The following is a 115,343-nucleotide window of genomic DNA, read 5'->3' as shown; positions in this document are numbered from 1 at the left end:
TACAACTTGACCTGGAGCGTTATAGTTAACCGGAGCAACAAATTGATCTTCTGCAGCTGTCTCACAGGCCTTCATTACCGACTCATCATCAAGCCCTATAACAGCTGCCATAGCGCCAACACCCGCAGGTACGGCTTCTTGCATGTATTTGCCACGCAGCCTTACTAAATTAACTGCGTCTTCAAAACTAACCACACCAGCGCAAACTAGAGCCGACCACTCACCCAGACTGTGTCCAGATAAAAACGCCGGACGCGCCTCAGTGATGCTTGACCATACTCGCCAAGCGGCAACACTGGCCGTTAACAATAACGGCTGAGTAATTTCGGTCATGTTGATTTGCCCGGTCTCGTCATTTTGGGAAAGAGACCATAGATCGTAACCTAATACCGCCGACGCCTGCGCGAAGGTTTCTTTAACGATGGGATACTCACTGGCAAGCTCAGCCATCATACCCACAGATTGAGCACCTTGGCCGGGGAAAATAAATGCCAAGTTCGGCATAGTCATAAAAATTCTCTTTTATAATTAAATAGATACTTATCTATTTTCAGCTCAGCCAAATTAATGAAATACACAAAGAACTAACTGTCCTGAAAATAACGTTGACTGTCCTGAAAATAACGTTGAAGCCTGCTAGTGGTTTGCTTCTTGGCAAAATCCGAAGCCATTTCAATAGCAAACCGAAAACTCTGCGCGTCTGCGGACCCATGACTTTTTATCACCGCACCATTGAGGCCCAGAAAACAGGCGCCATTATAGCGAGCAGGGTCGAATTGTGTACGCCATTTTCGCAATAATGGCCGGGCAAATTGGCCAAGTGCACGACCATAAAAGCTAGATTTAAACGACGATTTCAATTGAGACAAAGCCAGCTTGGCAACACCTTCACTCACCTTAAGGGCAACGTTGCCGACAAATCCGTCGCAAACAATAACGTCAACCGTTCCGCTGTATATGGAATCGCCTTCAATATAACCAACATAGTTAATGTCCGGACACTCAGAGAGCAGCTCATTCGCTTGATGAATTAACTGATTCCCTTTTTGCTCTTCAGTACCAATATTCAGCAGCGCAACCTTAGGTGAAGCATTGTCATCGAGCAGTTTTGCCAAACCGCTGCCAAGACGAGCAAACTCTAGTAACTGATGAGGATCGGCTCGCACATTGGCGCCCAAATCGAGCATGTAACTGTGTTTATTTAAGGTTGGAATCGGCTTACATATCGCTGGCCTACGAAGACCTTCGTAAGTACCCAGAATATGATACCCAAGCGCCATTAATGCGGCAGTATTACCGGAACTGAGACAAATTTGGGCTCGTCCCTCAGCAACAGCGTTTAAGGCCCCGGCCATCGTTGAATCAGATCGATGTCTCAAAGCATATGCGGCACTTTCTGTCATCAATACAGAGCTGTTAGCTTTGATAACCTGGATATTGCTGGGAAGATTTTGATGATTAATATTCTCGGACGAGAAAATCAATAATGTATCGGAAGGATGTTCACTTGCATAATCTATACAAGCTGGAATTGTTGAGTGGAGACCTTGATCTCCACCCATCGCATCAATAGCGATAGTAATTGACGATATCAACTACTCTTCGTTACCCGTGCTAATTACTTTCTTGCCGCGGTAGAAACCGTCTACGCTCACATGGTGACGCAAGTGTTTTTCACCAGAAGTGCCGTCGATTGAAAGAGTTGGACCAGTTAAAGCATCATGAGAGCGACGCATGCCACGACGTGAACGGGTTTTTTTGTTTTGTTGAACTGCCATTTTTTAAGCTCCTAAAATTTTCGATTGAAGCTGGGGCGCCTTTAAAACAGACATTAGTCTGACTTACTCGACGAGCCCTTTAATTGCTCCAAAACGCTAAATGGATTAGTTTTTGGGATTTCTTTCGGTTTTTCACCAGAAGAAAACAAATTTTCTGGAATGCACTGATGTTCATGAAAAGGCGCTATTGGTACCTCAAGAAGAATTTCTTCTTCAATCAGTTCATATAGATCAGCACTTTCACTTTCAACAATCCAAGGATCTAGTGATTTCGGTAATTGTTTAGCGGCTTCTTGATCGCGAACTACCGCAATATTTACCGATGTATCTATCGGAAATATCATTGGCTCTAAACAACGTTGACAAGTCAGAGCAATTTCTGACTTGATCTCACCCTGAATCACAATATAACCGTGATCATCAATATCAAAAGCAAATGTTACTGTAATAACATCTGACTGATTATGTGCCAGCTCAGATAAGCGATCTAGGCTGTTGATAATAACATTACCTTCAATAAGAGCATCTTTTTGAGCCAGCTTTCTAGCATCAATAAAGCGTGGTATTGAATTTCGGATGGTGCGCTCATTCATAGGCGCGCAATTCTATGTATACTGCTGTTGACTGTCAAAAGAAATTCTTGCTTTTTAGGCACAAATCCATATTTAAAGAACATATAAAGACCTATTCCCCGTGAAAGTCCAATCAAAACCTACACTCGTTCTTGCCTCTACCTCAAAATATCGAGCTGAAATCTTGGCAAAACTCGGATTAGATTTTATCCAAGCAGCATCGAACATCGATGAACGTCTTATCGAACTGGAAGCACCAAGCTCACGAGCTTTGCGCTTGAGCGCCGAGAAAGCCACCTCGGTAAATTTACTGCTGTCGGGAGATCAGAGACCTGCACTTATTATAGGATCTGATCAAGTTGCACACATTGATGGAACAATTTTGCGAAAACCGGGAAGCTTTGATATTGCCTTTCAACAACTCAAGGCATCCAGCGGAAAATCTGTCAAATTTGAAACTGCCGTGTCGATTTTTTCAACCGAGAACCAGCAAACACATTCTATTCTCGAAGTCTGCACGGTCAATTTTAAAAACCTTTCCGATTCACAGATAGAGAATTATCTAACCAAAGAACAGCCATTCGATTGCTGTGGGAGCTTTAAGTCGGAAGGATTAGGAATAGCCCTTTTCGAATCCATCGAAATTGCCGACCCAAACACACTAGTAGGCTTGCCTTTGATCGCCCTATGCAAGCTGTTGAGCCAATACGGAATCGAGGTAATCTAGGTACAACACCTAACAACCCCCTACACACCTTAAAAAATCACAGTAACAAGTGAACATGCTACAAAGCCATTCAAACGATGACTCTGTAGCGCATGTCAAGATTAGTAGTTCAATTGAAAGTGCGATTCACTAGATACTTTAGAAGAAATGCCCTCTCCCACAGAAATGCCAAATTTCTCGACAAACTGTTCCAATGGGTTTTTCTGGACACTGTAATCAACAATATTCTCAACACCAACAACATCTCGAGCCACGGCTCCAGCGCTACCTAAACCATCCACCAGCCCTAGATCTTTAGCTTGCTCACCATTCCAAATTAAACCGGAAAACAAATCTGGGTTATTAGTATCAATTTTGTCACCGCGGCCTTTTTTAACCACAGAAATAAACTGATCGTGTGTATCCTTTAACACGCTGGTCCAAAAGTTAACCTCTGATTCATTCTCTGGTGAGAAAGGATCTAAAAAAGCCTTATGTTCACCGGCTGTGTATTGGCGCCGCTCAACACCTAATTTTTCCATTAGATCGACAAAACCAAAACCTGAAGCAACTACACCAATGGAACCGACCAAACTCGCTTTATCGGCATAGATCTCATCGGCGGCTGCGGCGATGTAATATGCACCTGAAGCACCGAGATCAGAAATCACGGCGTAAACTTTCTTATCAGGATAAAGACCTTTTAATCGGTATATTTCATCATTTATATAACCCGCCTGAACCGGACTACCTCCCGGACTGTTGATCGCCAAAATAATTGCCTTTGACTTATCAGATTCAAAGGCCTTTCTTAGCCCGGTAACAACCGTGTTGGCATTGGCGTCTGAGTCAGCAGCAATTACGCCATTTACACTCACCAAACCAACATGCTCCGACTGCCCCTCAATGGCACCCGAAAATTGGCCACCAGCACGCAATAGAAAAAGCACTGCAAAAATATAAACAAATACGAGTACTTTAAAAAAAATACCCCAGCGACGTGTACGTTTCTGCTCTTTATGAGTCTCCAGCAAAATCTTTTCGATGATCTGCCATTCTTTTGAGCTCATGTTATTCGAAGGATGATCTGACACTGTATCTCCTAAATAAAGACCGAGTTAATGCGTGAATTTATACGTGGTAAGTTGAGCTGAACCCGATAGACACTCAAAACAGGTGATTGGTTGCGATTTTGAAATAATTGGGTCAGCGTGCTATTTACCAAGCTCAACCCGCTGAATTGCGTGTAGTTTTAGGAGTATTGCCAATATAACAAATCAGGCAACGAGTCTGCGACGTAACTCAAATCGAATCTGTGCAAATTTTGCACGCAATGAGAACCATAAGACACAGCAATGCGATGCATATTGGCCGATTGCGCCATTTCCATATCAAAAGAGGTGTCTCCGACCATAACAGCATCTTTTGGTGTGAATCGAAGTTCATCCAACAATTCAAAAAGCATTTTAGGGTGTGGCTTTGATTCGGTTTCATCAGCACATCGAGAAGCGCTGAAAAAATGCTCAATACCACTCTCGGAAAGCGCACGATCAAGACCTTTGCGACTTTTTCCGGTTGCGATCGCAAGTGTGTGCCCTCGATCTACCAAAGTAGAAAGGGTTTCTTCAGCACCACAATATAACGTAAGTGGCGAATCATCAGTTAAAAACGCCGCCGAATACGCCGCCGCCATGCGCTCAACTAAATCGTCATCAGCACTTGGATACAGGGTAGAAATTGCATTGGTTAACGACAAACCAATGATGGATTTTACATCTTCATCACTGCACAAAGATTCGCCCACTTGGTGGGCCGCAAGGTGGACACAACGAACAATCTTGTCGAGGGAATCACACAGAGTCCCATCCCAATCAAATACAAACAACATAGAAGAAGCACTAAATTCATCAAGTAGAGAGAAATCCGATCAGCTTATTAGATCGAGTGTTTTGCGCAAATCTTCGGGAATAGGCGCTTCAACTGATATGAATTTACGACTTTCTGAAGAAGGGTCAGGGTTGGGTATTTCCAGTTTTTGGGCATGCAAAAACAGCCTTTTAAGACCTAATTTACGAAAACAGGCGTTAATTTCATCATTACCATACTTATCATCGCCTACCAACGCGTGTCCCAGATACTGGGCATGAACACGAATCTGATGAGTTCTGCCAGTAATTGGAACAGCCTCAATGAGCGAAAACTGCCCAACTCCAGATAAAACAAATTGCTGTAAGACCTGAATATTGGTTTGAGAACTTTTACCTTCTTCAGAAATTCGCACAAACTGTCCGTTCGATTTGTTTCCGACGCGCTCCAGAGGCGCATCACAAAATACGGATTTTTCTTTCCAGACACCCATGGTCAAAGCAAGATAACTTTTCTTAAATTCGGTTTTTGTTTTTAGATGTTCTTGCAAAAACTTAAGAGCACTTCGCTTTTTAGCAACCATTAGGCAACCGGAAGTCTCTTTATCGATACGATGAACCAACTCTAAGAAGCGACAATCTTTTCGTACCTCCCGCAACGCTTCAATTAATCCAGGTGATCCGGCGTCATCACCATGCACTGCTATACCGGCTGGTTTATTGATAACCAAAAAGTAAGCATCTTCATACAGTACTGCCTGTTCAAGATACTGAAACAAAGCCTGACTGATCGCCGTCTTTGGTTTCTCGGCCGCCACTCTGATAGGAGGAACGCGGACAACATCGCCTAATTCGAGCTTATACTCTGGTTTAACTCGCGATTTATTAACTCTTACCTCACCTTTCCTAAGAATTCTGTACAAACGCGACTTGGGAACACCTTTCAGTTTGGAGATTAAGAAATTATCAATTCGTTGACCATTATTTCCATCATCGATGGTAATCAGCTGGACTTTTTCATACTGAGTTTGCAACGCGAGTAGACTCCGTTATTGGGCGTTAGATTTTACGAAGTGTAATGGATTGACCAGAAACCCCCAAACGTAGCGCAGCTGCACAACATGAACAGCTCAATGTTTGGCCACAATAGTGGATTTTTTTGGACTTTATAATCGAATAACTTAAATGTTAAGTTGCCAACAGAGAGAATGCTTGATAAATTAATTTGTGGGTTTTTCAAAGAGTTCTGGGCAATTTAGGTTACATCAAACGCCAAGTCCTTCAACTTTGCAAAGCAATATAGCTGACAGAGACTCTAAACGACAGCAAGCTCTTCAAATGCACAAAATTTTGAATGCTTCTGATCTTTAGTGAAACTATTTCTCTGTGCGCTTTTTTGAATCAAAAAAGTAACAGTTATCTACCTTACCAAAGTGATTGCGTGCGCAAACTAATCTAACCCCACTCCAGAGATTCAACAAAATGGACTGCTATACTCAGTACCATTTAAGACTAATTTCTGGTAGCTCTTTATAAAAAGGAAAAAACCCATAAAAATCAGCGAATTAATGCCAAAAGCTAACGTTGATTACAAGGATTTAAACCGTAAAAAATCGTACAGAAAAAACCCAGTGGTCAATTATCGCTGGACTATTATTAATGTGTTGCACAGCTAATATTAAAAACTGTTAATAGTTTAATTGGTGAGCAACATTTTTGAGCGTGGCAACATGATTTAATTGAGGAAACTCAGGATTGTAAGAGTTTTGTCTGGGTAGCATTCATTTGCAAAGCCTATTAAAACTAAACTCTTAGGTAATGTTTTCATCAAAATGTAAACACGGCACTGACATAGAAATCATATTTAGAACAGATTAAGAAGTACGAAAAGACTAGAACAATTATTTAATAAATAGGCGTGGCAATAACAAAGTAATTCAGTGATATTTCGATAGAATTACGCTGAATTAATGAACACAGTGATTAGGTAGTTTTTTTAATTAGCTCCAAAACTAGTAGTTTTGGGAGCGCAGTTGCTAACAAAGTAGATATTGACGGCCTTCGGGTCAAAGATGGCTTACATATATTCTCAACATTAACAAAATTTAGCGCTTCAATTACCAGCGTCAATTAGTCCCAAAACCGCAAGGTTTGTGCTAAAGATTTAACAGACAGGCTGTTAAAAATTTTCAGGACTCTGATTAAAATGAGAATTTATTTACCATCGCCCTTGCATTACTGATTAAATATTAAGCAAAAATGCAACTGCACATAATTTATACCCTTATACATCAGCTAAAAATCATTGTGTAACTACTAAACTGCAAGCTCACCTCAAATTAAAAATTTGTGGACGGAAAGCACACAACGCAACAAGTAGAACAAGCCATATGACGCTTAAAATTAAACATGTACCGAATTCCAACTTGTTAAAGTCTCTTTTCAACCCGAGATAATCTCTTCGAAAACAAAAACTTATGATATTTATGTTTAGGCTGCATTAGCAGAGCTTTTGAAAACCTGAACTATGAGTCACCGAATTCGTCTTTTTTGCACAAGTACATAATGGCGGAAATGCTTGGTAACCCAAGCGAAACAACGGCAACTCTTACAGTCTTGAACCTTTATAAATCTTGTATCGAGCTTTTTTGATACGCGCCACGCCTAGTAACTTGAATTAGCTAGGTGAATTATGAAAAGAATGTTAATCAATGCCACTCAGCCCGAAGAGCTGCGTGTTGCACTTGTTGACGGTCAATGGCTTTACGATTTAGATATCGAAAATCGCACCCGCGAACAAAAGAAAGCCAATATCTACAAAGGCAAAATTACCCGCATCGAACCAAGCTTAGAAGCTGCGTTCGTTGACTATGGCGCAGAGCGCCATGGTTTCCTACCTCTTAAAGAAATTTCTCGCGAATACTTCATAAAACAACCTAAAGATATTGAAGGTCGTCTACGTATCAAAGACGTAGTTAAAGAAGGCATGGAGTTAATTGTTCAGGTTGATAAAGAAGAGCGCGGTAATAAAGGTGCTGCACTTACAACCTTCGTCAGTCTTGCAGGCCGTTATTTGGTTTTAATGCCAAACAACCCGCGTGCTGGCGGCATATCAAGACGCATAGACGGCGATGATCGCAGTGAATTAAAAGAAGCTTTAAGCGGTATCGATTTACCTCAGGGTATGGGCATTATCGTGCGTACCGCTGGTGTTGGCCGCAACGCCGAAGAGTTACAGTGGGATCTAGATGCTCTAGTACACCTTTGGACCAAAATTAAAGAAGCTTTTGAAACCGCTCAATCCCCTCTTCTGTTTAGAGAAAGCGATGTAGTTATTCGTGCGATTCGTGACTACCTACGCCCTGACATCAAAGAAGTTATCATTGATAACGAAGAAGCTTTCGAAAAGGCCTGCGGATTTGTTGATCAAATCATGCCCAATTATCGAAACAAGATTAAGCTCTATAATGAGCGTACCGCGTTATTCAGCCGCTTCCAAATCGAGAGCCAAATCCAAACTGCCTTCCAACGTGAAGTTAAACTACCTTCTGGTGGATCAATTGTAATTGACGTTACCGAAGCTCTAGTTTCTATCGACATCAACTCGGCGCGCGCGACTAAAGGCGGCGATATTGAAGAAACCGCTCTTCAAACCAACTTAGAAGCAGCTGATGAAATTGCTCGCCAATTGCGATTAAGGGACATTGGCGGCCTTCAAGTAATTGACTTTATCGACATGCAATCGTCGAAAAACCAGCGTGAAGTAGAAAACCGACTTCGCGATGCTCTATCGATGGATCGTGCACGTGTACAAACCTCACGAATCTCGCGCTTTGGTCTTCTAGAGATGTCTCGCCAGCGTTTGCGTCCGTCATTAGGTGAAACAACATCTAAAGTATGTCCGCGTTGCAGCGGTCAAGGAACCATTCTAAGTACCAAGCCATTGTCATTGTCTATCCTTCGCTTGATCGAAGAAGAAGCACAGAAAGACTTTAGCGCCGAAATTAGAGCTATCACTCCGGTAAGCGTCGGTACCTACCTATTAAACGAAAAGCGTAAATCCATTTCTGATATCGAAAAGCGCCATAACACTCGCATAGTGATTGTGCCAAATGAAGAAATGTTTACTCCGCATTTTGAAGTTCAACGATTAAGAGAAAATGACGAAGGCACTCTCGAAACGAGCTACAAAATTACCGTCACTCATGAAGAGCAGCCATCAGAATCGCAGTCTATTCTGCGCGAGGTAACTCCGGAGGTTCAAAAAGCCGCCGTCGAGCGTGTTGCTCCTCAAACTCCGGCGCCAGCACCAACGAAAGAACCCGGCCTGATTAGCAAACTATTAAAACTCATCAAACAGTTCTTTAGTGAAGACGAGAAACCTGAGACTCACAAAAAGTCAGTGGGCAAACATAATCGCCGTCGCCGCGAAGATGGTCAGTCACGTCCGCGAAGAAATAATCGTAATCGCGACGACAACAAAACTCCAAGCGATACCCGCACTGACAGTACTCGACGCCCGAAAAAAGCGGATCGTAATAACGAAGAAGTTTCTTCCAATCGCCAAACATCAATAGCGGAAGAAACAAAGAATCGAAGTAACGATACAGTACAAGATGATCGTCCCAATAAGCGCCCTGCCAACAAGCGTCCACGCCCTCAACAAAGACGCCGCGGCCGCCGTGAGCAAAATATTGGCGATGATCAAGTTCAAACAGCGATAGAAAGTAGCAACAACGCGACTGAAGAGTCTTTGAATCAACAGGTTTCCAACGCGATTGATTCTCAAGAAGTGATGATGAAACAGGTTCCAAGCGAAACGACTCCTGCGGCTGAAGCTCCTCGATCAGAGATCGATAAGCCAACAACCAAAGCTGATAGTCAGGTTGAAGTTGGCAGTGCTCCAGAAGCGAAAGAGCCTGAAGTCACCGAAACAACAGCAGAGATTGAGAAGATAGAGGCTCAAGAGTCAGAAGCAGTAGTTGAAGAAGCGAACAACCCAGAACCTTCTGCAAAAGCGGAGACCGCGGAAACACAAATCACTGAACCAGAAGAAGTGATGGCCTCTGAACAGGACAGTGCTAGCGCAGAAGACAGTGCTAGCGCAGAAAAAGTTGTTGACGCTCCAGACGAAGTCTCTGCGGTAACTACTGATGCTATCTCTACAGAAATACCTTCTGAAGAAATGGCTACAGATACATTAGAAGCTACTGACAAGAAAGCCGACGAAAAAGTACGTGAATACACTCGTGCCAGTAACGACCCTAGAGTTAATCCAAGAGTGGTAAGTACAGACAGTATTCAGTCATTAACCTGCGAAGTGCAATTATCTCAACCACTAGATACTGCTCAGCCTGCGCAGATCATCAGTAATCCGCGGGCACTTGCAAGACCACTTAATGATCCTAGAAGACAAAGAGAAGCGTAATTTGTCTTAGGTAGAACCTTTATAAGGCCTCCCATCTCACGATCGGAGGCCTTTTTTATACTCCGAGCGTGTCAAAAATTCACCACAGAATTCACTATTTCAGCAACTTGGATAAATAATTTACAAGATTACAATTTCTATAAAAAATAAAGGCTTAGGCTATTGCGTTAGTAGATACGCTATGTATAATGGCGCCTCTTCCGGTGGGGTGGCTGAGTGGTCGAAAGCGGCGGTCTTGAAAACCGTTGACTGTAACAGGTCCTAGGGTTCGAATCCCTACCCCACCGCCATTTTCCCCTTCTCTTTTAAAAGTTTTTATCACTTCGTTAAACTTCTAATAGGCTTTCAAATCTTTTAAGAAAACTCTCGAATAATCTAAGTTCAAATTAGTCTTTTCAAACAATAAGCTTTTAAACAACAAGTCCTTATATTTCGTTTTGAATGAAATCATTTTTGATGCATTAGAATTTATGAATCTAATAGCTTGTAATGAACTCACAGCAAGTTCATAACTCCAATTATCCGACAAGAAGAATTCAAAATACTTTCATTTAGCATTGATCTTCAAATGCACCAAATATATATTATAGTATTCAAACGAAACTTTAATTTAACGTATGAATCTTATAAACTTAAGTACGACAGCACCTCACTTTCTACTTCAATAAATTTATAACGAACGTTTTTGGGTGTGCAAAGTACTTGATTTTGACTAGAGCACCCTTATTATTAACCAACAAAATTACTTGGATTAATTGGAGAAACTCAATGCGAGATATATCAGCAACTCAATCTGCTGTTTTGCAAGCAGAACAGGTCAGCAAGGTATTGCGCAATACCTATACGTTGCTGGCTATGACTCTTCTTTTCAGCGCAGTAACCGCAGGTATTTCCATGGCTTTAGGCTTTGGTCGCGGTATTGGCTTAATCTGCTCTTTGGGCGCAATTGCATTAGTTTGGTTTGTACTACCGCGCACAGCAAATTCTAGCGCAGGTATTTGGACAGTGTTTGCGTTTACCGGTTTATTAGGTTTAGGTCTCGGACCAACCCTAAACGGTTATCTTGCTCTGTCTAATGGTGGCTCAATCATCATGCAAGCCTTAGGCGGAACCGCGATTGTATTCTTTGGTTTATCTGCCTACGTTTTAACTACTCGTAAAGACTTCAGCTTTATGGGCGGCTTCTTGATGATTGGCTTGATTGTCGCCATCGTTGGTAGCTTAGGTGTATTGGTAGCAAGCTTGTTCGGTGTTGACGTATCAATGGCTAGCCTTGCAATCAGCGGAATGGTGGTACTATTGATGTCAGGTTTCATTTTGTTCGATACCAGCCGCATCATTCACGGCGGTGAGACTAACTACATCATGGCAACCGTTGCCTTGTACCTAGACATCTACAACCTATTTACATCTCTACTTCACTTACTCGGCGCGTTAAACGACGACTAAGTAAAACGAAGCTAGATAATAAAAAATGCCCCAACTTTGGGGCATTTTTTTTGCGATCTCAACATTACATCAAACTCAAAACACTATAGACTTTGTCATCGATTGCATATTAATTCAGTACAAATTCACATGATTTTTTCTCTGGCCGTTTATAGCTCACCTTCCTCAACCATTTCCTACAGTGCTTGGCAGTTTGCAAAATCAATCCAGAACAGCGAGCATCAGTTGTATCGCGTCTTTTTTTACTTAGATGGCGTTTACAACGCAAACCAGTTAATGACTCCGCCCACGGATGAGTTGAATATGGCAAAACTTTGGAAAGAGCTAAACGCCGAGAAATCCAGCGATCTGTGCGTTTGTGTCGCCGCAGGAATTCGTCGAGGCGTGGTAGACAAAGCTGAAGCAGCAAGACACAACCTAAACGCTTTCAATTTAGCGGAAGGTTTTGAGATTGTCGGTCTTGGCCAACTGCTGGACGCATCTGTAAAATCGGATCGATTAGTAACCTTCGGCTAAATCATGCAACCTAAAAATCTCCTCTTTGTTATTCGTCACTCCTCTTATGGATTATTTCCCGGGCGCGAAATACTGGATGCCATTCTGGCCGCTTCTGCTTATGGTCAAAATATCCAAGTGCTGTTTATGGACGAAGGCATCTGGCAATTAAAGTCAGATCAACAAGCCAATCTTATTGCTCAAAAATCGGTAGAAAAAAATCTGGCCGCCTTTGAAATTTACGAAATCGAAGACTTATTTGTCTGCGAAAGATCTGCATTAGAACGAGGAATCAGTGTTGATGATATTTCCGTCGATGCACAATGGTTAAACACTGCAAGCATTCAAGCGCTTTTATCCAAACAAGATCAAATCCTGAGTTTTTAAAATGATCTTACACATAATCAATCGCTCGCCGTTTACAACCAACCATTTAAAAAACTGCCTAGAGGTCATATCGCCTGAAGACGCGCTATTATTTATGGACGATGGAGTCTACGCATTACAAGGTGGCCTTTTAAAAAATCTACCATTAAAAATTCACGCAATAGAAATGGATCTACAAGCACGTGGTTTAAATGGCTCAAATTCCAGTGCAACACTGATAAACTACGCACAAATGGTAGAATTAGTTGCTCAATACCCACTGTCTAAAACTTGGTTTTAAAACGCTCGGATACGCAGCTCAGCATGGCAGATTATTTAATTGTTAATGACCAGAAAATATCTCTCGACGAAATAGGCTTTTTGGCTAACGTAAATGAGTGGAATCACGACATTGCCAAAGCTTTCGCAGAATTAGAAGGTATAGAACTGACGGATGAACACTGGGAAGTGCTTAAAGTCTTACGTGACTTTTATGAAGCCTACGAAATTTCTCCCGCGATGCGGATACTAGTAAAAGAAGTGAAAAAGCAGTTAGGCAATGACAAAGGCAACAGCATTTATTTACTGAAATTGTTTCCAGAAAGTCCGGCCCGCAGGGCAAGCCGTATCGCTGGCTTACCAAAACCAACCAACTGCTTGTAATTAAGATTTATTTTTCCCAAACTTCTCCGTGAATCGTTACAACCAAATTACGAACCCCACCCAGATTACGGTGTTCGCATAAATAAATTCCCTGCCAGGTTCCCAAATTTAACTCCCCATTTGTGATTGCAACCGACACCGCATTGCCCAAAATACTGCTTTTAAAATGAGCAGGCAAATCGTCGCTGCCTTCTAAAGTATGTTCGTAGTATGCCTGATCTTCAGGAACTAAATGGTTAAAAAAATTTTCGAAATCCGATCGCACCGTTGGATCGGCGTTTTCGTTGATCGTCAGTGATGCGGATGTGTGCTTGATAAAAACATGCATTAAGCCGATTCTAAAAGAATGAACTTCTGGTACTTGTTTAAGTATTTCCCGGGTAACTAAATGAAAACCCCTAGGCCTAGGAGCAATAGTCACTTCTTTTTGAGTCCACATTTAGTTTCCCAGAATTAATAAATACATTTTTATTTAGCAGATTCGTGGTAATTGCTCGCCATTCAACCAGTCAACCATTCTACGACCACCGAACTGAGTAACCATTTGCACAAAATGGTGCTCATCGGCTAATACCTCACCAATAATAGCAGCATCTTGTCCTTTAGAATGAGATCTCATTACCTCTAACAGTAGATCAGCTTGCTCTGGGGGGCAAATGGCTAATAATTTACCTTCGTTAGCAACATATAATGGATCAAGTCCCAAAAACTCACAGGCCGCAGCCACTTGTGATTTAATGGCTATGTTTTTCTCATAAAGACAAATCCCAACCTCAGATTGTTGCGCAATTTCATTCAAGGTATTGGCAACACCGCCGCGAGTTGGATCACGTAAACAGCGAACATTCGGTACAGCTTCAATCATCACCCCAACCAAATCATGAAGGCTTTGAGTGTCACTGACGATTTCAGATTCGAACCCTAGGCTCTCTCGCTGAGATAAAATGGCAACTCCGTGATCACCAATACTGCCGGACAATAAAATCTTATCGCCGGGCTTAACAGAGCTGCCAGAGCACTCGACGCCATCAAAAACAACACCAACACCAGTTGTCGAAATAAACACACCGTCGCCTTTGCCTTTTTCAACAACCTTGGTATCACCAGTAACAATAGGAACGCCAGCTTCTTTTGCGGCGTTTGCCATGGAACGCACAATGCGCTGTAAATCAGCGAGAGGAAAGCCCTCCTCTAATATAAACCCGGCAGACAAATAAAGAGGCTTTGCGCCATTCATAGCAACGTCGTTGATTGTGCCGTGAACACTTAACGAACCTATATCGCCACCGGGAAAAAATAGTGGCGAAACAACATGGCTGTCGGTCGCCATAACCAAACGCCCTTTAACAGAAGGCAAAATTGCGCCGTCGTTACCTTGATTTAAAAAATCGTTTGAAAATTCCGCTGCAAATAACTCGGAAATTAACTGAGCCATGGCTCGACCACCACCACCGTGAACCATTTCCACCGTGCCGGATTTAAAATCTAAACGTTTCACCCATTCACCTCTACGGCATCAATAACATTTGCCGATGAATTTAAAAATCGACCATATTGATAATACGCGGCACAGGCGCCTTCAGAAGAAACCATGCAAGAACCGAGAGGATTATCCGGCGTACAAGGATTATCAAACAATTTACAATCATTGGGCTTTTTAACGCCACGCAAAATAGACGGACATTCACACGCTTTATTATCTTTGGGTACAGATTTCATACTTTCTGTATAAGCAGTAAATATTTCCTGGAATTTATTTTCAGCGTCGAACACTGCGTATTTTTCGCAAATTTTTAACGCACTTTTTTCAACAAAACCTAAGCCACGCCACTCAAAAGTATCTCGCAGCTCAAAAACATCATCGGTTATCGATTTAGCTTTTTGATTACCTTCCACCGTTACCGCACGCGTAAATTCGTTTTCAATCTCAGATTTACCGGCATTAAGCTGTTTAATTAGCATTAAAATCGCCTGTAATACATCCAAGGGTTCGAAACCAGCAATAACAACAGGTGTTCCATATTGTTTAGGAAAAATCTCGTAGGGTTTAGAGCCAATCAACGTACTTACGTGCGCAGGGCCAATAAAGCCATCCAGCTTTAGAGGCTCTTCTGCGTCACGAGTTGCTAAAATTGCGTGCATTGCAGCGGGTGTTAATACATGGTTACAAAAAACCGAGAAATTCTTTAAACCTAATTTTTGGGCTTGCTGAATCACCACCGCAGTTGGCGGCGTGGTGGTTTCAAAACCAATAGCAAAGAAAACGACTTCCTTATCGGGATTTTGTTGCGCAATTAATAGCGCATCTGCCGGTGAATACAGCATACGTACATCACAACCTTGTGCTTTTATCTTCAGCAAACTAGTACGGCCGCTTCCGGGCACGCGCAACATATCACCGTAGGTACATAAAATAACATTTTCAGACTTAGCCAACGCCATCGCCATGTCTAGGCGCGCCATAGGCAAGACACAAACCGGGCAACCGGGGCCGTGAATTAGTTCGACATTGCTCGGTAGTAAACCGGGTAAGCCGTAACGAAATATTGCGTGAGTATGACCTCCGCAAAATTCCATTAAATGATAATGTCTATTCGGGTTCGCCGCATTTTTTATGTCTTGCGCTAATTTTTTTGCAAGCTCGCCATCTCGGAATTCATCAACATATTTCATGGGTTTAGACCTACCAATCTCAAGAAGAAATTTCAGCGAACATAGCTAAGGTTTTTTCTGCTTCATCTTTATCCAGCTTTTTTAAAGCAAAACCAACATGCATAATCACAAAATCACCGACGGCCAAGTCTTCTACCAAAGAAACATTAATTTCTTTTTTTATGCCGTCGATACTGGCAACGGCCGTAGACTCATCTTTAATTGCTTCAATTTGTACTGGAATAGCTAAACACATAATCGCTGACCCACGATAGACTTACTGATTATTCATCACCTGCTCAGAACTCGATAACGATAGAACATAGTGTAACTGCCCTACCGAAATACCAGCGTCATTTACAGGTATACGATTCGATAAAACCAATTCGACATCAATAGTATTTAATTGCTGTTTTAACGCCGAATACAACAGTTGATTTTGAGCACAACCACCGCTAAAAATAACTCGCTTACTTATGTTTGAGTAGGTTTTACTCAAACGACTTAATGTATTTTCAATCGATTCAAACAATCGCGTCGATAATTGAATGTGAAAATCGAGCGCAATTTTCCCGATGATATCGCGATAACTTTCAAGATTATTAGATTTTTGAAGTGACAAAAGATCGTCTAAATAATTACTTAGAACACCACTCAAAGAAATTACGTGACTAGAGTTGATCTTAGTATTTTTATCTCTTAGCGATTTAATCGCATTTAAAGCAATCTCATTAAATGAATTGTTCTCGCAAGATAGATTTGCATTACCAGAAAAATTCCTGCGTAAATAATCCAAAGCTCGGGCTTCTAACAGCATAGCAGCCTCGCCTTCGTAAGATTGGGCGCTACACAAACCTAATAATCCGGCAACAGCGTCAAACCAACGCCCGGCACTGGTAGTAGGTGCACAATTAATATTAGCCGAAAGCATTTTCCACACTAAATCAACGGCACTAACACTTGGTCGCGGGCACTGACCAACATCGTAACTATGAAGCAGCGAATGAGCCTTATCGATACTTAAACCAGATTGATAACACCATGCTAACGTCATTCGCCAAGGTTCCTTAGAAGCCTTGTCGCCGCCGGGTTGTGCAATACGCTCAAGTTCGGCTTGCGGATAAAAATGATTGCCATCAATCAGTAATAATTCACCACCGCGTGAAGTTTCGTCCCAGCCAAACCCGTAACCATCCAAAGCAAAACCCAACACCGGATTACTTTTAGAAAACTCTGAAAACACGGAGTGAACATGGGATACATGATGCGGCACCTCGACAACAGGCACTTGATATTTTTCGGCTAATTCTAAGGCGTAAGCGCGACCAAAACCTTCGGGATGCAAATCACAAGCAATAACCGAAGGTGTAATTTGCATAATGTCCAATAAACGATCGCAGGCCGTTACCAATGCTTTGCAATTATCGGGATGATCAAGATCGCCCACGTGTTGTGATACACAAATTTCGTTACCGCGATTAATAGCTACCGTATTTTTTAGATAACTGCCAAGAGCAAGTACTGTCTGAGTATTTTTTGTTTTATTTGAAGATAAATGAGTGTTTTTTACATCGAGCTTAAGCGGCGAAAAACCTCTTGCGAGACGAATGGGAATATATTGATTGTCCCTTTTGACGAATACCGAATCGTCGCAACGCGTATGAATATCGCGATTGTGCAACACAAAAATATCGGCAATAGCACCTAATTTTTGAATCGCTTCAAGATTATCCGTAATTAAAGGCTCACCGCTTAAGTTTGCGCTGGTCATGACCAAACTTAAAGAACAGACTGTTTCTTGAAGTTTTTCAACGGAATAATAATCGTCGGTATTTTTATCGACCTCAGCCAAGCCCTGAAAATAACGCAAATAGGTCGCGAACAACAACCAGTGTAACGGTGATTGCGGCAACATTATGCCCAAGTGATTTAAGCCCGGAGCCAATAAACATGCCGTTTTACAGTCGGTATTATTGAACGGCAAAATCAATATCGGTGCAGATTTATCCGCTAAAAACTGCTCATCCGAAGCGTCAACATCTACCCAATAACGTGCTGATACAGAGTTCAAACACATAATCGCCAAGGGTTTAGATGGACGATTTTTTCGTAAACGCAGAGTCTCAATGGCTTTTGGATTATTAGCGTCACAGATTAAATGAAAGCCACCAACAGATTTAACGGCCAGAACTTCTCCCGCCAAAATACTTTTCACAATCGTTTTTAGCTGAGATAAATCGTCGGCGTTATTTGAGGAATTAAAAGCTCGGGTAATGGATTCTTGAGTTTTAAAACGTTCAAAATCATCTGTTTTTTTAATCGTTACTAATTTGGGTCCACACTGTGAACATGCATTCGGTTGTGCATGAAAACGTCGAGAATTAGGATCGACATATTCCTGATGACAAAGCTCGCACAACTGAAAACTCGCCATCGTGGTATTAGGTCGATCATAGGGTAATTTTTTAATGATCGTAAAACGTGGCCCACACTGAGTGCAGTTAATAAACGGATATAAATACCGGCGGTTGTTAGTATCTAATAATTCTTTTAAACACTCAGAACACGGTGCTGCATCGGCGACTATATTTAACGATAAATTCTCACAAGACTCGCTAACCGCTATCTCAAAACTCTTCAATTCGGTTATAGCAAGAGCATCGCTGCCGGCAAGATTTTCAGTAATAGAAATCGAATCTATTCTGGAAAGACTGGGCGCCCTATTTTTAAGCTGATCAATAAAACTAGAAAGCACGTTACTTTCGCAAGCAATCTCAATAATAACATCAGCGCCGCGATTAAAAACACGTCCACGAATATTAAACTGCTGTGCCAAACCATAAACGAATGGCCGAAAACCAACACCCTGAACCTGACCACAGACGATAATACGCGCGTATTTTTCTACACGTTGAGAGGTGACAAGTTCAGAGCGCATAACTTATGCCTTTGGCTCAAGACCGTAACGATCCAGTTTTGCTCTAAGGCCAACGCGCGATAAACCCAATTCATCTGCCGCACGGCTTTTATTCCATTTGTGGCGAATCATGGTTTCACGCAAGAGTTGTTTCTCTAGCATTTCTGTTTTGTCTTTAAGCGTACAACCTTCACTCCAACCTTGTTGACGACGAAGTAACGCTTCCAACAACGGTTCTGGTTCGTTATTGTCAGGTAGAACTCGCAACAAACGAGCACTCATTAATTCTGCCCCTAACACGTCAGAATCGGCCAAAACCAACATTCTACGAACTTCGTTTTGAAGTTCACGTACGTTACCGGGCCAATGATAAGCCGATAATGCTTCTAAAGCTTCTTCACTAAAACGTGTTGCCGATTTAGAAAAATTCTTGCTAGATTGAATTAAAAAATGCTCGGCCAACACAGGAACATCGACTTTTCGCTGCGCCAATGGCGGTAAGGTTAAGGTCATTTCAGCTAAACGAAAATACAAGTCTTCGCGAAAACGGCCTTCGGCAACTTCGGACTCAAGGTCACGGTTTGTCGCAGCGATTACGCGAACATTAACGGGACGACGCTTGTCATCTCCTACTCGGCGAACTTCTTTTTCTTGTAAAACCCGCAATAACATAACCTGAAAACTTGGTGAAATATCGCCAATTTCATCCAAAAATAAGGTACCGCCATTCGCTTGTTCAAACAGTCCTGCGTGATCATTCATGGCGCCGGTGAATGCACCTTTGCGGTGACCAAATAATTCCGACGCTAATAAGTCATCCGGCATTGCACCGCAGTTTTCAACAATAAAAGGTTGCTCTGCTCGAAGACTGTTGTAGTGCAGTGCTCGTGCAAATAATTCTTTACCGGTTCCAGATGGGCCGGTAACTAAAACAGAAACATCGTAAGGTGCTATTCTTTGTACCTGCTCGCACACTTTATTTAACGGGCTAAATTCGTTACGTACAATTTCGCTTAAAGCAAATTTCTTTTTGAGCTTTTCTTTTTTCTCTTTAATGCGAGATTCGGCTTGCTCGGCGGTTAAACGAATTTCGGTTGATAACAATTCATTTTCGTTTTCTAACTCAACCAAACGGCAGGAATTACGTAGCGCTAAAATTAAATGGTCGGGGTGCCAGGGCTTGGTAATGTATTGATAAATTCCGGCATCGTTTAAGCCGCGAATAATATCTTCAGAATCGGTATAACCGGATAAAATAAGACGTGCAGTTTGCGGCCATTGTTTGCGTACTTGAATTAAAAGTTCAACACCACTCATACCCGGCATACGTTGATCACAAACAACGGCTGAAATAGGTTGATGCTCTAAAATTTCGAGCGCTTCGTAGGCGCTGCTTGCACAAATTACATCAAACTCTTCGTCCAGTGTTCGCTCAAGTGCTTCTAATGAACGCTGCTCGTCGTCCACACATAATATGGTTGGTCGGCGATTGAGTGTATTCGCAGAAATTCGCTCTAGCTGAGTCATTTTAATTTACCTTTAATTATTAATATGTTGACTCGCAGCCAAAAGGTTAACCGCTTTAGATCTACCTTTTGCGAGGAACGAAATGGAATAAGAACAATTTATCAAAAGCATAACCATGAAATACTAATTTAAAGCAGCGACTCTAAAGCGTTTACTTGCGCCTTTAAGGCATCAATTCTAGACTGAATTGCAGCGCTACGCTTAGATTCTAGCCAATTCAACCACGCTGCCATACCTTCTTTTGACTTGGCCGAACATTCAATAATTTCAATATTTGGATTAACTCGTCGAGCATATTCAATGCAAGCAGCAACATCAAAATCTAAATATGGTAGTAAATCAATTTTATTTAAAATCATTAAATCAGAGGCATAAAACATATCGGGATATTTTAGCGGTTTATCTTCGCCTTCTGTAACCGAGAGAATAGCAACTTTGTGCGCTTCGCCTAAATCAAACGCTGCCGGGCAAACCAAATTACCAACGTTTTCAATAAATAAAATACCGCCTTCAAGATTACCTAAATGATCCAGAGCATGGCCAACCATGTGTGCATCTAAATGACAGCCTTTCCCGGTATTAACTTGAATAGCTTTGGCACCGGTTTCACGAATTCTGTCAGCGTCGTTAGTGGTTTGTTGGTCACCTTCAATAACAGCCACATTGTTTGAATCCAATAGCTTTATGGTCTCGGTTAATAATGTGGTTTTACCAGAACCTGGGCTTGAAACTAAATTCAGCGCTAAGAGATTTTGTCGAGCAAAACGCTCACGATTGACATGGGCGTAGCGATCATTTTTGCCCAAAATATCTTGCTCAATTTGAACCATACGTGCTTGCGATAAACCCGGTGCATGTGCGTGCGCAGGCCCTTTACCATAATGCAGATCACCCGTTGCAGTTCCGCTTGGCGAAAATGCGTGCTCAGCATCGTGCTTATGATGGTGATGATCGTGGCTGTAGTTATGACTATGGTCATGATTGTATCCGTGATCATGATGATGACTGTGCGCGTGATGATGGTCGTGATCGTGAGAATGAGCTGTATTTTCTACAGGATTTTCAATGGTAACTTCACCTTCACTGCATCCGCAAACTGTACACATATTACTCGACCTCAAGTTCTTTTATTCGTAGTTCGTCACCACCGGTGACTTGAATTTGATAGCTGCCGCAATTTGGGCAAGCATCAAATCGTTCTTTAATCGTTACGGTTTGATTGCACCCAAGGCACCAGCCCTGCCCTTGGGTTTCGATAATTTCTAAGCGTGCACCTTCGGCTAAAGTGGATTTGCATACGGCATCAAAACAAAATCGTAAGGATTCGCTCTCTATCATTGCCAGCGGGCCAATCTCTAACCAAAGCGCTTTTACCTTGGTAAATGCCTGCGTTTTAGCTTGCTCTTCTAAAACTTGGATAACACCTTCGGCTACCGACATTTCATGCATACATCACCTGAACTTCATAATCTAAACAGGGATCAATGGCTTTAATTAACCACGATGCTACCTCTTTAATTTTCTGATAACGACGTTCGTCATCCATATCTTGCTCGTTTTGTGTTGTATTTAAAGATACCTTTTTTAGCAAGGTATTTAATAAACCAACGCTACCGTTTGGGAAATTAAAATCTGTTGGGGCGCATATTTTCCAATTTAAAGGATTGCTGTTTTCTTCAAATTCAATTTGATGTAACAACCACCCGCGAGAGGTATATACCCAAGCCTGACGAACAGCCGTTACAAACGTTTTATCAGATTCGTCGTTGTGCGGGTGGCTAACTCTGCTAATAACTAAATTTTCCAACTCGCGAGAAGCGTAGTTTTCAGTTGATTTTGAGGCTTCGTTATTAATGAGCCGCTCGAATAAATCGCTTGCGATTGCAGTACTTTTTTCTAATAAACCCACCGCAATATTAACCAAAACCTGCGCACCCAAGGGTTCTAGTGTATTTAATAAAGCAGCTGCGCCGCCGGTAACCACCGCGCCTGATTCTAAAGTCGATTTAGATAATATGTCATCTTCTGGTAAAGTGGACATTAAATAATCCAACGACGAAAACCGAGTTTTTAAGCATTCATCAAGTTTAAAGCTTACTGCGCCAAAGGTTTGTTCTAGCGTTTGTTTTAAGTTAGTTTGCCATACAAAAAAATTGCAGCTGCATGCCAAGCTCGTTTCGCTATTTATTTCTGTTTGACCATTTACTTCTGTTTGACCGTCATCATTGACCCCGTGCAAATCGGGATGCATTAAGATTTTTGTCAACCACAACTGCTCTAATTTTTTTGCCGAAAGAATTATTTTTTCACTAAGATTGTGTAAATTGCCGGTTGAATTTTCACTTTCAGACAGCAATTTTTTTTCTGACTTTTCTAGCAACAGCAATAATTCGGTAATATTTTTTAAAAAACTCTGCAAATGGGTTTGTTTAATAGGAAACAACCAAATTTGATGCAACCTTAAAACGTATTCTCGAAGGTTCTCCAATCCAATTCGCGCGCTAAATACCTGTTTTTGTGTTGGTGAAAATTCGTCATTGTCTAGATTTGACGCGTACATTCCGGCCACGCTATGCGCATTGCCGCAAATCGAAAATAACATGGGCAAAACGGAGCAAGCTTCTTTAGGATTTTGCTTAATTAATTGCGCGGTAAGCTTCTCGACAGGCCGAGACAAAGACGTTACAACATCCGTAACTCGGTTTGATTCTAAGTAAACGCTTACGTTTAGCTTACCAATGTCCAATTAAAATATCCTAAGGTTTATAAATACAGTCTTTAAATTAATGCATAATCGCATCTATTTAACAGCCGGAATAAATTTTCTAAAAAACTGCCGTCTAGACAGTTGATCCGATTGTCGAGTATCTGCTTGCTTCACCTGCTCATTCGTGGTGATCGCGCCGTCCTTATCACTGGATACAACTGCGTCCGTGTCATTTGTTTGCTCGGAGGTGTTTTTTACCTCTGGCGTTAACAGCAATTCCAAACTTTGCTTGGCAAAGTCTTGGGCATGAGCCATGGTTTCAAACTGATGCATCATAGAAATTAGCGAGGCACTTGCAAAAGCGCCAAAGCCAATATCTGGCGCAACCGTAAATTCAAACTCGCTGCCTGCGATATCTATCAACCAAGTACTACCAACGGCCGGTAAAAAATTCGACACATTTTCTGCTACAGGAATAACAACGACATTCATACACCAAGGTGTAATTAACACCGCCATAAATAACGGCACGCTTTGAAGCTCCGCTTTTAAATGACGACTATCAATTTGCTGTAAGGCTACTACATCAACCGATAATTGATCGTTGTATAACGGCATATCAGATATTCTTTCTGCAACCGATGCGTAGCAATTACGAATATTATTGTCTAAAACACACACGTGATCCAAAACCGTTACAGAAGAATTTGTCATTGTTAATACCATTAGGGAGAAACAATCATAAATTGATCTTTATCACCTTCGCATTGAGGACAGCACCAATGTGCAGGCAATTTTGAAAATGGTGTTCCGGCAGCAACCTGAGCAACTTCGTCACCTAATTCTGGATCGTATTGATACCAACATATTTTGCATTCCAAAATGGTGGCATCACTTAACTGGCTGGCATCGCCCAAATAACTGCCTTCAAAACCTTTACTCGGATTTGCGGCGTCATCTGCTGGTGGTAAATTTTCAGAGTCGCTATTCATAACCATTACTTTAATTGTGGCCCTAATTAATAAAAGGAAACCCTGATTAACCTAGAGTTTCTTGCGACACAAGGATGTGTCGCCAATTTCAAGAACAGTAAGTAATTGAAATTGTGAAGACGCTGGAAATCGCATTGTCAATTTCTATCCTCTGGTTAAATCATGGATGAGTTAGTCAGAGGCTCCAAAAAGCTGCCTACGCGTTAAATCAATGCTTCGTGAATTTCTCGCAAACGTTCTGCGGAATCTTCAATATCTTCGATTGCCGCGCAGGCAACTTGCGGCACACCAATCACTTCTAAGGTATCCAAAATCAGTTGATCGGTAGAGTTAAAATATTGTACTCGCCACACACCTGCCACTAGCGTGCTGGTAATACGGCAGTTGCCGTAACCGCGCGATAAAATACTGACCTTACCGTGGCCCAAGCGCTCGTATAAAAATAAATGATCTTCTGGCGAAAATGGCAATAACGACAAGTTCACAACATGTGGCTGCGAACGTGGATTTTGTTGATGCTCACCGGCTTTATCGAGCAATTCAAAAATAACCGGGCCAGCATTTAAGGTATCTTTAGGTAATTCGTCGGAATTAAAATGTAAGTCACCAAGATCTTTTTCTGCACGTATCTGTACATCAGAAGGAATAGCGCCAACCTCCAACCACTGGCTGACGATTTCGTTGTTGGCGTTAACTTTTTGCAACCACCAAACACCCGCTAAAATGGTTTCTTGAATGCGAATTTTTTCGTGATCTTTATCCGCAGCAAGCATCGCAGCTACTTCACCATCACCAAGAGTTTGGTACAACAGAGATAATTCTTTTGAATTTAATTCTTCTAAAGAAATATAAGAAGACTCATCCAATAATTTAAGTTGCGACTTTAAATCCAACGCTTTTTGCAGATTTTCTAAAACCGCCAGCACCGCCGGATGATCAGACATCTCTTCCGGCTCAGGCAGTACTGGCATATCAAAAGAGTCCATCTCTTTTGGCATGGTTAGATAATTTAAAACCTGCTCTTCAACTCTAGAGCCCGGCCCAATAATTCCGCCGCCAACATTAATACCTAAGGATTCGGCTTCACTTTGTGGGTTGGATAAATCAACCAGTGGAATATCACCTTTCATTTATTTTCTCCTGTTCATTCACACGGCTGATTTATTTACGCAAGTACTTTGGGTGTTCTGGATAAAATTTCCGGTACCGAAACCATGTAATCGTCCCAGTCGCGAATACGGGCGATGCTGCCTAAAAAGCCAGTGCCTTTACAAAATACCAAGGCAGGCCACTGTAAAAAATTAAAACGCTCTTGCAGCTCTTTTTCGCTATCACGGCTAATTACGGCGGCTTTTAACATTGGAAAGGTTGCAACTAGCTCGGGTAACACTACGGCAACGTCTGGGGTTTCTTTTTGCTTGGTGGCATCTTCGGTGAAAAATAGCACCGAGTATTCATTGGCAGCCAAAAATGCCTCTAACGTGTCGGTGGTAAGCATTGGATAAGAAAACTCGTTGGTGAGTCTTTCTATTAATGGATGAGTCATTTATTTTCCTTGAAGTTTCTCTACCGACTTTTAATGCACAGTCAGCTGCCTTGTTATTTATGATATTTAAAATGCTGTTATTTTTTTAAGAGCGCCTGTAAATGCGCAGGTAATTGGGGCTCGCGGTTTAAGTCTTCAAAAAGATGATCAAATGCCGAGCTATCGCCACGATCAACCATCATTAACGCCGATAACGCTTTACCCACTTGATCTGCTCGCTCGGGAGAAATAATTTCGCGCGCAGCGTTTAAAAATACCAACAACCACTGTCCCGGTTGCAGAGACTCAACCAACGAAGCATCCACCAACTGTTCTTTACTGGAATCGTCGGTTTCGCCGTAGCGTAAGCACATCACTCGATTGCCATCGACCGAAACCACCTGCATAGGAATGCCGATACACATACTCAGGCGTCCTTGTTATCAACCGGAATAAAGCGCGCATCACCGTAGCGATAGGCTTGTGACTCGGCTGGCCGACCAGACTCGTAAATCTCCATAGACAATTGATCTGGAGACAAACTTTCAACCGTTAAATCCGCCGATTTTGGCTCTAGGAAAACATCACGCTCGGCAAGGTAGGTTTTAGCAATTTCAACACAGGGTTCGATTTGTGCGCGTACCACATCGCGTAAGCTGCCACCAAAATCTTCAAGGGCCTCTGGCTGGCAGCCAATCAAAATCAACTCTGCCGGATAACTTCCGGTGAACGCCGCCGTAGACAACACCTCTTGGAACCCGGTTTGATGCAGGCTCATTTTCTTCGCCCCCATAAATTTAGGAACATCATCATCGCGAATAACCTTCACGGTTCCGGGTTCTAGGCCGTAATCGATGGCATCAAAAACCACTAACACATCGCACTCTTGAACAAACTGAACCAAGTACAAACCTTGGGTGCCGCCGTCTAAAACGGTAACGTTTTCAGGCCACGAATAGCGTTGATTAATATGCTCCACACAACGCACGCCAAACCCCTCGTCCGCCCAAAGCAAATTGCCAATCCCTAAAATTAAAACTTTCTTTTGCATTGTCTGTTTTCCGTGGTCTGCCACTGAACGTGCGTTCTTGTTCCTTAATGCTTTGGTGATTCGAAACCTAAAAAACCAAGCCAAGCACCTGTCAGGAGTATTTGACACTGATCAAAACAAGAGATATGCCAATTCGTGATTAGGTACCAAAAGCTCGTAACACCAAGGGTTACATCAATGTCGCGATAAACTACAACCGAAAAACAATAAAGCTCTGATACAAAAACCGAAAAAATAGGAAAGAAACTTTCCACCATTAAATTTAAGCAAATTAGCGTAAAAATAACAGCGCTCATTACCTATCGATGACCAAGGATAAAAGCATCAAATCAGCAGATAGATAGGCTGGCCTCCCGTTAAGGAAACTCACCTGAAAGATTTACTTTGAATTAACTTCTTGAGGATTAGTGGAAAGTTTCTTTTCACTTTTAAGCGCATGATACAGCTCCCACAAAAGCTGCTTTTCCAGCCAAAACATTGGCGTGGTATCGAACTGCTCGGCAAGCTTAATGGAAGTATCGGGACTGATTGCGCGAGAGCCATTGACGATTTCGTTGACGCGACGCCGAGAAATTCCCATGCGTCGAGCCAAATCGCTTTGGCTAATTTTAAGCGGAGCCAGATAACACCGCTGGAGAAACTCCCCAGGGTGTTCTGGCTTTTTAAGATAAAATCGAGCCCCACCTCTACAGCAGGCGTGGTGGGCAGGAAGCATGCTAGAAGTAGAGCTCGAAACTGGTACTGCGGAGTGTTCTGTATCACTCATAGGTATAAACGGTCTATTTAGTCGGGCTTGTCATCCTTGAACATTCGCCAGCCACCAACCATTGTTGAGATCAACGATTGACGCGACATAATGTCTTCGCGAACAGCCACATATACATGGGTCATTACAAATACAATAATCAACCACATGCCTAAATGATGCCAAGTGTGAACATCTTGGCTTTGACCAAAGAGCGGAATCACCCAACCAAATACGGTATCGGCCCAACTGCCAGCGCCCGTCCCTTCTCCATACAATGCAAATCCGGTGATGATCATAAAGATCATTCCCAGCACAAACATGAAGAACATGGCAGCCTGACCCAACGGGTTATGGCCGATGTATTTTTTCGGCGTTTTCTCTAAGAAAAAATACCAACGCAATTCATGGATCACACCCGCCCACCAAGATGCGCGGAAAATCGGAACCAAGAACAGCTCGCGAGAGTGATGATTACCCACAATAGCCCAGTAAATTCGGCCTAAAAACGCAATACCCACAATGTAACCTGCGGCGAAATGCGCAAAGCGAATGTAGCCCATCAAATAATTATCGATGGCCTCACCCGGCTGCGTTGGTAATGGCGCACCAATAAAATAACCGGTGACGCTCAACACAATAATGCAAAGCACCGTTACCCAGTGCCAAAGTCGCAACGGCGCCTCATAGACATAAACCGCCGTTTGACGTCGAACCTTCTCAGGACCATGTTCAGTAGATGCAGACACATCACTGGCAGGAACGTGATCAGCGCTCGTTTCGATAGTTTGATCTGACATGATTTTCTCCATCCGAGCAAACAGAGGCGGCAAGCACCACCTCTATTTGGGTAATCAACGGATTTTCACTCGTGACATTTCTTGACCATCTTCTGACATCACGTGAGTTGAGCACGCAAGACATGGGTCAAAGCTGTGGAGTGTACGCAAGATTTCGACAGGCTCTTCTGGGCGCTCCATTGGCGTGTTCAACAACGACGCTTCAAACGCTCCGATATTACCGTCGCTATCGCGTGGAGAACCGTTCCAAGTGGTAGGCACAACTGCTTGGTAGTTTTCAATCTTACCGTCTTTGATCTTAATCCAATGACCCAAAGCACCACGTGGCGCTTCGTTGGTACCCACACCTTTGGCCTCTTTCGGCCAAGTGCTTGGGTCCCATTTCTCTACGTTAGCGGTAGAGCTGTCACCGTTTTTGATGTTGTTAATCAAGGCATTCCAGTCATCCACCATCGAATCAACACAAAGCTCACAATCCAGCGCACGAGCCAAGGTTCGACCAATGGTAGAAGTTAAGAACGGTTTAACGCCTAAATCTAAGCCAGTTGCTTGATTAAATGCCGACAAAGAGCGATCAACCTGCTCAATGACATACTCACGACCAGAGTTGTACGCAATGATATAGCGAGCCAATGGGCCTACTTCCATCGCATGACCTTTCCAGCGCGGTGCTTTAATCCAGCTGTATTTATGCGCTTCGTCGAGCTCTTTGATGTTGGTCTTGGTACCCTTAGTTTTAGGGCCTAACTCAAATTTAGGACTGGTATCGCCATCCCAAGGATGAAGACCTTTTTTGCCTTCTGCGTATTCGTACCAAGAGTGATCAACAAACTCTTGAACCTCGTTAGGATCACGAACATCAACCGGAAGAATTTCGTTCCAGTTACCATTGATAATGGCCCCAGCAGGAAGAAGATCGGTCGATTTATCACCCGGAATTACCGTGTGAGTACCGTAAGATAATACGTTTGACGCCGACAAACCGCCGCCGTACAACCAATCTTTATAGATACCACCAATGGCGAGTACGTCTGGAATGTAGACATTTTTGGTAAACTCTTGCGCTTCGCGGATACGCGCCAACACAAAGTTTAGGCTGGTCATGTTAACCGGAGCACCTGCAGCACCCACGTCGTCCAAGTTAATGGCGCAGGCAACACCGCCCACCAAGTAATTTGGATGCGGGTTTTTACCACCAAAGATTGTGTGAATCTTCACCACTTCTTTTTGCAAATCCAACGCTTCTAGGTAATGCGCTACCGCCATCAAATCCGCTTCTGGCGGCAATTTGTACGCTGGGTTATCCCAGTAACCGTTGGCAAAAATACCCAACTGACCGCTTTCTACAAACTTTTTCAAGCGGTTTTGCACATCGCGAAAGTAACCCGGGCTAGACTTTGGATGCGCAGGCGATACCGCCTGTTGCAGCTCAGAGGTTGCCTTTGGATCGGCCTTCAATGCATTAACTGGGTTTACCCAATCAAGCGCGTGCAAATGATAGAAATGCACGATGTGATCGTGAATATTGAGCGTTTTGTCCATCAAATGACGGATCAAATGCGCGTTGTAAGGAATTTCGATACCCAACGCGTCTTCTACGGCGCGCACAGAGGTCAACGCGTGACAGCCTGTACAAACACCACAAATACGCTCTACGAAGGCCCAAGCATCGCGAGGATCGCGACCCTTTAAAATAACTTCCAAACCGCGCCACATGGTTCCGGTAGAAACCGCATTGCGGATAATGTTGTTTGAGTCTACGTTAACTTCGCAGCGCATATGTCCTTCAATGCGCGTCACCGGATCAACTACGATACGACGGCCGCTGTTATCTAAACCACTTGCATTTAGCGGGACGGTCATTACGAGTGCTCCTCTTGTTTCGCTTCTGTCTTGTCATCAGAAGTTGTCATACGCTTAATCGCACTTACCGCAGCATGAGCCGCAATTGCAGCGCCCACACCACCGGCAACTGCCGTACCGATTTCATCGGCGTTTTTCTCGATACCAAATTGTGGAATATTGGTTAGGCGATCGTAGAACGAGCCTTTATCCCAGAAGCCGTCTTCCGAACAACCGATACAACCGTGACCGGCTTGAATTGGGAAAGAAACGCCTTCGTTCCAACGAACGGTTGAACAGGCGTTGTATGAAGTTGGACCTTTACAACCCACTTTGTACAAGCAGTAACCTTTGCGAGCACCCTCGTCATCCCATTGCTCAACAAATTGACCAGCGTCAAAGTGCGGGCGGCGATAACATTTATCGTGAATGCGCTGTCCGTAGAACATCTTTGGTCGACCTTGGCGGTCTAATTCAGGCACTTTTCCAAAGGTAAGCATGTAGGTAATAACACCGGTCATAACCTCGGCAATTGGCGGACAACCAGGCACCTTAATAATTGGCTTATCTTTAATAACCTTGTGAATTGGCACCGCTTGAGTTGGGTTTGGACGTGCCGCTTGCACACAACCCCAGCTCGCACAAGAACCCCAAGCAATAATCGCTTTAGCGTCTTTGGCAGCGTGCTTTAATTGATCCAAGAACGGCTTACCGCCAATGATACAGAACATACCATCTTCGTTTAGCGGGGGATTCCCCTCTACCGCAAGAATGTACTCACCCTTGTACTTCTGAATAGTCTCTTCAAGAATAGCTTCGGCTTGATGTCCGGCTGACGCCATAAGGGTATCGTCGTAATCCAAAGAGATCATCGACAAAACAACATCTTTAACCAGTGGATGCGCTGAGCGGATAAATGATTCTGAGCAGCAGGTACACTCCAACCCGTGTAACCAAAGAACTGGCGTACGCGGTTTCGTCTCCATGGCGTTGGCAATTTGCGGAACAAAAGTTGGGCCTAAACCCAAAGCTGCGGCGGTTAGGCTGCAATACTTGAGGAAGCTACGGCGGGTAATCCCCTGTCGCCGCATCACCTCATAAAAGGTTTCTATTTGTGACATGCTTGGTCAATCCTCTGGCTGTCTGTCCGCACCAGCGCGAGATTCCTACTCTGGGCGGTAGTTATGGGTCCTCATCAGGCATAAGCCGTTCAGCAAAAACCAAACCAGATTAAAAATTCCAAAGACATCAATAGCTTAGAACGATTTTTTTGATTAAAACCAACACCAATTAGCCACTAATCTCAAAAAGCGAAAACTTGATTACCATCAACCGGTGAGCATGTCTTCACACCAATGGGTTTATTGAACGGTCAAATTGGAAAGACAACTTCCACCCTGTCGCCTCGATTCACATTTCTGTAAAGAAAGCTTCCTAAATATTCAACCACGTATACAAATATCGAAAAATGATCATATTTCAATCAAAAAAGATTAACCGAATAAACCCGCATTATTTATCGACATAATGGTAGAGATTTACTCAAAGAAGAAACCCAGTCTTAATGGACTGATTTTCAATCAGAAAGATTAAGCCAAGAACACACCTAACGACAAAAACAACGGCCAAAACAAAGCGCACAAAATGACCGACAAACATAAGTAAGGCTCTGGGTTTAAAAAGATTAGCTATTGAAAGCCATTGAGAATCGAACCTATTACTCGCGCAACAATCGCCCGAACAAAAGTTACCCAAATAACAGTCTGTTATCTGCAACGAGCAATAGGTTGAGTTTGAAATAACGGCTAGTGCACCGTACACACCATGCAGGGATCAAAACTGCGAACGATATGCTGCACAGAAACCGGATCGGTTTCGCCCTCTATCACCGGTGCGCCTTCCAGTGCTTTTTCGAGGGCGCCGGGTTGATCACGAACGTCTCGTGGTGAGAAATTCCAGGTTGTGGGTGCGATAATTTGGTAGCGCTGAATGCGACGGTTTTTAATCTCAATCCAGTGTCCCAGAGAACCTCTGGCGGCCTCCATTAAGCCAACGCCGGTACCGTTTTTGGTGATTTCGTCGTTGTGGCAATAGGGCTCAGAATCGAGATCAGTTACCCAACGCTGCATGTGAGGAATGGTTCGCGCCAGCTCCAACATGCGAGCAATCACCCGAGTTGCCACATTAGCACCCGATTGTGTTACCAACGCTTGAATCAATGGAACCCGTGAAATCACACCACGAGCAATGGCGCCGGTTTCAAAAACCTGCCCATTTAAACGCGGCGCCTTACACCAACTGTAGGCACCCGGTTTTTCGCTGGATTGTAAAGACACATCGGTAGAACCTTGCGAGGGATGCAATGCTTGCTCGGCGATACCGTCCATCCAAGAATGGCTAATGTCTTCGGCAATGGCATCAAGCGGTAACTCCTGTAATCCGCCCTCGATCGTCCACATACCTTGCTTAACAAGAAGCTCACCAGCCTCAGAAAAATTACCAAAGCTTAAAAAACGATTGTCGTTTTGGCCGAGTGAATAAAAATCTAAATCTTCGGCAAGATGCAAAAAGGCACGAAAGTCACCGTCGTTAAAAGGCTGCTCTTTAGCCCAAGTGGTTAAATCTGATACCGAAGCCAAGGAATTAACCACATCCAAATTATCGCCAAACACGGTGGTTTCTAAAAATCGCCGAAAATCCGCCAAAATGGCCAACAAGCGTAACCGTTCTGGGCGCGTTACGGGTTTACTTGTACCGCCGGGTTGAATCGATAAAGTGTGTGGCCAGTGGCCTGCCATAACACCCATAACGTGCAAAAACTTAGCTCGTGCCGGTAATATTTCTTTGGCGGCCGTACCTTCAACCGCCTTAAAACGATCGCGCATGGGCTTAAACCAAGATTTATCGGCGTAACTATCTCGCGCAAAATCCGGCATAAAAAACAGATAAAAATGAGTTAACAAATCGGTTAAAGATTCGTTGGCCAGCAATAAATTTTGCGAACGCTCACCGTTTGGCGTCATGCTCAGCCCGCTGGCATTGGCAATCGCCCTAGCGCAAGCAATCGATTGACTTACCGAACAAATGCCGCAAATACGCGGTGTGTAGACCAAGGCATCTAAGGTGGGTTTACCCACTAAAATCTGCTCAAAACCACGATACAACGTGGAGTTAACGCGGGCAGAGACTACTTTGTGTGCTTCAATTTCAAGGGCAATGTCCAAGTCGCCTTCGACTCGGTTAAAAGGCCCAACTAACAAACGACTCATGACTTGTTCTTCTTGTGCAACGTCGGCGGATAAATTAACTGCTCCGAGCGCGCATTATGCTTTAAACGCTCCGGCGTTGCTGCTTTCGATAACGACGCCAAAGCCACAAACCAAGCTTTGGGCATATCCGTGGGCAGGCCCACGGGTATTCCGGCGATTTTTGGCGTTTCGGTAAACGAGTGACGCGGCTCTTCAAACTCAGGCGCCGTACAATTAATACAGGCATAACCGCCACGCGTACAACTGCCCTGCCCGTTCCACAGTCGCGTATTGCAATCGGCATGAGCTTGGGTACCCAAGCAACCCATGTGTTCCATCATACAACCCTGCTCACCGGGCAGTTCGGCGCTGGCTTTGTATTCGTAGTATTCGTTACGAGTGCAACCATGATGTACCAGCTGATCGGTGTACAAACGCGGCCGAGCAAAATCGTCAAAATCTTCTTTGATCGGTTTATCAATCACCAAAGAGAGCAACGTCTCCGTCACCCAACCGGGATGAACAGGACAACCGGAAACATTAATAACCGGCAGCTTTTCTTGCGAAACATAATCGCTGCCGAGCAAACCACCGCGCAACTCACCTTCAAATTGCAAACCGGTGGCATCGGTAATGTTATCTCCAGCGGTAGAAACACCACCGAAGGCTGCACAGGTACCAATCGCCAAGGTGTATTTGGCTTTTGCTGCGAGCTTCTCTGCCCATTCAATCATGGCGATACCGGTGCCGCCCAACATGTGGTAACGACCAGTACCGTGAGGGCCGCGCAATAAAGCGCCTTCAATGCAAAAAATATCGAGCGTAACCTCATCATTTAAAATTTGATTCAATAGAGCTTTGACTTCTGTTCCCGTCTGCTCGCTTAACGACGGATGCCACAAAACATTGATTCCTGCGTTTTCTAAGGTAGAAACCAGATCAGGACTTTCGGCATTTAACAACGACATAGTACAGCCACCGCAGCCTCCAGATTGAAGCCACAATAAATTTGCCATTAACGCCTCTTCTTAATTGAAAATTTATTGAAAATATACAGTGTGTTAACACCGTTGCGCGATTATCAAACCGTTTTAGCTTCGCCTCGATTTAATCGTCATTTTTTGGCGATACAGGCAACATGAGCCTCGCTAAAGCTCCGCCTTTTTCTAAATTAACCACCGATAACTCACCACCGTGTTCAGAAACAATGCCGTAACTGATCGACAAACCCAAACCCGTACCCTTGCCCGGCGGTTTGGTGGTAAAAAACGGATCGAATAATCTCGGAAGGTCATCCACAGCAATGCCCGGGCCGTTATCTTGAACTTCCAACCAAAGCATAGCATTCGCACCCACTCCATCTTGACCTGCACGAATAATAAGCTTGGGAAGTGGTAACTCTTTTATCGCATCGACCGCATTTTGGATAAGATTTACCACCACCTGATGAATTTGCCCGGAATGACCACGGCCGCCCAGCTTCTCGGGTAAATCCTTCTCAACGATGACCTCGGGGTTTTCTTTTAAAATCCAGTGCAAGGCAGATTGCGCAACATGAACCAAATCGAAGGGCAGTTTTTCGCTGCGTTGGGTTGAAGAAAACTGCCGCAAATCATTCACGATTTCGCGCACCCGATCAGCACCTTCAAGGGTACCTTCTACTAACGAATCCAAATCCGAAATCGCGCGATCTAACCGCAGTTGGGCACGCAAGTTTTTAAGCTCATCGCGCGAAGCACCGGCCTGTACAGCATCAAAATATTCAACCAAACGCGTGGTATAGCGTTTAAGCGCGTGCATATTGCCGTACACAAAACTGATGGGGTTATTCAGCTCGTGCGCAACACCGGCCACTAAACGGCCCAACGACGCCATTTTTTCGGATTGCACCAACCGCTCTTGCGCCAGCTTAAGCTCGGCATGGGTTCGATTGAGTTCTTTAAATGCTTTTTGCAAATCACCCAATGGACGGCCCGCAACCACAATACCAATCAACCGGCCTCTGGGATTAAAACGCGGCGAGCAATTAAGCGCTAAAGGTACTTCACCACGTGCCCCGTTAATGACAATCTCAAGATCGCGAACTGGCGTATGCCTTACTTTACGCAAGCATTCTTTCATTACCGAAAAGTGTTCACCGGGGCACAATTCCGGCAACCACGTGCCCATTAACCCCTTAGAATCACGGCCACAAAATTCTTCAAAGGCGCGATTAACCTGCTGAATTTTTCCTTCGTGATCACACACTACCAGCACATCACTCATGGCCGATAAAACGCTATCAAAAAAATTCTGTGCCTCGGCAAGCTTAGTGTTTTGCTCTTCTACCTGAACTTGGTAATCCACCAAATCCGCGTAGGCTTCATCCATTTTGCGGATAACACTCAGCCACGCCTCTTCATCGGCAAGCATTTGTCCACCCAGCAAATTAACGGACTCGTTATCCATCATGAATGAATTCTCAGTCAATTCAAAATTGTCGAAGGTTTAAACTAATTGAAAACACTCGGCGTAATCAAGCTTTAAACCTGCAATCAGCAAGTAATGAGCACAACCCAGCCAGCAAAAATAACAGGTGAAAACTTAGTTATCAGTTTGACTCACCTCAAACGGCAAATTTTCGAAACTGCATTTCACCTAAAAAGAAAAAAATATAACGCACATCCCGTGCCTTGGCGGGTAAAAATAAAGCCCTTAAAAACCTCTGTGTGTAACCCTTTGCGTGGCACTTTAATTGCTGAATCAACATCACTAATACACATGGACTTCTTACTTAAGCTCACTCAAATTAATAACAGGAACCTTTCAGTGATGTCTCGTAAAACCCTACTCTCTCTGGCCGCAGGCGTACTCTTCACTCCTTTTGCATTTGCTCATCCCGACCATGCACACACGCTAACCGGTGGCTTTGCGCACGTATTTACCGGATTCGATCACATGCTTTCTATGTTGGTTTTAGGCGTTTGGGCTGCGTGTTTAACAAAACCCCTGCAACGCACGATTAGCCTTTTGGTTCCAGCCATTTTATTAGTTGGATTTATCGTTGGCACAGCGTTTGAATATTCAGTGGTATCACTGGCCGATATGGGGATTATGGCCTCATTAATATTGGCCGGTGTTTTAATTGCGAGTCGCTTAAGATTCCAAGGTAAAAATCTAATTCAGATGAGTCTGGCAATTATATTTGCCGTTAGCTTTTTGTTATTCCACGGTATTGCCCACACCGAAGTAACAACAGGATTTTCGGCCAACTTTGTCATCGGACTTATCTCTGCGAGCGTAGTGCTGCAACAATTAGGTTTAAGCGTTGGAAAATTTTTATTTGTGCGCCTACCTGCAGCCCACAAATACCTTGGGACAATCGTCTCTTTGGCAGGTCTTGGTATCGTTGGAGCTAGTATAATTACAGGTTGATATTCTTTGTGGGCAAGCCTTCTGGCCCGAAGGCTTGCCCTTTTTTTTTGTGTTTTTCCCGCCTTAAACTGCTTTTATTTATTTTCAAAAAACCTCAAATAAACATCACAAAACCCGCCGATAAAACTAACTCTAGTTTGACAATCTATTTGTTAACATCAGAATTGAAAACTGTTGGAACCAGCAATTAACTCTTCCGCAATAAAATCGAAGAGTGAAATTGAAAATACACCATCCAACTGAGTCACGATCTCAATGACTTTCAATAACCTTCAATGCTTAAGGCTGAAGACAAATTCGTGTGACGCAGGAACTTTAAGCTAATCACAGCCATCTGTTATAGAATCGCTGCGTCTATATCGGTACAAACGCAATTAAACCTAACTCATTGGCTAAAAACGTGACTGTTCAAGAAAATGGATTTGCAATTGTAAAGGGCTTAATAACGCCGGAGCAAACCCAAACAATTATTGAAGAAATTGACCGCGCCAAAATAAAAGACAAACACGGTATTAGAAATGCCGACAAAAAATTCAACGCCATAAAACAACTCATCGAAAGCAAAGCTGTGCAAGAGTTAGTCGCGAGCATTTTAGGCACAAGAACCTCAAGTACAAGCGCGCAACTAGTAAGAGCGATATTTTTTGATAAAACGCCGAATAAAAATTGGTTAGTAACCTGGCATCAAGACAAAACCGTAGCACTTAACACCAAAGCCGATATTACCAACTGGGGGCCATGGTCGTTTAAAGATGGCGTTCACCACGTGCAGCCTGACATCTCTGTGCTTAACCAGATGATCACCTTGCGAATTCATTTGGACGATTCCGACAACAATAATGGCTGTTTAAAAGTGATTCCTAAAAGCCATATGCATGGCATATTAACACAAGAGCAAATCGCCCAAATAACCGCTTCACACACTGCGCATTATTGTGAAGTAAACACGGGCGATACACTGCTTATGCGGCCGCTCCTGTTGCATTCTTCAAGTAAATCAACCACGCCCAAACACCGCCGAGTTATTCACCTAGAATTTAGCAATTACAACCTACCCCATAATTTACATTGGGCTTGATCACCAAATTAAATACAAAAACTCAGCAAATACTTAGGCTAAAAAACAACATAAAAAATGAAAACAATCATTAAACCCATTTTAAGATTAACGTTTTTATTGCTGGTGGTTACGCCAATATTGGCTTGGTTTATTGTCAAACCCGTGAGAATAATCGCACCCGAACTTGTCGGCCTAACCTGCTACGACAACCAAATTTGCATAGATATAGAAAGCGAAGACTTTAACCTAGAACTCGCCCAACAATTACGTGCAGACGCACAACAGTTTTTATCAGAAAAAGTAAGCAGCTTTACAAAAACACCTAAAATTATTTATTGCTCAACGTGGCAATGCGCCAAAAAATTCGGACTTGGCGACCGCTCTGCCATCACACTCGGTACCTTTGGCAGCGCCATAAGCCCAAGAGCTTGGCAAGACTACTACATACGCCATGAGCTTATTCACCAACTACAAGCCCAGAACATGGGAATAATTAAATGCTTGTTATCACCCACATGGCTAATAGAAGGCATGGCCTACGAACTTAGCGAAGACCCAAGACAGCCCCTAAAACAACCGTGGGAAAATCATCGGTTAAAATTTAGAGAGTGGTTAAGCAGTAAAAACCTAAAAAACCTCTGGACGGAAATTTAAATAAGTAAGTAACTATCTCTCCGTTGATATAATCTCTAAAAGCTTATTTAATAATCCAAGAGTCAGCGAGAACGCTGACTCATAAAATCATTAATTAGGTTTAGGGAATTGGCATTAAATCTAAAAGCTCACTACTGTTACTTTATTTTAACTACATCAACCTAAGAATCCTTATAACTTCCTACAAACCTTTTAACTTTCACTTTTAATTATCGGCCAATATTCAACCGTTACACCGTTGTAGCAATCATCATCACCGGTCGCTTTGTATAAATTTATTGGATTCGAATTTAACACATCTGAAATTTTATAATAGGCAACGTAACCGCACATTCCGGTTGCAGCAGACAGGTTGATAACTTCTAGCACCTCACCATCTGGGTCTTTGTATACTGCACCCCAAACTAATTTATTCGGGGTAAAACGCCACTCATCTGTGTATTCAGGCACTTCAAAAACAAGTTCTTTAACTGTTTGTTGGTCAGAATTAACTAAATAAACGAATTGAGCATCTTGATAGGCACCTAACTCACAAGTTAGCAACAGTAAAAAGCTATCTTGATCAATAGGTATTGTATTTTTTAAACGCTGCTCGTCTTCTTGATCAAGGTTACGGCATTGAGAAGATAGCCCAAGATTACCTCTCCAATCAGCAGAACTAAAATTTATCCAATTTTTTTGTAATGGTTGAAAAGTAGAATTTGTATTCGGAGCGATAGGTTCATATTTTATCTTCTCAGCTGAACATGAAGATATAAAAATCATAATTAGTGATAGAGACAGACTGTATAACTTAATCATTATCTGAACGCCTACATTTATTATCAGAGTTTAAATAACTTACAACATAAAGACGAATATTAACCATTGGATGAATTTATTTCTAAGACAACGTCCTCTTCACTGTCTCCATACGTTGTCAATAAGCCTACATGTTCTGATCAAGGTGGCAACCGTTTACAACAAATGTATAAAAATTTTGGCGTTCAAACCTCCTTTAATGGAGATTATGGAAAAAAGTCACTGACTTTGAGTTATAACAGAATGAGTAAACTAGAGGAATATAAAAGAAAGGGTGTTTTGCGATAGACGAGCGCTCTAGCAGAACGCTCGGCACGTTGTAATTACGACAAGCTTAGAAACGCGATCAACCACCAGGAAGTTCGTACAATAAATAAAGGGTTACCCAGTTTCCGTATTCATCTTTATCTTCAATTGAAGCGGGACACTCTGGGTAACCGTTAGGATCTGTTAATCTAAGTTGTTTTATTTCGCGGGTTTGACGGCCATTAATAACGCTATAACCACAAACAGTAGTATATTCTTCCTCACTGCGTATATTGGCAGACCGGACTAAAATTAATGCAAGCTGTGATATTCCAACTTCCATTAATTACTCTTTAAAATTATTAACTAAACTACAAAATATCTATTACCTCAAGATAAAATCAATACTCTTGAAATAATTCATAAACGTTATTAATAAAATATAGGAAACTCTGATTAACCCAGAGTTTCTCGCGACACAAGGATGTGTCGCCAATTTCATGAACGATAAGTGATTGAAATTGTAAAGAAATTGGAAATCACATTTTCAACTTCTGCCCTCTGATTAAATCATGGATGAGTTAATCAGAGGTTCCTATAACATTAGCAATTTTGAACCTTATGTAAGCAATAAGATTCTCAGTTAACTAATAAAAACATTAATTATAAATTTTTGGGATTTGATACAGAAAGCAGATTCAATCACCCAACCGATAACATCTTTCAGGTCTGCCAATGGTGCCGTAGGTGTGGTCTACGCAGAGTTCTTGGGTTTCTAGTAGGTATTCTAGGTATCGGCGTGCGGTTGATCGACTGACGCCGACGAGGTCGCCAACTTTTTGGGCGGTATAGCTTTGGGTGGCGTCGGCTTCGAATACGGCGCGAATTTTTTGTAGGGTGAGCGGATCAACGCCTTTGGGGAGTCGTGCGGAGGTTTTTGCGGTACCGCTGGTGTTTTTTGCTTTTAAAAAGGTATCTACTACCGATTGGGTTAATTCAGAAACGCCGGATAATTGTTGTTGCCGGGCTTCAAAGTCTGCCAACGCTTGTTCGAGGCGCGGTATTAAAATGGGTTTGACTAAAAAGTCACAAATCCCCAATTGCATGGCGCGTTCTAATACGTGTACTTCGCGAGCTGCGGTTAATAGCATAATTTCGCTTCTGATACTTTGTGTGCGCAGTTCTGCCAATAAGTCTAAGCCATTGCCGTTGGGAAAATACACATCCAATAAAATTAAATCGGGTTGTACATTCGCAAGTAGCGCCCTACCCGTTTGCATGTCGTGAGCCATTCCCATAATGCTGTAGCGACCACTGGATATTAAATAATGCGCTAAAAATTGCGCTACTTCGGGTTGGTCTTCAATAATTATGCAAGAGTAGTTCATGATAGTTCCGGTAATGCCTGTGACGCTTTGGGAATATACAAGGTAAATCGTGCGCCGCCTAAATCTGAGTCGGCGATTTCTAGATTTCCGTTACAGGCATTTAAATAGGTTTTGACTAAATACATACCAACGCCGTGCTGGGCGCCACTTTTTGAGCTAAAGGTAGGTACAAATATTTTTTCGATTTGATCGTTTTTAATTCCGTCACCGCTGTCTTCTACCTCAAACACTAGATTCGAGCCAACTTCTTCTAAACTTAGTCTTACAGTACCTTCTGGATTTTCAGATCGTTGTACCGCTTCTATGGCGTTATCAATTAAATTACCCAACATGGATACCAAGCGTTCAAGTTTGTGTTTGTCGTCAATATTACTCAGTTCGCTTTCTGGGTTGATGTCTAAATTAATATTTAATTCGCGAGCTTTTAAATATTTACCAAACACTAAGGCCGCCAATACTGGTGGCTCAATATTTTGCAATAACGCGTGAATTTTATCTTGAAAACCACGGCTTTCGTTGCCAATTAATTCCAACGCCTTGTCGTACTTTTCCATTTGAATCAGTGCGCCTAGGGTATTGAGCTTATTCGAATAGTCGTGAGTTTGTACGCGTAGCAATTCGGCAAAGGCTTGTACTTTGGCTAATTGCTGACTTAGATGCTCAATTTCATCCGCGGGTCGCATACTAATTAAAATGCCATCGGTTTGGCCTTGTACCTGCAAAGGCAAGCGCGAAAGTACAATCCATTGATTGTTGGCGAACAATTCAAAACCAATAATTAATCGACTGGTATCGGTCAATAAAAATTCAGCATGTTGCGGCAATAAATCTTTTAAATGTGTAAATTCTAGATTAGGTGAGCCGCATAATATCTCTCGTCCACGCTGGTTTATTTTACGTACCGTGCCGTCAATGTCTAAGGCTAGTATGCCAGTGCGAACCGTGTTTAACATGGCTTCTTGTTCGGCGTATAAGCGGCCTATTTCGTCGGGTTGCAAACCAAATAATTTGCGCCGCACACGCATGGCGATCCATTGCGCGGCAAAAACCGCCAACAATAAAATAAAGAAACCGGTAGCAAAAATGAGTATTTTTTCGCGACCGGCAGCGAGCTCGACGGATTCTTGTAATACACCAACGGAGACTAAGCCAATAACCTCGTTGTTGGCACTGTAGATAGGCACCTTGCCGCGAATCGAAGGCCCTAAAGAACCAACAGCTTTAGAAATATAAGATTCACCCTGCAAGGCACGCAAACTATCGCCACCTTGCATTTGCAAACCGATACGAGTTCGGTCGGGATGATAAATTCGAATGCGGTTGGTATCGCCAATAACAATAAAGCTTAAATCGGCATCGGTTTGTAGTTTATCCAAACGTTCAATTAATTGTGGTGAGAACTCGCCAACTTCCATGGCAGAAACGACGCTAGGCTCAGAAGCAACCGCTTGAGCAATGGCTAATGCTTGGCGACCAGTACGCTGTTCTATTACAGTCGAAACCAAATGCTGGCTGGTGTAGGCGAACATAATCAACTGAAATAAACAAATGGTTGAAATACAAATCAACAACCAAATTTCTAAGCGTTTGAATAATTTCATAATAGGAATATAAATTCTAAAAAAAGGGGCTAAAAATAACCCCACAATAGGCATGTACCATAGGCCTAGACAATTGTTGGAGACAAAAAATAAATGAAAACGATCATTAAAATTGAATTATTAAAAACTTAGAAACTTTTGATGAGTTTTTACTGATTTATTATTGTTTTATTGTTAAGAACTTCTAATGAATCTATAAATAATTTAATCACAAGTTCTTTTGACCAGACTTTTGGCTAACAGACTTTTAAATAACCACCGTTAAAACAGCAATTAATTAACCAAAGTCAGCGAGAGTAACCATAATTATTAGACGATTATACAACAGATGCAGCTGATAATTCTGTGAATTCCATTTCTATAAAAATAAAATACTTGAGGAACCTCTGGGTTAATCAGAGTTCCCTTAATTATTTGTTAGAGTCAGTTGATTTTCAAATTCGGTTGAAATTGATTATTCAACTGACTTTTACCTTTAAGTAATTTTAGTATGCGTTATTTTAATACAGCTACGTGTGCTTCCATTTCTACGCTGATTTTTTTACGCATGTCCATTAATGAAATTGCCGAATCGCGTAAGAAAATATCGTCTTCCGTTTGTGGAATCCACTCGGGTACCGGTGTTGGATCGCCATTTTTATCAACGGCTACCATAATCACAATACAATGCGTGGTTAGGCTTTTCTTGTCGGTAGTTGGATCACCCGCGCTTACCGCTAATGCAATGTGCATAGAGGTTCTACCGGTGTAAATCACTTTTGCGTCTACCTCCACAAGGCTGCCCACCATAATAGGACGCACAAAGCGAATACCACCAGCGTATACGGTAATGCAATAACGACCGCTCCAACCAGCAGCACAAGCATAGGCCGCAAGGTCGATCCATTTCATCACTGCACCACCGTGCACTTTTCCGCCAAAATTCACATCCGTCGGTTCGGCCAAAAAACGTAGGGTGACTTGTCTTTCTTTTCCTGCCATAGCTACTTCTCCAATTGAACACGCAGTCATGAAAACTTATACGACAAATCCTACAATCGTTGTACCAAAATTGAATAGCCAAACGAATATTTTCAGAATTTTGTTAAAAACCTGTCTAAACATACTACTTAAAAGCACTCTAGCTTTCGGTAATTTGTACTTTTTCCGCTTCTTTTGTCATTTTGCGACGTAGAATTGGCCCAAGAATATAAGGCGTAATTAAACCAACCACGGCCAGTGTCCAAATTCCAACCGCAAGACTGCTCGACCAAAGCACACTCCAATCACCGTTAGACAGTGTTAGCGCATGGCGAAGGCTTTTTTCCATTTCGGGTCCCAGAAGCATTCCTAGAATAATGGGTACTAATGGGATCTCTAGCTTGCGCAAAATGTAACCTAAAACACCAAATCCAATCATAAAGAATAGATCTACAGCGCTGTTACTGATTGCGTAAATCCCTACCGATGCAATAAGAGTCACAATCGGCATTAAATATTTTGGTGGTACGCTCAACAACTTAACAAACACACCCACCATTGGAATGTTCATTAATAATAAAATTAAGTTACCAACGAATAATGCAGCGATAACACCCCACACCAGATCGGCATTTTGGGTAAACAACATTGGGCCGGGTTGTATGTTCAATGAAACTAACATGGCTAACAAAACCGCAGTGGTACCACTACCCGGAACACCCAAGGTCAACATTGGCACCAAGGCACCGTTGGCGGCTGCGTTATTACCCGCTTCTGGTGCAGCAATGCCGCGGGGGTCGCCTTCACCAAAATGACCTTTGTCACCAATAATTCGCTTTTCTAGAGTGTAGCTGATAAAGCTGCCCAAAGACGCACCAGCACCCGGCAATACACCAGCAATAAATCCCAGTACCGAACCACGAATACTGGTGGGCAATATGCCAATAATATCGGCAGCGGTTAATTTAAGCTTATTAAGAACAACTCGTTTTAAACCTTCACTGGAGTGTTTCTCGATAAACACCAGCAGTTCGCTAATGGCGAATAAACCAACAATGGCGATAATAAAATCGATTCCTTCGTACAATTCTAAAATATCGTAAGTATAACGTTGGTTACCGGTGCTTAAATCGATACCGACGGTTGCGATCATTAAACCAATGCACGCTGCAATAACGGTTTTGAATTGGTTTTTACCGGTAATACCGCCCAAGGTTGCAAAGGCAAGAGTAAATAATGCGAAATATTCTGCTGGCCCAAATTTAAGTGCAAAGCGTGCTAACCACGGTGCTAAAATTACCAAACCTATGGTGGCCAAAAAACTGCCTATAAAAGAAGCAATGGCTGAAATTGCTAGAGATTCTGCTGCCTTACCTTTAAGCGCTAAAGGATGCCCATCTAAGCAGGTCATCATGGCCGGTTCGTCACCGGGAATATTCAACAAAATGCTGGAGATGCGACCACCGTACATTGCACCCGCATAAACAGACGTTAATAAAATTAACGAAGCCTCTGCCGAAAGCCCCATACCAAAGGCCAAGGGAATTAATATCGCTACACCGTTAGCAGGGCCAAGGCCCGGTAGTGCACCTACCAACGTACCCAGCAATGCACCAAGTGCGGCAAACATGAGGTTTTCAAACGTTAAGGCAACGGCAAAACCTTGAAGTAAAAAATCGAGTGTTTCCATAATCAGCCAAACTCCAAAATTCCCGCAGGCAGATGTAAGTCCAGCACAAAGTTAAACAGTAAAAAAACCGATAACGCGCAACAAACACCGGTTGTTAAAGCAGGCACAGGTTTAGAACCCATTCGCCAGCACAAAAAACTCACCACAAATATTGTTGCTGGAATAAAACCAACCGGTTCAAGCAACGCGGTAAATATTGCTAAGGCAATAATTACGAACAGCAATTGCAATAACATCGCAACACCCGGCCAGTCGCTATCGGCATCGGGTTTTATTAATAAATAAATACTGCTAATGCCGAGAATAATCGATAACATAATTGGAAAGGTTTCCGGGCCAACGGTTTCGGCACCGCCAAAAGGCTCGGGAAAATGTACGGCTTCCCAGCCGTACACAAATGCAATAATCAGTAAGGCAACTCCAAGAATACGATCGCCCTTCATCGAATTAATCCTACTTCGGTTGAAAGCGCGCGAATTTCTTGTACTTGTTCATCAACAAAAGTTTTAAATTCTTCGCCGGTTTTATGAAACGGCATTAATCCGCTTTTGCGCATAACTTCTCGCCATTGTTCACTGGCGTATACCTGATCAAGACTGTCTACCCACCATTGATAAGCCTCATCAGAAATATCTTTAGGTACATAAAAACCACGCCAATTAGGTGCAACCGCAGCAATATTTTGTTCTTTTGCCGTTGGTAGATTATCTAAGGGCGCTGGCAGACGTTCGTCCGATAACACGGCTAACACTTTTAAATCACCGGATTCCAAAAAGCCGATTACTTCGGAAACATCACCGGTAAACGCTGAGATATGACCGCCAACCACTTGCGTTAACGCCTCAGCACCGCCGGCAAATGCCAAATAAGAAATGTGTTTTAAATCGGTAACGCCGCCAGATTTTGCTGCCATCAAGACTTTTAAATGATCCCAACCGCCAGCAGCACTACCGCCCGCAAATTTTACAGAATTTGCATCTGCCTTCATGGCAGCAATTAAATCTTCAAGCGTATTAAACGGCGAATTTTTACCCACCGCAATGACACCAAAATCGGCACCAACGGCACCGGCCCAACGCACACGTTCTGGGTCCATACCGGCAAATTGACGTTGCGCTAAACGTGTAACCGTTGCCGTACTGGATGCCACCATTAAGGCATCGTCTTTTTTACGCTTACCAACCACATGGGCAAAAGCAACACCGCCCCCAGCACCTGGCATATTGTTAGTTTGTACGGCACCGTCAATTAATTTTAAATCGGTAATTACTTTGCCAATGGTGCGACAGGTAAAATCCCAACCACCACCGGGCGCCGCCGGTGCAATACAATCCACCGAACGACTTTGCTCAAAAGCAAAAACTGATTGCGAACACAAACCGGAAATAACCGCCGCAAGTAATGTGCGTTTAAGAGTGAATTTCTTCATCATTTATTATCCTTATATTTCTTATTAGCCAGCATTAATGGCTAATAACTGCGATAAACCTATGCAGTTCAAAAACTGCAATCAGCGGGACGATGCCTGATTTAATTAAAGGATGTAAAAACGATTAACAGGCACCCAGGACTCTTTAAAAGAAAGCATTGGAAATTGTATTTTCAATTTCTGTTTTCTGACTAACTCAAATTTGAGTTAATCAGAAGTCGCCAAGGTTTAAAATTCGTAATGAATGCGAGCGGTAATTGCATCGCCTTCGTCTTCGTTACCGACTAACGCCAAAGCCCCGGGCCCAGAGACTTCGCTGTGAACGTAGTTCAGCATGAATCGGACATCAGAATTAAGATAATAAGAAGCACCTAGACTAAAGGTATCTAGCTCGGTACCTTGGGTATCGCTGCTGGCATCAAACGAGGTAAAACGAGCGGCAACTTCCCAAGCTTTGCTTACACCCTTGGGTGAACCCCATTTAGCACTGCCTTTTGAAAACCTACGGGATTCGCCCGTTAAAAAATAGCTGGCTTGAACGTAATAACCTTCGTAGGTTTCACCATCTAAGGGTGAACTAGAATCTAAGGTTTCGATTTCACGCTCGCCGTATTCGGCTTGAATTAATAATGCGTCACGTTGCCAACCAAATTCAACGCCGTATTGATTAATTTGATCTACAGCGACCGTTTCACCACCGGCGGAGTAATTTAATAAACGCACTTCGGTTTCACGAACTTCACCACGGGCAAAGGACGAACCTAAGATATCGCCATCCATTTGTCGAAGAGAGTGCCAGCCACCCAAATGCAAAACGCGGCCGTCGCCGTATACATTCGACCACGTCAAACGTGAGCTAATTGCTAAGCTTAAATCGCTGGTTTCATCTTTACCGTCTGAGCCGAAGGCGTCGTTTTTATAAACACCTACCGCGTAACGCAGGCCAGAATCAAAATTTTGATAGGCAGAAACGCCGTAACGGAAATACGGAGACAGGGTATTTGCGTAGGCGGAACGTTCGATTAATGCGAGGTCTTTACTACTGGTTAATGCGTCTAAAGAAATGTCTTCACGGATTCGACCAAATTTAATTTTTGGCCCATTTTCAAATCCGTTGTAGCGAAAACGCATCAATAGAATTTCGGCGTCACCCTCAGAAAAATCCATGATCAAGGTGAAATCTAAATCGTCGCGCTCGCCTTCGGCAGACAAACGCACACGACGAGGAAAAATATCCGAACCGTATTCACCGTCGTTAATAGCATTGTAAGCGCCATCAAAACGGTTGTAATCGAGCTGTAATCGACCACCAATGGTGAGCAGTTCTTGTTCTTTTTTCTTAGTTTCTTTTTGTGCAGACAACTCTTTTTCGAGCTGCTCGATTCTTGCCTCTAAATTTGAAAGATCAACTTGCGCAAAAGAAGTCATAGAAGCGGAAGATGCTAGCAACATCCCCAAACAGGTATGAAATGTTTTCATCGGATAACTCTCGGTTTTATGTTTATTCTTATCGTGAGAGCAAGAGTACAAATGATCGAAATTGAATACTATTTTGTGGCTCTAATGTGCATTTAAGCCCTTTTGGTAATTTTGTCTATACTGTTCATGAACAATATGAGCAAAACTCCAAGTCTGGCGCTAAAACCTTGGGATCAATAGCAACAAAAAAAGTTTCTCAATTATCAAACCAACCTCGGTATTGTTCTTAGCAAAGGAAAGATAAGGTATGGCAAATAAACCTTCGGCTATCCATCGCCGATTATTTTTACAAGGCGGCCTTTGTTTTTATTGCAACAAACCCTTAAAAATTGAAGATGCCACTCAAGATCACGTAATCCCCAAATCAAAAGGCGGTGAAGACGGCGATGGAAATATCGTCATTTGTTGCCGAATCATTAATCAATACTTTGGCGATAAATCACCAAAAGAAAAGTTGGCACTAATAATCAGAAATCGAAACAATTTTAAGTGCCCGCGAGAATAACAGAGCAACAAGCCTTGAGGCTTAGCAATGCAATGAAAGCACTTTCAATCTGGCTCAAACTGCCAAAACGATTAAACGTCTCAATGATGTAAATCGTTGAATTCTTAATCGCCCTCTTATGTGATCCCAAAACACGCCGCTTCTGTTAAAATGGCTGATTTGGACAAGCAGACCTCGGCCAGACATGACAACAGAATTCGTTTTCCCTGATCAATATGAGTCATTACTCAATACCAAAATTCAAACAACTCAAGCGTTGTTTACCGATTTTGACATGCCCGAGCCGCAGATATTTGAGTCTGAAAAAAGTCATTACCGCATGCGTTGTGAGTTCAAAATTTGGCACGAAAGCGACCAAAGTTATTACGCCATGCACAAGCCCGGCGAAAAGAATTCTGCCTTCACGATAGACAGTTTTCCGGTTGCGAGCGCTTTGATCAACAAAGCAATGCCGCTTTTATTAGCCGAAATTAATGATAACGATATGCTGCGCAGAAGGCTCTTTCAGGTGGAGTTTTTATCAACGCAAATCGATGAGTTGTTGATTACGTTAATTTACCACAAGCGTTTAGAGAGCGACTGGCAGCAAGAGGCACTTGCTCTGCGCGAACGCTTACGTGGGCTTGTCACCGAAAAACTGGATTTTATTGGTCGCAGCCGTGGCCAAAAATTAAATTTAGATCGCGATTTTGTCTACGAACAATTAATCGTCAACGATAAATCCTATCGCTATCAACAACTAGAAGGTGGTTTTACGCAACCCAACGCCAAAATTTGCGAAAAAATGCTCGCCTGGGCGGTAAAAACCAGTGCGAATTTTGCTGGTAATAGCGATTTATTAGAGCTTTATTGCGGTAACGGTAATTTTACCCTGCCCTTGGCGCAAAACTTTAACAAGGTTTTGGCTACCGAAATTGCCAAAACTTCCGTTGCCGCGGCCCACCACAATATTGACATCAATAAAGTTAACAACATTACCATTGCCAGATTATCGGCGGAAGAATTAGTGCAAGCGTTATCGGGCGAGAGAGAATTTAGACGCTTAAGAGAAATTGATTTAAACGAGTATAATTTTGGCTGTATTTTTGTTGATCCACCGCGTGCAGGATTGGATTCAGCCACCGAGCAATTTTGCAGTCAGTTCGATCATATTTTATATATTTCTTGTAACCCAGAAACACTGAGCGAAAATTTAAAATCGCTCACGCAAACACACACCATTGAAAAATTTGCGCTCTTTGATCAATTCCCTTACACCGATCATATTGAGTCGGGCGTTTATCTAAAACGGAAAGAAAATTCTAATTAATCAGAATGAACAAAAAAACCTTTGATTAACCTAGAGGAAACTCTGATTAACCTAAAGTTTCTCGCGACACAAGGATGTGTCGCCAATTTCAAGAGCGGTAAGCGATTGAAATTGTGAAGAAATTGGAAATCGTATTTTCAATTTCTGTCCTCTGATTAAATCATGGATGAGTTAATCAGAGGTTCCTAGAAGTTTTTACCCATAATTTTTTCGGCGGCGTCGCGCACAAAATCGCCAAATTCTTTTTCGTGGGCCAGACGTTGTTTTTCGTATTCACGCTTTTTGGTTTTTTCGAGTTCTTTCCATTCTTCTAAAATGGGGATGTGTTCGGTTTTTTCTGCCAATAAAAAGAAGGCTTTAAACTCGGTTTTGTCTTCTTCCGAAACACCCAGGCCATTCATCATGGCCCGAATTCTAAGAGCAGCCTCGGTTAGAGTGAGTTGATCGGCGAGCAAACCTTGAGCAATGCGCTGAATAGAATTGTTCATGCGTTTACGCTGATCTTCGTAGGTTTTTTGCTGTTCGGCCTCAACCTGCGCGAGATATTCTTTTTGTTTCTTTAGCTGCCACAAGTAATAACCGGCAACACCCGCCAAAACCGTGATAATGACAATGCCCAAAATCAGCAAATACAACATAAACAACTAACCTTATTACTCAAATATTCAACGAAAAACCAAAAGCCGCTGTGTTTGGCGAGATTTTCGTCACAGTGAATAGACCCACAAAGCATAACACAGCGCATGGATGAATAGCTCAGTTGCAAGGCTTTTGTTAAGATTCCCAAGCGTTGTAACAGCGTGAAAAACTGGTGCTTTAAGCATCGAATTGGTCAACGCACAATCTTCAGCATCTGACAGGATTATCCCATGAGTGGCGAGTTCCACAGCAATGATGAAATTTCCGACAAGGTCAAAGTACTTTGTGGCCACGGTTACGAATATTTCGACCAAGGCGATTTCGACAATGCGTTACGTCTGTTCTATCAGGCGTGGATCACTCTGCCGAGCCCACAAACCGATCGCGTCGAATCCGGTTGGGTGCTAACGGCAATTGGTGATGCCTACTTTAAATCTGGCAAGCATGAACAAGCCATCAACGCCCTAGAATCGGCATTACATTGCCGCGGCATTGACGACAATCCGTTTATCTACCTGCGCTTGGGCCAATCGTTATTGGATACCGAACAACTAAGCAAAGCCCGTAAACTGCTGCTTAAAGCCTATCAACACGGCGGTGCCAAGCTGTTTGAGAAGGAGCCCAGCAGATACCTCGCATCGATTCGGGATTTGATTGGATAGCCAAGTAGCGAACGTCTATGGAAACTCCGTTTGAATTTGATGCCTCTTGCAAAAAGCTATCCCCTGAGGGAAAAGCTCCAGCACCGGCGCGCTCTCCCACGGTGTTGGTATTTGACTCCGGCGTAGGTGGTTTAAGCATCGCACAGGCTTTGGTGGAGCATTTACCCTACGTTGATATTGTCTACGCCGCAGATAATCAGGAATTCCCCTACGGAACCAAAACCGAAAGCGAATTAGTACAGCGCATTGACTATATTTTGCACGCCTTTCAAAAAGCTTGTTCGGCGGATCTGATTGTGGTTGCTTGCAATACCGCCAGCACCATTGCGCTGCCGAGCGTGCGTCAACGTTTTCATCAACCCATTGTTGGTGTTGTTCCCGCCATCAAACCGGCAGCGAGCTTAAGTCACAGCAAAACCATTGGCCTTTTAGCAACACCGGGCACCATCAGCCGCGACTATACCGACGCATTGATTCAGGAATTCGCCCACGACTGCACGGTAATCAAGTGCGGCAGCCGAGGTTTGGTAGAGTTCGCCGAGCAAAAAATACAGGGGCTTTTGGCCTCTACCAATGACGACGGCTCAACAACGATGAGCCAATTGCCAACGTATCTGATTGACGAGTTGCAACCCTTAATTACCGCGCAAAGTGCAGGTATGGATACCGTGGTTCTGGCGTGTACGCACTTCCCACTGGTGAAAGCCGAACTGCAAAGATTAATGCCCGAGGTTAAACACTGGGTAGATTCATCCAAGGCCATTGCAAGACGTGTTGAGTATTTACTGCATCACGAATTTAACCTGCAAGCGCCTACAGAATTACAAACCAAACCCAATTATCGAAGCCTATTTAGTGCTCAACCGCAGAATTTACCCAGCTTATTGAATTACCTTAGCGATTGGTTTGGCGAGAGCTGGTCTGTTGTTAATCAATAAACGTTGCAGAAATACGGTGGTCAGAACTAATCTGCAATATTATTGGTTGTAAATTTCAGTTAATACGTAAACTGAAAGTTTTTGTTCTTGTGGCTTTTAAATAAAATGTTAAATATGAACAATTATAAAAATCGCAACAGTCAATTTTTAGTAAAAGATGGGCTTGCGTTGAGTAGCTCAAATGTTCGGTAATGTTCCTTTAGCATCTAGCATCACATATTAGTTATTTTCGCGATTGTTTTAACAAGTTTTTCTTATTCGCTCTAACCACAAAAAACATAACCATCATCGGACGTGTTAACGAGCGCCGCAAAGCGTTGGCCTCCAGATAGGTTGGATGCTAAGAAAACGCTACGCGTTATGAATGTAATGTGTAGCGATTATAAAATACATGTTCGAGACAAAATGATGTTGATTAGAATTTAGGAACTTCCCATGAGTAGCAGTAGAGAAGCGAGGAAATTAATCCATACAGAACGAGGAAAAGATTGGCTCAATCAATTTGAACCATTGGATCAGGAAATCGCTTCTGCTCTAGCTAACAACCTTACATTGGTCTCTCATAATGAATTTGAAAGGAGTCTAGTATCTGGGATGGCGGAAGTTGATAAAACTATTCCCGGCCCAATTGCGTTTTTTGCAATCCGTGAAATGATTCCACGAAAGTGGGTGTTAAAAGGAAACAAGAATCAAACAGAAGTTTATGTATCAACTCCTTATTACCAGCAAGCACAAGTGGCCAAGGATGGAGTTTCAGTTATACCACTCGGGAATACAGCAGATATTGGAAGTGAAGGAAGAGTTGCTTCCATAATTCGTCAATTCTGCAAAAGAGACACAAAACGGTATTTGAATCACCCGACTCTCGAAAGTTTACGGTCTACGAAATGCAAATCCATAGTTTGCGTGGATGACTTTATAGGGTCTGGTAATAGAGGTTTCGAATTTCTTGACGCCTTTTGGATGGAGAAATCAATTGTATCTTGGCATTCATACAGACTTTTAGACTTCCATGTTATCGCTTACTCAGGCATCGAAACGGGAATAGATTACCTTAGATCTCATAAGTCATCCCCTACTGTACATATTTATAGAGATGCTCCCACATTCAACTCCCTTCCATGGAGTAACGAAAAAAAAGAAGAAATATTTAATTTGTGTGAAAAATATGGAAAGAAAGCCAATAAAAAGCGAAAGCATATGTGGTGGGGCTACAAGAAAACAATGTGTGCTCTTGTATTTGAACACGGATGTCCAAATAATGTTCCAGCAATTCTAGTCGAAGAGGGTAATGAGTGGATTGGGCTTTTTCCAGATAGAACGATAGCAGATACAACATTATCCGTTTTTCCTGGGGAAATTCCTCAGCAAGCGAATATTAAAAGCCTGGATGATATAGGACAAAAGAAGCTCGCAAAGTCACCTAAACTGATTAGACGTGGCGAAGTCGGGAAATTGATACTTGTAATATTGGCACTAATCGCCAAAGGAAAACGCAAAAGATCAACGCTTTGTTATGCTACTGGATTGAGTAATTATAATTGTGACAAGTACCTTTCAAAGTGTATTGAATGGAAATTTGTTAGTCCACAAAAGAGAATTACGCCAACGGGATTAGCCGAATTAAAGGCGGCGAAAAGAATTGGGAAGGTTAAATCTGAACAGCTTGACAAAGGATCAGACTATTATTTCCCTCAACAGTTGAGAAAGGCCACATAGTGACTAGTGTACGCAAACAACTGCCAAGTTGTTGTAACCATTCTTTCAGTGGTTATTGGGGTAAGGATTACCTGATCCCTTTGGATAAGCCTGCGCTGAGCGAGAGCCAAAGCACTCTGGCATTTTCCCTTCGCAGGCTCAGGATGCCAGAGCGCTTTAGCGCTCTGAGTTCATCGGAGTAGTTGCTATGTGGTCTTCTCATTTATATAAACAGGAAGGGATAAAGGCTGGTCGGTCTAGTTTATTGCTCGATGATAGTATTGAACAGATAGAATCTGTATTGGAAATTAGCGACCGGCTACCTTCGATTTTAACTCTTAATCATTTGTCCGAAAGGACGGGGGTTAGTCTTGAACAGTTGAGATCATACGTATCTCGCAAAAACGAGGATGCATACACTAAATTTTCTATTGCAAAAAGGTCAGGAGGCAGGAGATTTATCAAGGTTCCAGCGGTCCAGCTTAATCGCGTACAAAAATGGATACATCAACATATTCTAAGTTCAGCAGTATTCAACAGAGCCAGTTTTGCCTTTGTAAAAGGTAAGTCAATTAAAGACTGCGCGGCGCAGCATTGTGGAGCCACATGGCTTATCAAGCTCGATATTGTGAATTTTTTCGAGTCGATATCGGAAATACAGGTATTTCACATTTTCAACTCTCTAGGCTATCAGCCTCTAATCTCATTTGAGTTGGCAAGATTGTGTACGATTGCAACTCCGAACCACAGCCCACGAAATCGCAATAAGAATTGGCGAGTTATCAAAAAATATAAGGCGATAACTGAATACGACCAGCTATTGTTAGGATATTTGCCGCAAGGCGCCCCCTCAAGTCCTCTACTATCGAATTTAGTAATGAGGAGCTGTGACAACCAGTTAACGAAAATCGCGAAAGAATATGGCTTAAAATATACTCGTTATAGTGATGACATTACTTTTTCTTCACATTCCTCTGAGTTTTCTAGGATCACAGCAAAGGATGTTATTAATAAGGCTAATAAGGTTCTTTCAAAGCAAGGATATTTGCCGCATTATAAAAAAGCGAAAATTGTACCGGTGGGTTCTAAAAAAATTGTGCTCGGCTTAAATATTGATGGAACAACCCCTAGATTACAAAAGGAGTTTAAAGATAGGATCCGGCAGCACCTATATTACTTAAATAAGGTCGGGCCCGTTGCTCATGTTTTAGCAAGAGGGTTTGATTCAGTTTGGGGATTTAAATCTCACCTGAGAGGAATGATTGACTACGCGAAAATGATAGAACCACAGTATGCAGATAGGGTGTTAAAAGAGTTCAATAGCATCGAATGGCCTTTCTGACGAGCTGGTACGGTGTGAATTCCAAGTCAAAAAACGAATTTAGAAGCTTCATATAAACATTTTTTCTTCATTCCGTAGCGCAGAAAATTGCTAAAGAAACTCACCAATCATTCTATATGATCGCTTGGCCACCAAAAATTAGGACAATATCGAGGCTCCGCTTCGCTAAATTTTTTTTGAAACTTTATGCTTGGCGCAAATAAAATACTCTAAACTCATTGATGAGTTTTCCATTATTCAAACATTTTAACGGAATATTTCACTCATTTTTAACCTGCGACGGAATCCATTTTGGCGAATCTTTTTAAGATACAACCTTATTTAAAAGCAATTGCAAACGCAGAAGTATTTATTACCGTAAACGCTCGTATCAGCGAAGCTATGCGCCAAGCCTATGCAGATGAACTTCGCCAAAACGGCCAAAAAGTTGCCATCAGCGCGACTATTTTTAGCTTGCCGCAGTGGATCAATCGTACTCATTCACAATTGCAAATGCTGGACGACAATTTCTCCACAAAGATTGTGATCTCAAAACTGCAACGCGAACTCTTGTGGCGAAAAATTATTGCTAAGCACATTGATACCATGCCAATGGCAAAGCCGGAACACTTAAGTTCTCAGGCAGATTCTGCCTACCGCAGCCTTAAATTGTGGGAAATTGACGACGAAAAATTACCAGAGTTTAATCGCAACGCTCAGCAGTTTCCGTTTTGGACTTGGTTTAACGAGTTTGAAAAAACGCTTGAAGAAAACAATTGGTTAAGCGCCGAAAACCTGCAAGAGCACATTCGTCGCGCCTTTAAAGACGGTTTAATTAAATCATCGGCAAAAATACATTTAATTGGTTTTGATGATATCGCACCCTTAACGCTAAGCATGTTGCAATCCGCCTGTGCAGAGCTTATTGATCATCAACCCACCAACAATACTGCCGCGATAATTAATCGCCTCGAATTTAACAGCCGCGAAGACGAAATTATTGCTGCGGCGCTTTGGGCAAAAAACCTTCTAGAAAATAATCTTGATACTAAAATTGGCATAATTTCACCAAAGCTTGGGCAAACCAAAACTCAGGTAGAACGTATTTTTACCGAGGTATTTGAAAGCCACGCATTTAACATTACCGAACCCCGCTACGCTCTACCCTTTAACTTTTCAGCGGGAACACCACTAGGCTCAACTCCGGTAATTTACGACGCCCTGCGATTGCTGCGTTTGAATATCGGCAAGCAACCCGCCGCCGATATGTTAAATCTTTTAAATTCACCTTTTTGGCAAATAAACAAATTTTCCGGGCTCGCTTTAGTAACTCAAGAAAAAATTCACAAAGCCTGTGTAACGGAATTATCGGCCAACGATGTACGTTATTATTTTTCAGACGATACGCACGCAATTACGCAATTACTAATCGATGCCGATCAACTATATAGACGCGCCGATAATAAACTTTCCGCCAAACGTTGGGTTGAGTTTATTGTTGAACAACTGAGCTTATTAGGCTGGCCGGGGGAACGCCGTTTAGATTCCATGGAATATCAACAGGTCGATCAATTTCAGGAAGTTCTGCAATCGTGTCGTCAGTGGGATTTGCTCGAAGAAACCTTTACCTTCTCGCAATTTTTAACGCAATTATCGCAGCTGTTATTAACCACGCCCTTCCAAGCTCAAGGCAAAGATACTCCCATTCAAATTTTAGGTGCCCTAGAAGCAGCCGGACTGAACTTTGATTATTGCTGGGTATTATCACTGGATGATCAAACCTGGCCCGCAGCGCCCAACCCCAATCCGCTGCTACCGATGGATCTACAACGGCAGTATCAATTGCCGAACGCTACCGCTGAACGGGAACACGCATACGCAAAATCATTAACCCATCGGTATTTAACCTGTGCCAACTCGGTTGTCATCAGCTCTGCCCAGTGGGATGGTGACTGCGAATTAAATCCGAGCGGATTAATTGTTGAAACCACCGCCACGGAATTCTCATTACCTACTCACAATGAAAACCCAGAACAATTAGCAGTAATGCAATCGTTGGATTTATTTGCCGATCACTCAGAAAACAGCCAAGAAAAAACACTTATAACGCCGTTTAAATCGGCGATGACGCAATTATTTGATCAGCGTTCTTTTCAATGGATTAATTGCGAAGACCCTCAACCCTTGGATATTTCTGAACCCCATCGCGCCAGTACATCACTGCTGCAATGGCAAGCCATTCAACCGTTTAATGCTTTTGCAAGATTTCGTTTAGGTCTTAATCCTATTAACGATGCCGAAACACATTTAAGCCCTGCGGTGCGTGGGCAAATCACTCACGATGCCTTGGCGTTAATTTGGGAAACGCTCGAAAATAAAGAAACCCTAGCAACTTATCATGATGACAAGCTCATTGATTTAATTTCGCAAAACGTTGAAAAAGCCATAGATCAGCAAAAAAATCACCTTGGATTTTTAAGCACCGAATTCCGTAAATTAGAAAAACAACGCCAAAGCCAATTAATTTATCACTGGCTGCAACTGGAATTATCGCGACCGGACTTTTCGGTAATTGGTTGTGAGGTAAAAGTAAAAACGGTTTTTCATCATCTTGAGTTTAATTTACGAATCGACCGCATCGATACCATCGGCGAAAAGGTTTTATTAATTGACTATAAATCGGGAAGCTTGCCGAGTACCAACACTTGGTTGCAACCGCGTCCCAGCCAACCACAAATGCCGTTGTATTTTTTATTGCACCAACCACAAGCCTCTGCCATTGCGTTTGCGGCGGTGAACGCAAAAAATCTTGAATTTAAAGGTATTGCCACCGAAGGCATTCACATTCAAGGTGTGCAAATTGCCGATGGTGATAAAACGCCCGATATAGAAGCCTTAAACAGCCTGTGGCAAACGGAGTTGGGATTACTGTGTGACGAATTTACCGCCGGAATTTATCACAATCATTTTTACGAAAATAAACTCACTCAATACCAAGACGATTATTTGAGTTTTAATCGTTACGGCGAAAAAGAATCGCTGCTCGGTTTATGGCAGACAAGCCCAAGCTGGGTATCTAAGGGAGAAAATCCATGAGTGCTGTAAAAACTCCTGAAGATGCACAGGTACGTAATGCCTGCTTGGATATCAGCCAATCGTTTGTGGTTACCGCGCCCGCAGGCTCGGGTAAAACCAGTCTACTCACGCAACGTGCACTTGCCTTGCTGGCGGTGGCCAAAACACCCGAAGAAGTTTTGTGCATTACCTTTACCCGTAAAGCCGCCGCCGAAATGCGTGCACGAATTTTAGGTGCCCTGCACGAATGCCATCGACTTAACGACGATACACCCAGTTACCAAGCGCAAACCTGGCGTTTAGCGCAAGCCGTTATTGAGCAAGATAAAAAACACCATTGGCAATTGCTAGAAAACCCCGGTCGCTTAAAAATCACCACCATTGATGGATTTTGCCGATCCATCACCCAGCAATTGCCTTTAGAAGCTCGATTGGGTGCAGAATTAAATACCGTTGAATATCCCGAGACCGTGTATCGCGAGGCGGCTCAAGAAGCATTATTGTGGCTTGAACGCAGCAATTCGCCGTACCAACAACCGTTATCGGAATTAATTAACAGTCTTGATGGCGACACCTTAAAGCTTGAAAACCTACTCTGCCAATTACTCAGTAAACGTGATCAATGGCTGAATTTATTGCTGCACGCACGTAATCAACGTGAAGCCTTAGAAGACAATACCCGCACCTTAATTCGCGATCAGCTGGCGATAACCCAAGAAAAACTTTGGCAACACGCCAGCGATTTAGCCGTGATTGCCGATTTTTGCGGCAGCCAATTAATTGCCAGTAACAGCGATTCTGTGATTACCGAACTCGCCGGTTGCGTTGATCTGCCTGAAGCAGACGAAGATCATCTACTGCAATGGCGAGCCATCGTAGAACTGTTACTAACGCAAAAAGGTGAATGGCGAAAACGTTTTGATAAAAACATGGGCTTGCCCGCGGGCAAGGATCCGATCAATGTTGAGCGCAAAGCCGGATTAAAAGCCATCATTGATGAACTGCAACAAATACCGGAATTAACCGAACTGTTACAGCGCGTACGCAACTTACCGAGTGCCGAATTCAGCCAACGACAGTGGCAATTTTTGGATAACCTAACGCAGGTTTTACCCTTGGTTGTGGGTCATTTAAAAATTTTGTTTGGCCAACAAGGTGCCGTGGATTTTGTTGAAGTGGCCCAAGCGTCTCTGGATGCGTTAAGCCCAGACAGCGACGGCACTTATAGTGATACTTTGCTTAAACTGGATTATCGCCTGCAACACATTTTGGTGGACGAGTTTCAAGATACCTCGCATGTACAATGGCAATTGTTAAAGCAACTGACTAACGAGTGGCAAAACGGCGACGGCAAAACCTTATTTTTTGTCGGCGACGGTATGCAGTCGTGTTATGGATTTCGCGGCGCCGATGTAAGCTTATTTTTGGAAGCGCGCAGACACGGTCTCGCTCATCTGCCACTGTCGGCCCAAGCGCTAACCACCAACTTTCGCAGCTGTGCCGAAATCGTCGGTTGGGTAAATGAAACCTTTACGCGCGCGTTTCCAGCACAAGATGACATCAGCCGAGGCGCGGTAAGTTACAACCAAGCAACTGCGTTTTATGAACTCACCTTAGATTCCGTTGCGCCAGTTTATCAAGCCGTGCACTGCTACGCCCACGCCATTGATTCGGAAGAAACCAACAATCAGTTACCGCAAGCCAAAACCGTGGTTGATTTGGTCAGCCAACTGAAAAAAGAAAAACCCGATGACAGCATCGCAATCTTGGTACGCAGCCGCTCGCACTTGGCGGAAATTCAGCGTCACCTGTTAAAAGCGGGATTTAAAGGCCAAGCCACCGAAATTGAAGCGTTAAAACAACGTATGGTGGTGACCGATCTAATCAGTCTCACTCGCGCACTCTTGATACCCGACGACAATTTAGCGTGGTTTTCACTCTTAAGAGCACCTTGGTGCGCACTGTCACCACAAGACCTGCTGAGTATTCGCGCCAGTATAGAAGAGCACGCGTTGACCTCAGTACTGAGTTTATTGCTCGATGAACAGCGAATAGAATCCATTGCGTTGGAAGAATCCTCAAAAGCGAAACTAAGCCTTATCGCCAAGGTAATTCGCAATCGGTGGCAGTTGCGCCGACGCAGCACCTTAAGGCACTGGGTAGAATCGACTTGGATCGCGCTTGGTGGCGGCGAAAACTGCATTGAAGCCAGCGACCTAGATAACGCCGAAACCTATTGGCAGCTGCTGGAAAAATTTGATCAAGGCGGATTAATCAGCGATTGGCAAGGCTTTGAGCTGGGTATTGAGCATCTTTACGCCAATACTGCGAAAGACGCCGATCCTAACTTACAAATCATGACGATTCATAAATCTAAGGGTTTGGAGTTTGATCACGTGATCATTCCATCACTGGACAAAACGCCAAAATCCGACGACAAGGAGTTACTGCTGTGGAGCAACTCCGTCAGTATCGATGGTGATGAGCTGTTATTGATGGCGCCACTACCCGAGGTTGGCCTAAGCGGTTTTGATTCGCCAACCGACGAAAGTAACGACAGCGGCGCTAACACGCTGTACGACTATTTACGATCAGAGGCCAAAGCCAAGAATTATTTTGAGTCGGTGCGTTTGCTGTACGTGGGTTGTACTCGGGCAATAAAAAGCTTACATCTATTAGCCAATATTAAACTCACCGAAGCCGGTGAAATGAAATCTCCCGGCGCAAGCAGTGTATTGGCGGCCATTTGGCCGGTGTTCTCCAAACAATGTCAGCTCATTGCTCCAAGTCTGGTTGAATCGTCAAATCAACCTACCGAGCAGGTTCAAGACAGCATTCAGTGGCATAAGATTTTACGCTCCACAAGAACCGAACCCTTCTTGTTTGCCAAAAACAATCTACTCAAGGCTTCTCGTGGTCATGAATATTCTGACGAAATCAACCTGCCGGAACCGCTCAATTTTGATATCACCGCGCAACAGGCATTCGGTACAGTAGCGCACAAAATGCTGGAGATGTTCGCCAACACGGGAATTACACATTGGTCTATCGAAAAACTCGAACAGAAACGTGAGTTTATTAAACGCGAATTCATGCAATCGGCCATTTATGGCATTGAAGCGAACCTACTCACCGCGCGCGTTGTTGCATTGTGTGAAAAAGTCTTAAACTCAAAAATTGGCGTGTGGATTTTGAGCGACCACAAAAATGCCGCCAGTGAGTTTTCTTTAATGGATTGCGACAGTAATCGTAGCTACGTTATCGATCGCACATTTATTGACGAGCACGACGAACATGGCGAAGTTCGCTGGATTATTGATTACAAAACAGCCTCTGTCGCATCCGGTGCTAACATTGAAGAATTCATTGCTTATGAAGTGAATTTGTACGCCGAACAACTCAATCAATATAAACGATTGTTTAGCGCTATCGACTCAACACCGGTTAAGGTTGCACTTTATTTCCCAAGCCTAGATTTACTGCAAGAAATCTCCGAATAAGTGAAAGAATAATGCGATAAATTAAGTCTCTGGGGTTAAATTTTGTCGCCTGAATAGATTACAATCGAGACATGCTTTGAAAGATGAATATTTAAACAAGATCGTACGGTTACACTTGGAAGTGAGTACACCTTGATATCGTTAAAATAAACACCACTAACTCAAAGCAAATGCTTTACCGATTTCATTGAATTACAGACAGGCGCGATTATGAGCCAAGAACAAGAAATAAACGATTTGAATGTGGTTTCCCAAGAAGTGCTAATTACCCCGCAGGAAATCAAAGCTAAACTCCCATTGACCGACAAAGCAGCCGCAACTGTTGCTGCCGGACGTTTAGCCGTAAGAAACATACTTGACCGTAAAGACCCACGCATCATGATCGTTGTGGGCCCGTGCTCTATTCACGACGTAGACGCCGCAATGGATTATGCCCGTCGTTTAAAAGACTTGGCAGAGCAAGTAAAAGACACTCTGCTAATTGTCATGCGTGTGTATTTTGAAAAGCCACGTACCACCGTTGGCTGGAAAGGTTTAATTAACGACCCGTATCTGAACGATTCTTTTAAAATTGATGAAGGTTTGCACATTGGTCGCAAGCTTTTATTGGATATCGCCGAGCTTGGCCTACCTACCGCTACCGAAGCCCTTGATCCCATCTCGCCACAGTACATGCAAGATTTGATCAGCTGGTCGGCCATTGGTGCGCGTACGACCGAATCGCAAACTCACCGCGAAATGGCCAGTGGCCTTTCTTCGGCAGTGGGCTTTAAAAACGGTACCGACGGCAGCCTGACTGTTGCTATCAACGCACTGCAATCTACCGCTAATCCACACAGATTTTTGGGCATCGACAACGAAGGTAAGGTTGCCGTTATTCATACTCGTGGTAATGCCTATGGGCATGTTGTGTTGCGCGGCGGAAACGATAAGCCTAACTATGACTCGGTAAGCGTAAACATTTGTGAAAATGAGCTGGAAGCAGCAGGTATTCAACCGAACATCATGATCGATTGTAGCCATGCTAACTCCAACAAAAACCACGAATTACAGCCGTTGGTTATTGAAAACGCGACCAATCAAATTGTTGAAGGCAACAAATCAATCATTGGTTTGATGATCGAAAGTAACATTGGCCCCGGCAGTCAAAAAATTCCTGAAGACTTATCGCAATTAACCTACGGCGTTTCTGTAACCGACAAGTGTATCGATTGGGATACCACTGTTACCTGCTTGACCGATATGGATAAGGCGCTAAAAGATATTTTGCCAACACGAAACAATTGATCATCAAGACGGCATAATTGATTAGACATAATTGATTAATAGTGGCGGTGAGGCTTGCTGAGTCGTCAAAAACTCTTTTAGTTCCTGCTAAAAAGCACGTGTAACACGTGCTTTTTTTGCATTCCGCTTTCTTAAATCCAAGCACAGCGCTATCGGCTGTATCATCAAAAAGCTCTCGCCCATTCAAAATCTATCCTGTTTTGCGTTACATCCGATATCCAGACATCAAATTGAACGCCTAATATAAGTAGTCAGTCTGTTTAAAATTATTTTGAAGACAAAATTTATCGATCTTTAAATCGATTTCGTGTTTTGCTAATTCGCACAAAGAAAAGATTCTTACAGGAAGTTAAAACGTAAAAAATCCTCTACACTTTATATTGAATGTATATTACTGCGCCAATTAATTATCCACAGCCTAATTGGAAGCTTTCTATACACTCAGAAACAATATTGAAATAGTTAAAAGATGATATATATTTTTTAATATAACCTTTTACTATATTTACATCATAAAAAAGCCAAAACGTTTAAACAAAATCTCCATAGGTGTAAATTATTTTGAAAAACCGATCGGTTTTTTAGTTAGACCCTGCAAGTTTTGCAGAGCTTCACATATTCGCTATGGTTATTTTTTTGGCTTATTGATACAGTAATTAAGTAATAAGCAAGACATATTCGAATTTTAGAATGTTAACAACTTGATTTTTTAAATTTAAACCACAAACTTATTCACAAGTTATTCAACTAGGCATTTCTACATCATGATCGACTGGAGCAATCCGCTGTACAATCAAAGCAATCTGTCAGAAGGCTTTCTAAATCCATTAGAACCCGACGGAATTTGCCTTAGATATGCCAGAGAATTGGGTCGTGATTATGTTTTTATCGTTAGCGCGCAACAGATCGACAAGACCAAAGCACTCAGAGAGTTGGTTGTTTTTTTAAGCGATGATATTTTGCTTGAAGACTCCAACACCGAAATCATTTCAGTTCATTTCAATCCGCAAGGCAAACGTGTTTATCGTCGTTTTAGCATAGAGTGGACTCCCGCAGGCCCAACGCTCAGCCGACCCAAATCACGTGCCGGGGCATCGCATATCGAATATTTGGAAGCATTGTTTTTTAGAAGCATCAATGCGGAAGATTTTGGTGACGACGAAGACGAATAGATCGTAAAACTATCGTTAACACCAACATCATATCAGCCAAAAAAAGCACTCTCACATTTGCACGTATAAATATGCAAAACGTTAGCCCAGTGATTTCTGCCGTGAAGAAAAGCACACAACGATATTGATTATCGCTTGTGTGCTGGAATGCGGGAGCAATTAATAGAAGGCGTTAGTGGTGTCGGTGTGATCCGTCATATCTTTAACACCGGCAAGTTCGGGAATGCTTTCCATTAACGTTTTTTCAACGCCATTTTTCAGTGTTAAATCGACCGCGCTACAACCTTGGCAACCACCGCCAAACTTCAATACTGCAAAATTCTTAGTATCTATTTCAACCAACGAAACATTACCGTTATGTGCCGCAAGACCCGGATTAATTTCGTTATACAAAACGTAATTGACCTTGTCTTCTAATGGACTGTCGTCGGAGATCTTCGGCATTTTTGAATTGGGTGCGCGAATCGTAAGCTGTCCACCCATTCTATCGGCAGAGTAATCAACCTTGGCGTCTTCTAAAAATGGCAAGCTGCGATTTTCAAAGTAAGCTTTGAATTTGCCATAATCAACGATTTCATCGTCTTCTTTTTCTTCGCCTGGACGACAGTAGGCAATACAGGTCTCGGCTTGCGGCGTTCCTGGCGTGGAGACAAACATGCGAATACCAATATCGTCCACATTTTGTTTTTCCAGAAGTTCTGCCAAATAATTCTGAGCAGATTCAGTAATTTCAACCATAGCCATAAAATTTTCGACCTTTAAATGTGTATTTGAGGGCTCATGGATTTTTATACTTGAGCAACATACTAGGAATTGTGCCAAAACCTGAGCAAATCCACCAGCTCAAAGTTTTATCAGCTAAAACAGTTGCTTAAATAAAAAGCATCTTCGACGATCGTTATTTGCAGGAAAAACTCCCAATATAGCGCTATGTTGGTAATTTCAATCCTAGATCAGCCCCGCATTATTATACGGTCTGCACAGACACAAAGCGTGAGAACTTGCCTCAGTCTCGATCTCTGATAAACTGCCGGCCAAAACTATATCAAAATATTTTGATATAGAATTTATTCAAGAGGAACAGATACATCCATGTCTAATCAAAACGCGCGCTCCAAACTGTTCAAAGACGCCCTAGAAAACCGCATTCTAATATTGGATGGTGCCATGGGTACCATGATTCAAGGCTACAAACTAAAAGAAGCGGACTATCGCGGTGAACGTTTTGCCGATTACCACATGGATATCGCCGGTAACAACGATCTCTTATCGTTAACCCAACCTCAAATCATTAAAGAGATTCACGCCCAGTATCTACAGGCGGGATCAGACATTATCGAGACCAATACCTTTAACGGAACACGCCTTTCCATGGCCGACTATGACATGGAAGACTTGGTTACCGAGATTAACTACGAATCTGCACGCTTAGCCCGAGAGGCCGCCGACGAGGCAACATTAGAAACTCCAGAGAAGCCACGATTTGTCGCCGGAGTTTTAGGTCCAACCTCACGCACCTGCTCAATCAGCCCCGATGTTAATGATCCGGGTGCGCGTAACGTAACCTTTGATGAACTGGTTGAAAACTATCTTGAGTCTCTAGATGCGCTTGTCAAAGGTGGTATCGACATCATTTTAGTTGAGACTATTTTTGACACGCTCAATGCTAAGGCTGCGGTTTTCGCAATCAATCGGTATTTCGACCAATATAACATCGAATTACCGGTGATGATTTCCGGCACTATCACCGATGCCTCAGGCAGAACCCTATCGGGACAAACCACCGAAGCCTTCTACAACTCACTGAAGCATGCTAAACCCATTAGCATGGGTCTTAACTGCGCCCTAGGTGCAGACATGCTTCGTCAGTACGTTGCCGAACTGTCACGGGTTGCCACCTGCTTTGTTTCTGCCCACCCCAATGCGGGATTGCCTAACGAATTCGGCGAATACGATCAAACACCAGAAGAGATGGCGGAAATCGTTGGTGAATTTGCGTCCAGCGGTTTAGTCAATATTCTTGGCGGCTGTTGTGGTTCTACACCACAACACATTCGTGCCATTGCCGAAGCTGTCAGTAAATTTCTACCAAGAGCTATTCCAGACCGCGAGCCCGCCTGTCTACTTTCGGGACTTGAGCCGTTCAACATCACCAAAGATTCGTTGTTTGTTAACGTGGGGGAACGCTGCAACGTAACCGGCTCGGCAAAATTCAAAAAACTCATCGTTAACGACGACTACTCAACGGCTTTAGAAGTAGCGCTTGAGCAAGTTGAAAACGGCGCACAGGTCGTAGACGTTAACATGGATGAAGGCATGCTCGATGCTAAATCGGCAATGACCACCTTCTTAAATCTCATCGCCAGCGAACCCGACATTTCAAAAGCGCCGATTATGATCGACTCATCGAAATGGGATGTGATCGAAGCGGGATTGAAGTGTGTGCAAGGCAAGGCCATTGTTAACTCCATCAGCCTAAAAGAAGGCGAAGAAGAATTTATTGAGAAAGCCAAACTCTGCCGCGCCTATGGTGCCGCCGTTATCGTCATGGCTTTCGACGAGACCGGACAGGCCGATACCTATCAACGCAAAATCGAAATCTGCGAGCGCTCGTATCGGGTTCTGGTCGATAAAGTCGGTTTTGATCCCGGCGATATTATTTTCGACCCTAATATTTTTGCTGTGGCAACCGGCATTGACGAACACAACAATTACGCGGTTGATTTCATTGAGGCCACCGCTTGGATTCGCAAAAACCTTCCCTACGCCGGTGTATCCGGCGGCGTAAGTAACGTCTCCTTCTCTTTCCGTGGCAACAACCCGGTTCGCGAAGCCATTCACTCGGTCTTTTTGTACCACGCTATTAAGGCCGGTATGAACATGGGTATCGTCAATGCAGGACAGCTTGCGGTGTACGACGATCTCCCTAAAGAATTACGAGATTGTGTTGAAGATGTGGTTCTCAACAGAAGTCCCAACGCTACCGAAGCCTTGCTCGATATTGCCGAGAAATACAGAGGTGACGGCGCCAAAGCCATTAAAAAAGACGACTCAGAATGGCGTGACCTGCCCGTTGCCGAGCGGTTGAAATATGCCTTGGTTAAAGGTGTAAGCACCTATATTGAGGAAGACACCGAAGCTGCTCGCCAAGAATCGAAACGACCTTTAGATGTTATCGAAGGCCCGCTGATGGATGGTATGAACGTCGTGGGTGATCTGTTCGGTGAAGGTAAAATGTTCCTACCGCAGGTTGTTAAATCCGCACGTGTTATGAAGCAATCAGTCGCTTACTTACAACCATACATTGAAGCCGAAAAAGATGAGGCCAGCAAACCTAACGGTCGGGTACTAATGGCTACGGTAAAAGGCGATGTCCATGACATCGGCAAGAACATCGTTGGTGTTGTTTTGCAGTGTAACAACTTCGAAGTTTTGGACTTGGGCGTAATGGTTCCCGGTGACAAAATCCTAGAAACCGCCCTAAAAGAAAACTGCGATATTATTGGTCTCTCGGGATTAATTACGCCATCGCTGGAGGAAATGGTGTCGGTGGCTAAAGAAATGCAACGCCGAGGCATCGATAAACCACTGATGATTGGCGGAGCAACCACGTCAAAAGCGCATACTGCGGTGAAGATAGATCCTCAATTTAATCTCAACCAAGTGGTATACGTTCCAGATGCTTCTCGTGCGGTGGGGGTTGCTTCAACTCTACTTTCAAACGAGTTGAGACCTGAATTTATTGCAAAATTACAAACCGAATACGCAGAGGTTCGAGAACGAACCGCCAATCGAAAACCGCGTCGTGCACGCATTGGTTACCACCAAGCGCTGCAAAATAAGTTGACTCACGAGTGGAACGCCGATGATATTTTCACGCCGAACCTAATCGGTACGCAGGTGTTTGACAATTATCCTCTCGAAGAGCTAGTTGAGTACATCGATTGGACACCATTTTTTATCAGCTGGGATTTAGCAGGAAAATATCCGGCAATCTTAGACGATAAAGTCGTCGGTGAAGCTGCACGAAATTTGTTTAGCGATGCGCAAGCCATGCTCAAGCAATTGATTGAAGAAAAACAATTAACCGCCCGTGGTGTGATTGGTATTTGGCCGGCCAACAGCAAAGACGATGATATCGAAATCTACGACCCAGTAGACGGCTCGCCCGTTGCTGTTTGTCATCATCTACGCCAGCAATACAATAAATCGGAAGAGGTAACGCTGGCGTCGCTGGCAGACTTTATTGCGCCTAAAAGCAGCGCCATTAAAGATTACGTTGGTGGTTTTGCGGTAACCGCGGGCATTGGTGCCGAAGAGTTATCGAAGTCCTTTGAGGAAAAAGGCGATGACTATTCTTCAATTATGGTTAAAGCCCTAGCAGACCGATTGGCAGAAGCCTTTGCTGAGCGCATGCATCAACGTGTACGTCGTGAATTCTGGGGTTATGCAAAAAATGAAAGCTTGGATAATCAAGCGTTAATTAAAGAAAAATACCAAGGTATCCGCCCTGCTCCCGGTTATCCGGCTTGTCCAGATCATTCCGAAAAAGAAACTCTGTTTAAGTTGCTGGATGCTACCAAGGCAACGGGAATGGAATTAACGGAACATTTCGCCATGACACCGGCGGCGTCGGTTTCGGGTTGGTATTTTGCGCATCCAAAATCAAAATACTTTTCGGTGGGTAAAATCGGCAAAGATCAGGTTGAAAGTATTGCTAGCCGTAAAAATAAATCCGTCGAATACGTCGAAAAATGGCTACAATCAAATTTAGACTACGATAACTAAACGCCCTTTTTCTAAGGGCATTCGGTTAGAGGATGCCCTTATGAATCAAAAACAAGATCTCTCCAGCCCAAAAACCTCTTGGCTACAGTTAGTTTGGAGTGTTATTTGCGCAGCATTTGGTGTTCAGAATAATAAAAACCGCGAGCGCGATTTTGCCGATAAAAACAATCTTAAGTGGTTTATTGTCGCAGGTATTTTATTCACGATTACGTTCATTTTGACCATTTACGCGTTGGTTGTCTTTGCATTAAAACTGGCAACCTAAGCACGGCAGAAACCTAATTGTCTGCTTATTTGGCCAACAAAATCCTACCCAATTATTCCACTTTCAGAAATCTTCTCGCTTATTGCGATTGATTCTCAAATTTATAATCGAAAACCCCTGTTTAGCTCACTCAAACAATGAATTTTGCTCGACATTTTAGCTTTGCAATAATCAACCCTCTGAGCAAGTAACAAGATTAGCTGTTTTATTAACTCAATGACTTAATAAAATAAATTAACGCATTGGATTTACAAGGTTGCGAAATCCAAATTGGCTAAGTGATTAACTAAATCCACCATCGGATAAATTTCGCTATTGTCTTACACCGAAATTTAAACAGTAAAAATTTATACATTTTTGTTATAAATTTTTTTGGGAATTTTAATCACCGAACATCAATAATTGCGACAAAAGTATTATTGATATTTTAAAAACCACGCAGAGAAAACAAAGTAAATGAAGGGGTTTTTCAGAGTAAAAGGAATTTACGAGAGGAAAGAATGAACCACAGCGGGCACGGTTAGCACCCGCACGTATTCCATTTATTGACCGCTAATCCAAAATAGACACGTGGCAACAAAAATCACAACGAGTACGACAGATGCAATTGAATCCGCCAAATTATCGTCTTCATTGTGTACGTGTTGGATCTGAACATCGTCACTAAAATTATTCATTAAAAAACACTCCAATTAATAACTTTAATTTCACGGCTTTTATTTATCGCTTAAAGCCTAATTTTTATTTAGATATTTTTTATTTACTTACAAGATTAATTATTGTTATTAATCGAATCATGTCTAGGAATTAGAATATTTATTTCGATTTTTGAGAAATACGTCTAACACGATGTTACCAAATTACCCGTGTTACCTTATGAACTGCTACCTCGCGAGTTGTGTTACTTTAGTGTATCCTTCGCGACTCTTTTTAAAATTGATTTGAAATAGATTCAATATAAGTAGGCTCTTATCAAAAAGAGTGATTATTGATCAATTTGATTTAGGATAAGCTGATTTAATGTACATTTACGACCAGCATGACAGTCAAATTCTGAATGAACGCGTCAAACAATTTCGCGGCCAAACAGAACGTTATTTAGAAGGTAATTTAAAGGCTGAAGAATTCCTTCCGCTACGATTACAAAACGGGCTTTACATCCAAAGACTTGCACCAATGCTGCGAGTAAATGTGCCTTATGGCATGATCAACAGCGCCCAGCTTCGCAAACTGGCCCACATTGCTCGTCATTACGACAAGGGTTACTGCCATATCAGTACTCGTCAAAATGTGCAATTTAACTGGCCGAACCTTGCCGAAGTGCCCGATATTTTGGCTGAGCTGTCTGAAGTGAACATGCACGCCACCCAATCGAGTGGTAACTGTATTCGTAACACGACCTCAGATCAGTTTGCAGGCATTGCTGGCGACGAAACCGTCGATCCACGTCCTTACTGTGAATTGATCCGCCAATGGTCGAGCTTCCACCCAGAGTTCGCGTTCTTACCGCGCAAATTCAAAATTGCCGTAACAGGCGCCGAATCAGATCGCGCTGCCATTCAGGTTCACGATATTGGCCTACGCGTTAAACAAAATGCCGCCGGTGAAACTGGCTTTCAAGTTTATGTGGGTGGCGGTCTTGGTCGTACTCCTGTTGTCGGTCAAGTTATTTGCGAATTCCTACCGGAACAAGATCTACTCACCTATTTAGAAGCTATTCTTCGCGTCTATAACTTGTTGGGTAATCGTGAAAACAAGTACAAAGCTCGTATTAAGATTTTGGTGCGCGCACTCGGTATTGATGTTTTCCGTGAAAAAGTAGAACAACAGTGGGCACAAGTTAAAGATGGCCCTAGTAAGGTTCCTAGCGCAGAAATTGAGCGTTTAAAAAGCTTTTTTACCGCTCCAGCCTATGAAACTCTTAGTGCAGATGCTGGTGTAGCTGAAGTAACAAGTCTTGCCGCAGAAAACAAAGCATTTGCTCGCTGGCTAGAGCGCAACACGCACGCTCATAAAATTGCTGGTTATGTTGCGGTTTCTCTGTCATTGAAACCGACAGGTGTAGCACCTGGTGACATAACCGACAGCCAACTGGAAGCCATTGCAGACCTTGCCGATGCCTACAGCTTTGGTGAAGTAAGAACCACGCATGAACAAAATATCGTTTTGGGTGATGTAAAACGCAGTGACCTGCCTGAGCTTTGGCAAAAACTCAAAGACAATGGTTTTGCCACGCCCAATATTGGCACCCTAACCGATATGATCTGCTGCCCAGGCGGTGACTACTGTTCACTGGCAAACGCCAAATCAATTCCTATTGCCGAAGATATTCAACGCACCTTTGACGATCTGGATTATTTGTACGATTTAGGCCCGATTGATCTAAACATCTCTGGTTGTATGAATGCCTGTGGTCACCACCACGTTGGTAACATTGGTATTTTAGGTGTTGATAAAAAAGGCGCTGAGTTCTACCAAATTCAACTCGGCGGTCAAGTCGGTAACGCTACCACTCTAGGTAAAGTATTAGGCCCGGCATTCTCGCAGGCAGAAATACCTGACGTTATTCAAAAGCTTGTTGGTGTTTATGTGAATCAACGCGGTGAAGGTGAAAGCTTTGTCGAGACTTACAACAGAATCGGTATGGAGCCATTTAAGGAGCAAGTTTATGCAAAAGCTGATTAAAGATAACGCCATTACCGAAAACCAATGGCAACTTGCACTTGCTCCCAAAGAAGGTTTTGTCGCCACAGAACCTACGTTGCTGCCTATTGAATTCGTTAAAAATGCCAACTTAGAACTTCCTAATCCTAATATTGGCTTATTAATTCAGTCTGGCGACGACATTAGCGAAGCTAAAGAACTGATCAACTCTGTTGATGTTGTTGCCTTGTACTTCAAGAACTTTATGGATGGCAGAAGCTTCTCCCAGGCGCGTATCATTCGTGAACAATTTGGCTATAGCGGCGAATTGAGAGCCAGCGGACTTTTTATTCGCGATCAGTTGCTGTACCTAAAGCGCTGTGGTGTGAACGCTTTTGATTTTTCTGAAAACGCCCTAGAGCCAGAACAAGCTAAAGATTCGCTGGACGATTTCACCAATTTCTACCAAGCTGGTGTTGATCAACCACAGCCGCTCTATCGCCGCCGCCTAGAAAGCTAATTCAAAATTTTTACAGGCATAAAAAACGGAGCTTTAAGCTCCGTTTTTTATTAGATCGCCAAAATAACTAAGAATAACTAAGCCGTTAATTTTTGCGATTTTATTTTCAGATCCGCCCTTACCTTTGCTCGTATATCCATCCAAATCTGACCGAGCATATTCTCACCACGTTGATCACGGCCAATTCCCCAATAGGGATCATATAAGGATGTTTCTACGATTTTTACATCGCCAGTATCTAGCAAAGCCTGCTTAACATCAGGAAATTTACTGACTTTGGTAAACAGTGCGCGAGTCATCATGACACGACGCTTTTGGCGCCAGTCTTTATCTCTGCCACGCTTCCACCAACGATTGCCCATTTTATAGGCATCAATTCCACGCTCAGCAGCACTTATCTCGTCGATATCTTGAGGCTTAACGAACTTTTTAGACTGATAATAATGTTCGGCCGTAGTCCAGGTTACATTTTCCAACTCAATAGGATGCGGCGAAACGGTAGACAACAAACATGTGTCGTCAAGTCGCGAGAAACTGTAAGCCTCTTCTATAGACCTATCGTGTTCAAACATGATGAACGGCTCCTGCCACCGAGTGAATTTGATTTTGAAGATATGCCATCAAAACTGAACAAGTAACGAACGAACGCTGGATAAGACCAGGACTGATAAATGTCAAAGTGTAAAACTCATAAAAAGTATGTCAGCTAACAAAAACGATTATAGTAAAAATCGTCGCGCTCAGCGCGGTTTTTAACAATTAATTTTTTCTACCGAGACGTAAATGGTTAATTCCAAAAAGAATTAAAAAGTGACTGTCTAAGAGACAACAGATATTCAAATTCACATGTGTGCAAATTTAATACAAACAGTTGTGGAACGAATAGAAAAGACTAAAGGAAACTCTGATTATGTCATTCTTGATTCAATCAGATATTCCTCAACAGATTAAATTTTCATTTTAAGTGTAATGCACAGAAAATCTTGAGGAAACTATCACTTTATAATTTTATAAGCCTAATTGAGAACATTATTTAATCTAAGCAATAATTATTTAGATATTAGTTCGTACAATTTACAGCGTAGAATTTTTAACTACCAGTTTTTTTACCGTAAATAACCAACATATATATAAAATTAACGTTAGAGCAAACCATTCTGCGGCAATTGCACCAAATAAATCAGGGGCTTTCATACTGGTAGACATCAAAGAGTCTTGATAATAAAAAAACCAAGGATTTTCAGGCGGAAATACTTGCTTGTGCAACCAATAAAAAACCTCTTTCGGACCAACAGCAACTATGATCACACCAAGAGCCAAAAATAAACTAATAACACCAGCATGAGCCAATTTTAATCGCGGAACAATCTTTGTTTTAAGAATCACCACTACATAAGCAAGAACCACAGTCAACGAAAAATACGCAACGTAATCGAAAAACGTTATTAAGTTGGCGACATCTTGCAGATGAGTAACTTCATCTTGCCAATACATAGTCGCGATTGGTTTTCCAGCTTTATCGTGATACTCAATTTTCGCTAATCCATTGCCGCCGGTATTAATTTCATCGACAACTTCGGCAAAAAGTCGGTAACGCTCTTCGTCTGTAGTCAATTCAAATTGATGTCTGTGCCGATTTTGAGGAGCGAATTTTTCGATGTGTGCGTTGATATCAAGTGTTTGATACCAAAACGGATAATTAAAATTAACAAGTGACAAAGCCTGCCAAGATAGCCAAAGTACAGCAATAAAACTGCATAGAACAAATGGCAACCAGTACAAACTGAGTAAGATGGTTTTAAGTCGAGTCACGTAGAACCTAGCTCTAAACAATAAGGAGTTTAATTAAGTGTGGAATTCTATCGGCACTAAATAACGACTAGATTACAGAGCAAACCAACGTTTAGGAAACTCTTATTTACTGAGAGTTTCCAACAACACAAAAATGTATCGCCAATTTCAAGAACTGTAAGCGATTGAAATTGTGAAAAAATTGGAAATCGCATTGTCAATTTCTTGCCTCTGATTACATCATGGATGAATTAATCAGAGCTTCATTTAGTTTGTGCAGTGTTTTCCAAAAGCAACAAATTCATGCTCTTGCCACTCGTTACCCGCTTTAGTCATCATGGTTTCGCACCACAGCTCATCATAGATAGGCTCATTAAAAATAACTGGAATATCCTGCTCGCTTTCAGACTCGAAGGTTGGATCGCGACCGACCGAATTCTCGGTGGCGGTTTGGTTAAATTCCGGCACAACAAACAACCCAGCGGCGATTAAAATAATGCCGCTGAGAGTAATACCTACCCAAAAAATTTTATTTAATGACATACAAAATTCGCGTAAATAATTATGCCCGACGCCACTTGGTGCCTTCTTTGGAATCTTCCAAAATAACGTTATTTGTTTTTAAGTATTCACGAATTTCATCGCTGCGAGCAAAGTTTTTATCTTTCTTCGCTTGCTGACGCTCGTTAATTAACGCCTCGATATTTTCTGCGGTTAAATCCGATTCGGCACTGGCTTCTTTAAACCACTCTTCAGGGTCGTGCTGCAAAATACCAAGCAGACTCGATAACGCCATCAAATGCGACTTTGTCTCAGCCGCATTTTCTGAGCCTTTGTTCAAGTCTTTAACTAACGCGTGCACTTCACTGATCGCTAAAGGAGTATTAAGGTCGTCTAACAAGGCGTGATAACCTTTTGAATTTGATAAATCAAATTCGTCAACAGCGATATCGCTATTGTCACGTAAGGTGCCGTAAAAACTGTCCAAAGTTGCTTTTGACTGCTGTAATAAATCCGCAGAAAAATCCACTTCCGATCGATATTGTGCAGACAACAAGGCAAATCGAATGACTTCACCCTTGTAGAGCTTCAACAGGCCTCTAACGGTGCGAAAATTGCCCAATGATTTCGACATTTTTTCGCCGTCGATATTTACGAAACCATTGTGCATCCAATAGCGCACATATTCTTTGCCGTCGTGGGCGCAGCAGCTCTGTGCAACTTCATTCTCGTGATGCGGAAAAACGAGGTCTCTACCACCACCGTGAATATCGATAGTTTCACCAAGATGTGCTTTAACCATTGCCGAACACTCAAGATGCCAACCTGGTCGGCCATAACCCCAGGGACTATCCCAACCGGGTTCGTTCGGATCGGACGGTTTCCAAAGTACAAAATCACCGGCGTATTTTTTGTAAGGTGCCACCTCAACACGAGCGCCGTCCAACATATCTTCTAAACTGCGGTTAGAAAGCTGGCCATAATTGCTCATAGATTCAACAGCAAATAACACGTGGCCTTCTGCTTCATAGGCGTGGCCTTTTTCAATTAATGCCTGAACCAGTTCAATCATCTGTTGCACATGTTCAGTTGCCTTAGGAACAATCGTTGGCGTTAAGTTATTCAGCGCCGCCATATCATCTTTGTAGGCATCAATATATTGCTGGGTAAACTCCTCGATGCTTTGATTAGCCTCGTGAGCACCTTGCATAATTTTGTCGTCAATATCGGTAATATTTCTTGCGTAGGTTACCTTTGGATAAAGGCTTTGCAGCATACGAAATAATGTATCGAAAACTACAACTGGGCGAGCATTACCAATATGAACATAGTTATAAACGGTAGGACCACAAACATACATGGTGACAGATTGCGGATTTAAAGGCTCGAAGACTTCTTTTTGACGAGTTTTTGTGTTGAAAACTCTAAGCTTAGAATTTTGTTCCATAACAATTTACAACCAATTTGTTCGAATGACTTGCCGGTACAGGCTTTTTGGGCACTGGCTCTCAAACAATTATTAAATAACGAATTTTATCTATTTACAGAAACTTGGATTAATTCAAAGTTTCACTCGATACAGGCAAACATCGTAAATTTCAAAAAAAGCGCTTAAATTTGAGCACTAAAAAATCATCGGTCTTTAATAGCTAACCGAAAAAAATCGTGTTTCGCCGCTAATTTTCATGGTTTAACACGTATTTCGAAATTTATGATTTGCAAAAAATAGACTTTTCCATTTGAACAAAACCCATCAATTACCAATAATTGATGGGTTTTAATCGCGTCTAATTACGTCAATATTAATCGCTAACTTTATTTTCCCAATTATCTTTTAAACCAATGGTGCGATTAAACACGGGCTTTTCAGGGGTAGAATATCTGCTGTCTATGGTGAAATAACCTTCACGCTCAAACTGATACGCCTGCCCCGCTTCGGCTCCAGCAAGACTTATTTCGGCTTTACAACCTTGAATAATTTCTAGAGATTTTGGGTTTAAACACTCTAAGAAATTCTTACCGCCAGCATCGGGTGCCTCATCCATAAACAACCGATCGTAAAGACGAACCTCACAGTCAACACATTCTGTGGCAGAAACCCAGTGAATAACGCCACGAGGCTTAATGCCCTCTTCAGGATTTGTACCAATGGTATTAGGTACCAAAGAGCAGTAAACCGTTATGATATTTCCATCGCTGTCTTTTTCGACGGAATCGGCCTTGATAACCGACGCACCGCGTAAACGAACATAATCACCCGATACCAAACGCTTAAATTTCTTACGTGACAAGCTGGTGTCTTCGGTAAAATCTGAGCGATCGATAAAAATCTCTTGCGTAAACGGCAGACGTCGCTCACCCAATTCTGGTCGATTTGGATGACAAGGTTGTGTGACCTCAACCGCAGCTTTACCACCGGCTTCGTCTGCGAAGTTAGAGATTACAAGCTTGAGCGGATCAAGCACACACATCGCACGTGGCGCGTTTTCGTTAAGATCATCACGCACAGCGTACTCAAGCATGCCCACATCAACCACACTGGCGGACTTGGTCACACCAATCATGTCGCAGAACTTACGCAGTGCTGCGGCTGAGTAACCACGACGACGCAAACCAGAAATGGTTGGCATACGTGGGTCATCCCAAGCATCAACGTATTGCTCATCGACTAATTGTTTGAGCTTACGCTTGGATGTCACCGTGTAGTTAAGCTCTAAGCGAGCAAATTCGTATTGCTTTGGTTTAGCCGGAACCGGTAGGTTGTCAATAAACCACTCGTATAACGGTCTGTGGTCGGCAAATTCCAGTGTGCAAATAGAATGTGTAATGCCTTCAATAGCATCGCCTTGACCATGAGCAAAATCGTAGGTTGGGTAAATGCACCATTTATCGCCGGTTTGATGATGCGAAAGCTTACGAATTCGGTACAAAATTGGATCGCGCAAATTGATATTGCCGGCGGCCATATCTATCTTCGCACGCAATACGCAAGCACCTTCTTCGTATTCGCCCAAACGCATTTTCTCAAATTCGGCGAGATTTTCTTCAATTGTGCGATCACGAAAAGGACTGTTTCGTCCAGGCTCCGTCAAGGTACCACGATATTCACGGGCCTGATCGGGAGACAGCTCACACACATAAGCCTTACCTTGTTGAATAAGGTACACCGCCCACTCGTGTAATTGATCAAAGTAAGAAGACGCAAAATACACCGCTGGGCTGGTCGGTTCACCGATTTTAAAACCCATCCACTCAACATCTTTACGAATAGAGTCGATGTACTCTTGGTCTTCTTTAGCAGGATTAGTATCGTCGAAACGAAGATTGCATTTACCACCAAATCGCTGCGCCAAACCAAAGTTAAGGCAGATTGATTTAGCGTGGCCAATATGCAGATAACCATTAGGCTCTGGCGGAAATCGCGTGACTATATTGGTGTGTTTACCGCTGGCTAAATCTTCGGTAATCACTTGTTCAATAAAATTTAGCGGCCGATCATTTTTCGACTCAATTTCTTTATTCATTAATCGATCAACTTAATCCAAAAGATATTAATTACTTACCCAAGGGCAAACGTTTCTATTTTTAATAAGCGCTTTGCAATATAGACGTTCTATTGAGGATCATTTACCAGAGACTCTCTGCAATTTTCTTGCACAGGGCCTAAAAATCCTAAATAAAGCCTTAAACGCATCAAATATAACAATTTAATGCTGCAAAGCAGCGTCGAAATTTGAGCTATATTGATATGGACAAAGGCGCTTCCAACACATCAATAAGTCATTCGAACTCGGCCAACACGTTTTGCGATTACGGGCAAAGCGCGTATTATAGCCGCCTGCCAAAGACCTAACAGCCAATCATGAAAAAAAATTCCGGTTTTAGGTGAATAATTTATAAACAAACGCTTATCTGGAGAGCAATATGGTCACTTTAGAAACCAATTTCGGCAAAATCAAAATCGAGCTGGACTTCGAAAAAGCTCCGGTAACCGCTGCAAACTTCAAGCAATATGTCGAAGAAGGCTTCTATGACGGCACTATTTTTCACCGCGTAATCGATGGTTTCATGATACAAGGCGGCGGCATGGACGAAAACATGAAAGAAAAATCCACCCGCGACCCTATCCAAAACGAAGCCGATAACGGCCTAAAAAATGAGCTAGGCACTGTAGCTATGGCGCGTACCATGGACCCGCACAGCGCAACCGCTCAATTTTTCATTAACGTAAAAAATAACGACTTTTTGAATTTCTCCGGCAAAAATACTCAAGGCTGGGGATACTGCGTCTTTGGTCGTATCACCGATGGCATGGATGTCGTGAATAAGATCAAAGCTGTTGCAACTGGCAATCACGGCTTTCATCAAGATGTCCCTAAAGATACCGTCGTGATCACCAAAGCAACCATCGATGCCTAATTCAAAACAATGAGCACTCTACTTATTTCAGACTTGCATCTTGAAGAGTCACGCCCACAGATTACCAAGGCATTCTTCCGATTTCTGAGCACACAAGCAAGCGATGTCGATGCCCTGTATATCTTGGGTGATCTGTTTGAGGCTTGGATTGGCGACGATGACGACAGTGAGTTTGTACGCCAGGTGAAAGAAGCGCTGCTGCGTTTCACGCAAAGTGGCGTACCAACCTACTTTATTCACGGTAACCGAGACTTTTTGATTGGTGAGAAATTCGCTGAAGAAACTGGTGTAACTCTGCTTCAAGAAAGCACTGTTGTTAATTTTTACGACGAACCTGTACTGCTGATGCACGGCGACACTCTGTGCACTCTAGATCAACAATACATGGCGTTTCGCGAACAAGTGCGCTCGGCACAATGGCAGGCGCAAATATTGTCGCAATCCATAGAGGCTAGACGCCAAATAGCTGCTCAGTTGCGTAACCAAAGCGCGTCCATGAGCAGTAATAAGGCCGAAGATATTATGGATGTAACTCCGGAAGAAGTAACTTCTGTTATGAACCGCGAGAAGGTTACAAAACTGGTTCACGGCCACACTCACCGCCCTGCAAGACATGAGTTCAATCTTGGGAAAAAACCCGCTGAACGCATTGTTTTAGGAGACTGGGATCAAAATGGCTGGTATCTAGAGGTTAAACCCGATAATTGGCAATTACACCAATTTTCATTATCTACAAGTTCGGCATCAGCCTCGGCTAAATAGTCATTAACTGCCGATTATTGCTGCTAAAGCGTAATCGGCTGTCATCTTTCTGAAATAATCTCTTTAAACACTGTAATTTTATGGTTAAAGAATTTGCCTATCAATTTTCATCGAGTACTAATGCCTCTCGGTTTTTAGCAGAATTACAAAGTGGTTTTTTAACGAAGGTTAAATACAAATCTCGCCGTTACAAAAATGATCATCAAATATACGTAAGCTATGTATTCGACTCAGAACTAGAGTTTGATGATAGCGCGCAACAACTTGACGATCTTGCCGCGCAGTACGAAGGCTACGAAATATCGGTTTAAAAACTGACTAATAAACAATAAAATAAATAATTCTTAGTTCAACAAACCTAATAAATACGAAAATTCAAATATTTTAATACTTTTGTAATTAGGCATGAACACCCTCTTTTCTATCAATATTAATTAAAAATATTCATTATCAGAATCAAAACAAAACTCATCTACTAATTTTCCAGGTGCGACAAATCCATTAAATATTCTTAACCTAAGCTTATTTCCGATAATTTAAGTTAATAAGTTTGTTTTGAAATTCAATTTATAACTGTCATTTTTTGCGTAAAACACGTAAAAAAACGCTGTTTCTTTTTAGTCTTTAAAGAATAATAAATATCCCGCCGCTTGTTATGAATTCGTTACCTTATTGTGATACACGAATGAATGCGTATAATTACACTCGATATGGTTCGGTGCGTTCGGCGCGTAGGGAATACAAACCGAACGTAGTTAATTATCTTCAGATAGCTAACATCTTCGAATCATATTATTTGGCTTAGTCACCCAAATACATAAACTTTAAAACGCAGTTGTTCATACAAATAAAATAATCGGTTCAATTTGAGTGTTTTATTTTATGAATAGCTAATGATTATTTACTTCTGTCTAGTCAACAGCAGTACTAGTCATGTTTTAAGAATAATGCGCGAATTCTCTGTCACGACGAGAAAAATGTGCTTAAAGATTACTTCTTACTCTCATAATGGGATGTTTTTTGCCGGGAATTACCCGGCATTTTATCGAAACAACTCACCAAAAACTCCCACCTTTCATCAATTTCGTAATAAAAACCACCTAATACTCTTCCATAAAGAATTAAAATCTTAATTAATCGGTGATTCGTTAGATTCAATAACAAAAAAGTTCAGAAAGAACAGATTTACCATTTAGATAAAAAATCGGAGAAGATGACCTGTTCGAAAATTCTATAAAATTAATTGTTACATTAATTAAAAGAAACTGTGATCCCAACAATGCATGCCTAAGTAATTGAAAATAAAAACATTAACTTCAATGACGCGACAAATTATCGAGTGAAAAGATACGATTAAAGGAGCGTGCAACTAACTCCTTTAATATTTTAGACTCTAACGAAATTCAAAAAAACTTCATTAAATATAGAAGGCAGCTTTAAACAATATAACAACCAGCGAATTACTTAAAAGCCATTAAAATCAAAAACTCCACTGGAATAATCTTCACCGAAAGTCAGCGATAAATTCGCTACTTGATATATTGCGGATAATAACTGCTGCACGGTCAATTCTGCCATAGGATGAATAAACGCTGAATATAAAACACCATTACTAACTGCGTAACGAGCGTCTAGTGCGCGGTGGAAATTAGACTGCATGATCGCCGAAATTTGCTCTTGGGAGAGATTTTTGTAATCAGTGATTGGGCTGATAATACGCATACGATTACTGTTAGGGTCCATCACCATAAACATCTGGACTTCGCCAACATAAAACTCCATAAAGCCATTCTTGCCTTTTACTTGCTCCGAAAGCTCTCGAACCGCGAACTCCAATTCGGCGGGAGTTAGCGCAAAGCTTGCATTTGCCGACAAAAACACGCTCAACAGCAAGTATTTTAAATATTTTTTCACCCTAAAACCCTCAATTGTTGACGATATAATCTATAGGAAACTCTGCTTAACCCAGAATTTCCAGCGACACAAGGACGTGTCGCCAATTTCAAGAACGGTAAGTGATTGAAATTGTGAGGAAGTTGGAAATCACATTTTCAATTTCTACCCTTTGACTCATTCATGGATGAGTTAATCAAAGGTTCCCATACAGGAACTTGCCCGAAAATATCAACTCTGCCCTATCAAAATTAAAAAGCAAGTTCAAAATTTGAAAAGTACAAAATCTATAGAAATGAACTTCACAACTGGATAAAAACCACACTGTATTAGCCGAACAACAGCACTAAACGCCACCATAGACGGCTCACAGGCAGAATATTGATCAAATTCGATATTAATAAGGATTCAACAAAATGGAAGAAAAAAGACAATATTAATCACTGTTTAGACAGCGTAACCAAGGAAAGCTAGAAATCCGGGTATACGTTCGAGCTTATTTCTTGAATACCCGAACAGTAGACGCCGGGAACTTTTCAAGCTTCGCCGCCGGACGTATAGGTCTCTGAACTAAGTTGCCGCCACAATTAGGGCATCGATGATCTAACTCAGATTCAGCGCAGGACTGGCAAAAGGTGCATTCAAAAGAGCAAATTAAAGCCTCTTCGGATTGCGGTGGAAGATCTTTATCGCACCATTCACAGTTAGGTCTTAACTCCAACATAGATTAGATCTCGGCAAGGAATGTCAGCTAAGAATACTGAGAGGCATCTATGGATGTAAACAATGTTTCTTGCGAGGTGATCAGAAAGAGGCGCTGAAATTCCAGCGCCTCCCATTGAATCAAAAGTCTGTTATACCTGCTCAGCAAGCCAATCGTTGATCTTGGTTCTTAATACCGGTAACGAAATCGCACCATAGATAAGAACTTGATCGTTAAAGGCGCGCAAATCGAATTTATCACCCAACTGCTGCTTGGCTTTTTCGCGCAACTCAAGAATGGTTAGCTGGCCAAGCTTGTAAGAACACGCCTGCCCTGGCCACACGGAGTAACGCTCCACTTCACGAGTTACAGAAGCCAAAGAGCCGCCAATAGCCGAGTGCATATACTCAATGGCCTGCTCACGGCTCCAATGTTTGTGGTGAATACCGGTATCAACCACCAAACGGGCGGCGCGGAACAACTCTGATTGTAAGCGACCGAGATCACCTAATGGATCGGTATCGTACAAACCCATCTCCTTCGCTAATACTTCAGCGTATAACGCCCAGCCTTCGCCATAAGCACTGTACCAAATCATATTTCGAATCATCGGCATGTCAGAAATTTCTTGAGCGATAGCCACCTGAAGATGATGCCCCGGACTGGCTTCGTGATAAGTCAGTGTTGGCAAGGTAAATTTAGGCCAATCGGCAGTATCTTTTAGGTTGATCCAGTAAATACCGGGACGCGAACCATCAAGTGACGGCGAAGTGTAATAACCACCGGGGGCACCGTCCTGTTCAAACTCAGAAATACGACGCACCTCAACACCCGCTTTTGGCAGAGTCAGCAAAATTTTCGGCAGCATCTCCGTTACTACAACCATTTGATGGTTGAGATCATCAAGAAGTGCTTGGCGACCTTCGTCGGTATTCGGGTACAAGAACTCTTCGCTCTCGCTCAAGCTATTGTAGGTAGCAATAACATCGCTTGTATCATAGCCTTCGGCTTTAAGAATTTTGGCCATTTCGCCTTTAATTCTTTCAACTTCAGACAAACCAAGATTGTGAATGTCTTCTGCCGTTTTATCACCAGCACCAAAGTTTTGTAACGCTAACTGATAAAGCTCTTCACCGTTTTTAAGATCCCAAACACCGGCATTCTCAGAAGCACTGGCAACCATTTTGTCGAGAGCGCCTTTCAACGTTGTATAGCCAGGATAAACGCTGGTTTTAACCTGCTCGACAACTTGTGCTGTTAACTCTGCCACTTCGTCTTCAGAAAGATCACTGCCTTCGCTCAAACGTGCAGTGAATGAGACTGCCAGTGGATGCGCTTCAGGCGCTGGCGCTAAGAATTGATCTACGTACGAGCGAGCACCTTCGGCAGCAAAAGAAGGAAGAATTAAGCCTTTTTCGACGTCTTGGTTAACAATCTCGGCCACACCCTCAAAAAAACTTTTGATTTGAGAAAGACGCGCAATATAGTCTTCAGCGTCTTTCTTAGATGTTAACGGATGTTCAGTTTGCAAAGATCTAGGAATATCGATCTGAGGACCCGAAATGTGCGTGATGGTAAACGGCGTAAAATACGAAAATGGCCCATAAGCACCGTTTAAAATCGGCTTGAAGGACTCACTCAAACCCACTGAATTTTTTAATAATTGGTAGGTTGTTAATGCTGTGCCGCTGAGTTTAGATTCATCAAACTTTGCCAACTCAGCCTTTAATCGACTGTTCAAGTCTTTTGCATAGTCAACTTCAGCTTGGCTTGCTACGCCCAATTGATCGTTAAAGTATTCACCAACGTAATCAGGAGTTACACCCAAACTGGTTGCAGACATAGGTGACTTCATCAGTACTTCTTTGGCAAGACCTTCGGAAAACTCCAAAAATCGGGTGTTTTCGACCGAAGAAACCACCTCAGACGCCGACTCAACCTGCTCAATTGGCTTAGACTCCGCCGAAGATTGAGCTTGAGGTTCTTCCTTAGAAGAGCACGCAGCCAATGCAATTGCAGCCACTAACGGCAAAACCTTCATTATTTTTGATTTCATAAACAATTAAATCCTAATCGATGATTTCGGTTTTAGACATTGAGAAATAGTCGCCCAAAGTGCGCTCAAACTATTCTCTGAAAAATCTGTTTTATTGACGTAGATATTTCAACGTCCTGTTATAGGCAATGTTTTCACAAGCAATGTTTTTACAAGCTATATTTTCGCGCCTTAATATTCATCTACTGACGAGCAGTTCCCGCTTTTCATCAGTGGCACTAGCAGAACATCATTCAAAGCAAACGATTTCTGTGACACATAGGATTGCCACAAGGTTTAAAAGCCGTGTTTTCTGTGCAGCTAAAGAATCTAAGTTCAATAGTTGGAAGATTTACTCAGACAAGAAAAAACAGTTATGGCTATGGACGAAATAATTGCAGCAACGCGAGTGTGAAGTATGCTGGTATACGCGGGTTTTGATTGTTAATTCAATAATTAAGAATGGTGATTTAGAATGAGAATACTAACGTCTGGGTAAAATAGACAGTAAATAATGAAAGTAAAAACTTGTGAAGAAATCTAGAAATTTATTTCTGGCATAAAAAAAGCCCCAACATATGGAGCTTTTTTAGGAATTAAGTGGCGGACCGGACGGGGCTCGAACCCGCGACCTCCGGCGTGACAGGCCGGCATTCTAACCAACTGAACTACCGGTCCGCAATCGGATCATCCACTTATTAGGCAGTTCATTAATAAGTGGTGGGTGGTACAGGGGTCGAACCTGTGACCTACGGCTTGTAAGGCCGTCGCTCTCCCGACTGAGCTAACCACCCTGAAACGTGGGACGCATTCTACGGATATATTTGACCTTGTCAAACACTTTTGTAAGAAATTTTTCATCATCCAAAACCCAGTAATTGACTGAATTTAAAGCACTTTTTTCAAATTTCAAACATTATGCTGACCGCAAAACCACAATGATCAAATAGCAATCCAATAATGGTTATAAACCGCTCGACAAGGCCGTCTTTATAACCAAATAAGATAGGTAAAAATCCTAACGAAGACAATTGATCAAACATAAATTCAAACGATGTCTAAACTAATGTCTAGAAACACAATAAAACTCTCGTAAACAAGGCAGCTACAAACTTATAAATTGTTCTTATAAGTTGTTCTTATAAATTGCTGTTGCGGAGCCTATCAGGTGGTAAAAGGCCTAGATCTCAGAGTAAGTTGAGCCATAAAAATAAAAATTTGGTGTCACGATGACGGAAGAACAAAACACTGAAATCTCTAATTCTTTGGATCTAACGAATAATAAGGATCAAAATTCGTCCAACTTTAAATTAGATGAAGACATCGAGAAGTACGTGGCTCTTGGTAAAATCACAACCTTACTGATGAAAAATCTAGCCAACCCAACCAGCGCCACCTTAAGCAATCTGCAAACACTGGTCAGAAGAACAGACCCTAACCAGGCTCAAAATCTAGAGATTGCAAAACAAAGTGGAATCGACCTCTTTAACCTTCAGAACTATCTTCGCGATCGCGGACTGCTCAAAATTGTAGAAGATATTCAAGAAGCATCGAGTATTGCAGCAAATTTAATTGGATTGGTTATTGGATTTATAAACTCAGGAGAATCGTCTAAAAGTCCAGAAAACATCAATACACTCATCAGTCATTTCGCTAATGCTGAAAAAACAAAAAAAATACTCAAAAATAAATTCTTATTAAAAGGTAAAGATGCCTCAAAGGCACCCATAGAAATTACTTTGAATCTGTGTGCAGAAACACCCATGTGCTTGTGCTCACCTTATGAGATGCAAGAAATACTTTTAGGTCTATTGGAATTTATGATTGCACTGTCCCACGACAAACAAGCACAAACGGTTTTTCACTTCACCACGACTGTGACCAATACAGAGCTAATCGTTCGCCTACAGTCCAATGTACTAACGACTCATCCCGAGTTATTTCTAAATCAATTTCAAGCTACTGAACTTCAAGAACGTAATTTGTACCAGTCTATCCATTTAATTTTAATACAGATGATTATTCAGCATCATTATGCGGGAAAAATTATCCCTTCATTAATTAATGATTATTTAGAATATACAATTAGAATTCCACTGGATCAGTGATTATCAAAATTGCCCATTAAAAACAGAATCGAGCAACGATTGCACTTAAAAAAACAGGCAAACATACACAAACAAAAAAATAAATTTATTCAATAAAAAAACGCCTCGTATAAGAGGCGTTTTTTTGTGCTATCTTTTTTGTGTTACCAAGCTGAACTGTTCAAAAATTAAGAAGTGTTTACCAGCTTACTTCCAATAAACCTTGGCAGTACCTTCTTGTAATTCTTCGTTAAGTTTTGGCCATTTTTCGTCGGCTTTTTCCAAATAGCCGGGAATATCTTTATTCCACTTTTTCGAAACTGATTTGTCGTAATTTAGGTACAACTTATCGTCGTGAATAGTCCATGACTCAAGAGGATCAACATCGGCAGCGTAGCCACCTGCTGCACCGTATGCACACCAACCACCGTATTGAGGAGCGTATTTTTCAGGCGATTCTTTAAAAAGATCGCGGTGCTCAGCGCTTGAAAACAACCAAGTAGCTTCCTTCCATTCATAAGAAAATTCTTCAGATCCTTTACTAGGTTCGCCATCGGTGAAATACGAAACTGGATCATAACCATGAATAGCGTAACCATCTTCTGCTACCATAACTTCGGTCAAACTGTATTGCTTAGAACTTGCACAAGCTGCAATGGATGAGATTAATAAAACCCAAAATGTACCTCGCAGAAAATTTGAAAAACGACCCATATCAAGAAACCTCATCACAATTACCTCATAAAAACTACATTTAAAAACATTTCTACGCATTAATTAAAGCCATTGAAACTAAAAATAACCGTAAATTTAAAAATCCAAGGTTGGACAATATAATAAGCAAAAATTACAAATAATTACCGATAAAATGTTAAAAAATTTGTCAATTTTCTACAGCCCGTTTAAAACCATCCGTAATAAAAAATTCAAATATATTAATTTTTTGAAAAGCCAAACTATTTTCAAATCAAATTCCTTATAAACCGCAACAAATAAGACAAGTTTTTAAACTAAGAAATAATTCAATAACGATAACGAAAAACGATTTGATCATAATAGTGAAATTAGTTAATGATCACCCCAAAGCACTCATATAGAAAATTTAGAACAGAAACTGAATAAATACGTGCAATTATGCACAGGAGAAATGTTAATAAAATCTCTTTTTTATTAACGAAAGATGAAGATATAAAGTATCAATATTCGAATATTGATACTGAAAAGAGAGTATTGTAAATACTCCAACGATATAGTCGAGCTGTCAGTCGGATATTACAAAATACCCGACTGTTTTTAGGGATGTTTTAGAGCCTTGTTTGCGATGCAATACCACGATCAGGTTGTCATAGCTTAACCATCACAACCTTAATCTTCAACACATTGTTTTTCTCGTAAAATAACCAACATCGATAAAAGGCACGCTCTTACTTGTCGTTATCGCCAAAATCAATTACGGCTACGCAAGAGCTAGAGCTAGAGCTAGAGCTAGAGCTAGAGCTAGAGCTAGAGATTCTGCTCACGATTAAAATATCGTTTGGCAGCCACATTCACACGTGGTGCTAATATCAATGTTGACACCATGGTCGGAATTGCCATTAAGGCATACATTCCATCAATAAAATTTACCACCGCTTTTAACGATACCACGGCCCCTAAAACAACTAACCCAGTGTAAAACCAAACATAATAATGTTGTCTGTCAGCACCAATTAAAAAACCTAAACATTTGCTGCCATAATAACCAAACGTAAACACTGTACTTAAGCTTAAAAAAAGTACCATTATTGTTAACAAATAAGCTCCGTAACCCGGCATTACACTTTCAAAAGCTTGAGAGGTAATAGTAACTCCGCTATCGGTACTGCCCGACCAAACTCCAGTGACTAAAATTACCAAAGCCGTGCAGGTACACACTATCAACGTATCGACTACTGGCCCAATCATCGCAACCATACCTTCACGAATGGGTTCGTTAGTTTTTGCTGCACCATGAGCCATTGCCTCGGAACCAATACCCGCCTCGTTGGAAAATGCACCTCGCTTCACGCCAGTCAAAATAACAGTAAGAATAGTCCCCGTTGCGGCAGCTTCTAATTTAAAAGCATCGGCAAAGATTAATTGAAAAGCCCCTGGGATGGCATCTGCATGATTAACCAACACAACGCCCGAAATGAATAGATAAAAAAGCACCATAAAAGGTACTAAAAAAGCGGTAATTTTGCCGATGCGCTTAATATTGCCAATCAGTACCAGATACACAATAACGCTAAAAAATAACCCCAAAATCAAATCAAATACTAGGTGATCGGACTCATGCGCAACTCCCATAGGAATACCTACAGAGTCCCTAAACAACTGTACTAATTGATTAATTTGAAATATTGGCAGTGCACCACACATACCCGCCAGAGCAAACAGCCAAGCTAACGGCAACCAATTTTTGCCCAACGCTTCGCGAATGACGTACATAGGTCCGCCTTGAAGCTGACCCTGACTGTCATAGCCACGATACATAACCGCCAGAGAACAGGTATAAAATTTAGTCGCTACACCAACAATAGCGGTGACCCACATCCAAAAAACCGCTCCCGGACCAGCCGCCGTGATGGCGATAGCGACACCCGCAATGTTACCTAAACCGAGTGTTCCAGAAAGCGCTGTGGTTAGTGCCTGGAAATGAGATATTTGCCCTTCACCACCTTCACGATTATGTTTTCCCATAAGCGCAGCCAAAGCTTCAGGAAAATGCCTGTAAGGAATACCGCGGGAATAAATTGAAAAAAACAGTCCACCACCGACCAACAAAACTACTAGCGGGGTTCCCCACATAAATGACGAAAAGGCGCCAAAAAACTGTTCCATAAAGCTCTGTCTCTGCGTTTATAAAAGATTGAGTATTCTGATTACAAAACGAATGAAAACCAACAAATCACAGATGAAAAAAACATCACAACAATCCATAAGAAAGACATCTGATGCCCATAACCAACAAGCGCCAAATATTTAGGCACATGCAAAGAGCAAATTTAAAAAGTTGGAAACACAAAAGTGGTTGAGCAATAAAACGATCAGAAAACCATTGTTTTGATAAAACGAGAACAGTTAAACAAAAATGGATTCTTTCATTAGAACCAATAAGCACATAATAATCACAGAATAAACTGCACTAATTTCTACGACACCTGAGCGAAAAAATCACATAGAAAGTAGATTGATTGCTGAAGAAATTATCACCGAGAAAATTGCCTGCTATGCATTACGTACAAAACATGCTCAGATAAATGCGTATTTAAAACTCGAGGATGCTGAAATGTTGTACCACTGAATTGCATACCAATACGCTCCATCACGGCAATCGATCGAATATTACTTTTTACGGTAAAAGAAACGACTTGTTCGAGTTTTAATTCATCAAAAGCATACTGCAAAACCGCTCGGGCAGCTTCAGATGCGTATCCGTTATACCAAAATTTTTTGTTCAAACGCCAACCTATTTCGGTACATGGAGAAAATGGCAGCGGATAATCAGGATTGTTTAAACCGACAAAACCAATTAATTGATTGGTTGATTTAATTTGGCAAGCCCAAAAACCCCAACCATTTCGAGAAATTAAATCTCGCATCTTTTCCAACAAGTCATCACTCTGTTTCTGAGTGTAAATTGACGGAAAAAACTCCATCACGTCTTTATTGGAATTTATTTCAAAAAAATCTTTTTTATCGGAATCTAACCAATTTCGCAGTATGAGCCGCTGCGTTTCGATAACTACACTGGGAGCCGTTTGCATGATTTTCATAGTTGGAACAATATTAAACATCTAATATAAGACAATATAAAATCATTGATGCGGTTATGAATTAAATTAAAATATTAAAAAGAAAAAATAATAAAACGAAAAGATACTGAAGATTAAATTTAGAGGGGTTTTAAAGAAGATTATGTCTTTCAAATGGGGTGGCTGAGGGGACTCGAACCCCCGACGACCGGAATCACAATCCGGGGCTCTACCAACTGAGCTACAGCCACCATAGTAGAGAGTTTAGGTCATCTTAGACCAACAGCAAACAGCTGACTTTGAATGGCACGCCCGGCAGGGCTCGAACCTGCGACCTACGGCTTAGAAGGCCGTTGCTCTATCCAGCTGAGCTACGGGCGCATCGAACTACTGGACTTGCTAAATAATGGTCGGAGTGGAGGGATTCGAACCCCCGACCCTCTGGTCCCAAACCAGATGCGCTACCAAACTGCGCTACACTCCGATGAAATCCTGAGAACAGTCTTGCTCATTAGGCCAACTTTAAACATGTTTTGCAACAAGTTATTTTTGTTGGTGAGCTGTCTCTCTCAAGTGGGGCGCATCATACATACGCACTTTAAGGCCGTCAACAATTTAACAACAAAAAATTTAAATCTTTTAAATTAAACCAATGACTTACCGATTTTGGTGGAAAATTTAATCGATTCAGACGGGCTTGGTCTATTTTTAAACCTGTGGGAGAATACGCGCCCTCTTTTTTATGCAACCTTTGAACACCACAGCAGCCAACTTTTGGTCAGAACTTCGGATATCACCATGACAGCATTGGTATTGGATGGCAAAGCCATCGCCCAAAAGACAGAACAAGAACTTAGCGAACGAATTAATCAACTAAAGCAACAAAGCGGCGGTAAAACCCCAATTCTTGCAACCATATTAGTTGGTGGTGATCCCGCATCAGCAACCTACGTTAAGATGAAGGGAAATGCTTGCTCAAGAATTGGAATGGATTCATTAAAGGTAGAACTTCCTGAATCTACAACTACCGAGCAATTATTATCCGAAATTGAAAAATTAAACGCTAATCCCGATGTTCACGGTATTCTTTTACAACATCCCGTTCCTGAACAAATTGATGAACGCGCCTGCTTTGATGCCATTGCATTAGAAAAAGACGTAGACGGCGTAACCTGTTTGGGCTTTGGCAGAATGAGTATGGGTGAAGACGCTTACGGTTGTGCTACCCCTAAGGGTATTATGCGCTTGTTAGAAGCCTATAATATTCCATTGTCGGGCAAACACGCGGTGGTTGTCGGAAGAAGCCCTATTCTTGGCAAGCCAATGGCGTTAATGTTGTTGAACGCAAACGCAACCGTGACCATTTGCCACTCACGCACCGAAAATCTTGCCGATCATATTAAACAAGCCGACATCGTTGTGGGAGCTGTTGGTAAACCGGAGTTCATTAAAGCCGAGTGGATTAAAGAAGGTGCCGTAGTGGTTGATGCCGGCTATCATCCAGGTGGCGTTGGTGATATTGAGTTAGAGCCTTTAAAAGATAGGGTTTCAGCTTACACTCCCGTTCCCGGCGGCGTTGGCCCAATGACCATTAATACGTTGATTTATCAATCCGTTGATTCCGGCGAGAAAAAAATTCAAGCTCAACTATAGAAAACTCTGACCAACCTAGAGTTTTCAGTGACACAAGGATGTGTAGCCAATTTCAAGAACCGTAAGTGATTGAAATTGTGAAGAAATTGAAAATCGCATTTTCGATTTCTGCCCTCTGATTAAATCAAGGATGAATTAAATGGATGTGTTCATCAGAGGTTCCCATAGAAACCAAATTTAACGAACTGACGACCTCAATGACACAACCACCCTTCTCTAGTAACACTGAGGTTGCAGCGCTCGATATTGTTTATCACGATGATTTTTTTATCGCCGTAAATAAACCCTCTGGCTTATTGGTTCACAAAAGCGAAATCGATAAATACGAAACGCAATTTGCAATGCAAATACTTCGAGATCAAATAAATCAGTGGGTATTCCCTGTACACCGTCTCGACAAGCCTACCTCCGGTGTTCTTCTATTTGCCCTCAGTGATACCGCCGCGAGAGATATCCAACTTACATGGCAAGAAAAAAATGTCACCAAAACCTATTTAGCGGTTGTTAGAGGTTGGTTAAATACGGCAACAGACGTTGATCATCCATTAAAAGAAATACTGGATAAATACACCGACAAAAAAGCCAAGAAAGATAAACCCCCTCAAGAAGCACAAAGCTTATTTATACCGCTAAACAACATAGAGCTTGAAGTTGCCAATGATCGCTTTAGAACCAGCCGATATTCACTCGTTAAATGCCAACCTAAAACGGGAAGAAAACATCAGCTACGCCGACATTTAAAACATTTAAGTCATCCAATAATCGGTGATGCCAAATTCGGCAAGAGCTTACATAATCGTATATTTTCAGAGCAATTAAATTGCAATCGTCTGCTATTACACGCGGCATCACTTGAGTTTTATCATCCATACACCAATAAATCTGTTTCAATTTTCGCTGAATTTGATCAAACAATGAGTCAATTGTTTGAAAAATTCCAATGGCCATCATCGGTTTCAGAGCTGTTAAACAATCATTATGCGTCTTGATAAATATCTATCCAATAACACCACCTACTCCCGTACAGATATAAAGAAAATTATTAAAGCGGGAAGAATTACCGTGAATGAAGTTGTCGAGAAAAGCACCAGCTTCGCCATTTCAGCCGACGATTTAATAAAGCTAGATGGTGATGCCGTAGAAGTCTTCACCGATATGTACATTGTATTTTATAAACCTGCCGGAATTGTCTGCGCGACAACAGATGCCGAACATCCAACGGTAATCGATGCGCTAAAGCAATCGGCAGAAGATGAAAACGACATAAAACTGCTCGATGCGCTCTACAACGAAAAAATACAAATTGTCGGTCGGCTAGATAAAGATACAACCGGACTTCTGCTGTTAACCAGTGATGGCCATTGGAATCACAAGGTTACCTCACCAAAATCAAAATGTCCGAAAACCTACCGGGTATCGCTGGAAGAAGACATTACCGAGGCGCAGATTGCCGAGCTTGAAACTGGCGTTCTACTAAAAAACGAATCAAAACCCACCTTAGCAGCAACGGTAGAAAAGATAACCAACACCGAGATATTACTAACGATACAAGAAGGTAAATATCATCAAGTGAAACGCATGCTTACCGCAGTTGGCAACAAAGTCATTGCCTTACATCGTACCGCAATTGGTCGTTTAACATTACCCAACGAACTGCAAGAAACCGAATACTTCTACCTTGATAATAGCGAAAGAGATACTTTTTGTGAAAATGAATAACGTCCAAGCTTTATTATTTTCTAATTATCGCAATCGCGCTAAGGATGTGAGTCAAAATTCACTCTGGGTATTGGATGAAAGCTCTGAAAGCATCAGTAAAGCTCTACTGAGCGATGACGTTGCTATTATCAGCAATCGCCAGGATATTGTTTCTGAACATCCCACAGAGCGAGCATTTCTGTCAGATTTTAATTTTCAAGTAATATCAAAAGCCGTTCATTGTGTTTACTTCAGAGTTGCCAAAGAAAAAGCCTTAGTACACCATGCGATCAATCAAGCGTATAAATTATTACCGCTTAATGGGCAATTAATTTTAGCCGGAGAAAAAAACGAAGGCATTAAATCTTATGCTCAAAAGGCAAAAGATTTATTTGGTCACGGATCAATCGACAAACAAAAAACCAGTTATTTAGTGATCCTAACCAAAACTCAAACCGATTCCGAAAATTTTCTAGACGACCAAAATTACACCCAATACGAAATAGTTCATCAAGCAGGCGATATTCCATGCTTTAGTAAACCCGGTGTTTTTGGCTGGAATAAAGTAGACCAAGGCAGCGAATTATTAATTCAGGCCGTAAAAGAATTATTAGAAAATGATAATTATGCCGAACGTATAAAAAAGGTAAAAACCTTAGATTTAGGTTGTGGTTGGGGGTATTTATCACTAGAAATTAGTGCATTAGGCTTTGAACACATCTACGCAACCGACAACAATATTACAGCGGTCAATGCGCTAGAAAAAACTTGCACAGAAAATAAAATAACGCACATTCATACCTGGGTTGATGATTGTGCAAAAAACTGTCAAGAAAAATTCGATCTAATTCTTTGCAATCCACCGTTTCATCAAGGTTTTGACCACGTCTACGATTTGACAGAAAAATTCGTATCTACCGCCAAACAATTAACTAAAAAAGGCGGGAAAGCTCTGTTTGTGGTGAACCAATTTTTACCTTTAGAGCAAAAAAGCAAAAATCTGTTTTCAAACTGCACGGTACTAAAGCACGCAAATGGCTTTAAAGTATTTGAATTAAGTAACGGAAACTCTGATTAACCTAGAGTTTCCCGCGACACAAAGTGAGTTAACCAGAGGTCCACAACTACGGTTCGCGTTAAATAGCGTGGATTAAAGCTTCAACGACTCAATTAAATAAGTATGCCCGGCTTGAAAGCCAAATCGACGGGCTTCCGGTAAATTATTAATCGCGTCAGTAAAAGCCTCATAGGTAACCGATTGTTTAGACAGGGCTAGAATGCGGTTTTCATAGCTCTTGGAACTTAAAATAAACGCGCTCTTAAAACAACTGGCCAACAGAGACGATCTAGACTCAGCTAAAACCTTACGTAAATCTGACAATTTATCGAAGTTAAACACCAGTACACCCGTGTCGTTTAAGCGGCTCTCAAGCTTTTCAATCCATTGTGTTGTGGCAGCAATACTGCGTTTTGGATCGCCACTCATACCAGCAAAAACATCATCAATAATAAAATCAAATGATCGCTTTTTATTTTGAGCCACCCAAGCCAAGGCATTAGCTCTAACCAACGAATAAGACTCATCAACGCCAAAATATTTTCTCGCCAAATCAAGATGAACAGCGTCAATATCGACTCCCGTAATCTTACAATCGAGAAAATAATGTCGAAGCATTCGCAGAACAGCACCACCACCCACACCCAAAATTAAGGCATTAGACGGCTGGGTTTGTGACAATAAAGACGGCAAAAACAATAAATCCCAAACTGCACCACTGAGTATTGAGCGATCATTGAATTGCGAATGGAACAGTCCATTCGTGAACAAACGAATGCTACTTCCGGCAGAAGTGACTTTATATTGATTACCGTTAATTGTTTCTTCGAACAAGACAGCCATAGTGAGCAATTGTAGTTATAAATTATTATCTGATTAAAATTCGAACCGACTGTTGACTACAATGTTCGTAAACATAATCGGGGCCTTGATTATGAAGTAAAAACGGCAAGGCGTCATCCAAGCATGGGTACTGGTCGATAAGCACATGACCTGCATCGGGAAATATGAAAAGTGTCGATCGTAAAAAATGGGAATTTGCTGCTTCAACTTGAGACAACTGTGTCACTGGATCTAAACCACCGGCAAGCAAAATCGTCTCTACCGAAACATTCGCAGATTTGTAAGGTGCTAAATAATTCGAATACTGTAACAACCGGCAAAAATCGGTATCAGTATCGTAGGATACAAACTGAGATAAATAGCCGATTTCGCCTAAATTTTTAGAAAATACAGAATGATCAAGCGGATTATTATCAATGCATTGGTTTACAAAATAAACCACATCACCAAACTCTGCTCTCTGACTATTAATACTTGCGTCATCGGCATACCAATCGTTTTTCGATGCAGTTAATAGTTGTTGAATATTCTTTGCAGAATTATGCTCGCGCATTTTCTGAAAAATAGCCTCCGCTAAATAACTTTCATAGTTAAAATCAGCACTGTTATTTGTTGGGGCCTTGTTTTCGGCGGTACTGTTTTCGGCGGTACTGTTTTCGACGGTGCTGTTTTTGGCGGTATCGTTCGTATCGACATCGTTTTGGCTGGTTGCAGAAACTGGCTTTCTGTTATCGAGAGCGCGCTTAAGAGAATCGTCTGTAACCGAACATAATGACGAAGTTTTACAGTAATGAATAAGATTTAAAAATGCTTGCTGATATTTTAACGGCCACTGATTTGGATCGTTATTTTCGAGGGAATGCAACGAGTCTAGCACCATTGAATTTATCAAATCAGACTGTTGCAGTGCAGCGATAACAGCAACACGGGTCCCGTATGAACGAGCATAAATATTGAGCTTATGAATATTCAACAACTTCGCCAGACCCAATAAATCGGTAGCATTTGTCTCAGCCGAGAAATCCAGTTCCGAATATCCAAAATTTTGTGCAATTTGCCAGCATTGCACCAATGATAAAAAACGTAGCTCGCTTTCGCTGTAATTAATGGACAATTTATTTTCTAATAAACGTGATCCAAGTTTTTCTATAGCAGCGCTACCCGAACTGGTAGATGCGCAATCAACCGCTGGAATGGAACCACCTAAACCTCGGTAATCCATCAAAACCACAGCTTCCGACAAGCCCTGTCGGTGATACCAACCCAACCAATATTGAAGAGATTTAGACTGAATTCCCGTTGCCGATCCCGGCCCGCCGGGTAATACCACGAGTGGAATTTGTTCGTCGAAAATATCTTGAAGATTGAAGCTGTTTTCAGGCCAATTAATGTTTGATAACCCAAGATTAGCAGAGCCGTCTTCTGAAGAATGGCCCTGCGCGGGAGTTTTCAGCGACACTGCATTTACGGCAACATCTTGCTCCGAGAGCCATTGAGTCTGAATAGAGTTGCGATGCTCAACTTCCCTCTTCTTAATTACAACAAAAGGTATTTGAACATTATTATTGTTAATTCTGGGGGTGGTATAATATCCACAAAGTACATAAAAATCATTTGTTAAAGCATTGCCACAATCATTTACGGTTATTGAATTTAAATTCTCTAACGATGGCTGAGCGGCAGAGACATTCAAATGATATAAACGCCACGCCACCCCTGCCAAAATAATACAAATTGCGGTACAGAAAAAAAATAAAACAATTTTTTGGCGAAAAAAGATATTCACTCAACTTTTAACTTTCTTCGAAAAAAGATCAAAAATCGAACGCAATTGCGAAAAATCTGACTTAGCTGCAGCGTTTAATCCGGAATCTATCTCCGACTCACCTACATTCAACGTTTTTATAAAACTGCCTTGTTGATGAACATAAGAGTCGCAACCTAAAGATTGCGAAATAACTTCTTTAGACCATAAACCCGTCTGTGGAAACGTGAAAAAAGAAAACTCCTGATCGCAATAATGAAATCGCAGCGCAAACGCATGCAGGTACACCCTGTGTTCGTCTTTTGGTGCAATATTTATAAATACAGATTCAGGATGGTTATCACATTGGTAATCACCACCGCCATAAAGATGGTCGCCTAAAATAGGCGTACCCAGCGATTTTAATGCTGCTCGCAGCTGGTGTGTTTTTCCGGTTTTTGGATATAACAAATACAAGCGTAATCCAAATTCTACGGAATAGCTTAAAAAATGAGTTTGTGCTGGGTTATTTAGGGTTCGATCAAGCCGCCAGGCACCTCTTCTGGCTCGAATCATGTCGCCTTTTATAAGGCCTTGTTTCTTTTTAGGTTTACCGTATGCCAACGCTAAATAAAGTTTTTCAATACTGCGCTCTTGAAACAGACGAGTTAAATGTGCACAAACAGACTTTGTTTTTGCAATTAACAACAGGCCAGATGTTACCTTGTCTAATCGATGGACCGGATATAATTCGTTAATGTTAAGCGTTTCTTTTACAGTATTAAAAAATCCTAATGTTTCTTCATTATCATGGAAGTCTGCATTGTTCGGTTTATTAACAACCAAAAATTCTTCATTTTCAAAAATAACATCGATCATGTGAACTATTACTTACCTGCACTCAGTTTTCTAAAATGAACGAAGTCTCTTAAAACTTATTCCGCAAAATTGTGACTCGCGTCAACGGAATCCACCTAGCGCAGCTCCCAATTTCTTTTCACTCAGATACAATTTCAAATTAATAAATAGCAAAGACGTCCAACAAAGCCATAATTGGTACATCTTTTGTCTAATAAAATTTATACTCAGAAATCAATGGATAATTTTTACCATTCGATTGAATTCAGACATTTATTCAGTTACGGAATTTTTGATCATGAAATTATTGACTACCCAAGCACCAAATCCTCTATTTAAACGTTTGGCGCCTTCAATTTCGGCCAAATTTAGACCAGTTCGCCTAACAGCGGCCGTAGTATCAATTGCATTAGTGACACAATTAACCGCCTGCGGCACCCTATTCTATCCAGAACGAAAAGGACAAACTCAAGGGCGTCTCGATCCCGGAATTGTAGCACTAGATGGTGTTGGCTTGCTGTTATTCATTATTCCCGGACTGATAGCCTTTGGTGTCGATTTTTACCACGGTACAATTTATTTGCCAGGCGGTAAAAGCGCCAGTTTAACGCCAGATGAGCTCAACTCTTTGCAAAAAAACAAGCAAGTTGATGAATCTGCGCTCAAAAATATGGTTAATACAAAATTTGATTTAAATGTATCGCAATCACAAGAGTTAACGCAGATGTCTTTTAAGTCTGTTAACGCTCTTGCCGAGGCCGTTCAATTGGCAAACAACCAGCATAATTTTGCCAGCCGATGACACGCTCTTCCCGAAGCGAGATTGATTGATACTTCGGGAATCATAAAGACAAAACCAATGTCTATTCAGTGGCGCTAGTGACTTGTAATTTACACGCTCTAGCGCCATATTTATGAAAAGGTTCCCATTTCTGCCTCAACCAGACATCGGTAGCAACAATGTTTAATATTCTTACGCCTTCAAAATTTAATTTCTCTAAAATTCGTAAACACATTACCGCCTCTATTGCTTTACTTGCAGTGTCATTACCGGTTTTCGCTCAATTTGTTGACGAAAAACAGTGGCCTAAAATTACTCCGTTAACACCCACAGACGAAGCACATCTTGTGAACCAAAGAGATTCCATTGATGAACTTACCTCGTTAAAACTAGGAACACCCATTAAAGGCAACAAGTCAGATTTAGAGACGTTGCAAAGAATAATTGATCAAAAATTAATCCCGTCAAGCGACAGATTACAATTGCAAGCGCTTGGAGTGGTGCTAGGTGATCAATTTCAAAGAGAATATAAGCTTGAATGGCGTGTCTATGAAGACCAACTTGGCCGCAGTCGAGCCTTATGTTTTCCTCAAACTGAGCACTGTATTTTTCCAATCACTATGCTTTCAAGACGTATGGAAGCAGGCCTAAGCCCAAACGTTTCTGACATTTACGCCAAAACCGCAGAAAGCTTAAAGCCATTAACCCCTAAGTTACCCTACTCGGTAAATTAAACGCTCAATAAATTCAGCTAAAAACTCTGTATTTTTCACCGGTTCGAGTATCCTTTGCTAATTTGCCAAATCTGTAGAAGGAGTAACCGGTGAACGACAATACCGTAGGAGAATCAATAGCCCAACTCACTGCGCTGTACGATGCAATTGCCACTTTTTTGGTGACCTACAGCTTCCAAATAATTGGAGCTATCGTTATTAGTTTGGCTGGGCTTTTGGTCGCCAACAAAGCGTCAAACTGGGTTAAAAAAATCTGTCTTGCGCGTCATTTAGATGTAACTCTTACCAACTTTGTCTGCAATTTGGTAAAAATTACGGTCGTTGTAATGACCGTTGTGGTAGTGCTCAATAAACTCGGCATCAACATTACGCCTATGGTGGCGGCAATTGGTGCACTGTCTTTGGGTGTTGGACTAGCAGTACAAGGGTTGCTTTCTAACTACAGTGCCGGGCTGAATATTATTGTTACGCGCCCGTATCTGGTCGGCGATACTATTTCGTTATTAGGTGTGACCGGTGTCGTTAAACAAGTTAATCTTGCAACAACGGTTTTAACCAACGAAGACGAAGAGCAAATTACTATTCCAAACCGACATGTCATTGGCGAAATTATTCATAATTCCAACGCATGTCGAGTTGTAGAACTGTCTATTTCGGTTGCTTACAACAGTAATTTAGATTTGGCGCAACAAGTAATGTTAGACGCTTTTCGATCGGTAGTAGGCAACGATTCTAGAGAGCCACAAATTGGCATTAATAATTTTGCCGACAGTGGCATTGAATTGGCAATGCGTTTTTGGGCTCCAACCACTAAATATTTTGAGCAAAAATTTCTTACTAACCGTGCAATTTACGACGCTCTCATTAAAAACAACATCGAAATTCCTTTCCCACAAAGAGAAGTTCGTTTTCTAAATTCATCATCACACACCCAATAATTATCTATGAATTATTTAAAACCCTTACAGAAAAACGGCGTTTATTCCGAAGATTTGGAAGACATTGCTAAACTGTTAGAAGATCGTGCGTCAAGCAAAGGATTTAAACATCCTCAGTCGGTCTATCATTCAATGGCTGTAGATTTAGCACTAGGAACCCTAGAAATGAAAACCGAGGCTGAATCTGAACTTGGTAAAAGCCACTCATTAAAAGATTGGTTAGCCATTATTTTGGGTCAATAAAATCGCTTTAATTAAGCAATTGGTAGAACGAAAAGATTTTTTGCGCCGCGCTTGCGGCGCTGCTTTGAGATCGAAATTTTAAACAATAAAAATCTATATCCAGCGATACAAGAGTGTGTCACCAACATTTAGAACGGTAAGTGCTTGAAATTGCGAAGAGATTGAAAATCACATTGTCAATTTCTTCGCTCCGATTAAATCATTGAAGAGTTCATCGGAGCTTTCGATAGAAAAAGTAACTTATTTACAGCAGTTCTCACGGTACTTCTTATAGGAAACTCTGATTAACCTAGAGTTTATCGCGACACAAGGATGTGTCGCCAATTTCAAGAACGGTAAGTGATTGAAATTGTGAAGAAATTGGAAATCACATTTTCAATTTCTGTCCTCTGATTAAATCATGGATGAGTTAATCAGAGATTCCTATAGTACTTCTAAGTCTTATAATACTTCTAAGTCACGTTTAAGCAGCTCTCTCGGTAGATCCTGTTCAAGCTGAAGAATGTTAACCTCTTCAAATACGATGTAATCAATTTCTAACTCTTCACACACCGTTTTTCGCTCTAAACGCGCCGCTAATTGTGTGGGTGTTAAGCTCGTGCTCCAAATATCAATAAACAATCCGACTCGCGGTAAATAAAAATCGAAAATTAAACTCGCACGAGCTGGATGAGCAATATTCTGTGCAACGACCACACCGGTCAAATAACACCAAGATAAAAACGCTGCCGCTTGCGGGCTTTTAACATCAATACCGTTTAAGCTGCACAAACGCGGTTTAATTTCGATATTGGTGAGATTAACGCACGCTTGTTGAAAATAATCCTGCGCCAATAACGATTTGGGCCAAGAGCACCAAGGCACACCGGTTTTAGCGTTTTCGTGCTGAATACCACCAACCGACGCCCCCAAAGGTGTAAGCGTCCAGCCTTTGTGTTCGCGCTTCAACCAACCGCAATGTTGAAGTAATAAATTCACCAAACGGCCGCTTAAGCCAACTTCTTTGGCAATATCACTGGCTTTAAGCGTTTCATCTTTATCAAAGCGAAAAATAGGATGCGTTAACGCACTTTCCGGCCAAACAATATAGTCGCCGAATTTTTTGCTGTGGCGAACCTGACCGCCTTCAAACTCACCCTTGGCGGTTAAATGCCACTGATCGCCCTGCTGAGTCAGCCAGCCCGATTTAATTAAGACTTCGGTGACTTCTTTTAAAGATACGCCCAGCGCATCGGCCATTGCTGACCGAGAAAATACTTTTTCCTTTGGTGTTGCAGAAGTTGGAGATTCTGTCATGACTGAGTTTTTCGGTACTTTTTAATAAGGTCGTAAGCAGCTTGGATTTTTTGCGCTCGCTCGGTGGCCATTTCAATCATTTCTTGAGGAACGCCCTGACCTTGGAGCTTATCTGGGTGATTTTCACTCATCAATTTGCGATAGGCTTTTTTAACAACCGGATCACTAGCATCAGAGGCAACACCCAACGATTCATAAGCCAATGCCAATTCATCTTTACTCGGTGTATAGGGTTGCGAGCCGTGTCTTTGCTGTTGTTGGTAAAATTGCGCCTGTGCGCGCAACATCGCCATAAGCTGTTTAAAAGCAAACTTAGAAACACCTAAATGCTCAGAAATCTGCCCAAGGCATTCTTCTTCAGCATCATCAATTTGACCATCGGCTAACGCAATATTAATAAGATAGGTCAATAAAGTTTGTCGTAAGCTGGGTAATTTATTACCAATGGAATTGAATTCACCGACAACGCCAGGAAGATCAAAGTCCGTTTGACCACCTTTCTTAAAGTATTCGATCGCTTTAGCACGCATTGCAGTCGAAAGCTGCATATGTGCCATAATTTCTTCTGCACGTGCCACTTCCTGCTCAGACACTCGACCGTCTGCTTTAGCAACATGCCCCATTAATTGGAAAACAGAAGAAAAGAACACCTGCTCTGCATGAGCACGATCTTCAGCGGATAACTCAGGACGAAACTTGGACAAACCTCTGTCGAAAAAATGTCCTAAAGCGACGCCGACAATAGCACCAATGGGGCCGCCTAGGGTTATCCCGAGTAAACCACCTACTACCTTTCCAAAAAACATCTCACATCTCTCTTAAATCGATGAACAAGAGTATACCTAACCAGAGGTAATCAGCTCAAAACCTTTGCAGAATTCAAAGCTTGCATCCTAACAGGACTCCCAATAGAAGGCATATAGACAGCAGAACAAAGGGATAGGTTTATGGAGAAGAAAATCTTGAAAGGAAAAAGCTATCAGGATGTAACCAGCGAGATGTAGTCGGTGAGATGTAGTCGGTGAGATGTAACTAGGCAAACAGAATGCGCCTGAGCACACAGAGATCAATGTCGATTCGGCAAAAGGCTCTATGGGAATCGTGGATGAAAAGTGTCATTCGCAGTCAAAAAAAACCCTGCTAATGCAGGGTTTTTTCAGAACAACGTCAGGCCAATTACTTAGAAGTAATTACTTAGGGCCAAAGGTTCCGATTTCTTTCACAAATGCATCGCGTGCTTGCTCTGCAATGGTAGAAAATTCTGAGCTTTGATCTTTAAGAAGATCAAACAACGCTTTGCTAGAATCGATATTGAATTGCAAAAGCTCTTCAGGCGATTTCAATGCTTGAGCTTTTTTAGCTTCGTCTTGGAAAAAACCGGACAACGCTTGAGCAGCTTTTTGCTGTTGAGCAACGGTTTTAGAGATAACATCTGCCTGCATAGTCATTAAAGACTTAACAGATTCAAATGGTTTCATCAGATCTTCGTTCATGAGATTAATCTCCTAGAAATATTTCTAAATAGCGAACTTCGTTAAACTATTCGTACCATTGAATGACTGTACGACTACGCTCTGTACATACTCTTTCGTACGCTTTTCACAACCATTTTGCAATCGATAATGTTCGTAAGGAAAAATAATCGCTGGTTTTCTTACTCAAATGCCAAACATATCTTTTGCTGCAATGCAGCAATTGTTATTCAACCTCATCCTAATGTCAAGATTTTGTTAGGGAAACTCTGATTAACCTAGAGTTTCCAGCGACACAAGGATGGGTCGCCAATTTCAAGAACTGTAAGTGATTGAAATTGTGAAGAAATTGGAAATCACATTTTCAATTTCTGTCCACTGATTAAATCAGGGATGAGTTAATCAGAGGTTCCTTAGAGATATTGATGAACTATTCCAATGAAGACAATCCAAAGACTGATATTACGCCACGCTAAACTCAAGGAAAAAGCATGCGAAATCTGATGCTTGGATGTTTTCTAATCGGGTCATTATTCTCCATTGCAACCAAAGCCCAAACATCAGACCGTGTTCATGAGCCATTTCCCGCCGAGGCAAACCCAAACGGAGTCATCGTCCAAGTCACCTGGCCAGAATCGAACGATTCCATTCTGGTAACGGTTACTAACGCAGATTCTTACCGCCATAAAATACAGTTGCCCAACAAAGCGCATTTGGCCAACACAACTAACCTGCCTGAAAGCTGTAATCAGGCACAAGCAATCTCGCTTATTTCTCGAAAAGTTAACTTAACGCCGCAATCTTGTATCACATATCAATTGCGTATTGATGAATTTGACCCCCCAGCTTGGCGAGGAAGAACCTCAGTTGCTCATCAAGATTCAGTTTGGCAGCTAAATACCTACGATTGGCTAATCCAAACATCTGCGCCAACCACGGTAGAACTGATTCTTCCCAACGGATATTCGGTCACAAGCCCATGGCCGTTACAAACAATGGGCGATAATCACTACCGTTTGAGCATCACCGAAGCACCCTCTAATGAATCAGGGCATTTAATCATCGGCCATTTTTTAGGTGGTCGAGAATTTCTTGGCGCTATGGAGATCGATTTTGCCTACCTAGGTCACGAGAAAGATTTTGGCAAAATACACTTGTGGATTCAAAAAAACATCGAGCAATTACAAACAACTATCGGGGCAAATCCAAGCTATCGAATACAGGTAATCGCAATTCCAACCGCCCCCATTCCCTCGGGTGAACCGGTTCCTTTCGGGCATGTGGTGCGAGCCGGCACACAAACCGTTAGATTTTATGTAAATCCCGCAGCAACCTCCCAAGAGCTTATGTCTGACTGGACCGCTGCCCACGAATTCAGTCATTTGTTGCAACCCTATCTTGGCGATAATGGACGCTGGGTATCTGAAGGCTTCGCCAGCTATTACCAAAATGTATTAATGGCAAAGCTAGGTGCTTACGATGAAAGAACCGCGTGGAAGAATTTATTGGCAGGATTTCAGCGCGGCATGGACGTTCGCCCAAAGGTCTCGCCGAATCAGAGTCCCAAAGCGGGTATGAGAAGCGCCCGCATGATGATTTATTGGAGTGGCGCTGCCATCGCGTTAATGGCCGATGTCGAAATTCGGAAAATGACCAACAATAAACAATCCCTAAATTCGGTTTTCGCTGAGCTAGCCAATTGTTGCTTACCTGCAAATCGCAGCTGGAGCACGATAGAAATGTTCACCAAGCTCGACACCTTTTTACCCGAGCCGGTTTTTATGCCTCTTTATTCACAATGGGCCGACCGTACCGGCTTTCCAGATGTTGCGCCAACGCTTGCCGAAATTGGTGTTATTTATAAAAACAATATTTTTAACTCGAACCTTAATTTCATAGAAACATCTCATACCGATATTCGACGCGCCATAATGTCAGCAGATGTTAATTAACTCAAAAGCAATGGAAACTCTGACGAACCTAGAGTTTCCTGAAGTCAACCAATAGTAATAAAATTACTTTTTAGACTACCAACAAAAAATTACATTTTTACTAAATTCCAAAACTCGGTAATAAACGCAATACGTCCATCTTTTTTCTTGAGAAATACTGCTGTAGCTCGATTTTCATAATTATGTCGAACTGACACCCACTCTTCGCCTTCTTTATTTTTGCCAATGGCTACGGGATACCAAAGCGAATCAGATCGCCCCGCTCTTTTCACCCGAATAACATTTTTACGAGTATCAAAATAAATCTGTCCAAACTCTGCTGTGCTTTTGTCTTCATTAATAAAACGTGCCGTCGCTTCGGTATAACGACCATCAATCCATTGATAATTGTCGGTTATGGTTAAAATTTTTGGTGCTTTTGGCGGTGGTCGCTTAGCGTGTGCAACAACGGCATTCGCGAGAACATCTTGTAAACGGCTAACCAAGGCGCGATCAAAACGGTTAATAACAACGTAGTAAGCACCTTCGGCTTCCTGGCTAAAACCAAATCTGGATAAATACCCGTCGGCGTCACCCGAATGCCCATGAAATAAATAATCTTCTACTAAAGCCGTGTAATTACCCAACGCATAACCAAAAGTTAATCCTGATTCGGCAGCTAAACCAGTATTGGGTGTAATGAATTGTTGTAATTCTTTCGCTGACAGTAACTTAGGATTCAACAACTCCTGCAAATATCGGCTCATATCCAAGGCAGATGCATTGAGACCACCAAAAGGTCGATAAACCGTATGCCAGTAGGGAATTACTGTAACTCCGTCAGATTTATAACCTATCACCCGAAGCGAACTCTGTTTAAATCCGGCGGTTGTCATACCCAAAGGATTGAGCACCACTTCGGCTAAAAAGTCTTCATAAGGTTTCCCACTCACCTGTTCTATCACGTAACCAACAAATCCCGCGCCTAAATTACTGTATGAACTAAATTCGCCCGGATTCCAGCGTGTATGGTGGTATTGCTTAAATTTCAGCAAGGCGTCTTCAAGAGGTATCGGCTCGTTAAAATCAAACTCATCACCACTGATATCGGTGAAGCCGGCCGTATGTTCGAGCAGTTGCGCTAAAGTAATATCGTTGGCATAAGAATTTGTTATCCAGCCATCTTCAATGAATTTCGAAATCGGGTCGTCAAGCGCGACCTTATCGGGATATTGTTCTATTAATTTTAATAAAGCGATAGCGGTAAAAGACTTTGTAATTGAGCCTAAGCGAAATACCGTCGAAGCGCTAACAGGCTCAATGGCTTGAGCATTAGCGTCAACGGGCACATTGCCAAAATTCACAAAAAAAGTATTTTGTGGAGTAATAAGCACGGCCTGGCCCGAAAGCCCCGGATATTTCGAGACGACGTCATTCAATTGTTTGTGAACGAGTGGAGGAATAGGCAAGGTAACTTTTTCTGACGCATTAACGCCACTGATTACTGCACTAAAAAAGAAGCTAAATAACGCGGTAAAAAATACCCATTTTTGAGCAAATAGCGTTGCAAATGGTTGAAAATGTTTCGTCGTCATTTGAAGAAATTTAATACTCCGTCGCTGATATAACCGGGTGAATTTACCAAGCTTTCCAAGAAGCTCAAGACGTGGTTAACTGCTATTTTCTACTACCCAATATCAGATTACATAACTATGAGACGAGATCCACAGTTAACCCTAGATGCGTTAAGAACACTTGACGCCATCGACCGCCGTGGCAGTTTTGCTGCCGCGGCCGAAGAATTATCAAAAGTCCCCTCTGCGTTGAGTTACAGTATTCAAAAATTAGAGGAAGAATTAGACCTACTTTTGTTTGATCGTTCCGGACACCGAGCATTATTAACACCCATTGGCCGACTCATCTTAGAACGTGGCCGTGAAATTCTGCACGCAACCGAAGAAATGATCTCTGATGCGCGCGCCATGGCGGACGGCTGGGAGCCGGAAGTTACCATTGGCGTAGAAGCGTTATTTGAAGAAGAGCGCTTATTTCCACTAATTTCTAAATTCGAAAAGGTCTCGGGAACGCGCGTCAAATTGCAAAGCTCGGTGCTTTCAGGCACTTGGGAGCTTCTCGAACAAGACAAGGTAGACCTGGTCATTGCCTCAGACATTGGTATTCGCTTGGCCGAAATCCAAACCCGATTTTTGTACAACGAAACCATTATGTACTGTGCGGCGCCAACGCACCCAATCCATCAAATGGAAAATCCGTTGGCTGAAGAATCTCTGACGCAATTTCGCGCAATCGCCGTGGCAGACTCAGCCATTACACGTCCGAAAAGAGAAGTCCGACTGTTTGATAAGCAACCTCGCTTAACCGTTTCTAGTATCAGTTTAAAGATTAATGCGCTGGTTAAAGGAATTGGTATCGGCTCTGTTCCCATCTCTCGCGTGCATGACCTATTAGATAACGGCAGCTTAAAGGTCATTGGCGACGGTGCACCACAACAAGTTGCCATGCAGCTGGCGTGGAAAAACCAACACATGGGCAAGGCCAAACAGTGGTTTATGCGCGCCATTACGGACTTATGCCAAGAGTCCTAAGAGCCGAATAACAATAGGAAACTCTGATTAACCTAAAGTTTCTCGCGACACAAGGATGTATTGCCAATTTCAAGAACGGTAAGTAATTGAAATTGTGAAGAAATTGGAAATCGCGTTTTCAATTTCTTCCCTCTGATTAAATCAGGGATGAGTTAATCAGAGGTTCCAATAAGTTTACAACGATTCTCCTTCTGTAATTCCAATAAATTAAAACGATTAGAATTTGCAAAACATTTTTGCATAACAAAAGTTTAACCGAATCTAATAACATCTCTAAAGGCTCTCAATTAAGGGCCTTTTTTTATTTGTTTCTAACACCAGAAACACCTAATCTTTGCGCAATAAAAATTGCCCAAGATTATTTATCGATGATGAACAACAAAACCACGTTTAAACACCGCCATAACCAGCACAATCCTTTAAAGACCACCTTAAAACAGGTCGCTAAGAATTTAATAGTGATCACATCCATCACTCTTGCAGCCTGTGCAAACAACACCACGTCTAATAAATCAGAATTTAGCGCAGAAAATACCACTTCCATTTACACGCTGAATAGCCAAAATAGCTGCAATAAAAATATCAAACTAGAGATTTTAGGCTCGGGAGGCCCAGAATTAGATGATCACCGTGCCTCTACAGGTTATTTAATTTGGATCGATAACAAAGCACGCTTTTTAGTAGATTTTGGTTCGGGTTCGGCATTACATTTTGAGCAATCAAACGCACGTATTGAAGACCTAAGCGCGGTGTTACTAACGCACTTACACGTAGACCACACTGCCGATTTACCTGCATTAATAAAAGCCTCTTACTTTACTGACCGCCGCGAAAATTTATTAATTTTCGGCCCTACGGGTAATTTTAAAATGCCAGACACGGAAGAATTTATCACCGGATTGTTTGGTGAATCAGGTCCATTTCGATACTTATCAAATTATCTTCCAAGCACGAACAACGAACAGTCTCAGTATGTTATCGAAGCCCAAAACATCGATCATTTAAAACAAGAAATTGTTACTCATAAAATCGAAGACGATCTTCACATATCGGCAACCGGTGTAAAACACGGAATTATTCCGGCTGTTGCTTGGCGAATAGATATTGGCAACTGCTCAATCAGTTTTAGTGGTGATATGAATACCGGCGGTGACGCATTTATTCCATTAATTAAAAACAGCGATGTTTGGGTTGCGCATAACGCAGTACCCGAAGACGCCGGTCGCATTGCAAAAAGCCTGCACATGCCACCGCCTGTTATAGGAGAGTTTGCAAAAGCTGCAAATATTCAGCAATTAATTTTATCGCACAGAATGAATAGAACCCTTGGCCGCGAACAAGAAACCAAACAAGGCATAGAGCAATCTTTTTCTGGCAAAATTTACTTCGCAGAAGACCGCGACCAATTCATATTAAACAAAAAAAACTCTGATTAATTCAACCATGATTTAATCCCAAGAAAAATTAAAAACCGAACACATCAAAAAGAGAATGACCATGAAAAATGTTGTTATTACCGGAAGTAATCGAGGCATTGGACTCGCGCTGGTTGAGCACTATCTCAAACAAGGCTTTAACGTTATCGCCCTTTGTCGAAGTGCAAGCGACGCACTTAAAAGCTCAGGCGCCAACATTATTGAGCACATTGATGTTGGCGATGACAAAACCCTTGTGCAATTAAAACAACAGGTTGCCGAGCAACTCAAATCTGATCACATAGACATTCTTATCAACAATGCCGGTGTGTTAAGTCGTGAAAGCATTGGCTCTCTAGACACAGACGCCATTGCACAGCAATTCAACATCAATAGCATTGGCCCTTTAAGAGTTACCAGCCAACTACTGCCCCTACTCACCTCGGGTTCAAAGGTCGCAATGGTAACCAGTCGCATGGGATCTATGGCTGACAACACCTCGGGAGGGTATTATGGCTACCGAATGTCAAAAGCAGCATTAAACGCCGCAGGTGTTTCTTTAGCGCTTGATCTCGCACCCAAAGGCGTTGCGGTGGCACTGTTGCACCCCGGATTTGTGCAAACCGACATGGTTGGTGGTAATGGCGATATCACGCCCAAACAGTCCGCAGAGGGTTTAGCCGCACAAATCGAGAAGCTCACCCTTGCGAATTCCGGCGGCTTTTGGCATTCCAATGGCGAAACCTTAACTTGGTAATGAACGTTTTATGAGCAACACCCAAATTCACGAAATGAATACACAGCAACACACGCAACACAACAATGCCTTCGAAACACTCCGTGCAAAACGCCTTGCCGAAGCCACAAAACCGTTTTTGGCGCGTGGCGCTAAGGTAATTCGCTGCAAGCGTTGTCAGCTCAGCCGATGCATTTGTTCATTTCGTGAAGGGGTCAACTCAGATATCGACGTTATTTTGCTGCTTCATCGAAATGAAGTTTTAAAACCCACCAACACCGGCCGCTTAATTGCGGATTGCTTTCCAAACAATACCTTCGCCTATGTTTGGGCAAGAACCGCCATCGACTCGAATTTAGAGCAATTATTAAAAGACCCAACGCGAGAATTTTTGCTGTTATTTCCCGGTGAAAAAAACCCGCAGTTAACCGCCACAACAATTACTGAATTACCGCAAGACAAAAAACTTACCGTAGTAATTATTGATGCAACTTGGAAGCAAGCGCGAAGAATGTATCTACAAAGCCCTTGGTTGCATCAATTCCCATGTATTCCTCTGTCTGAAGACCAACTTTGCGGACAATACGGCATGCGCAAAGCGCCACGAGACATGCAAACCTCTACTGCAGAAGCATTTATCGCCGCATTGAATAATTTAAATAAACCCGCAACGGCCGAACACTTACTCGCCTATTTTAAAATATTTAATCAGCATTATTTATCCATGCGCATGAACGTTCCGCTAGAAAAAATAGGAAACTCTGATTAACCTAGAGTTTCTCGCGACACAAGGATGTGTCGCCAATTTCAAGAACGGTAAGTGATTGAAATTATGAAGAAATTGGAAATCGCATTGTCAATTTCTGTCCTCTGATTAAATCATGGATGAGTTAATCAGAGGTTCCAACAGTAAATAATTTCGCTGAAAAATAATTACCCAAAGGATATTACCCATGTGCGGAGGCGTACGATTTAAAGCCGATGGTGACGAATTGAAAATTTATTTTCCAAACCCAAAAGCCGTGTTACCCGTACGCCAAAAAGACGGTAGCCATAAACTGGTGGCCTGGGGCAGACGAGAAAACCAACCCGGATTTATGCCAAGAGGCGGCTGGGCAAGACTCGACTCCATTCATTCGGGCAAATGGAGCCAATACTCACCTATTCCCGTTAAAATTGACGTTGAAGCCTTTATGGAAAAAGACATCAACAACGAAAGTCAATGGTACGAACTAAAACCCGGCGAATTTATTCAAGGTTTAATCGCCACACTGGGCAACGAACAACGTTTATACGTAGTAACCGAAGCATCAAACAACAGCAACCACAAAACCGGACGTTGGCCCCGAGTAATCTCTGAAGAAACCTAAATCTCCACATTATTCACAACCATAAAACGTTGTTATTAAAATACCGGTAAATAAATTTAAAAACTTGATAATTAAATAAGAACCCGTAACTAACCAAAAACCATTTATTTACTAAAAGTCTTTAATTAATTAAAAGCCTTTAATGAACCCAGCCAAAATTTGGCTAAAGAAAACAAATTAAAAATACAGCTTCTAAAATAAAAATTACAAGTTTAAATAACAATCGAGACACAAATTCAAACAGCGCAAAATTTAAAAATGAATTTTACGCCAAACACTTCAAAACATTGACCGCACAACACTTTCAAGATATCTTTTAGAAAAATTACCCGAGATAACGTCACTATGACATTGAATGTTGGGAAAGGCGTCGTTGAGATATCTATTAAACTGTTAGAACCACTCAGTGGTTTTATAAGTGGTAAATTTTAGATGTGACGTAAACTTAAAGTTATTGTTCTTGGTGTTTTTAAGCAAAGTACGAAATTAAAACAATTACAAAATCGTGGCACCTAATTTTTAGTAAAAATTAGGTTTACGTTGGGCAGTTTTGCTTTTCATTGTTTTAATGAGTAGTGCGGTTGCGTAAGGCTGAGCAGTTTTGTTCTTCGTGGCCTAAATTGGCAAACTTGGTTGCAGAAAGTAAGGTAACTCAAATGTTTAGTTGTACACTTTTAGCAATGCAAAATAGTTATTATCGCGGTTGTTCTAACAAGCAGCTCAAATCGACCTCCACTGCGTTACTCGTTTTGTATTTTTTCGCTACGCTCGCACAAAACAATCAACTTCGTTCCGGCGGTTTAGCTGGTCGTTAGCTGCGCCAAGTTTCATCGTTAGTGCGCCACTACTCATGTTTCATCAGGGCTTGACATTACCGGCGTTTATGGTTATTTGATAATCTTCATGTGATTAGTTACAATCAATAGATCGCCATTTGATCTACGAGGCTACATTGTGGCACGTTATATTAAAAAAACTGTAAAAACTGTAAAAACTGTAAGCGGTAAAAATATGGATTATCGCTTTGTTAAAGTAAACGGTAATATGAAGAAAGTGCAAGTTCAGGCTGCAGATGGTGCTTTTAAAGCAGCTATTAGACTCCGTAACTCCCGTAAAAAGGCAATAGATAAGGAACTTCTCATTCATGGTATCACCGGCTAATACTACAATGCATCCGGATTACAATCCAATCTTTGAAAAATTAGTTATAAACACTGATCCTGATAGTAAAGATCGATTGATAGGAATGCTTGCCTACGCAGATTATAAGGAAGAAAAATTTCAGTGGAAAGAGCAGTATAGGCAGTCAAACGGTGTGGATACTGTTCCGAAGGAGGATGTGAAGAACTTTCTTCTCTCATATCATGATCGGAAGTTAAACAAACTTAGAAGTGATGCAGAGGAAATGTTGTATGTGTTTGCTGAGCACTATCTTGAAGAACAAGTGCAAGATGCTTATGAAGAAGCTCTGAAAGATGAGCTATTGGAAGAGTTGAAGTCCATTAAAGAGCATATATCAAGCACTGTTACTAAATACAATGATGGTTGGTTCTTTAGTCCTTTGAAGAGTGCTGTTGGCTCTCTCATGTTTGCAGTGGCGGTTTTTGTGGTTTCTGTGTTCGTTTCGTTTGCTATTCCCGACTCTAATTACAGTAAGTTATTTCAATTCATTGTCGGCGGAGAGGATTTTGTTATTATAAAAAGCGATGATTAGCTGAAAATTCAAAAACTTGTAAATCCATACTTTGATAGCACCTTCCTTTCGAACTCTATCTACAGCCGACAAATTTGTACAGTTGACACTTTGGGCTCTGTTTCGTTGCGGGCAAGCCTCGCCGGTGTAGTCCACAACTACACTCTAGCCAGAACGTAAAGAAGTTATCCTTCCCACTGATCAGATTCCCAGTATAGTTATACTAAAGAGCTACGGTTATCTTCCCTTATTAATACAACTCACTCGTAGAGATTTAGGTAGCTAATCGGTATTCCTCTGGAGTCATATTATTTAAAGAATCATGGGATCGTTCGGTGTTGTAGAGCTTGATCCAGTTTGTTGTCATTTCAAAAACTTCATCTAAATTTCTAAACAGATACAAGTCCAAAATGTCATTGCGATAGGTTCGATTAAAACGTTCTATGTACGCATTTTGATAAGGACACTCCGGTTTAATGTAATCAATGATTACATTGTTGCGTTCAGCCCATTGCATAAATTTACCTGACGTAAATTCAGGGCCGTTGTCGACACGGACTTTCTCCGAGTAACCGTGCCAAGCAGCCAATTGATCAAGATAACGGGTGACTCTTGTTGCTGGTATTTCTGTGCCAATATCGATACCAAGCGCCTCACGATTAAAATTGTCGATAACATTAAAAGTACGAAAACGTGTTTTGTTATGCGGCGCATCGCTCATAAAATCCATCGACCAGGTTTTTCCAATGCTGATGGGCACCGCTAGTGGGACAGGATTTCTTGGCGGTAAACGTTGTTTTCGTTTGCTTCGAATATTCAACTTCATATCGGTATAAACACGCTTGTGATTCCAAGGTTTTTTAACTTGCGAAGTCGATGGAAGCATTTGGGAAATCCCCAGCTAGAACGTTTTTCAATGAACTGGCCCAAAATATCCCTAATTTCACTGTCGTCTAAAAGCTGTGGATCATAATAAAATGCCGCTCTATAGAGGCCGATAACATCGCAACAGGTTGTGATGCTAACGCGGTGTCTGATCTGTAGTTTATACTGAGAGGACGCAGAATACTATTAGAGTTATATCAGCACGAAAAGCAAATAAGAATGAGCGTGCAGCTTATGAACGCGGAACATTCTAGAATTAGGAGATTATTCATGATTATTAAGAAAATTACCGCTGAACAAGCAAAGAAGTTAAAAGGAAAAACCAATTGGCAAGAGGTTGACGAAATAACTGATGAAGAAATAACAAAAGCGGCAAAGGATGATCCTGATTCTGCATTGCCAACAAAAGAAGAGCTAGACGAATTTAAATCAGTTAAAGACAAAAAGGACGAGAAATAGTTATGACTATTAAGAAAATTAGCGGTGCGAGCGCACGGGGACGTAGGGGCTCGACTGACTGGAAGAAGATTAAGTCTATGACTGATGATGAAATTAAAAAGTCTGCAATGATAGACCCTGACGCGAAGGAATTAAGAAATGATGAGTTAGCCAGATTCCGAAGAAATACTCGTTAAATCCCGCCTAAAATCAGCTAACAAAAAGCTCAAGCGGAAGTTGAAAAGCGCACCGTTTAACTTGGAGTTAGAATTAAACGCCAAATCTTGAAAAATCACCAAAAACATATATTCAACTAAGAAACACCAATTACTAAAAGCGCCTTTGCAACTTTATCTATTAAAATAATAAGAAAATCCCTATGACATCTAGATCGGATATTACCGTTGTCTCCCAAGCAATTGGTCGAAAATATGGCGTTACCGAGTAAATTTTTTATGAAGGTACGATAAATATGCGCCAGCTAAATTCGGCATTAATCATAATAGTATCTATTGCTGTTGTTATATCGTATGCGACATTCATTAGCTTTTCGGAACACAGAGAATATTCGGATATTAGTTTAGATTATTTTCTACTGACACCAACAGAGCTA

Annotated in this window: 106 protein-coding genes and 6 tRNA genes (2 of these 112 cut by a window edge); 47 read left to right on the top strand and 65 right to left on the bottom strand. The window is 42.0% G+C overall.

What is annotated here, in order from left to right:
- The 4 genes from fabD to ACYQ28_RS02675 form a co-directional block, all read right to left on the bottom strand.
- Positions 1 to 510, bottom strand: the 5' portion of a protein-coding gene (fabD, locus tag ACYQ28_RS02690; protein WP_460047887.1) for an ACP S-malonyltransferase. It extends 435 nt beyond the left edge of the window; the window shows 510 of its 945 coding nt (coding positions 1-510); it begins with the start codon at positions 508 to 510; its stop codon lies beyond the left edge, outside the window.
- A gap of 74 nt (positions 511 to 584) precedes the next feature.
- Positions 585 to 1,595 carry a phosphate acyltransferase PlsX gene (gene plsX, locus ACYQ28_RS02685; protein ID WP_460047885.1) on the bottom strand — a complete coding sequence of 337 codons (1,011 nt, stop codon included), beginning with the start codon at positions 1,593 to 1,595 and terminating at the stop codon, positions 585 to 587.
- Positions 1,596 to 1,778, bottom strand: a complete 183-nt coding sequence (gene rpmF, locus ACYQ28_RS02680; RefSeq protein WP_460047883.1) for a 50S ribosomal protein L32 — start codon at positions 1,776 to 1,778, stop codon at positions 1,596 to 1,598.
- Between the two features lie 53 nt (positions 1,779 to 1,831).
- A complete protein-coding gene (locus ACYQ28_RS02675) occupies positions 1,832 to 2,371 on the bottom strand; it encodes a YceD family protein (RefSeq protein ID WP_460047881.1) in 540 nt (179 codons plus the stop codon).
- Positions 2,372 to 2,471: 100 nt separating this feature from the next.
- On the opposite strand from ACYQ28_RS02675, the gene ACYQ28_RS02670 reads away from it, so the two are divergent.
- Positions 2,472 to 3,077 (top strand): Maf family protein, encoded by a 606-nt coding sequence (locus ACYQ28_RS02670; protein ID WP_460047880.1) that lies wholly within the window; start codon positions 2,472 to 2,474, stop codon positions 3,075 to 3,077.
- Positions 3,078 to 3,178: 101 nt separating this feature from the next.
- Here the strand turns inward: ACYQ28_RS02670 and ACYQ28_RS02665 are convergent, their stop codons facing one another.
- The 3 genes from ACYQ28_RS02665 to ACYQ28_RS02655 form a co-directional block, all read right to left on the bottom strand.
- Positions 3,179 to 4,150 (bottom strand): S49 family peptidase, encoded by a 972-nt coding sequence (locus tag ACYQ28_RS02665; RefSeq protein WP_460047879.1) that lies wholly within the window; start codon positions 4,148 to 4,150, stop codon positions 3,179 to 3,181.
- 158 nt (positions 4,151 to 4,308) lie between these two features.
- Positions 4,309 to 4,944 carry an HAD-IA family hydrolase gene (locus tag ACYQ28_RS02660; protein ID WP_460047877.1) on the bottom strand — a complete coding sequence of 212 codons (636 nt, stop codon included), beginning with the start codon at positions 4,942 to 4,944 and terminating at the stop codon, positions 4,309 to 4,311.
- A gap of 39 nt (positions 4,945 to 4,983) precedes the next feature.
- On the bottom strand, positions 4,984 to 5,955 hold the full coding sequence (locus ACYQ28_RS02655) for an RluA family pseudouridine synthase (RefSeq protein WP_460047876.1): 972 nt from the start codon (positions 5,953 to 5,955) through the stop codon (positions 4,984 to 4,986).
- 1,658 nt (positions 5,956 to 7,613) lie between these two features.
- On the opposite strand from ACYQ28_RS02655, the gene ACYQ28_RS02650 reads away from it, so the two are divergent.
- From ACYQ28_RS02650 to ACYQ28_RS02620, 7 genes are all read left to right on the top strand, one after another.
- The gene (locus tag ACYQ28_RS02650) at positions 7,614 to 10,349 is read left to right on the top strand and encodes an Rne/Rng family ribonuclease (protein ID WP_460047875.1); all 2,736 of its coding nucleotides are present in this window, start codon (positions 7,614 to 7,616) and stop codon (positions 10,347 to 10,349) included.
- 202 nt (positions 10,350 to 10,551) lie between these two features.
- Positions 10,552 to 10,639: transfer RNA gene (locus ACYQ28_RS02645), tRNA-Ser, on the top strand.
- Between the two features lie 478 nt (positions 10,640 to 11,117).
- Positions 11,118 to 11,798 carry a Bax inhibitor-1/YccA family protein gene (locus ACYQ28_RS02640; RefSeq protein WP_460047873.1) on the top strand — a complete coding sequence of 227 codons (681 nt, stop codon included), beginning with the start codon at positions 11,118 to 11,120 and terminating at the stop codon, positions 11,796 to 11,798.
- A 129-nt stretch (positions 11,799 to 11,927) separates the two neighbouring features.
- Positions 11,928 to 12,314, top strand: coding sequence for a sulfurtransferase complex subunit TusD (gene tusD / locus ACYQ28_RS02635; RefSeq protein ID WP_460047871.1), 387 nt, complete (start codon positions 11,928 to 11,930; stop codon positions 12,312 to 12,314).
- A gap of 3 nt (positions 12,315 to 12,317) precedes the next feature.
- The gene (gene tusC / locus ACYQ28_RS02630) at positions 12,318 to 12,680 is read left to right on the top strand and encodes a sulfurtransferase complex subunit TusC (protein ID WP_460047869.1); all 363 of its coding nucleotides are present in this window, start codon (positions 12,318 to 12,320) and stop codon (positions 12,678 to 12,680) included.
- Position 12,681: 1 nt separating this feature from the next.
- Positions 12,682 to 12,960: a sulfurtransferase complex subunit TusB gene (gene tusB, locus ACYQ28_RS02625; RefSeq protein ID WP_460047868.1), complete on the top strand. Its 279-nt coding sequence runs from the start codon at positions 12,682 to 12,684 to the stop codon at positions 12,958 to 12,960.
- 23 nt (positions 12,961 to 12,983) lie between these two features.
- Positions 12,984 to 13,322: a TusE/DsrC/DsvC family sulfur relay protein gene (locus tag ACYQ28_RS02620; protein WP_460047866.1), complete on the top strand. Its 339-nt coding sequence runs from the start codon at positions 12,984 to 12,986 to the stop codon at positions 13,320 to 13,322.
- Between the two features lie 7 nt (positions 13,323 to 13,329).
- Here ACYQ28_RS02620 and ACYQ28_RS02615 read toward each other — a convergent pair whose 3' ends face one another.
- The 22 genes from ACYQ28_RS02615 to ACYQ28_RS02510 all read right to left on the bottom strand — a co-directional run bounded on the left by ACYQ28_RS02615 (position 13,330) and on the right by ACYQ28_RS02510 (position 35,779).
- Positions 13,330 to 13,761, bottom strand: coding sequence for a secondary thiamine-phosphate synthase enzyme YjbQ (locus ACYQ28_RS02615; protein ID WP_460047864.1), 432 nt, complete (start codon positions 13,759 to 13,761; stop codon positions 13,330 to 13,332).
- Between the two features lie 33 nt (positions 13,762 to 13,794).
- On the bottom strand, positions 13,795 to 14,820 hold the full coding sequence (hypE, locus tag ACYQ28_RS02610) for a hydrogenase expression/formation protein HypE (RefSeq protein ID WP_460047863.1): 1,026 nt from the start codon (positions 14,818 to 14,820) through the stop codon (positions 13,795 to 13,797).
- Positions 14,817 to 15,995 (bottom strand): hydrogenase formation protein HypD, encoded by a 1,179-nt coding sequence (gene hypD / locus ACYQ28_RS02605; protein ID WP_460047861.1) that lies wholly within the window; start codon positions 15,993 to 15,995, stop codon positions 14,817 to 14,819. Before hypD ends, hypE begins: the two co-directional genes overlap by 4 nt.
- A gap of 19 nt (positions 15,996 to 16,014) precedes the next feature.
- The gene (locus ACYQ28_RS02600) at positions 16,015 to 16,230 is read right to left on the bottom strand and encodes a HypC/HybG/HupF family hydrogenase formation chaperone (RefSeq protein WP_460047860.1); all 216 of its coding nucleotides are present in this window, start codon (positions 16,228 to 16,230) and stop codon (positions 16,015 to 16,017) included.
- A 21-nt stretch (positions 16,231 to 16,251) separates the two neighbouring features.
- Positions 16,252 to 18,912 (bottom strand): carbamoyltransferase HypF, encoded by a 2,661-nt coding sequence (locus ACYQ28_RS02595; protein ID WP_460047858.1) that lies wholly within the window; start codon positions 18,910 to 18,912, stop codon positions 16,252 to 16,254.
- 3 nt (positions 18,913 to 18,915) lie between these two features.
- Entirely contained in the window at positions 18,916 to 20,418 is a 1,503-nt protein-coding gene (locus ACYQ28_RS02590) for a sigma-54-dependent transcriptional regulator (RefSeq protein WP_460047857.1), read from the bottom strand.
- 128 nt (positions 20,419 to 20,546) lie between these two features.
- Positions 20,547 to 21,524 carry a hydrogenase nickel incorporation protein HypB gene (gene hypB / locus ACYQ28_RS02585; RefSeq protein ID WP_460047855.1) on the bottom strand — a complete coding sequence of 326 codons (978 nt, stop codon included), beginning with the start codon at positions 21,522 to 21,524 and terminating at the stop codon, positions 20,547 to 20,549.
- Between the two features lies 1 nt (position 21,525).
- On the bottom strand, positions 21,526 to 21,867 hold the full coding sequence (hypA, locus tag ACYQ28_RS02580) for a hydrogenase maturation nickel metallochaperone HypA (protein ID WP_460047854.1): 342 nt from the start codon (positions 21,865 to 21,867) through the stop codon (positions 21,526 to 21,528).
- Positions 21,860 to 23,164 carry a hypothetical protein gene (locus tag ACYQ28_RS02575; RefSeq protein WP_460047852.1) on the bottom strand — a complete coding sequence of 435 codons (1,305 nt, stop codon included), beginning with the start codon at positions 23,162 to 23,164 and terminating at the stop codon, positions 21,860 to 21,862. Before ACYQ28_RS02575 ends, hypA begins: the two co-directional genes overlap by 8 nt.
- A gap of 54 nt (positions 23,165 to 23,218) precedes the next feature.
- Positions 23,219 to 23,839, bottom strand: a complete 621-nt coding sequence (hybE, locus tag ACYQ28_RS02570) for a [NiFe]-hydrogenase assembly chaperone HybE (RefSeq protein ID WP_460047850.1) — start codon at positions 23,837 to 23,839, stop codon at positions 23,219 to 23,221.
- Positions 23,840 to 23,850: 11 nt separating this feature from the next.
- A complete protein-coding gene (locus tag ACYQ28_RS02565) occupies positions 23,851 to 24,117 on the bottom strand; it encodes a rubredoxin (protein ID WP_460047849.1) in 267 nt (88 codons plus the stop codon).
- 203 nt (positions 24,118 to 24,320) lie between these two features.
- On the bottom strand, positions 24,321 to 25,247 hold the full coding sequence (locus tag ACYQ28_RS02560; RefSeq protein WP_460047848.1) for a hydrogenase expression/formation protein: 927 nt from the start codon (positions 25,245 to 25,247) through the stop codon (positions 24,321 to 24,323).
- 35 nt (positions 25,248 to 25,282) lie between these two features.
- Positions 25,283 to 25,663, bottom strand: coding sequence for a hypothetical protein (locus tag ACYQ28_RS02555; RefSeq protein WP_460047847.1), 381 nt, complete (start codon positions 25,661 to 25,663; stop codon positions 25,283 to 25,285).
- A gap of 77 nt (positions 25,664 to 25,740) precedes the next feature.
- Positions 25,741 to 26,067, bottom strand: a complete 327-nt coding sequence (locus ACYQ28_RS02550) for a HypC/HybG/HupF family hydrogenase formation chaperone (protein ID WP_460047846.1) — start codon at positions 26,065 to 26,067, stop codon at positions 25,741 to 25,743.
- Positions 26,068 to 26,069: 2 nt separating this feature from the next.
- Entirely contained in the window at positions 26,070 to 26,693 is a 624-nt protein-coding gene (locus tag ACYQ28_RS02545; protein WP_460047845.1) for a HyaD/HybD family hydrogenase maturation endopeptidase, read from the bottom strand.
- 379 nt (positions 26,694 to 27,072) lie between these two features.
- Entirely contained in the window at positions 27,073 to 27,459 is a 387-nt protein-coding gene (locus ACYQ28_RS02540; RefSeq protein ID WP_460047843.1) for a HigA family addiction module antitoxin, read from the bottom strand.
- A 17-nt stretch (positions 27,460 to 27,476) separates the two neighbouring features.
- Complete coding sequence (cybH, locus tag ACYQ28_RS02535) at positions 27,477 to 28,238, bottom strand: Ni/Fe-hydrogenase, b-type cytochrome subunit (protein WP_460047842.1); 762 nt, start codon at positions 28,236 to 28,238, stop codon at positions 27,477 to 27,479.
- A 54-nt stretch (positions 28,239 to 28,292) separates the two neighbouring features.
- Positions 28,293 to 30,101, bottom strand: coding sequence for a nickel-dependent hydrogenase large subunit (locus tag ACYQ28_RS02530; protein ID WP_460047841.1), 1,809 nt, complete (start codon positions 30,099 to 30,101; stop codon positions 28,293 to 28,295).
- Positions 30,101 to 31,201, bottom strand: a complete 1,101-nt coding sequence (locus ACYQ28_RS02525; RefSeq protein ID WP_460047840.1) for a hydrogenase small subunit — start codon at positions 31,199 to 31,201, stop codon at positions 30,101 to 30,103. Before ACYQ28_RS02525 ends, ACYQ28_RS02530 begins: the two co-directional genes overlap by 1 nt.
- Positions 31,202 to 31,885: 684 nt before the next feature.
- The gene (locus tag ACYQ28_RS02520; RefSeq protein ID WP_460047839.1) at positions 31,886 to 33,349 is read right to left on the bottom strand and encodes a nickel-dependent hydrogenase large subunit; all 1,464 of its coding nucleotides are present in this window, start codon (positions 33,347 to 33,349) and stop codon (positions 31,886 to 31,888) included.
- The gene (locus ACYQ28_RS02515; protein WP_460047838.1) at positions 33,346 to 34,344 is read right to left on the bottom strand and encodes an NADH-quinone oxidoreductase subunit B family protein; all 999 of its coding nucleotides are present in this window, start codon (positions 34,342 to 34,344) and stop codon (positions 33,346 to 33,348) included. Before ACYQ28_RS02515 ends, ACYQ28_RS02520 begins: the two co-directional genes overlap by 4 nt.
- Positions 34,345 to 34,435: 91 nt before the next feature.
- Positions 34,436 to 35,779: an ATP-binding protein gene (locus ACYQ28_RS02510; RefSeq protein WP_460047836.1), complete on the bottom strand. Its 1,344-nt coding sequence runs from the start codon at positions 35,777 to 35,779 to the stop codon at positions 34,436 to 34,438.
- A gap of 360 nt (positions 35,780 to 36,139) precedes the next feature.
- Here ACYQ28_RS02510 and ACYQ28_RS02505 point away from each other — a divergent pair, with 360 nt between their 5' ends.
- The 3 genes from ACYQ28_RS02505 (at position 36,140) to ACYQ28_RS02495 (ending at position 38,456) form a co-directional block, all read left to right on the top strand.
- Positions 36,140 to 36,742 carry a HupE/UreJ family protein gene (locus ACYQ28_RS02505; RefSeq protein ID WP_460047834.1) on the top strand — a complete coding sequence of 201 codons (603 nt, stop codon included), beginning with the start codon at positions 36,140 to 36,142 and terminating at the stop codon, positions 36,740 to 36,742.
- Between the two features lie 400 nt (positions 36,743 to 37,142).
- Complete coding sequence (locus ACYQ28_RS02500) at positions 37,143 to 37,820, top strand: phytanoyl-CoA dioxygenase family protein (RefSeq protein WP_460047832.1); 678 nt, start codon at positions 37,143 to 37,145, stop codon at positions 37,818 to 37,820.
- Between the two features lie 57 nt (positions 37,821 to 37,877).
- Complete coding sequence (locus tag ACYQ28_RS02495; RefSeq protein WP_460047831.1) at positions 37,878 to 38,456, top strand: hypothetical protein; 579 nt, start codon at positions 37,878 to 37,880, stop codon at positions 38,454 to 38,456.
- Between the two features lie 192 nt (positions 38,457 to 38,648).
- On the opposite strand, the gene ACYQ28_RS02490 is transcribed toward ACYQ28_RS02495, so the two are convergent.
- The 9 genes from ACYQ28_RS02490 to ACYQ28_RS02450 all read right to left on the bottom strand — a co-directional run bounded on the left by ACYQ28_RS02490 (position 38,649) and on the right by ACYQ28_RS02450 (position 48,050).
- Positions 38,649 to 39,257, bottom strand: a complete 609-nt coding sequence (locus tag ACYQ28_RS02490) for a hypothetical protein (protein ID WP_460047830.1) — start codon at positions 39,255 to 39,257, stop codon at positions 38,649 to 38,651.
- 346 nt (positions 39,258 to 39,603) lie between these two features.
- Positions 39,604 to 39,846, bottom strand: coding sequence for a hypothetical protein (locus tag ACYQ28_RS02485; protein ID WP_460047829.1), 243 nt, complete (start codon positions 39,844 to 39,846; stop codon positions 39,604 to 39,606).
- A gap of 355 nt (positions 39,847 to 40,201) precedes the next feature.
- On the bottom strand, positions 40,202 to 40,891 hold the full coding sequence (locus ACYQ28_RS02480; protein WP_460047827.1) for a response regulator: 690 nt from the start codon (positions 40,889 to 40,891) through the stop codon (positions 40,202 to 40,204).
- A complete protein-coding gene (locus ACYQ28_RS02475) occupies positions 40,888 to 42,492 on the bottom strand; it encodes a sensor histidine kinase (RefSeq protein ID WP_460047825.1) in 1,605 nt (534 codons plus the stop codon). The genes ACYQ28_RS02480 and ACYQ28_RS02475 overlap by 4 nt, the downstream gene beginning before the upstream one ends.
- Before the next feature lie 495 nt (positions 42,493 to 42,987).
- Complete coding sequence (locus ACYQ28_RS02470; RefSeq protein WP_460047824.1) at positions 42,988 to 43,473, bottom strand: acyl-CoA thioesterase; 486 nt, start codon at positions 43,471 to 43,473, stop codon at positions 42,988 to 42,990.
- A gap of 139 nt (positions 43,474 to 43,612) precedes the next feature.
- The gene (locus tag ACYQ28_RS02465; protein WP_460047822.1) at positions 43,613 to 45,142 is read right to left on the bottom strand and encodes a tripartite tricarboxylate transporter permease; all 1,530 of its coding nucleotides are present in this window, start codon (positions 45,140 to 45,142) and stop codon (positions 43,613 to 43,615) included.
- A 2-nt stretch (positions 45,143 to 45,144) separates the two neighbouring features.
- The gene (locus tag ACYQ28_RS02460) at positions 45,145 to 45,585 is read right to left on the bottom strand and encodes a tripartite tricarboxylate transporter TctB family protein (RefSeq protein WP_460047821.1); all 441 of its coding nucleotides are present in this window, start codon (positions 45,583 to 45,585) and stop codon (positions 45,145 to 45,147) included.
- Positions 45,582 to 46,574 carry a Bug family tripartite tricarboxylate transporter substrate binding protein gene (locus ACYQ28_RS02455; protein ID WP_460047820.1) on the bottom strand — a complete coding sequence of 331 codons (993 nt, stop codon included), beginning with the start codon at positions 46,572 to 46,574 and terminating at the stop codon, positions 45,582 to 45,584. The genes ACYQ28_RS02460 and ACYQ28_RS02455 overlap by 4 nt, the downstream gene beginning before the upstream one ends.
- 225 nt (positions 46,575 to 46,799) lie before the next feature.
- A complete protein-coding gene (locus tag ACYQ28_RS02450; RefSeq protein ID WP_460047819.1) occupies positions 46,800 to 48,050 on the bottom strand; it encodes an OprO/OprP family phosphate-selective porin in 1,251 nt (416 codons plus the stop codon).
- 247 nt (positions 48,051 to 48,297) lie between these two features.
- Here ACYQ28_RS02450 and ACYQ28_RS02445 point away from each other — a divergent pair, with 247 nt between their 5' ends.
- Together ACYQ28_RS02445 and trmA are read left to right on the top strand one after the other, a co-directional pair.
- Complete coding sequence (locus tag ACYQ28_RS02445) at positions 48,298 to 48,555, top strand: HNH endonuclease (RefSeq protein ID WP_460047817.1); 258 nt, start codon at positions 48,298 to 48,300, stop codon at positions 48,553 to 48,555.
- A gap of 184 nt (positions 48,556 to 48,739) precedes the next feature.
- Positions 48,740 to 49,864, top strand: a complete 1,125-nt coding sequence (gene trmA / locus ACYQ28_RS02440; RefSeq protein ID WP_460047816.1) for a tRNA (uridine(54)-C5)-methyltransferase TrmA — start codon at positions 48,740 to 48,742, stop codon at positions 49,862 to 49,864.
- A 185-nt stretch (positions 49,865 to 50,049) separates the two neighbouring features.
- On the opposite strand, the gene ACYQ28_RS02435 is transcribed toward trmA, so the two are convergent.
- Positions 50,050 to 50,502, bottom strand: a complete 453-nt coding sequence (locus ACYQ28_RS02435; RefSeq protein ID WP_460047814.1) for a DUF2489 domain-containing protein — start codon at positions 50,500 to 50,502, stop codon at positions 50,050 to 50,052.
- Positions 50,503 to 50,733: 231 nt separating this feature from the next.
- On the opposite strand from ACYQ28_RS02435, the gene ACYQ28_RS02430 reads away from it, so the two are divergent.
- The 8 genes from ACYQ28_RS02430 (at position 50,734) to ACYQ28_RS02395 (ending at position 64,156) form a co-directional block, all read left to right on the top strand.
- Positions 50,734 to 51,165: a tetratricopeptide repeat protein gene (locus ACYQ28_RS02430; RefSeq protein ID WP_460047812.1), complete on the top strand. Its 432-nt coding sequence runs from the start codon at positions 50,734 to 50,736 to the stop codon at positions 51,163 to 51,165.
- Between the two features lie 17 nt (positions 51,166 to 51,182).
- Entirely contained in the window at positions 51,183 to 52,103 is a 921-nt protein-coding gene (gene murI / locus ACYQ28_RS02425; RefSeq protein WP_460047810.1) for a glutamate racemase, read from the top strand.
- A gap of 435 nt (positions 52,104 to 52,538) precedes the next feature.
- Positions 52,539 to 53,822, top strand: a complete 1,284-nt coding sequence (locus ACYQ28_RS02420) for a phosphoribosyltransferase-like protein (RefSeq protein ID WP_460047808.1) — start codon at positions 52,539 to 52,541, stop codon at positions 53,820 to 53,822.
- Positions 53,823 to 54,009: 187 nt separating this feature from the next.
- Positions 54,010 to 55,143: a reverse transcriptase family protein gene (locus ACYQ28_RS02415; RefSeq protein WP_460047807.1), complete on the top strand. Its 1,134-nt coding sequence runs from the start codon at positions 54,010 to 54,012 to the stop codon at positions 55,141 to 55,143.
- A 291-nt stretch (positions 55,144 to 55,434) separates the two neighbouring features.
- Entirely contained in the window at positions 55,435 to 58,218 is a 2,784-nt protein-coding gene (locus ACYQ28_RS02410; protein ID WP_460047805.1) for a PD-(D/E)XK nuclease family protein, read from the top strand.
- The gene (locus ACYQ28_RS02405) at positions 58,215 to 61,697 is read left to right on the top strand and encodes a UvrD-helicase domain-containing protein (RefSeq protein WP_460047803.1); all 3,483 of its coding nucleotides are present in this window, start codon (positions 58,215 to 58,217) and stop codon (positions 61,695 to 61,697) included. Before ACYQ28_RS02410 ends, ACYQ28_RS02405 begins: the two co-directional genes overlap by 4 nt.
- Positions 61,698 to 61,907: 210 nt before the next feature.
- Positions 61,908 to 62,984, top strand: a complete 1,077-nt coding sequence (locus ACYQ28_RS02400) for a 3-deoxy-7-phosphoheptulonate synthase (protein ID WP_460047802.1) — start codon at positions 61,908 to 61,910, stop codon at positions 62,982 to 62,984.
- A gap of 764 nt (positions 62,985 to 63,748) precedes the next feature.
- Complete coding sequence (locus tag ACYQ28_RS02395; protein ID WP_460047801.1) at positions 63,749 to 64,156, top strand: hypothetical protein; 408 nt, start codon at positions 63,749 to 63,751, stop codon at positions 64,154 to 64,156.
- 159 nt (positions 64,157 to 64,315) lie between these two features.
- On the opposite strand, the gene nfuA is transcribed toward ACYQ28_RS02395, so the two are convergent.
- Positions 64,316 to 64,900, bottom strand: coding sequence for a Fe-S biogenesis protein NfuA (gene nfuA, locus ACYQ28_RS02390; RefSeq protein ID WP_460047799.1), 585 nt, complete (start codon positions 64,898 to 64,900; stop codon positions 64,316 to 64,318).
- A gap of 348 nt (positions 64,901 to 65,248) precedes the next feature.
- Here nfuA and metH point away from each other — a divergent pair, with 348 nt between their 5' ends.
- Both metH and ACYQ28_RS02380 read left to right on the top strand, forming a co-directional pair.
- Positions 65,249 to 68,944, top strand: a complete 3,696-nt coding sequence (gene metH, locus ACYQ28_RS02385) for a methionine synthase (protein WP_460047798.1) — start codon at positions 65,249 to 65,251, stop codon at positions 68,942 to 68,944.
- 40 nt (positions 68,945 to 68,984) lie between these two features.
- Entirely contained in the window at positions 68,985 to 69,209 is a 225-nt protein-coding gene (locus ACYQ28_RS02380; RefSeq protein ID WP_460047797.1) for a DUF2970 domain-containing protein, read from the top strand.
- Between the two features lie 542 nt (positions 69,210 to 69,751).
- On the opposite strand, the gene ACYQ28_RS02375 is transcribed toward ACYQ28_RS02380, so the two are convergent.
- The gene (locus ACYQ28_RS02375; protein ID WP_460047796.1) at positions 69,752 to 69,886 is read right to left on the bottom strand and encodes a hypothetical protein; all 135 of its coding nucleotides are present in this window, start codon (positions 69,884 to 69,886) and stop codon (positions 69,752 to 69,754) included.
- Positions 69,887 to 70,229: 343 nt separating this feature from the next.
- On the opposite strand from ACYQ28_RS02375, the gene ACYQ28_RS02370 reads away from it, so the two are divergent.
- Positions 70,230 to 71,894: a nitrite/sulfite reductase gene (locus ACYQ28_RS02370; RefSeq protein ID WP_460047794.1), complete on the top strand. Its 1,665-nt coding sequence runs from the start codon at positions 70,230 to 70,232 to the stop codon at positions 71,892 to 71,894.
- Positions 71,878 to 72,372 carry a DUF934 domain-containing protein gene (locus tag ACYQ28_RS02365; protein WP_460047792.1) on the top strand — a complete coding sequence of 165 codons (495 nt, stop codon included), beginning with the start codon at positions 71,878 to 71,880 and terminating at the stop codon, positions 72,370 to 72,372. Before ACYQ28_RS02370 ends, ACYQ28_RS02365 begins: the two co-directional genes overlap by 17 nt.
- A gap of 77 nt (positions 72,373 to 72,449) precedes the next feature.
- Here the strand turns inward: ACYQ28_RS02365 and ACYQ28_RS02360 are convergent, their stop codons facing one another.
- From ACYQ28_RS02360 to ACYQ28_RS02340, 5 genes are all read right to left on the bottom strand, one after another.
- A complete protein-coding gene (locus tag ACYQ28_RS02360) occupies positions 72,450 to 72,944 on the bottom strand; it encodes an NADAR family protein (RefSeq protein WP_460047791.1) in 495 nt (164 codons plus the stop codon).
- A 502-nt stretch (positions 72,945 to 73,446) separates the two neighbouring features.
- Complete coding sequence (locus ACYQ28_RS02355; RefSeq protein ID WP_460047789.1) at positions 73,447 to 74,184, bottom strand: lipoprotein intramolecular transacylase Lit; 738 nt, start codon at positions 74,182 to 74,184, stop codon at positions 73,447 to 73,449.
- A 246-nt stretch (positions 74,185 to 74,430) separates the two neighbouring features.
- Positions 74,431 to 74,706 carry a hypothetical protein gene (locus ACYQ28_RS02350; protein ID WP_460047787.1) on the bottom strand — a complete coding sequence of 92 codons (276 nt, stop codon included), beginning with the start codon at positions 74,704 to 74,706 and terminating at the stop codon, positions 74,431 to 74,433.
- Positions 74,707 to 74,725: 19 nt separating this feature from the next.
- Complete coding sequence (gene cysS / locus ACYQ28_RS02345) at positions 74,726 to 76,111, bottom strand: cysteine--tRNA ligase (protein WP_460047786.1); 1,386 nt, start codon at positions 76,109 to 76,111, stop codon at positions 74,726 to 74,728.
- Positions 76,112 to 76,466: 355 nt separating this feature from the next.
- Complete coding sequence (locus ACYQ28_RS02340) at positions 76,467 to 78,188, bottom strand: glutamine--tRNA ligase/YqeY domain fusion protein (protein ID WP_460047784.1); 1,722 nt, start codon at positions 78,186 to 78,188, stop codon at positions 76,467 to 76,469.
- 400 nt (positions 78,189 to 78,588) lie between these two features.
- On the opposite strand from ACYQ28_RS02340, the gene ACYQ28_RS02335 reads away from it, so the two are divergent.
- The 3 genes from ACYQ28_RS02335 to ACYQ28_RS02325 all read left to right on the top strand — a co-directional run bounded on the left by ACYQ28_RS02335 (position 78,589) and on the right by ACYQ28_RS02325 (position 80,156).
- On the top strand, positions 78,589 to 79,083 hold the full coding sequence (locus tag ACYQ28_RS02335) for a peptidylprolyl isomerase (RefSeq protein ID WP_460047783.1): 495 nt from the start codon (positions 78,589 to 78,591) through the stop codon (positions 79,081 to 79,083).
- A 9-nt stretch (positions 79,084 to 79,092) separates the two neighbouring features.
- On the top strand, positions 79,093 to 79,845 hold the full coding sequence (locus ACYQ28_RS02330) for a UDP-2,3-diacylglucosamine diphosphatase (RefSeq protein WP_460047781.1): 753 nt from the start codon (positions 79,093 to 79,095) through the stop codon (positions 79,843 to 79,845).
- 80 nt (positions 79,846 to 79,925) lie between these two features.
- On the top strand, positions 79,926 to 80,156 hold the full coding sequence (locus ACYQ28_RS02325; protein ID WP_460047780.1) for a hypothetical protein: 231 nt from the start codon (positions 79,926 to 79,928) through the stop codon (positions 80,154 to 80,156).
- A gap of 1,153 nt (positions 80,157 to 81,309) precedes the next feature.
- Here the strand turns inward: ACYQ28_RS02325 and ACYQ28_RS02320 are convergent.
- The 5 genes from ACYQ28_RS02320 to ACYQ28_RS02300 form a co-directional block, all read right to left on the bottom strand.
- The gene (locus tag ACYQ28_RS02320; protein ID WP_460047778.1) at positions 81,310 to 81,759 is read right to left on the bottom strand and encodes a hypothetical protein; all 450 of its coding nucleotides are present in this window, start codon (positions 81,757 to 81,759) and stop codon (positions 81,310 to 81,312) included.
- 475 nt (positions 81,760 to 82,234) lie between these two features.
- Entirely contained in the window at positions 82,235 to 82,462 is a 228-nt protein-coding gene (locus tag ACYQ28_RS02315) for a DUF1272 domain-containing protein (RefSeq protein WP_460047776.1), read from the bottom strand.
- Positions 82,463 to 82,592: 130 nt separating this feature from the next.
- Positions 82,593 to 84,497 (bottom strand): DUF885 domain-containing protein, encoded by a 1,905-nt coding sequence (locus tag ACYQ28_RS02310; protein ID WP_460047774.1) that lies wholly within the window; start codon positions 84,495 to 84,497, stop codon positions 82,593 to 82,595.
- 580 nt (positions 84,498 to 85,077) lie between these two features.
- A tRNA-Asp gene (locus ACYQ28_RS02305) sits at positions 85,078 to 85,154 on the bottom strand.
- A gap of 40 nt (positions 85,155 to 85,194) precedes the next feature.
- Positions 85,195 to 85,270: transfer RNA gene (locus ACYQ28_RS02300), tRNA-Val, on the bottom strand.
- 540 nt (positions 85,271 to 85,810) lie between these two features.
- Between ACYQ28_RS02300 and ACYQ28_RS02295 the strand changes: the two genes are divergently transcribed.
- On the top strand, positions 85,811 to 86,584 hold the full coding sequence (locus ACYQ28_RS02295; protein ID WP_460047773.1) for a hypothetical protein: 774 nt from the start codon (positions 85,811 to 85,813) through the stop codon (positions 86,582 to 86,584).
- 186 nt (positions 86,585 to 86,770) lie between these two features.
- On the opposite strand, the gene ACYQ28_RS02290 is transcribed toward ACYQ28_RS02295, so the two are convergent.
- The 6 genes from ACYQ28_RS02290 to ACYQ28_RS02265 all read right to left on the bottom strand — a co-directional run bounded on the left by ACYQ28_RS02290 (position 86,771) and on the right by ACYQ28_RS02265 (position 90,823).
- Positions 86,771 to 87,277, bottom strand: a complete 507-nt coding sequence (locus tag ACYQ28_RS02290) for a YHS domain-containing (seleno)protein (protein ID WP_460047772.1) — start codon at positions 87,275 to 87,277, stop codon at positions 86,771 to 86,773.
- A gap of 789 nt (positions 87,278 to 88,066) precedes the next feature.
- Positions 88,067 to 89,425, bottom strand: a complete 1,359-nt coding sequence (locus tag ACYQ28_RS02285; RefSeq protein WP_460047770.1) for an alanine/glycine:cation symporter family protein — start codon at positions 89,423 to 89,425, stop codon at positions 88,067 to 88,069.
- 368 nt (positions 89,426 to 89,793) lie between these two features.
- A complete protein-coding gene (locus tag ACYQ28_RS02280; protein ID WP_460047768.1) occupies positions 89,794 to 90,360 on the bottom strand; it encodes a GNAT family N-acetyltransferase in 567 nt (188 codons plus the stop codon).
- A 154-nt stretch (positions 90,361 to 90,514) separates the two neighbouring features.
- Positions 90,515 to 90,590: transfer RNA gene (locus ACYQ28_RS02275), tRNA-His, on the bottom strand.
- A gap of 53 nt (positions 90,591 to 90,643) precedes the next feature.
- Positions 90,644 to 90,720: transfer RNA gene (locus ACYQ28_RS02270), tRNA-Arg, on the bottom strand.
- Between the two features lie 26 nt (positions 90,721 to 90,746).
- A tRNA-Pro gene (locus tag ACYQ28_RS02265) sits at positions 90,747 to 90,823 on the bottom strand.
- A gap of 314 nt (positions 90,824 to 91,137) precedes the next feature.
- Here ACYQ28_RS02265 and folD point away from each other — a divergent pair.
- From folD to ACYQ28_RS02245, 4 genes are all read left to right on the top strand, one after another.
- Positions 91,138 to 91,992: a bifunctional methylenetetrahydrofolate dehydrogenase/methenyltetrahydrofolate cyclohydrolase FolD gene (folD, locus tag ACYQ28_RS02260; protein ID WP_460047766.1), complete on the top strand. Its 855-nt coding sequence runs from the start codon at positions 91,138 to 91,140 to the stop codon at positions 91,990 to 91,992.
- Positions 91,993 to 92,135: 143 nt separating this feature from the next.
- Positions 92,136 to 92,981, top strand: a complete 846-nt coding sequence (gene truC / locus ACYQ28_RS02255; protein WP_460047764.1) for a tRNA pseudouridine(65) synthase TruC — start codon at positions 92,136 to 92,138, stop codon at positions 92,979 to 92,981.
- The gene (locus ACYQ28_RS02250) at positions 92,971 to 93,711 is read left to right on the top strand and encodes a pseudouridine synthase (RefSeq protein WP_460047762.1); all 741 of its coding nucleotides are present in this window, start codon (positions 92,971 to 92,973) and stop codon (positions 93,709 to 93,711) included. Before truC ends, ACYQ28_RS02250 begins: the two co-directional genes overlap by 11 nt.
- Complete coding sequence (locus ACYQ28_RS02245) at positions 93,704 to 94,768, top strand: class I SAM-dependent methyltransferase (RefSeq protein ID WP_460048117.1); 1,065 nt, start codon at positions 93,704 to 93,706, stop codon at positions 94,766 to 94,768. Before ACYQ28_RS02250 ends, ACYQ28_RS02245 begins: the two co-directional genes overlap by 8 nt.
- A 72-nt stretch (positions 94,769 to 94,840) precedes the next feature.
- On the opposite strand, the gene ACYQ28_RS02240 is transcribed toward ACYQ28_RS02245, so the two are convergent.
- The 3 genes from ACYQ28_RS02240 to ACYQ28_RS02230 are packed head-to-tail and all read right to left on the bottom strand — an operon-like array spanning position 94,841 to position 98,213.
- The gene (locus tag ACYQ28_RS02240) at positions 94,841 to 95,590 is read right to left on the bottom strand and encodes a spermidine synthase (protein WP_460047760.1); all 750 of its coding nucleotides are present in this window, start codon (positions 95,588 to 95,590) and stop codon (positions 94,841 to 94,843) included.
- Positions 95,591 to 95,615: 25 nt separating this feature from the next.
- Complete coding sequence (locus ACYQ28_RS02235) at positions 95,616 to 97,376, bottom strand: alpha/beta fold hydrolase (RefSeq protein ID WP_460047759.1); 1,761 nt, start codon at positions 97,374 to 97,376, stop codon at positions 95,616 to 95,618.
- Positions 97,377 to 98,213 carry a pseudouridine synthase gene (locus ACYQ28_RS02230; RefSeq protein ID WP_460047757.1) on the bottom strand — a complete coding sequence of 279 codons (837 nt, stop codon included), beginning with the start codon at positions 98,211 to 98,213 and terminating at the stop codon, positions 97,377 to 97,379.
- 277 nt (positions 98,214 to 98,490) lie between these two features.
- On the opposite strand from ACYQ28_RS02230, the gene ACYQ28_RS02225 reads away from it, so the two are divergent.
- The 4 genes from ACYQ28_RS02225 (at position 98,491) to ACYQ28_RS02210 (ending at position 100,888) form a co-directional block, all read left to right on the top strand.
- Entirely contained in the window at positions 98,491 to 98,994 is a 504-nt protein-coding gene (locus ACYQ28_RS02225; protein ID WP_460047755.1) for a hypothetical protein, read from the top strand.
- 158 nt (positions 98,995 to 99,152) lie between these two features.
- The gene (locus tag ACYQ28_RS02220) at positions 99,153 to 99,707 is read left to right on the top strand and encodes a DUF3806 domain-containing protein (protein ID WP_460047754.1); all 555 of its coding nucleotides are present in this window, start codon (positions 99,153 to 99,155) and stop codon (positions 99,705 to 99,707) included.
- A gap of 89 nt (positions 99,708 to 99,796) precedes the next feature.
- Positions 99,797 to 100,645: a mechanosensitive ion channel family protein gene (locus ACYQ28_RS02215; RefSeq protein WP_460047752.1), complete on the top strand. Its 849-nt coding sequence runs from the start codon at positions 99,797 to 99,799 to the stop codon at positions 100,643 to 100,645.
- A 6-nt stretch (positions 100,646 to 100,651) separates the two neighbouring features.
- Positions 100,652 to 100,888, top strand: coding sequence for a hypothetical protein (locus ACYQ28_RS02210; RefSeq protein ID WP_460047751.1), 237 nt, complete (start codon positions 100,652 to 100,654; stop codon positions 100,886 to 100,888).
- 441 nt (positions 100,889 to 101,329) lie between these two features.
- Here ACYQ28_RS02210 and ACYQ28_RS02205 read toward each other — a convergent pair whose 3' ends face one another.
- The 3 genes from ACYQ28_RS02205 to ACYQ28_RS02195 form a co-directional block, all read right to left on the bottom strand.
- On the bottom strand, positions 101,330 to 102,184 hold the full coding sequence (locus ACYQ28_RS02205; RefSeq protein WP_460047750.1) for a helix-turn-helix domain-containing protein: 855 nt from the start codon (positions 102,182 to 102,184) through the stop codon (positions 101,330 to 101,332).
- On the bottom strand, positions 102,181 to 102,990 hold the full coding sequence (gene djlA, locus ACYQ28_RS02200; protein WP_460047748.1) for a co-chaperone DjlA: 810 nt from the start codon (positions 102,988 to 102,990) through the stop codon (positions 102,181 to 102,183). The genes ACYQ28_RS02205 and djlA overlap by 4 nt, the downstream gene beginning before the upstream one ends.
- A 384-nt stretch (positions 102,991 to 103,374) precedes the next feature.
- Complete coding sequence (locus tag ACYQ28_RS02195) at positions 103,375 to 103,677, bottom strand: hypothetical protein (RefSeq protein ID WP_460047746.1); 303 nt, start codon at positions 103,675 to 103,677, stop codon at positions 103,375 to 103,377.
- 470 nt (positions 103,678 to 104,147) lie between these two features.
- On the opposite strand from ACYQ28_RS02195, the gene ACYQ28_RS02190 reads away from it, so the two are divergent.
- Complete coding sequence (locus ACYQ28_RS02190; protein WP_460047745.1) at positions 104,148 to 105,608, top strand: hypothetical protein; 1,461 nt, start codon at positions 104,148 to 104,150, stop codon at positions 105,606 to 105,608.
- Positions 105,609 to 105,697: 89 nt separating this feature from the next.
- Here the strand turns inward: ACYQ28_RS02190 and ACYQ28_RS02185 are convergent, their stop codons facing one another.
- Positions 105,698 to 107,182, bottom strand: a complete 1,485-nt coding sequence (locus ACYQ28_RS02185; protein WP_460047744.1) for a serine hydrolase domain-containing protein — start codon at positions 107,180 to 107,182, stop codon at positions 105,698 to 105,700.
- A gap of 117 nt (positions 107,183 to 107,299) precedes the next feature.
- On the opposite strand from ACYQ28_RS02185, the gene ACYQ28_RS02180 reads away from it, so the two are divergent.
- The 7 genes from ACYQ28_RS02180 to ACYQ28_RS02150 all read left to right on the top strand — a co-directional run bounded on the left by ACYQ28_RS02180 (position 107,300) and on the right by ACYQ28_RS02150 (position 113,428).
- Positions 107,300 to 108,193, top strand: a complete 894-nt coding sequence (locus ACYQ28_RS02180; RefSeq protein ID WP_460047743.1) for a LysR family transcriptional regulator — start codon at positions 107,300 to 107,302, stop codon at positions 108,191 to 108,193.
- Between the two features lie 305 nt (positions 108,194 to 108,498).
- Positions 108,499 to 109,629 (top strand): MBL fold metallo-hydrolase, encoded by a 1,131-nt coding sequence (locus tag ACYQ28_RS02175; RefSeq protein ID WP_460047742.1) that lies wholly within the window; start codon positions 108,499 to 108,501, stop codon positions 109,627 to 109,629.
- A 61-nt stretch (positions 109,630 to 109,690) separates the two neighbouring features.
- Positions 109,691 to 110,365, top strand: coding sequence for an SDR family oxidoreductase (locus tag ACYQ28_RS02170; RefSeq protein WP_460047740.1), 675 nt, complete (start codon positions 109,691 to 109,693; stop codon positions 110,363 to 110,365).
- Positions 110,366 to 110,375: 10 nt separating this feature from the next.
- Positions 110,376 to 111,113 carry a tRNA-uridine aminocarboxypropyltransferase gene (locus ACYQ28_RS02165; RefSeq protein WP_460047738.1) on the top strand — a complete coding sequence of 246 codons (738 nt, stop codon included), beginning with the start codon at positions 110,376 to 110,378 and terminating at the stop codon, positions 111,111 to 111,113.
- 184 nt (positions 111,114 to 111,297) lie between these two features.
- Complete coding sequence (locus ACYQ28_RS02160; protein ID WP_460047736.1) at positions 111,298 to 111,714, top strand: hypothetical protein; 417 nt, start codon at positions 111,298 to 111,300, stop codon at positions 111,712 to 111,714.
- Positions 111,715 to 112,668: 954 nt separating this feature from the next.
- Positions 112,669 to 112,875, top strand: a complete 207-nt coding sequence (locus tag ACYQ28_RS02155) for a hypothetical protein (protein ID WP_460047734.1) — start codon at positions 112,669 to 112,671, stop codon at positions 112,873 to 112,875.
- Positions 112,859 to 113,428 carry a hypothetical protein gene (locus tag ACYQ28_RS02150; protein ID WP_460047733.1) on the top strand — a complete coding sequence of 190 codons (570 nt, stop codon included), beginning with the start codon at positions 112,859 to 112,861 and terminating at the stop codon, positions 113,426 to 113,428. The genes ACYQ28_RS02155 and ACYQ28_RS02150 overlap by 17 nt, the downstream gene beginning before the upstream one ends.
- A gap of 253 nt (positions 113,429 to 113,681) precedes the next feature.
- Here ACYQ28_RS02150 and ACYQ28_RS02145 read toward each other — a convergent pair whose 3' ends face one another.
- Positions 113,682 to 114,293, bottom strand: a complete 612-nt coding sequence (locus ACYQ28_RS02145; protein ID WP_460047732.1) for an integrase core domain-containing protein — start codon at positions 114,291 to 114,293, stop codon at positions 113,682 to 113,684.
- 269 nt (positions 114,294 to 114,562) lie between these two features.
- Between ACYQ28_RS02145 and ACYQ28_RS02140 the strand changes: the two genes are divergently transcribed.
- Both ACYQ28_RS02140 and ACYQ28_RS02135 read left to right on the top strand, forming a co-directional pair.
- Positions 114,563 to 114,751 (top strand): hypothetical protein, encoded by a 189-nt coding sequence (locus ACYQ28_RS02140; protein WP_460047730.1) that lies wholly within the window; start codon positions 114,563 to 114,565, stop codon positions 114,749 to 114,751.
- Positions 114,752 to 115,202: 451 nt separating this feature from the next.
- On the top strand, positions 115,203 to 115,343 hold the start of the coding sequence (locus tag ACYQ28_RS02135; RefSeq protein ID WP_460047728.1) for a hypothetical protein. The gene runs 243 nt beyond the window's last position; only the first 141 of its 384 coding nucleotides appear in the window; its start codon is at positions 115,203 to 115,205; the stop codon falls past the right edge of the window.

The organism is Sessilibacter sp. MAH1, from assembly GCF_054658315.1.
This window is presented reverse-complemented; position numbering and strand designations above follow the sequence as displayed.

Coding starts and splice junctions, on each gene's coding strand:
- rpmF (WP_460047883.1), bottom strand. CDS start 1,778: ATGGCAGTTCAACAAAACAAAAAAACCCGTTCACGTCGTGGCATGCGT.
- ACYQ28_RS02675 (WP_460047881.1), bottom strand. CDS start 2,371: ATGAATGAGCGCACCATCCGAAATTCAATACCACGCTTTATTGATGCT.
- ACYQ28_RS02660 (WP_460047877.1), bottom strand. CDS start 4,944: ATGTTGTTTGTATTTGATTGGGATGGGACTCTGTGTGATTCCCTCGAC.
- ACYQ28_RS02650 (WP_460047875.1), top strand. CDS start 7,614: ATGAAAAGAATGTTAATCAATGCCACTCAGCCCGAAGAGCTGCGTGTT.
- ACYQ28_RS02640 (WP_460047873.1), top strand. CDS start 11,118: ATGCGAGATATATCAGCAACTCAATCTGCTGTTTTGCAAGCAGAACAG.
- tusD (WP_460047871.1), top strand. CDS start 11,928: ATGATTTTTTCTCTGGCCGTTTATAGCTCACCTTCCTCAACCATTTCC.
- tusC (WP_460047869.1), top strand. CDS start 12,318: ATGCAACCTAAAAATCTCCTCTTTGTTATTCGTCACTCCTCTTATGGA.
- tusB (WP_460047868.1), top strand. CDS start 12,682: ATGATCTTACACATAATCAATCGCTCGCCGTTTACAACCAACCATTTA.
- ACYQ28_RS02620 (WP_460047866.1), top strand. CDS start 12,984: ATGGCAGATTATTTAATTGTTAATGACCAGAAAATATCTCTCGACGAA.
- ACYQ28_RS02615 (WP_460047864.1), bottom strand. CDS start 13,761: ATGTGGACTCAAAAAGAAGTGACTATTGCTCCTAGGCCTAGGGGTTTT.
- hypD (WP_460047861.1), bottom strand. CDS start 15,995: ATGAAATATGTTGATGAATTCCGAGATGGCGAGCTTGCAAAAAAATTA.
- ACYQ28_RS02600 (WP_460047860.1), bottom strand. CDS start 16,230: ATGTGTTTAGCTATTCCAGTACAAATTGAAGCAATTAAAGATGAGTCT.
- ACYQ28_RS02595 (WP_460047858.1), bottom strand. CDS start 18,912: ATGCGCTCTGAACTTGTCACCTCTCAACGTGTAGAAAAATACGCGCGT.
- ACYQ28_RS02590 (WP_460047857.1), bottom strand. CDS start 20,418: ATGACTCAGCTAGAGCGAATTTCTGCGAATACACTCAATCGCCGACCA.
- hypB (WP_460047855.1), bottom strand. CDS start 21,524: ATGTGTACAGTTTGCGGATGCAGTGAAGGTGAAGTTACCATTGAAAAT.
- hypA (WP_460047854.1), bottom strand. CDS start 21,867: ATGCATGAAATGTCGGTAGCCGAAGGTGTTATCCAAGTTTTAGAAGAG.
- hybE (WP_460047850.1), bottom strand. CDS start 23,839: ATGACAAATTCTTCTGTAACGGTTTTGGATCACGTGTGTGTTTTAGAC.
- ACYQ28_RS02565 (WP_460047849.1), bottom strand. CDS start 24,117: ATGAATAGCGACTCTGAAAATTTACCACCAGCAGATGACGCCGCAAAT.
- ACYQ28_RS02560 (WP_460047848.1), bottom strand. CDS start 25,247: ATGAAAGGTGATATTCCACTGGTTGATTTATCCAACCCACAAAGTGAA.
- ACYQ28_RS02555 (WP_460047847.1), bottom strand. CDS start 25,663: ATGACTCATCCATTAATAGAAAGACTCACCAACGAGTTTTCTTATCCA.
- ACYQ28_RS02550 (WP_460047846.1), bottom strand. CDS start 26,067: ATGTGTATCGGCATTCCTATGCAGGTGGTTTCGGTCGATGGCAATCGA.
- ACYQ28_RS02545 (WP_460047845.1), bottom strand. CDS start 26,693: ATGCAAAAGAAAGTTTTAATTTTAGGGATTGGCAATTTGCTTTGGGCG.
- ACYQ28_RS02540 (WP_460047843.1), bottom strand. CDS start 27,459: ATGAGTGATACAGAACACTCCGCAGTACCAGTTTCGAGCTCTACTTCT.
- cybH (WP_460047842.1), bottom strand. CDS start 28,238: ATGTCAGATCAAACTATCGAAACGAGCGCTGATCACGTTCCTGCCAGT.
- ACYQ28_RS02530 (WP_460047841.1), bottom strand. CDS start 30,101: ATGACCGTCCCGCTAAATGCAAGTGGTTTAGATAACAGCGGCCGTCGT.
- ACYQ28_RS02525 (WP_460047840.1), bottom strand. CDS start 31,201: ATGTCACAAATAGAAACCTTTTATGAGGTGATGCGGCGACAGGGGATT.
- ACYQ28_RS02520 (WP_460047839.1), bottom strand. CDS start 33,349: ATGAGTCGTTTGTTAGTTGGGCCTTTTAACCGAGTCGAAGGCGACTTG.
- ACYQ28_RS02515 (WP_460047838.1), bottom strand. CDS start 34,344: ATGGCAAATTTATTGTGGCTTCAATCTGGAGGCTGCGGTGGCTGTACT.
- ACYQ28_RS02510 (WP_460047836.1), bottom strand. CDS start 35,779: ATGATGGATAACGAGTCCGTTAATTTGCTGGGTGGACAAATGCTTGCC.
- ACYQ28_RS02505 (WP_460047834.1), top strand. CDS start 36,140: ATGTCTCGTAAAACCCTACTCTCTCTGGCCGCAGGCGTACTCTTCACT.
- ACYQ28_RS02495 (WP_460047831.1), top strand. CDS start 37,878: ATGAAAACAATCATTAAACCCATTTTAAGATTAACGTTTTTATTGCTG.
- ACYQ28_RS02490 (WP_460047830.1), bottom strand. CDS start 39,257: ATGATTAAGTTATACAGTCTGTCTCTATCACTAATTATGATTTTTATA.
- ACYQ28_RS02485 (WP_460047829.1), bottom strand. CDS start 39,846: ATGGAAGTTGGAATATCACAGCTTGCATTAATTTTAGTCCGGTCTGCC.
- ACYQ28_RS02480 (WP_460047827.1), bottom strand. CDS start 40,891: ATGAACTACTCTTGCATAATTATTGAAGACCAACCCGAAGTAGCGCAA.
- ACYQ28_RS02475 (WP_460047825.1), bottom strand. CDS start 42,492: ATGAAATTATTCAAACGCTTAGAAATTTGGTTGTTGATTTGTATTTCA.
- ACYQ28_RS02470 (WP_460047824.1), bottom strand. CDS start 43,473: ATGGCAGGAAAAGAAAGACAAGTCACCCTACGTTTTTTGGCCGAACCG.
- ACYQ28_RS02465 (WP_460047822.1), bottom strand. CDS start 45,142: ATGGAAACACTCGATTTTTTACTTCAAGGTTTTGCCGTTGCCTTAACG.
- ACYQ28_RS02460 (WP_460047821.1), bottom strand. CDS start 45,585: ATGAAGGGCGATCGTATTCTTGGAGTTGCCTTACTGATTATTGCATTT.
- ACYQ28_RS02455 (WP_460047820.1), bottom strand. CDS start 46,574: ATGATGAAGAAATTCACTCTTAAACGCACATTACTTGCGGCGGTTATT.
- ACYQ28_RS02450 (WP_460047819.1), bottom strand. CDS start 48,050: ATGAAAACATTTCATACCTGTTTGGGGATGTTGCTAGCATCTTCCGCT.
- ACYQ28_RS02445 (WP_460047817.1), top strand. CDS start 48,298: ATGGCAAATAAACCTTCGGCTATCCATCGCCGATTATTTTTACAAGGC.
- trmA (WP_460047816.1), top strand. CDS start 48,740: ATGACAACAGAATTCGTTTTCCCTGATCAATATGAGTCATTACTCAAT.
- ACYQ28_RS02435 (WP_460047814.1), bottom strand. CDS start 50,502: ATGTTGTATTTGCTGATTTTGGGCATTGTCATTATCACGGTTTTGGCG.
- ACYQ28_RS02430 (WP_460047812.1), top strand. CDS start 50,734: ATGAGTGGCGAGTTCCACAGCAATGATGAAATTTCCGACAAGGTCAAA.
- murI (WP_460047810.1), top strand. CDS start 51,183: ATGGAAACTCCGTTTGAATTTGATGCCTCTTGCAAAAAGCTATCCCCT.
- ACYQ28_RS02420 (WP_460047808.1), top strand. CDS start 52,539: ATGAGTAGCAGTAGAGAAGCGAGGAAATTAATCCATACAGAACGAGGA.
- ACYQ28_RS02415 (WP_460047807.1), top strand. CDS start 54,010: ATGTGGTCTTCTCATTTATATAAACAGGAAGGGATAAAGGCTGGTCGG.
- ACYQ28_RS02405 (WP_460047803.1), top strand. CDS start 58,215: ATGAGTGCTGTAAAAACTCCTGAAGATGCACAGGTACGTAATGCCTGC.
- ACYQ28_RS02400 (WP_460047802.1), top strand. CDS start 61,908: ATGAGCCAAGAACAAGAAATAAACGATTTGAATGTGGTTTCCCAAGAA.
- ACYQ28_RS02395 (WP_460047801.1), top strand. CDS start 63,749: ATGATCGACTGGAGCAATCCGCTGTACAATCAAAGCAATCTGTCAGAA.
- nfuA (WP_460047799.1), bottom strand. CDS start 64,900: ATGGCTATGGTTGAAATTACTGAATCTGCTCAGAATTATTTGGCAGAA.
- metH (WP_460047798.1), top strand. CDS start 65,249: ATGTCTAATCAAAACGCGCGCTCCAAACTGTTCAAAGACGCCCTAGAA.
- ACYQ28_RS02380 (WP_460047797.1), top strand. CDS start 68,985: ATGAATCAAAAACAAGATCTCTCCAGCCCAAAAACCTCTTGGCTACAG.
- ACYQ28_RS02375 (WP_460047796.1), bottom strand. CDS start 69,886: ATGAATAATTTTAGTGACGATGTTCAGATCCAACACGTACACAATGAA.
- ACYQ28_RS02370 (WP_460047794.1), top strand. CDS start 70,230: ATGTACATTTACGACCAGCATGACAGTCAAATTCTGAATGAACGCGTC.
- ACYQ28_RS02365 (WP_460047792.1), top strand. CDS start 71,878: ATGCAAAAGCTGATTAAAGATAACGCCATTACCGAAAACCAATGGCAA.
- ACYQ28_RS02360 (WP_460047791.1), bottom strand. CDS start 72,944: ATGTTTGAACACGATAGGTCTATAGAAGAGGCTTACAGTTTCTCGCGA.
- ACYQ28_RS02350 (WP_460047787.1), bottom strand. CDS start 74,706: ATGTCATTAAATAAAATTTTTTGGGTAGGTATTACTCTCAGCGGCATT.
- cysS (WP_460047786.1), bottom strand. CDS start 76,111: ATGGAACAAAATTCTAAGCTTAGAGTTTTCAACACAAAAACTCGTCAA.
- ACYQ28_RS02340 (WP_460047784.1), bottom strand. CDS start 78,188: ATGAATAAAGAAATTGAGTCGAAAAATGATCGGCCGCTAAATTTTATT.
- ACYQ28_RS02335 (WP_460047783.1), top strand. CDS start 78,589: ATGGTCACTTTAGAAACCAATTTCGGCAAAATCAAAATCGAGCTGGAC.
- ACYQ28_RS02330 (WP_460047781.1), top strand. CDS start 79,093: ATGAGCACTCTACTTATTTCAGACTTGCATCTTGAAGAGTCACGCCCA.
- ACYQ28_RS02325 (WP_460047780.1), top strand. CDS start 79,926: ATGGTTAAAGAATTTGCCTATCAATTTTCATCGAGTACTAATGCCTCT.
- ACYQ28_RS02315 (WP_460047776.1), bottom strand. CDS start 82,462: ATGTTGGAGTTAAGACCTAACTGTGAATGGTGCGATAAAGATCTTCCA.
- ACYQ28_RS02310 (WP_460047774.1), bottom strand. CDS start 84,497: ATGAAATCAAAAATAATGAAGGTTTTGCCGTTAGTGGCTGCAATTGCA.
- ACYQ28_RS02290 (WP_460047772.1), bottom strand. CDS start 87,277: ATGGGTCGTTTTTCAAATTTTCTGCGAGGTACATTTTGGGTTTTATTA.
- ACYQ28_RS02285 (WP_460047770.1), bottom strand. CDS start 89,425: ATGGAACAGTTTTTTGGCGCCTTTTCGTCATTTATGTGGGGAACCCCG.
- ACYQ28_RS02280 (WP_460047768.1), bottom strand. CDS start 90,360: ATGAAAATCATGCAAACGGCTCCCAGTGTAGTTATCGAAACGCAGCGG.
- folD (WP_460047766.1), top strand. CDS start 91,138: ATGACAGCATTGGTATTGGATGGCAAAGCCATCGCCCAAAAGACAGAA.
- truC (WP_460047764.1), top strand. CDS start 92,136: ATGTGTTCATCAGAGGTTCCCATAGAAACCAAATTTAACGAACTGACG.
- ACYQ28_RS02250 (WP_460047762.1), top strand. CDS start 92,971: ATGCGTCTTGATAAATATCTATCCAATAACACCACCTACTCCCGTACA.
- ACYQ28_RS02245 (WP_460048117.1), top strand. CDS start 93,704: ATGAATAACGTCCAAGCTTTATTATTTTCTAATTATCGCAATCGCGCT.
- ACYQ28_RS02240 (WP_460047760.1), bottom strand. CDS start 95,590: ATGGCTGTCTTGTTCGAAGAAACAATTAACGGTAATCAATATAAAGTC.
- ACYQ28_RS02230 (WP_460047757.1), bottom strand. CDS start 98,213: ATGATCGATGTTATTTTTGAAAATGAAGAATTTTTGGTTGTTAATAAA.
- ACYQ28_RS02225 (WP_460047755.1), top strand. CDS start 98,491: ATGAAATTATTGACTACCCAAGCACCAAATCCTCTATTTAAACGTTTG.
- ACYQ28_RS02220 (WP_460047754.1), top strand. CDS start 99,153: ATGTTTAATATTCTTACGCCTTCAAAATTTAATTTCTCTAAAATTCGT.
- ACYQ28_RS02210 (WP_460047751.1), top strand. CDS start 100,652: ATGAATTATTTAAAACCCTTACAGAAAAACGGCGTTTATTCCGAAGAT.
- ACYQ28_RS02205 (WP_460047750.1), bottom strand. CDS start 102,184: ATGACAGAATCTCCAACTTCTGCAACACCAAAGGAAAAAGTATTTTCT.
- djlA (WP_460047748.1), bottom strand. CDS start 102,990: ATGTTTTTTGGAAAGGTAGTAGGTGGTTTACTCGGGATAACCCTAGGC.
- ACYQ28_RS02195 (WP_460047746.1), bottom strand. CDS start 103,677: ATGAACGAAGATCTGATGAAACCATTTGAATCTGTTAAGTCTTTAATG.
- ACYQ28_RS02190 (WP_460047745.1), top strand. CDS start 104,148: ATGCGAAATCTGATGCTTGGATGTTTTCTAATCGGGTCATTATTCTCC.
- ACYQ28_RS02185 (WP_460047744.1), bottom strand. CDS start 107,182: ATGACGACGAAACATTTTCAACCATTTGCAACGCTATTTGCTCAAAAA.
- ACYQ28_RS02180 (WP_460047743.1), top strand. CDS start 107,300: ATGAGACGAGATCCACAGTTAACCCTAGATGCGTTAAGAACACTTGAC.
- ACYQ28_RS02170 (WP_460047740.1), top strand. CDS start 109,691: ATGAAAAATGTTGTTATTACCGGAAGTAATCGAGGCATTGGACTCGCG.
- ACYQ28_RS02165 (WP_460047738.1), top strand. CDS start 110,376: ATGAGCAACACCCAAATTCACGAAATGAATACACAGCAACACACGCAA.
- ACYQ28_RS02160 (WP_460047736.1), top strand. CDS start 111,298: ATGTGCGGAGGCGTACGATTTAAAGCCGATGGTGACGAATTGAAAATT.
- ACYQ28_RS02150 (WP_460047733.1), top strand. CDS start 112,859: ATGGTATCACCGGCTAATACTACAATGCATCCGGATTACAATCCAATC.
- ACYQ28_RS02145 (WP_460047732.1), bottom strand. CDS start 114,293: ATGCTTCCATCGACTTCGCAAGTTAAAAAACCTTGGAATCACAAGCGT.
- ACYQ28_RS02140 (WP_460047730.1), top strand. CDS start 114,563: ATGATTATTAAGAAAATTACCGCTGAACAAGCAAAGAAGTTAAAAGGA.